109 protein-coding genes, 3 pseudogenes and 1 riboswitch (1 of these 113 only partly in view) are annotated in these 115,343 nt (G+C 47.2%); of the genes and pseudogenes, 23 read left to right on the top strand and 89 right to left on the bottom strand.

What is annotated here, in order from left to right; translation table 11 throughout:
- From B9A14_RS14985 to B9A14_RS15005, 5 genes are all read right to left on the bottom strand, one after another.
- Window positions 1-1,111: the 5' portion of a tripartite tricarboxylate transporter permease gene (locus tag B9A14_RS14985; protein WP_197686527.1), read on the bottom strand. 395 nt of this gene lie to the left of the window's left edge; only the first 1,111 of its 1,506 coding nucleotides appear in the window; it begins with the start codon at window positions 1,109-1,111; the stop codon falls past the left edge of the window.
- Between the two features lie 12 nt (window positions 1,112-1,123).
- Window positions 1,124-1,618 carry a tripartite tricarboxylate transporter TctB family protein gene (locus tag B9A14_RS14990; RefSeq protein WP_084666638.1) on the bottom strand — a complete coding sequence of 165 codons (495 nt, stop codon included), beginning with the start codon at window positions 1,616-1,618 and terminating at the stop codon, window positions 1,124-1,126.
- 49 nt (window positions 1,619-1,667) lie between these two features.
- Window positions 1,668-2,702, bottom strand: a complete 1,035-nt coding sequence (locus B9A14_RS14995; RefSeq protein WP_084666639.1) for a sugar kinase — start codon at window positions 2,700-2,702, stop codon at window positions 1,668-1,670.
- Between the two features lie 829 nt (window positions 2,703-3,531).
- Complete coding sequence (locus B9A14_RS15000) at window positions 3,532-4,437, bottom strand: dihydrodipicolinate synthase family protein (protein WP_084666640.1); 906 nt, start codon at window positions 4,435-4,437, stop codon at window positions 3,532-3,534.
- A gap of 382 nt (window positions 4,438-4,819) precedes the next feature.
- A complete protein-coding gene (locus B9A14_RS15005; RefSeq protein ID WP_084666641.1) occupies window positions 4,820-5,566 on the bottom strand; it encodes a GntR family transcriptional regulator in 747 nt (248 codons plus the stop codon).
- A gap of 207 nt (window positions 5,567-5,773) precedes the next feature.
- On the opposite strand from B9A14_RS15005, the pseudogene B9A14_RS15010 reads away from it, so the two are divergent.
- Window positions 5,774-6,147 (top strand): annotated as a pseudogene (locus B9A14_RS15010) (transposase); the annotation flags it as partial.
- A gap of 216 nt (window positions 6,148-6,363) precedes the next feature.
- Here B9A14_RS15010 and B9A14_RS15015 read toward each other — a convergent pair.
- The 10 genes from B9A14_RS15015 to gatC all read right to left on the bottom strand — a co-directional run bounded on the left by B9A14_RS15015 (window position 6,364) and on the right by gatC (window position 15,650).
- Window positions 6,364-7,479, bottom strand: coding sequence for a radical SAM protein (locus B9A14_RS15015; protein ID WP_084666643.1), 1,116 nt, complete (start codon window positions 7,477-7,479; stop codon window positions 6,364-6,366).
- A gap of 214 nt (window positions 7,480-7,693) precedes the next feature.
- Window positions 7,694-8,494 carry a selenium-dependent molybdenum cofactor biosynthesis protein YqeB gene (yqeB, locus tag B9A14_RS15020; RefSeq protein ID WP_084666644.1) on the bottom strand — a complete coding sequence of 267 codons (801 nt, stop codon included), beginning with the start codon at window positions 8,492-8,494 and terminating at the stop codon, window positions 7,694-7,696.
- 148 nt (window positions 8,495-8,642) lie between these two features.
- On the bottom strand, window positions 8,643-10,004 hold the full coding sequence (mocA, locus tag B9A14_RS15025; protein WP_084666645.1) for a molybdenum cofactor cytidylyltransferase: 1,362 nt from the start codon (window positions 10,002-10,004) through the stop codon (window positions 8,643-8,645).
- Window positions 10,005-10,013: 9 nt separating this feature from the next.
- The gene (locus B9A14_RS15030) at window positions 10,014-10,550 is read right to left on the bottom strand and encodes a cupin domain-containing protein (RefSeq protein WP_084666646.1); all 537 of its coding nucleotides are present in this window, start codon (window positions 10,548-10,550) and stop codon (window positions 10,014-10,016) included.
- Window positions 10,551-10,552: 2 nt separating this feature from the next.
- Entirely contained in the window at window positions 10,553-10,873 is a 321-nt protein-coding gene (locus B9A14_RS15035; RefSeq protein WP_231967818.1) for an XdhC family protein, read from the bottom strand.
- 65 nt (window positions 10,874-10,938) lie between these two features.
- Window positions 10,939-11,712 (bottom strand): XdhC family protein, encoded by a 774-nt coding sequence (locus B9A14_RS15040; protein ID WP_084666647.1) that lies wholly within the window; start codon window positions 11,710-11,712, stop codon window positions 10,939-10,941.
- A 3-nt stretch (window positions 11,713-11,715) separates the two neighbouring features.
- On the bottom strand, window positions 11,716-12,360 hold the full coding sequence (locus tag B9A14_RS15045; protein ID WP_084666648.1) for an HAD-IA family hydrolase: 645 nt from the start codon (window positions 12,358-12,360) through the stop codon (window positions 11,716-11,718).
- A 67-nt stretch (window positions 12,361-12,427) separates the two neighbouring features.
- Window positions 12,428-13,858 (bottom strand): Asp-tRNA(Asn)/Glu-tRNA(Gln) amidotransferase subunit GatB, encoded by a 1,431-nt coding sequence (gatB, locus tag B9A14_RS15050; RefSeq protein ID WP_084666649.1) that lies wholly within the window; start codon window positions 13,856-13,858, stop codon window positions 12,428-12,430.
- A gap of 14 nt (window positions 13,859-13,872) precedes the next feature.
- On the bottom strand, window positions 13,873-15,327 hold the full coding sequence (gene gatA, locus B9A14_RS15055) for an Asp-tRNA(Asn)/Glu-tRNA(Gln) amidotransferase subunit GatA (RefSeq protein WP_084666650.1): 1,455 nt from the start codon (window positions 15,325-15,327) through the stop codon (window positions 13,873-13,875).
- A 38-nt stretch (window positions 15,328-15,365) separates the two neighbouring features.
- On the bottom strand, window positions 15,366-15,650 hold the full coding sequence (gene gatC, locus B9A14_RS15060; protein WP_084666651.1) for an Asp-tRNA(Asn)/Glu-tRNA(Gln) amidotransferase subunit GatC: 285 nt from the start codon (window positions 15,648-15,650) through the stop codon (window positions 15,366-15,368).
- A gap of 313 nt (window positions 15,651-15,963) precedes the next feature.
- On the opposite strand from gatC, the gene B9A14_RS15065 reads away from it, so the two are divergent.
- A complete protein-coding gene (locus tag B9A14_RS15065; RefSeq protein WP_084666652.1) occupies window positions 15,964-16,452 on the top strand; it encodes a hypothetical protein in 489 nt (162 codons plus the stop codon).
- A gap of 141 nt (window positions 16,453-16,593) precedes the next feature.
- Window positions 16,594-16,953 carry a hypothetical protein gene (locus tag B9A14_RS15070; RefSeq protein WP_157109983.1) on the top strand — a complete coding sequence of 120 codons (360 nt, stop codon included), beginning with the start codon at window positions 16,594-16,596 and terminating at the stop codon, window positions 16,951-16,953.
- A 139-nt stretch (window positions 16,954-17,092) separates the two neighbouring features.
- Here B9A14_RS15070 and B9A14_RS15075 read toward each other — a convergent pair whose 3' ends face one another.
- The 5 genes from B9A14_RS15075 to B9A14_RS15095 form a co-directional block, all read right to left on the bottom strand.
- The gene (locus B9A14_RS15075; protein WP_084666654.1) at window positions 17,093-17,860 is read right to left on the bottom strand and encodes a CPBP family glutamic-type intramembrane protease; all 768 of its coding nucleotides are present in this window, start codon (window positions 17,858-17,860) and stop codon (window positions 17,093-17,095) included.
- Between the two features lie 104 nt (window positions 17,861-17,964).
- On the bottom strand, window positions 17,965-18,783 hold the full coding sequence (locus B9A14_RS15080; RefSeq protein WP_084666655.1) for an ABC transporter permease subunit: 819 nt from the start codon (window positions 18,781-18,783) through the stop codon (window positions 17,965-17,967).
- Window positions 18,780-19,769 carry an ABC transporter ATP-binding protein gene (locus tag B9A14_RS15085; RefSeq protein WP_084666656.1) on the bottom strand — a complete coding sequence of 330 codons (990 nt, stop codon included), beginning with the start codon at window positions 19,767-19,769 and terminating at the stop codon, window positions 18,780-18,782. Before B9A14_RS15085 ends, B9A14_RS15080 begins: the two co-directional genes overlap by 4 nt.
- Window positions 19,770-19,937: 168 nt before the next feature.
- Window positions 19,938-20,147 carry a hypothetical protein gene (locus tag B9A14_RS15090; RefSeq protein ID WP_084666657.1) on the bottom strand — a complete coding sequence of 70 codons (210 nt, stop codon included), beginning with the start codon at window positions 20,145-20,147 and terminating at the stop codon, window positions 19,938-19,940.
- Window positions 20,148-20,359: 212 nt separating this feature from the next.
- A complete protein-coding gene (locus tag B9A14_RS15095) occupies window positions 20,360-22,324 on the bottom strand; it encodes a stalk domain-containing protein (protein ID WP_084666658.1) in 1,965 nt (654 codons plus the stop codon).
- A gap of 331 nt (window positions 22,325-22,655) precedes the next feature.
- Here B9A14_RS15095 and B9A14_RS15100 point away from each other — a divergent pair, with 331 nt between their 5' ends.
- Both B9A14_RS15100 and B9A14_RS15105 read left to right on the top strand, forming a co-directional pair.
- Complete coding sequence (locus B9A14_RS15100; RefSeq protein WP_084666659.1) at window positions 22,656-23,258, top strand: hypothetical protein; 603 nt, start codon at window positions 22,656-22,658, stop codon at window positions 23,256-23,258.
- Window positions 23,258-23,611: a transcriptional regulator gene (locus B9A14_RS15105; RefSeq protein WP_197686528.1), complete on the top strand. Its 354-nt coding sequence runs from the start codon at window positions 23,258-23,260 to the stop codon at window positions 23,609-23,611. Before B9A14_RS15100 ends, B9A14_RS15105 begins: the two co-directional genes overlap by 1 nt.
- 297 nt (window positions 23,612-23,908) lie before the next feature.
- Here B9A14_RS15105 and nagB (B9A14_RS15110) read toward each other — a convergent pair whose 3' ends face one another.
- The 15 genes from nagB (B9A14_RS15110) to B9A14_RS15180 form a co-directional block, all read right to left on the bottom strand.
- Complete coding sequence (gene nagB / locus B9A14_RS15110) at window positions 23,909-24,646, bottom strand: glucosamine-6-phosphate deaminase (protein WP_084666660.1); 738 nt, start codon at window positions 24,644-24,646, stop codon at window positions 23,909-23,911.
- A 210-nt stretch (window positions 24,647-24,856) separates the two neighbouring features.
- Window positions 24,857-25,678, bottom strand: coding sequence for a carbohydrate ABC transporter permease (locus B9A14_RS15115; protein WP_084666661.1), 822 nt, complete (start codon window positions 25,676-25,678; stop codon window positions 24,857-24,859).
- Complete coding sequence (locus B9A14_RS15120; RefSeq protein ID WP_084666662.1) at window positions 25,675-26,544, bottom strand: carbohydrate ABC transporter permease; 870 nt, start codon at window positions 26,542-26,544, stop codon at window positions 25,675-25,677. Before B9A14_RS15120 ends, B9A14_RS15115 begins: the two co-directional genes overlap by 4 nt.
- Window positions 26,545-26,551: 7 nt before the next feature.
- Window positions 26,552-27,907 (bottom strand): ABC transporter substrate-binding protein, encoded by a 1,356-nt coding sequence (locus B9A14_RS15125; RefSeq protein WP_084666663.1) that lies wholly within the window; start codon window positions 27,905-27,907, stop codon window positions 26,552-26,554.
- The gene (locus tag B9A14_RS15130; RefSeq protein WP_157109984.1) at window positions 27,891-28,823 is read right to left on the bottom strand and encodes an ROK family protein; all 933 of its coding nucleotides are present in this window, start codon (window positions 28,821-28,823) and stop codon (window positions 27,891-27,893) included. Before B9A14_RS15130 ends, B9A14_RS15125 begins: the two co-directional genes overlap by 17 nt.
- A 1-nt stretch (window position 28,824) precedes the next feature.
- On the bottom strand, window positions 28,825-29,676 hold the full coding sequence (locus B9A14_RS15135) for a MurR/RpiR family transcriptional regulator (protein WP_084666665.1): 852 nt from the start codon (window positions 29,674-29,676) through the stop codon (window positions 28,825-28,827).
- Entirely contained in the window at window positions 29,649-30,374 is a 726-nt protein-coding gene (locus tag B9A14_RS15140; protein WP_084666666.1) for an N-acetylmannosamine-6-phosphate 2-epimerase, read from the bottom strand. The genes B9A14_RS15135 and B9A14_RS15140 overlap by 28 nt, the downstream gene beginning before the upstream one ends.
- Before the next feature lie 305 nt (window positions 30,375-30,679).
- A complete protein-coding gene (locus B9A14_RS15145) occupies window positions 30,680-32,395 on the bottom strand; it encodes an FAD-dependent oxidoreductase (protein WP_084666667.1) in 1,716 nt (571 codons plus the stop codon).
- Between the two features lie 127 nt (window positions 32,396-32,522).
- Window positions 32,523-33,134 (bottom strand): HD-GYP domain-containing protein, encoded by a 612-nt coding sequence (locus tag B9A14_RS15150; RefSeq protein ID WP_084667195.1) that lies wholly within the window; start codon window positions 33,132-33,134, stop codon window positions 32,523-32,525.
- Window positions 33,135-33,290: 156 nt separating this feature from the next.
- Window positions 33,291-33,761: a Fur family transcriptional regulator gene (locus B9A14_RS15155; RefSeq protein WP_084666668.1), complete on the bottom strand. Its 471-nt coding sequence runs from the start codon at window positions 33,759-33,761 to the stop codon at window positions 33,291-33,293.
- Window positions 33,762-33,774: 13 nt separating this feature from the next.
- A complete protein-coding gene (locus B9A14_RS15160) occupies window positions 33,775-34,635 on the bottom strand; it encodes an ATP-binding protein (RefSeq protein ID WP_084666669.1) in 861 nt (286 codons plus the stop codon).
- Window positions 34,628-35,479, bottom strand: a complete 852-nt coding sequence (locus B9A14_RS15165) for an ATP-binding protein (RefSeq protein WP_084666670.1) — start codon at window positions 35,477-35,479, stop codon at window positions 34,628-34,630. The genes B9A14_RS15160 and B9A14_RS15165 overlap by 8 nt, the downstream gene beginning before the upstream one ends.
- A 33-nt stretch (window positions 35,480-35,512) precedes the next feature.
- Window positions 35,513-35,680 carry a 4Fe-4S binding protein gene (locus B9A14_RS15170; protein WP_084667196.1) on the bottom strand — a complete coding sequence of 56 codons (168 nt, stop codon included), beginning with the start codon at window positions 35,678-35,680 and terminating at the stop codon, window positions 35,513-35,515.
- Window positions 35,681-35,709: 29 nt separating this feature from the next.
- Window positions 35,710-36,057: a NifB/NifX family molybdenum-iron cluster-binding protein gene (locus B9A14_RS15175; protein ID WP_084666671.1), complete on the bottom strand. Its 348-nt coding sequence runs from the start codon at window positions 36,055-36,057 to the stop codon at window positions 35,710-35,712.
- 2 nt (window positions 36,058-36,059) lie between these two features.
- On the bottom strand, window positions 36,060-36,437 hold the full coding sequence (locus tag B9A14_RS15180; protein WP_084666672.1) for a NifB/NifX family molybdenum-iron cluster-binding protein: 378 nt from the start codon (window positions 36,435-36,437) through the stop codon (window positions 36,060-36,062).
- Window positions 36,438-36,775: 338 nt separating this feature from the next.
- Here B9A14_RS15180 and yedE point away from each other — a divergent pair, with 338 nt between their 5' ends.
- Genes yedE through B9A14_RS15200 form a run of 4 tightly spaced genes read left to right on the top strand, consistent with a single transcriptional unit; the run spans window position 36,776 to window position 39,513 of the window.
- Window positions 36,776-37,837, top strand: coding sequence for a YedE family putative selenium transporter (gene yedE / locus B9A14_RS15185; RefSeq protein WP_084666673.1), 1,062 nt, complete (start codon window positions 36,776-36,778; stop codon window positions 37,835-37,837).
- Between the two features lie 26 nt (window positions 37,838-37,863).
- Entirely contained in the window at window positions 37,864-38,415 is a 552-nt protein-coding gene (locus tag B9A14_RS15190) for a putative Se/S carrier protein (RefSeq protein ID WP_084666674.1), read from the top strand.
- Window positions 38,412-39,308 (top strand): NAD(P)H-hydrate dehydratase, encoded by an 897-nt coding sequence (locus B9A14_RS15195; RefSeq protein ID WP_231967823.1) that lies wholly within the window; start codon window positions 38,412-38,414, stop codon window positions 39,306-39,308. The genes B9A14_RS15190 and B9A14_RS15195 overlap by 4 nt, the downstream gene beginning before the upstream one ends.
- Window positions 39,295-39,513, top strand: a complete 219-nt coding sequence (locus tag B9A14_RS15200; protein WP_084666675.1) for a sulfurtransferase TusA family protein — start codon at window positions 39,295-39,297, stop codon at window positions 39,511-39,513. The genes B9A14_RS15195 and B9A14_RS15200 overlap by 14 nt, the downstream gene beginning before the upstream one ends.
- 68 nt (window positions 39,514-39,581) lie before the next feature.
- On the opposite strand, the gene B9A14_RS15205 is transcribed toward B9A14_RS15200, so the two are convergent.
- From B9A14_RS15205 to B9A14_RS15270, 14 genes are all read right to left on the bottom strand, one after another.
- Window positions 39,582-41,261: an ABC transporter ATP-binding protein gene (locus tag B9A14_RS15205; RefSeq protein WP_084666676.1), complete on the bottom strand. Its 1,680-nt coding sequence runs from the start codon at window positions 41,259-41,261 to the stop codon at window positions 39,582-39,584.
- A gap of 7 nt (window positions 41,262-41,268) precedes the next feature.
- Window positions 41,269-42,102 carry an ABC transporter permease gene (locus B9A14_RS15210; RefSeq protein WP_084666677.1) on the bottom strand — a complete coding sequence of 278 codons (834 nt, stop codon included), beginning with the start codon at window positions 42,100-42,102 and terminating at the stop codon, window positions 41,269-41,271.
- Window positions 42,092-43,063 carry an ABC transporter permease gene (locus B9A14_RS15215; protein WP_084666678.1) on the bottom strand — a complete coding sequence of 324 codons (972 nt, stop codon included), beginning with the start codon at window positions 43,061-43,063 and terminating at the stop codon, window positions 42,092-42,094. Before B9A14_RS15215 ends, B9A14_RS15210 begins: the two co-directional genes overlap by 11 nt.
- Window positions 43,064-43,111: 48 nt before the next feature.
- Window positions 43,112-44,689, bottom strand: coding sequence for an ABC transporter substrate-binding protein (locus B9A14_RS15220; protein ID WP_231967825.1), 1,578 nt, complete (start codon window positions 44,687-44,689; stop codon window positions 43,112-43,114).
- A gap of 47 nt (window positions 44,690-44,736) precedes the next feature.
- Window positions 44,737-45,387, bottom strand: coding sequence for an FmdE family protein (locus tag B9A14_RS15225; protein ID WP_231967826.1), 651 nt, complete (start codon window positions 45,385-45,387; stop codon window positions 44,737-44,739).
- A 181-nt stretch (window positions 45,388-45,568) separates the two neighbouring features.
- Complete coding sequence (locus B9A14_RS15230; RefSeq protein WP_084666679.1) at window positions 45,569-45,838, bottom strand: DUF5320 domain-containing protein; 270 nt, start codon at window positions 45,836-45,838, stop codon at window positions 45,569-45,571.
- A 26-nt stretch (window positions 45,839-45,864) separates the two neighbouring features.
- Entirely contained in the window at window positions 45,865-46,590 is a 726-nt protein-coding gene (locus B9A14_RS15235) for a Rossmann-like domain-containing protein (RefSeq protein ID WP_084666680.1), read from the bottom strand.
- Window positions 46,591-46,673: 83 nt separating this feature from the next.
- A complete protein-coding gene (locus B9A14_RS15240; protein WP_084666681.1) occupies window positions 46,674-47,507 on the bottom strand; it encodes an Mrp/NBP35 family ATP-binding protein in 834 nt (277 codons plus the stop codon).
- Between the two features lie 17 nt (window positions 47,508-47,524).
- On the bottom strand, window positions 47,525-47,926 hold the full coding sequence (locus B9A14_RS15245; protein ID WP_084666682.1) for an iron-sulfur cluster assembly scaffold protein: 402 nt from the start codon (window positions 47,924-47,926) through the stop codon (window positions 47,525-47,527).
- A gap of 34 nt (window positions 47,927-47,960) precedes the next feature.
- Window positions 47,961-48,197: an FmdB family zinc ribbon protein gene (locus B9A14_RS18340; RefSeq protein ID WP_084666683.1), complete on the bottom strand. Its 237-nt coding sequence runs from the start codon at window positions 48,195-48,197 to the stop codon at window positions 47,961-47,963.
- An 85-nt stretch (window positions 48,198-48,282) separates the two neighbouring features.
- Window positions 48,283-49,284 (bottom strand): radical SAM protein, encoded by a 1,002-nt coding sequence (locus B9A14_RS15255; RefSeq protein ID WP_084666684.1) that lies wholly within the window; start codon window positions 49,282-49,284, stop codon window positions 48,283-48,285.
- Between the two features lie 49 nt (window positions 49,285-49,333).
- Window positions 49,334-50,713 carry a sensor histidine kinase gene (locus B9A14_RS15260; protein WP_084666685.1) on the bottom strand — a complete coding sequence of 460 codons (1,380 nt, stop codon included), beginning with the start codon at window positions 50,711-50,713 and terminating at the stop codon, window positions 49,334-49,336.
- A gap of 3 nt (window positions 50,714-50,716) precedes the next feature.
- On the bottom strand, window positions 50,717-51,406 hold the full coding sequence (locus B9A14_RS15265; protein ID WP_084666686.1) for a response regulator transcription factor: 690 nt from the start codon (window positions 51,404-51,406) through the stop codon (window positions 50,717-50,719).
- A 338-nt stretch (window positions 51,407-51,744) separates the two neighbouring features.
- Window positions 51,745-52,272, bottom strand: a complete 528-nt coding sequence (locus B9A14_RS15270) for a DUF2680 domain-containing protein (protein ID WP_084666687.1) — start codon at window positions 52,270-52,272, stop codon at window positions 51,745-51,747.
- A gap of 206 nt (window positions 52,273-52,478) precedes the next feature.
- On the opposite strand from B9A14_RS15270, the gene B9A14_RS15275 reads away from it, so the two are divergent.
- A complete protein-coding gene (locus B9A14_RS15275; protein WP_084666688.1) occupies window positions 52,479-53,768 on the top strand; it encodes an L-serine ammonia-lyase, iron-sulfur-dependent, subunit alpha in 1,290 nt (429 codons plus the stop codon).
- A 27-nt stretch (window positions 53,769-53,795) separates the two neighbouring features.
- On the opposite strand, the gene B9A14_RS15280 is transcribed toward B9A14_RS15275, so the two are convergent.
- The 10 genes and pseudogenes from B9A14_RS15280 to B9A14_RS18065 all read right to left on the bottom strand — a co-directional run bounded on the left by B9A14_RS15280 (window position 53,796) and on the right by B9A14_RS18065 (window position 61,962).
- Window positions 53,796-55,073, bottom strand: coding sequence for a copper amine oxidase N-terminal domain-containing protein (locus B9A14_RS15280; protein WP_084666689.1), 1,278 nt, complete (start codon window positions 55,071-55,073; stop codon window positions 53,796-53,798).
- 224 nt (window positions 55,074-55,297) lie between these two features.
- A complete protein-coding gene (locus B9A14_RS15285) occupies window positions 55,298-56,113 on the bottom strand; it encodes an inositol monophosphatase family protein (protein WP_084666690.1) in 816 nt (271 codons plus the stop codon).
- A 126-nt stretch (window positions 56,114-56,239) separates the two neighbouring features.
- Complete coding sequence (locus tag B9A14_RS17310; RefSeq protein ID WP_157109985.1) at window positions 56,240-56,416, bottom strand: hypothetical protein; 177 nt, start codon at window positions 56,414-56,416, stop codon at window positions 56,240-56,242.
- A 129-nt stretch (window positions 56,417-56,545) separates the two neighbouring features.
- Window positions 56,546-56,815: an HPr family phosphocarrier protein gene (locus tag B9A14_RS15290; RefSeq protein ID WP_084666691.1), complete on the bottom strand. Its 270-nt coding sequence runs from the start codon at window positions 56,813-56,815 to the stop codon at window positions 56,546-56,548.
- Window positions 56,809-57,555, bottom strand: a complete 747-nt coding sequence (gene nagB, locus B9A14_RS15295) for a glucosamine-6-phosphate deaminase (RefSeq protein WP_084666692.1) — start codon at window positions 57,553-57,555, stop codon at window positions 56,809-56,811. Before nagB (B9A14_RS15295) ends, B9A14_RS15290 begins: the two co-directional genes overlap by 7 nt.
- A 224-nt stretch (window positions 57,556-57,779) precedes the next feature.
- Complete coding sequence (locus B9A14_RS15300; protein WP_172839181.1) at window positions 57,780-58,718, bottom strand: DUF7916 family protein; 939 nt, start codon at window positions 58,716-58,718, stop codon at window positions 57,780-57,782.
- Complete coding sequence (locus B9A14_RS15305; RefSeq protein ID WP_084666693.1) at window positions 58,684-59,211, bottom strand: PTS sugar transporter subunit IIA; 528 nt, start codon at window positions 59,209-59,211, stop codon at window positions 58,684-58,686. The genes B9A14_RS15300 and B9A14_RS15305 overlap by 35 nt, the downstream gene beginning before the upstream one ends.
- Before the next feature lie 5 nt (window positions 59,212-59,216).
- A pseudogene (locus B9A14_RS15310) lies at window positions 59,217-60,673 on the bottom strand (PTS transporter subunit EIIC).
- 219 nt (window positions 60,674-60,892) lie between these two features.
- Complete coding sequence (locus tag B9A14_RS15315) at window positions 60,893-61,747, bottom strand: PRD domain-containing protein (protein ID WP_084666694.1); 855 nt, start codon at window positions 61,745-61,747, stop codon at window positions 60,893-60,895.
- Window positions 61,748-61,827: 80 nt separating this feature from the next.
- On the bottom strand, window positions 61,828-61,962 hold the full coding sequence (locus tag B9A14_RS18065; protein ID WP_269456746.1) for a hypothetical protein: 135 nt from the start codon (window positions 61,960-61,962) through the stop codon (window positions 61,828-61,830).
- Between the two features lie 269 nt (window positions 61,963-62,231).
- Between B9A14_RS18065 and B9A14_RS15320 the strand changes: the two genes are divergently transcribed.
- Complete coding sequence (locus tag B9A14_RS15320) at window positions 62,232-62,828, top strand: nucleotidyltransferase family protein (protein WP_084666695.1); 597 nt, start codon at window positions 62,232-62,234, stop codon at window positions 62,826-62,828.
- 240 nt (window positions 62,829-63,068) lie between these two features.
- Here B9A14_RS15320 and B9A14_RS15325 read toward each other — a convergent pair whose 3' ends face one another.
- The 13 genes from B9A14_RS15325 to B9A14_RS15385 form a co-directional block, all read right to left on the bottom strand.
- The gene (locus B9A14_RS15325; protein WP_084666696.1) at window positions 63,069-64,151 is read right to left on the bottom strand and encodes an ABC transporter ATP-binding protein; all 1,083 of its coding nucleotides are present in this window, start codon (window positions 64,149-64,151) and stop codon (window positions 63,069-63,071) included.
- A gap of 24 nt (window positions 64,152-64,175) precedes the next feature.
- Entirely contained in the window at window positions 64,176-64,931 is a 756-nt protein-coding gene (locus B9A14_RS15330; protein ID WP_084666697.1) for an ABC transporter permease, read from the bottom strand.
- A gap of 15 nt (window positions 64,932-64,946) precedes the next feature.
- The gene (locus tag B9A14_RS15335; protein WP_084666698.1) at window positions 64,947-65,966 is read right to left on the bottom strand and encodes an ABC transporter substrate-binding protein; all 1,020 of its coding nucleotides are present in this window, start codon (window positions 65,964-65,966) and stop codon (window positions 64,947-64,949) included.
- A gap of 66 nt (window positions 65,967-66,032) precedes the next feature.
- Window positions 66,033-66,170, bottom strand: a riboswitch (molybdenum cofactor riboswitch).
- Between the two features lie 104 nt (window positions 66,171-66,274).
- A complete protein-coding gene (locus tag B9A14_RS15340) occupies window positions 66,275-66,958 on the bottom strand; it encodes a response regulator (RefSeq protein WP_084666699.1) in 684 nt (227 codons plus the stop codon).
- Entirely contained in the window at window positions 66,948-69,650 is a 2,703-nt protein-coding gene (locus B9A14_RS15345) for a sensor histidine kinase (RefSeq protein WP_084666700.1), read from the bottom strand. Before B9A14_RS15345 ends, B9A14_RS15340 begins: the two co-directional genes overlap by 11 nt.
- Before the next feature lie 16 nt (window positions 69,651-69,666).
- A complete protein-coding gene (gene kdpC, locus B9A14_RS15350; RefSeq protein WP_084666701.1) occupies window positions 69,667-70,239 on the bottom strand; it encodes a potassium-transporting ATPase subunit KdpC in 573 nt (190 codons plus the stop codon).
- 40 nt (window positions 70,240-70,279) lie between these two features.
- On the bottom strand, window positions 70,280-72,289 hold the full coding sequence (kdpB, locus tag B9A14_RS15355; RefSeq protein ID WP_157110091.1) for a potassium-transporting ATPase subunit KdpB: 2,010 nt from the start codon (window positions 72,287-72,289) through the stop codon (window positions 70,280-70,282).
- 84 nt (window positions 72,290-72,373) lie between these two features.
- The gene (gene kdpA, locus B9A14_RS15360) at window positions 72,374-74,056 is read right to left on the bottom strand and encodes a potassium-transporting ATPase subunit KdpA (protein ID WP_084667201.1); all 1,683 of its coding nucleotides are present in this window, start codon (window positions 74,054-74,056) and stop codon (window positions 72,374-72,376) included.
- A gap of 41 nt (window positions 74,057-74,097) precedes the next feature.
- Complete coding sequence (kdpF, locus tag B9A14_RS18345; RefSeq protein WP_084666703.1) at window positions 74,098-74,184, bottom strand: K(+)-transporting ATPase subunit F; 87 nt, start codon at window positions 74,182-74,184, stop codon at window positions 74,098-74,100.
- A gap of 117 nt (window positions 74,185-74,301) precedes the next feature.
- Window positions 74,302-75,561, bottom strand: a complete 1,260-nt coding sequence (locus B9A14_RS15370; protein ID WP_084666704.1) for an NAD(P)/FAD-dependent oxidoreductase — start codon at window positions 75,559-75,561, stop codon at window positions 74,302-74,304.
- A 32-nt stretch (window positions 75,562-75,593) separates the two neighbouring features.
- On the bottom strand, window positions 75,594-78,818 hold the full coding sequence (locus tag B9A14_RS15375) for an FAD-dependent oxidoreductase (protein ID WP_084666705.1): 3,225 nt from the start codon (window positions 78,816-78,818) through the stop codon (window positions 75,594-75,596).
- Window positions 78,819-78,821: 3 nt separating this feature from the next.
- Window positions 78,822-80,057 carry a (Fe-S)-binding protein gene (locus B9A14_RS15380; RefSeq protein WP_231967828.1) on the bottom strand — a complete coding sequence of 412 codons (1,236 nt, stop codon included), beginning with the start codon at window positions 80,055-80,057 and terminating at the stop codon, window positions 78,822-78,824.
- A 5-nt stretch (window positions 80,058-80,062) separates the two neighbouring features.
- The gene (locus B9A14_RS15385) at window positions 80,063-80,383 is read right to left on the bottom strand and encodes a MerR family transcriptional regulator (RefSeq protein ID WP_157109986.1); all 321 of its coding nucleotides are present in this window, start codon (window positions 80,381-80,383) and stop codon (window positions 80,063-80,065) included.
- 254 nt (window positions 80,384-80,637) lie between these two features.
- Here B9A14_RS15385 and B9A14_RS15390 point away from each other — a divergent pair, with 254 nt between their 5' ends.
- Complete coding sequence (locus tag B9A14_RS15390) at window positions 80,638-81,021, top strand: MerR family transcriptional regulator (RefSeq protein WP_084666708.1); 384 nt, start codon at window positions 80,638-80,640, stop codon at window positions 81,019-81,021.
- A 162-nt stretch (window positions 81,022-81,183) separates the two neighbouring features.
- Here B9A14_RS15390 and B9A14_RS15395 read toward each other — a convergent pair whose 3' ends face one another.
- Complete coding sequence (locus B9A14_RS15395; RefSeq protein WP_231967830.1) at window positions 81,184-81,579, bottom strand: DUF5320 domain-containing protein; 396 nt, start codon at window positions 81,577-81,579, stop codon at window positions 81,184-81,186.
- A gap of 394 nt (window positions 81,580-81,973) precedes the next feature.
- Window positions 81,974-83,143 carry a PRK06851 family protein gene (locus B9A14_RS15400; RefSeq protein ID WP_084666710.1) on the bottom strand — a complete coding sequence of 390 codons (1,170 nt, stop codon included), beginning with the start codon at window positions 83,141-83,143 and terminating at the stop codon, window positions 81,974-81,976.
- A gap of 263 nt (window positions 83,144-83,406) precedes the next feature.
- On the opposite strand from B9A14_RS15400, the gene B9A14_RS15405 reads away from it, so the two are divergent.
- From B9A14_RS15405 to ccsB, 8 genes are all read left to right on the top strand, one after another.
- Window positions 83,407-84,021: an ANTAR domain-containing response regulator gene (locus tag B9A14_RS15405; RefSeq protein WP_084666711.1), complete on the top strand. Its 615-nt coding sequence runs from the start codon at window positions 83,407-83,409 to the stop codon at window positions 84,019-84,021.
- Window positions 84,022-84,124: 103 nt separating this feature from the next.
- Window positions 84,125-85,459 carry a type I glutamate--ammonia ligase gene (glnA, locus tag B9A14_RS15410; protein ID WP_084666712.1) on the top strand — a complete coding sequence of 445 codons (1,335 nt, stop codon included), beginning with the start codon at window positions 84,125-84,127 and terminating at the stop codon, window positions 85,457-85,459.
- 115 nt (window positions 85,460-85,574) lie between these two features.
- Window positions 85,575-86,681, top strand: a complete 1,107-nt coding sequence (locus tag B9A14_RS15415; RefSeq protein WP_084666713.1) for a class II glutamine amidotransferase — start codon at window positions 85,575-85,577, stop codon at window positions 86,679-86,681.
- Window positions 86,663-88,171, top strand: coding sequence for a glutamate synthase-related protein (locus tag B9A14_RS15420; RefSeq protein WP_084666714.1), 1,509 nt, complete (start codon window positions 86,663-86,665; stop codon window positions 88,169-88,171). The genes B9A14_RS15415 and B9A14_RS15420 overlap by 19 nt, the downstream gene beginning before the upstream one ends.
- Window positions 88,172-88,227: 56 nt before the next feature.
- A complete protein-coding gene (locus B9A14_RS15425) occupies window positions 88,228-88,683 on the top strand; it encodes a 4Fe-4S dicluster domain-containing protein (RefSeq protein WP_084666715.1) in 456 nt (151 codons plus the stop codon).
- Window positions 88,680-89,915: an NAD(P)/FAD-dependent oxidoreductase gene (locus tag B9A14_RS15430; protein ID WP_084666716.1), complete on the top strand. Its 1,236-nt coding sequence runs from the start codon at window positions 88,680-88,682 to the stop codon at window positions 89,913-89,915. Before B9A14_RS15425 ends, B9A14_RS15430 begins: the two co-directional genes overlap by 4 nt.
- A 43-nt stretch (window positions 89,916-89,958) precedes the next feature.
- Window positions 89,959-90,699: a GltB/FmdC/FwdC-like GXGXG domain-containing protein gene (locus tag B9A14_RS15435; protein WP_084666717.1), complete on the top strand. Its 741-nt coding sequence runs from the start codon at window positions 89,959-89,961 to the stop codon at window positions 90,697-90,699.
- A gap of 163 nt (window positions 90,700-90,862) precedes the next feature.
- On the top strand, window positions 90,863-91,660 hold the full coding sequence (ccsB, locus tag B9A14_RS15440; protein WP_084666718.1) for a c-type cytochrome biogenesis protein CcsB: 798 nt from the start codon (window positions 90,863-90,865) through the stop codon (window positions 91,658-91,660).
- 71 nt (window positions 91,661-91,731) lie between these two features.
- Here the strand turns inward: ccsB and B9A14_RS15445 are convergent, their stop codons facing one another.
- Window positions 91,732-93,444, bottom strand: coding sequence for a methyl-accepting chemotaxis protein (locus B9A14_RS15445; RefSeq protein WP_084666719.1), 1,713 nt, complete (start codon window positions 93,442-93,444; stop codon window positions 91,732-91,734).
- A gap of 363 nt (window positions 93,445-93,807) precedes the next feature.
- Between B9A14_RS15445 and B9A14_RS15450 the strand changes: the two genes are divergently transcribed.
- A complete protein-coding gene (locus B9A14_RS15450; protein ID WP_084667202.1) occupies window positions 93,808-94,173 on the top strand; it encodes an Hsp20/alpha crystallin family protein in 366 nt (121 codons plus the stop codon).
- Between the two features lie 49 nt (window positions 94,174-94,222).
- Here B9A14_RS15450 and B9A14_RS15455 read toward each other — a convergent pair whose 3' ends face one another.
- Entirely contained in the window at window positions 94,223-97,246 is a 3,024-nt protein-coding gene (locus tag B9A14_RS15455; protein ID WP_084666720.1) for an FAD-binding and (Fe-S)-binding domain-containing protein, read from the bottom strand.
- Between the two features lie 184 nt (window positions 97,247-97,430).
- Window positions 97,431-100,481 (bottom strand): putative selenate reductase subunit YgfK, encoded by a 3,051-nt coding sequence (ygfK, locus tag B9A14_RS15460; RefSeq protein ID WP_084666721.1) that lies wholly within the window; start codon window positions 100,479-100,481, stop codon window positions 97,431-97,433.
- A gap of 286 nt (window positions 100,482-100,767) precedes the next feature.
- Between ygfK and B9A14_RS15465 the strand changes: the two are divergent.
- Both B9A14_RS15465 and B9A14_RS15470 read left to right on the top strand, forming a co-directional pair.
- A pseudogene (locus B9A14_RS15465) lies at window positions 100,768-100,962 on the top strand (AbrB/MazE/SpoVT family DNA-binding domain-containing protein); the annotation flags it as partial.
- 33 nt (window positions 100,963-100,995) lie between these two features.
- Window positions 100,996-101,328 (top strand): PIN domain-containing protein, encoded by a 333-nt coding sequence (locus B9A14_RS15470; RefSeq protein WP_084666722.1) that lies wholly within the window; start codon window positions 100,996-100,998, stop codon window positions 101,326-101,328.
- A gap of 119 nt (window positions 101,329-101,447) precedes the next feature.
- On the opposite strand, the gene B9A14_RS15475 is transcribed toward B9A14_RS15470, so the two are convergent.
- From B9A14_RS15475 to B9A14_RS15530, 12 genes are all read right to left on the bottom strand, one after another.
- The gene (locus B9A14_RS15475) at window positions 101,448-101,780 is read right to left on the bottom strand and encodes a Zn-ribbon domain-containing OB-fold protein (protein ID WP_084666723.1); all 333 of its coding nucleotides are present in this window, start codon (window positions 101,778-101,780) and stop codon (window positions 101,448-101,450) included.
- Between the two features lie 2 nt (window positions 101,781-101,782).
- The gene (locus tag B9A14_RS15480) at window positions 101,783-102,976 is read right to left on the bottom strand and encodes a thiolase C-terminal domain-containing protein (RefSeq protein WP_084666724.1); all 1,194 of its coding nucleotides are present in this window, start codon (window positions 102,974-102,976) and stop codon (window positions 101,783-101,785) included.
- 14 nt (window positions 102,977-102,990) lie between these two features.
- Complete coding sequence (locus tag B9A14_RS15485; RefSeq protein ID WP_084666725.1) at window positions 102,991-103,665, bottom strand: hypothetical protein; 675 nt, start codon at window positions 103,663-103,665, stop codon at window positions 102,991-102,993.
- Window positions 103,666-103,901: 236 nt separating this feature from the next.
- Entirely contained in the window at window positions 103,902-105,206 is a 1,305-nt protein-coding gene (uraA, locus tag B9A14_RS15490; RefSeq protein WP_084666726.1) for a uracil permease, read from the bottom strand.
- 178 nt (window positions 105,207-105,384) lie between these two features.
- The gene (locus B9A14_RS15495) at window positions 105,385-107,739 is read right to left on the bottom strand and encodes a xanthine dehydrogenase family protein molybdopterin-binding subunit (RefSeq protein ID WP_084666727.1); all 2,355 of its coding nucleotides are present in this window, start codon (window positions 107,737-107,739) and stop codon (window positions 105,385-105,387) included.
- Complete coding sequence (locus tag B9A14_RS15500) at window positions 107,736-108,209, bottom strand: (2Fe-2S)-binding protein (protein ID WP_084666728.1); 474 nt, start codon at window positions 108,207-108,209, stop codon at window positions 107,736-107,738. Before B9A14_RS15500 ends, B9A14_RS15495 begins: the two co-directional genes overlap by 4 nt.
- Before the next feature lie 3 nt (window positions 108,210-108,212).
- Window positions 108,213-109,055, bottom strand: coding sequence for an FAD binding domain-containing protein (locus B9A14_RS15505; protein WP_172839185.1), 843 nt, complete (start codon window positions 109,053-109,055; stop codon window positions 108,213-108,215).
- 339 nt (window positions 109,056-109,394) lie between these two features.
- Window positions 109,395-110,324: an ABC transporter permease gene (locus B9A14_RS15510; RefSeq protein WP_084666730.1), complete on the bottom strand. Its 930-nt coding sequence runs from the start codon at window positions 110,322-110,324 to the stop codon at window positions 109,395-109,397.
- A 19-nt stretch (window positions 110,325-110,343) separates the two neighbouring features.
- Window positions 110,344-111,438, bottom strand: a complete 1,095-nt coding sequence (locus B9A14_RS15515; RefSeq protein ID WP_084666731.1) for an ABC transporter permease — start codon at window positions 111,436-111,438, stop codon at window positions 110,344-110,346.
- 17 nt (window positions 111,439-111,455) lie between these two features.
- Window positions 111,456-112,997, bottom strand: a complete 1,542-nt coding sequence (locus tag B9A14_RS15520) for an ABC transporter ATP-binding protein (protein ID WP_172839186.1) — start codon at window positions 112,995-112,997, stop codon at window positions 111,456-111,458.
- A gap of 47 nt (window positions 112,998-113,044) precedes the next feature.
- Window positions 113,045-114,250 (bottom strand): BMP family protein, encoded by a 1,206-nt coding sequence (locus B9A14_RS15525; RefSeq protein ID WP_084666733.1) that lies wholly within the window; start codon window positions 114,248-114,250, stop codon window positions 113,045-113,047.
- A gap of 330 nt (window positions 114,251-114,580) precedes the next feature.
- Window positions 114,581-115,228, bottom strand: a complete 648-nt coding sequence (locus B9A14_RS15530) for a Uma2 family endonuclease (RefSeq protein ID WP_197686530.1) — start codon at window positions 115,226-115,228, stop codon at window positions 114,581-114,583.
- Window positions 115,229-115,343: the final 115 nt, after the last annotated feature.

A 115,343-nucleotide genomic window follows, 5' to 3' on the forward strand; every position in this document is an offset into this window, starting at 1 on the left:
GCAGTGCTATATTCCCAATATACATGCTGGCAATCACTGTCCAAAATAGGTCTGGGTGCTGGCGAATTAGTAACGGCCCTACTGTAACACCATGCACCAGTAACCCACTTAAGAGGATGGCTGTTGCTGAGTTAAAGGGTAGACCTAGCGATAACAGCGGTACCATGGCACCAGCGCTAGCGGAATTATTTGCTGATTCTGGCCCCGCTACACCCTCAATGGCGCCCTTTCCAAATTCCTCCGGATGTTTTGATAACTTTTTTTCTAGCTGGTATGACACGAGGGATGATATAAAATTTACCGGCCCAGGTAGAAATCCAATCAGGAAACCTATAATTCCCCCCCTAAACATAGGCATGACGGAACGTCGTAGTTCTTCCTTCGTGGGATATAGCTCTCGTAGCCTCGGAGTTTTAACATAACCCTGCTGTACATTACTACCTACTACTCTTAGCACTTCGCTAATCCCGAAAAGGCCCATGGCAACTAGACTAAAGTCGATGCCCAACTCTAAATCAGTAAGCCCAAACGTTAGCCTTTTAACACCTTCACGCGGGTCAAGCCCAATGGTGCTTAGCATTATCCCCACTAAAACCATAAGTAGTGTCTTGAGCATAGATTTGCCGGTCAGATTGCTTAGTAATATAAGGCCGAGAACGGCAAGAGCAAAATATTCGACAGGTCCAAAACGAACCGCGAACCTAGCCAGCGGCGGAGCAAAAAACTGCAAGCCTATTACACCTATAGTTCCCGCCACGAAGGAGCCAATTGCCGCAACCGCCATCGCTGCCCCAGCACGTCCCTTTTTAGCCATTTCGTAGCCGTCTATACACGTAATTACCGATGCAGTCTCTCCCGGTATCCTTGCTAAGATTGCTGTAGTTGAACCACCATACATTGCGCCATAATAAATGCCAGCTAACATTATGATCCCGGCACTTGGATCCATTCCAAAGCTCAAAGGTAGTAGCATTGCCATTGCAGCAGTCGGACCCAATCCTGGTAAAACACCAGTAATGGTTCCCAAGACCGCTCCTAAAAGGCATGCCATCAAATTGTAGGGCGTGACAGCTCGCTGTAAACCCAGAATAAAATCAGCTCCGAAGCCCACCTTTTTTACCTCCTATAAAGCAAGTATTCCTTTCGGGAGGGGAACCTTTAACCAAACGGCAAATACTACATATGCTACAACAGAACATACCACGGATAAAATAACCGGCCTCCACCAGCCTTCCACCCGCATGACCCGCAACAAATACAACATCAGGCAGAAAGTGCTTATTAAATAACCAAGGGTTTCTAGCACAATAATGTATATTATTACACCAATAGCAAATAAAATTATTTTTGCTTTATCCTCTTCTGTTAATGTTTCATCACTTTTCTCCGCTTTCGCTGGTGTTTCCTCTTTCGCTCTATTTACCTTTCCTCGATTCATTACGATATAGCTGTTAATTAAGATGATAGTTGCGATCGCGGCTGAAGCTATTCCCACTACAAGCGGCAAAAATCCTGGTCCAGGTGCAGCAAGAGTTCCCACCCTCAAGGATAGCGACTTCCATGTGTAAATTAAGGAGAAAATTAGTATAGATGCCGCAAAATATCGTTCCCACCTCAATCTTCACAATTCCTCCTTTCCATTTTTACCCTGCAACGCTTTCAGCCTGCTATCTCCTTACTTCGTACGTTAGTGCCCCTGGAAAACCAACCCCAGACTCGACTACTTCTGAGTCAATTAGTTGTGTAAGCTCAACAACTTTATCCGACTCAATTAGCCGTGTAAGTTGCTCCATCCTTACAAGAGGATAGTTTACATCCGAAAGGCTTAGTTTCAGAGCAGCCATAGCCGAACCCCAGGCAAGGCCCATTTCGGTGCTACCTTTCAAGAAACCGTACAAGAAGCCTGCACAGAAGGCATCCCCTGCGCCGAACCTATTAACCACTACACCAGGATACTTCTTTTTTACTTTGTACACGTGGTTCCCATCGTATGCCACGGCACCCTCGGGGCCTAGTTTAAGGACAGCAACTTGGCATCCAAAGCGTTCACAAATTTCTCTTGCTACTTCCCCTGGCTCTCCTACAAGCGCGAATAATTTTTGGGCTTCCTCCTGATTTAAGAACAACACATCTACCTTATGGCTAATTTCACCGATTAAGCGGGTAGCTGCTGAGGCTTCCCATAAACTCGAACGAAAATTAACATCGAATGAAGTACTAAGACCATAAGATCGCGCGAATTTGAACGCCTCTACAGTAGTTTTGAAGCACTCATCACTGATAGCCGGTGTTATACCTGTGATGTGTAGATGCCTAGCCATTTTCACAAATTCCCAGTCAACATCTCGGTGAGAGAGTTCACTTCCTGCACTTCCTTTTCGGTCATAGATCGCAATACTAGGGCGAGGATCAATCCCAAGTTCTATAAACATAATTCCAATTTTTTCTGTTGATCCCCATACAACCCTACTCGTATCTACTCCCAATCCCCTAATGGTATTGAGAATATTCTCACCAACAGGGGTTCGGGGTAGCTTTCCAATCCAAGCGGTTTTGAGGCCTAACCTGGTAAGCCCAATAGCTACATTGAGTTCAGCCCCACCTACTAGTACCTCGAGGCGTCTTGCATTTTCAAGGGTCCCGTACCCTTCTGGCCTCAATACTAATAATGCTTCTCCTATAGTGATTACGTCGATAGACATAGTTGAGTAATTTCGCCCCTTGTAGTTAACGTGCTAACTGTTTATGACTTTATATGTGATGAGTTTTAATTTTATTAAGCTGATGCTCACAGGTGGTAATTGTATCCATTTGGTTACCAATTAGTTTATTACCTTTAAATACCATTTTGGGTGCCTTGTAATTTGTCTAGTCTTCGTATTTTTATGTTTCCCAGATTTAACCACAATATAGCTGCTCGTACCAGAGAAAATTCTATACCGAAATCAAACCTGGCCCTTGCCTCTAACTATGTATCTACAGCTAGACTGGACTTTTCGGGTTCCAGAAAGAATCCAGTTAAGTGATAGATACCAAAAATACAGAGTATGACCTCGAACGTACATACCTCCTTCTTACTTAGGCGTAAGCCTTCCGCCTTCCTTAACCAGTAAATCTTCGCTCGCATAATTTCCGAACACCACCCTCTCAAGAAGAGACAGCTACACACTAGTACAACCGTTCTTCCCCCCGGGAGTACTTTTTGGATGTTGTTTGTTCTCGGCTAACCTTTCTCGGTGTCCAAATCTGCCGTGGTCTTAAGTACAACGCGCCTACCACTGGTTCTGTGAAAACAGCGTGAATAACCCACTATCTAAACATTATCACTCTCGTGGTCTTCCGGTGATGCTTGTGGAAGAAAACCTTCCACCTGAGCCGCACACAATAGGATAGCAGGCCAGTCGGTACCTACTCAGGTTGAAAGACTTCACAACCATGTACCGACTGGCTCTGCCGTACTCCTTTCAGTAACAATCCATGCGGCGCTCTCTTATAATTCACAGACTATATAAAAGCTCCCGCCAGCTTATTTTAAAGCAATCCCAGTGTTTTTAGCCGCTGTTCAACGATATGGTAATTTTCACTACTGATTTCCCGCCACGGCTTACGACAAGTTCCTGGATCTACCCCACGCATGCGTAAAATTGAATAACACCCTGCAGGCCTAAAACCTTCTATGGCCTGAAGTTTCCGTACCTCAATTAAAGTGAGCTGAAGCTCTGCAGCACGTTTGTGATCGCCTTGAAGTATAGCATTATAAAGTTCCAACACAACTTCAGGTAGGACGTTCGCCGTGCCGGCGACACAGGTTTTCGCACCTAGAAGGAATGCTGGATAGAGAAGCCCTACTGTTCCAGTCATGAAATTAAAATCAGGATATTTACTCCCAACCTCACGAATATACTCAGCAAATAGCATGAAGTCTCCGCTGCTGTCTTTTAGTCCACGTACACCTACGTCGGCAAGCTTTAGAAGAAGACTCGGGGTTACGCAGTAACCCGTAGTCTTAGGATTATTGTAGAGATAAACAGGTATATTCACAGATTTAACAAGGTGCTCAAAATGCTCAATAATGTGTATCTCCTTATAAGCGAACCCAGAATAGTAGAACGGTACGACACTAGAGACCGCCGCAGCTCCGACGGATTCCGCATGCTTTGCAAGTTCAACTGTCATTGCCGTGGAGGGTGCCCCAACTTGAACTATCACTGGTACGCGCCCTGCCACTTCGTTAAGTATAATTTCTACAACACGTTTTCTCTCTTGCTCCGTCATGAGGGGAAAACTTCCATATGATCCGGTAATAAAGAAGCCGTGGACTCCTCTTTCCAGAAGGAAATTTACCACATTACGGATACCTTTCTCGTAGATTTCACCTGTTTCGGTAAACGACGTAATCAGAGGTGGTAGAATTCCCGTTATATTATCGCTAGACATTAGATTACCTCCTTTTAGATCAAGACTATTAACTTTGTAACTTACGAGATATCTCACATTTAGGCGGGCTTTTCTTGAGTATTTGCTGCTCTTCAGCTATAATTTATATATGAGAGGGGTAAGTCCATGCTATTTAAAGTATTTTACTGTTTCCTTATGCTTCTTTGCTCCCACACAAAGGAGCTAGCGTGAGGAGGGAACACTGCTCCATTTCAAAGCAATATAGTATATAGTATAGTGAACCTTTGTGTCTATGTTCGATATTTTACTCTTTCTCAAACCTGATGCTCCTCATTCATCACCCCCTTCCGCTTGTTATAGCAAAAACTAGGTAAGAACCTAATAATTTAAGTGGACTTACCCACTCCTTGATTTTCCTCCTTTACCTCAATTTTCGACCCACAAGCTCATAACTCTGAACTGTTAATTTAAACATATCTCCCCGATATAAGCTCCTACCGTAGCGGACAGGTTCGTTACCTTCACTGTAAAGAATACCCTCAACAAGTAAGAGCGGATCTCCCTCTTTAATACCCAAAATCGATGCTTCAGTACTCGTCGCTATTTTAGCTTGTACTGTTTCACGGGAATGTGCTAGCCTTATTCCGCACTTCTGTTCTAACGTTGCGAACAACGAGTTTACGCTTAAATCAACGTCTAGAACGGCTGCATACCTTGGAAAAGGCAAATAAGCCCATTGCAAAACGGCTGGTACTTCATCAACGATACGCAAGCGTTGAATTTCTATGACCTTTTCTCCTGGAGCTATATTTAAGTTGCTTGCCACTATATTCGAAGCCGTGACTACTCCAGCAGACACCACACGAGTGGTTACTCGAAAGCCTTGTTGTACCATCTTTTGCATAAAACCTATCATTGTAGTTAACTGGCTAGTTATTTTCGGAGTAGCCACAAAGCTTCCTTTACCTGCCCGCCGAAAGATCCACCCTTCAGCAACCAGTTCAGCAATAGCTTGCCTTGCAGTTTGACGACTAATATTAAACTCTTTCACCAGTTCCCATTCCGACGGTATTCGATCACCAGGCTTTAAAATTCCTTTTTGAATCTGTTCCCTAAGATAATTGGCTACTTGATAGTAGAGAGGCACCGCACAATTGCGATCAATCAAATTGACACCTTCCTTGTTGGTGCTATACCGTACTTGTCCGTACAGGATGTTACGTGTATATTATTCGACGTGTTTATTTGGATTCCTTCTTAACTCAAAAAGTTTTTTTTATAGCCAACAATCCTTCCAGCCATCAATGGGAATGTAAAATAAACTGTGTAAACCCCTCTGGATAAAATGTTAAACTTAAGCCAGGGGGTAGGACTAATGGTATGCATACTTTCCAAAGAACAACTTCCGGCCTTCATCAAGGAGAACTATTTGGTAACTGCCCACCGTGCTCAAGAAGCAGTTAAGGCCTTGTACGGCCAGCTTATCGAAGAGATGCTCGAAGCCGAACTTGAACATGAATTTGGCTACAGCCGGTACGACTACCGCAACAAAAGGATTGATAACGCAAAAAACGGACACACTAGGAAAACAGTCAAATCTGAACTTAGTCCTCTGGAGATCAAGGTCCCCCGTGACCGTAAGGGTGAATTTGAGCATATAGTACTCAAAAAGTACCAAAGGCATATCTCCACCATTGAAGCCCAAATACTATCCATATATATGCCAAGGGAATGAGCACCCGCGATATATCCTATTATGACCGTATGCTAATAAAATTATCGTTTTTCGCAGGAGAAAAGACAACAAAGGCGAGCCGCGGTGCTCGCCCTGGATAGTCAAGCTGCCTGTTTACCAAAACACCGGCCGCTGAAGGCCCTGGCCTTCATTTAGCCATGGGGTGGAAGTCAGTTTGGATCCTACGGGACCCCTGTTCTAACACATCAGAAGGATAAAGCCGAAGCTGGCTAGCGAAGCAGGTGGAGGTTGGCCAGGCGAACCCGAGTGAGGCCTGCCTCCCGGGCCGCGTAATAGCAATCCTCTGCCTCTTCCCGGGTCACCAAAGGCAGATCATCCAAAAGATGGGTAGGGGCAAAGGCCAGCAGAGTGTATGGAATGGAAGAGTTGAGGTTGGCTAAGAAGCGGGCTATACCAGCTACTTCTCGCCTACCTACGTAGCCCGGTACTAAGAGAGTGCTGGCTACCAACAGGGGAGGGTCAGGGCGCTGGTCAAAGTAGCGGGAAAGATACCGAAAATTAGCCAGGGTCTGCCGGTTGCTTACGCCTGTGAGGAAGCGGTGGAGGTCGTCATCCCAAGCCTTAAGATCAAACTTGATTACCCCGCCCGAAGCCAGGGCCAGTTCCACCATGGGTTCGAGGTAGCGAGGGTGTAGGTTGCCGTTGGTTTCCCAGCAGACGCGCATTATCCTATCCTCCGCCTTCTTGAGGGCCCGGCGGGCTACGGCCAAGGTGAAAGGCATCTGGGGTGAAGGGTCGCCGCCGAAAAAACAAATGCAAGCTGTCCTTTCGTCGAGGGAATTTACAAGATCGTCTAAGGTTAGGAGGGGTTCTCCCTTCCCAGCCATTTCACGGTAAGTGCTATTTTGGCAGTAAAGACAATCAAAAGAACACGCTCCTAAAAATACGGCTAAATTTTGGTAGCCTACTTCGGGTCCGGGTCGGTAGGCGTACTTAGGGTAGCCAGCGCCAGTACCCCCCGGGCAAACCCATCCAGCTACGCAATTGGTGGGAAGGGGATCGAAATAAAAACTTCCTAGACCGAACCGGGCAGTCCCGGCCCTAGAAATAAGTTTGCCGTCCCTGGAATAACGCAGGCGGCAGAAACCTTCTTGCCCTTCACCTAACTGGCATCGGTTACCACAAAGAAGACAGGTAATACCCCCGGGGGTACGCGGAGGTGAAAAAGGAGGGAAGATACGACTACGCCGGTGGGCAGCTTCCGCGACTTCTTCGCCCAGGTGGGGATTTTGTTTCAGACATTCACCACAAAGGTACCTCAAGACACGGGCTGCCGGTCGCCCTGAATTACAGTGTCGGCACTCTACCCATTTTTTTCTCCGCACGTAGTCAACAACTCCTTACCCTGCGGGAGGATAAAAGACCGTCCTCTTATCCCCAAAATCAAGTTTTCCCAGAATAACTTTAATCAAATAAGTATTCGTTAACGCTTCCCCCTTCTGGGCTTGGCTACTATTCTCAGCCCTGTATTAGCTGAGTTTCTATCTTGTCCCTCACCAGCAATTTGCGAGGTCCATTAAAAAACCTGGGCTAAAATAATTATGAGAAACGTATTAAATATAAAATAGCCTCCAATACTCCTCCGGCCACAGCCCGGGCTTTATCAGAAATGCTAAAGCAGTGCTTAAGACTTGCGCGGGGATCTACATCGCCCACCTTCATGCCTTTGGTTACCCATAGCCCGTCGTGCAATAATCCGCGCAAGACTCCTCCTATAGTAGATATTACGGGGCTATCACCTACCTTAGCTACAGCTTCACCTGGTTGAACTTGGTCACCGATACTTTTTATTCCCTGGAAGACCCCTTCGTCAGGAGCCCTTAAAACCCTTTCCACTGTATACCCTGCCACTTCTCCTGGAACGCCAGTATTAGGCCTGGCCTCACCTTCTAAGATCACCCGGCCTAAATCATGCCCTCTCTGAGTCTCAATTACGGCGTGGGCATCCCGCCCCGCCTGGAAACCTGGACCCAAAGCTATAACAACGGGCGCTTCATCTATCCGGGTACCCAGGTTAGTTTTAGCCATAATAGCATCCACCACTACCTGAGGCTTAAGCTCTCCCACAACCTTTGCCTGGGGATCTACTATCACCGCTATCTCGCCAGAAGTAGCTACCCATAAAGCTTCCCGGGCATCTTTTACTAACCTTCCTCGAACCCCTTCCACCACTGTAGTGCCGGAGTACACAGCCTCGGCAAAAGCCACCGTCCTGCGAATCACTGTAGGTTGGGGAATCTCGGTCATAACAATATTAAAACCCGCCCTCCAAAGCCGGTGGGCCACACCGCTGGCCAGGTCCCCTGCCCCTTTAATGACAACCAATTTTTCCCGGATCATTTCTTTTATGCCCCCAATTATTCTCCTTTATTTCGTTCATTTATTTCATTTTGCTGTACATTTCATCCCTCTGTCCTGAACATGGCCGACGCCGCCGGTGACACCACGTCAGTAGAGTGTATCTCCAGTGGCTTGGGTGCGGTTCCTTTCAGGTTTCCTTAAGCCAACGGAGATAATCTTCAGGGGTGTCTATATCTTCCACCACTCCAGCACAGTCTACCTGCACGGGGAGGACCTCCTCTGGATAGCGGTTTAAAAGGTCCCTAGCCCCTTTATCACCCTCCAAGGAGAATATTTCCCTCCACAAAGAGCGGTCCAGTAAGACCGGGTTACCCCTTCGTCCTTGGTAGTATGGTACAACAATCTTTTTGCCTGTCTTCAAGTAAGCCTCAGCCAAAAGTTGCAATACAGAATAGGTTACTCCAGGCTGATCACCTAAAAGAACTAAAGTAGCCTTAACCCGGGGCGAAAGACCCAAAAGGCCAGCTTTAAGGGAAGTGCTCATCCCTTCCCGCCAAGAGGGGTTAAAAATTAGGTGAACGGGATACCCTTTAAAAAGGGGAACTATCTTTTCGGCTCTATGTCCTAAAACTACGACCACTTCGCCCATCCCAGATTGTATGGCTGTACTAACCACTCGCTGGACCATGGTAAGCTCCCCGGTAGGTAGAAGTTGTTTAGTAGCTCCAAAACGCCGGGCTTCCCCCGCCGCTAAAACAATAATCCCTAGGTTAGTGGAGGAACATGCGGCCCCCACAAGGATCTGCCGCACGGGAGCCCCGGTTTTTAGCGCACCTAAAATCACCCGTTCTGGTCCATATCTAAAAAGCTCTTCGGCCAGCAAGCGCCCCGCTTCCTGTTCCTCCCTTCCTTCAGCCTGGTTTAGAAGGATAACCCAGCGGGAACTCTCTGGCACACCTTTCCTTCCCCCTAGCGGGTGCCCCAAAAGGGTAGCCGTCAGGGGAATGGTTACTTTATTCGGTAATTCCCCTTTGTTCCATAACCCTGGAATCAATTCAGCCCGATGCACCCAAGGCCTCTCTAAAGGTTTTCCTAAAACCTTTAGCCCCATTACAGTGATGACCAAGGTGCTTTCCCCAGGAATAACCGGTTCGTGGTCTGCTGGGACTTTTAACCCCGCACCTTTTGCCCCGTCGCCTTCTATAAGGAGATAATCTACAGGGAGGCGGGCCAGATAGGAAATCCCTTCTAGAGAAAGACCTAAAAGCTTTCCCTCTTCCCCTATGCGGCTGCCGCAGGTGACTAAATTGCTTTTTCTAAGCTTTTCCTTTACCTTCTCCAATAATTCTGGGATCGAAGGAGATATCACAGGCTCCGCTAATTCCTGGGCCTGAGACAGTAACATTTTGGTGGTAGTAGTGACGATGACCCGCTTATCTTGAGCCGCCAGCTCCCGGGCAAGACACATAAGGGCAGAGGTTTTCCCCCCTGCCCCTACCAGGGTGATAATCTCCTTCTCCTTAAGCTCTAGGGCTAGGTTAAATTGCATATCGCCAACCTAGAATAAAGGCGGTGTTATGGCCGATAAAAACACTAGCTCCTTGTCCCCAGGGTTCCATAACTTGTGGGGCACTGCTGCATAATAGTATATGCTGTCACCCTCCTCTAAGTGGTAAACCTCGCCCCCTATATCAATATCCATGCATCCTTCTAGCACCACAATACATTCTTCCCCAGGATGGGACAAGGGCTCATCAGAGCTAGCGGCCCCCGGTTCCAGCCGGGCCATCATAACTTCCATCTTGCGGTTAAGATCCGGGGAAGGAAGCTCATAGGTTAAGTGCGATTGAGGAAAGCGTAGTACTTTACGTTGATCCCGCCGTACAACTGGACTGTGCTCTTCATGATTAAGAAGGAAGTAAAATATGGGTACCTCCAGGGCTTCGGCTATTTTCCGCATGGAGGTAATAGAGGGGTCCGCTAAGTCCCTTTCCACCTGGCTTAAGAAACTCGAGGTAAGCCCTGTCTTCTCAGCTACTTCCTTAAGGCTCATACCCTTCTCACGGCGAATTTGGCGAATCTTTTTCCCTAGCATCGTCAACCTCCCATGGGCTCTAGAAAGACATCCATGATCCCCCCGCAGACCATACCTTCACCTTCCGCCACGTCTGCTGTAAGGTCTAGACGGAATAGCTCAGGCTTTTTCTTGCGGAGGACTTCTAATGCCCTTTGCCTGATCTCAGCCTCAGCACACCCACCACCCAGGGTACCCAATATACGCCCATCGGGCAGGATAACAGCGCTCGTCCCCACCTCCCGTGGCGTGGAACCCCGGGTACGGACAATAGTGGCTAGCACAAAGGCTTCGCCCTGCTCCAATAAGTGAATAATATCCTTTAGTAGCTCCTTATTCACCATGTTACTATCCCTTTTTTACATTATACAACATTTTTTGCCCTTTTCCTTCTATATTGATTATAATTTTACCCTGATTTAACTTCCTTCCCCTGGCGATAGACCTGGATTATTTCAGCTAAAATACTTACCGCAATCTCAGCCGGCGTTTCAGCCCCAATATCTAACCCGATAGGAGCATAGACCCGTGCTAGCCTTTCCCTAGGGACCCCTTCAGCAGCTAGTCCCTCCATAATCCCTTTTACCTTGCGTGAGCTACCGATCATGCCTATATACGCGGCAGGGGAGCTAATCACCCGGCGGAGGCAATCATAATCGTGGCGGTGCCCTCGGGTAACAATGACTACATAGGTGGAGGGATCAATGGAGATCCTATCTAAGGCTGAGGCAAAAGAATCACAGATAACCTCATCAGCCTGGGGAAAAAGCTGACGGTTAGCGAACTCCGGCCGGTCATCAACTACGGTGACCCGGTACCCCACCTCTTTAGCCAGGGTAGCTACTTTCTGGCCCACATGACCTCCACCTAAAATTAAAAGGTGGGGCTCTGGTAATACCGGCTCCAAGAAAACATCTACCCACCCTTCACCTAAGGGTACATGAACCCACTGGGGCTTACGCCGCTTAAGAACTTCCTCCACTTGAGAAGCGATTATCCCTTCTACCTCTTTATTACCCAGCTCTCCTACCCCGGGGCCGGAAAAGTAATAAAGCTTCCTAGCTCCGGGTTTTAAGACCTCCTTAAGCTCCGGGCTAACCTGGAGGATCCTTGCGGCTACCGCGGCACGGTTTTCCTCTAAGGCTTGCTGTAAGGCCCGGTAAAAGGCCAGCAAAATAGCCACCCCCTAAGAAGTTCCTAAGGCTAAAGCCACCACTTCCGCCATAGACTCCGCCCAAAAATCCGGCTGCGCGTCAATAAAGCGCTGGCGAGGAACATGGCTCCAGCCCGCGGCCACTGCTACTACCCCGGCGGCCCGGGCTGCAGCTATATCATGAGGGCTATCCCCTACCATAAGAGCCTTTTCTGGAGGGATCCTTAATGCTTCTAAGCACTTAAGCACCGGCTCAGGCCTCGGTTTATGGGTGTTTACATCTTCCATGGTTATAATGGCCTGAAAAAAATCCTCTAGCCCAAACAACCGTAACCCGTACAAAGTAGTATCCCGGACCCGGGAGGTTACAATACCCATGCGGACCCCCGCCTGGTGTAGCTCCTTAAGGCCTTCCCTAACCCCTGGGCACAAGCGCACCAGCTCGTTGTAATGTTCCTCGCTATACCGCCTATATATTTCCACCATTTCTTCTACCTTCTCCGGTACAAAGGCTTCCAGGCCCTCCCGTAAGGGAACACCAAAATAAGGGTAGACTTCCTCTGGTGCCACCACGCGCCCAAGATAGGGATATAGGGTGTATTGAAAGGATTTAATAACTAATTCAGAGGTATCCAGCAGGGTACCATCCAGGTCAAAAAGCACACCCTCCCGAGCCATTGCGCTTACCCTCCTTATCTCCCACTAGAACCGCTTAAACCTCTCTTGCCTAATAAGCAAATCCCGCTTAGATCCTCTCCTTTAAGAGCTGGTTTACCAGGCTCGGATTAGCTTTACCCCGGGTCTCCTTCATAACTTGCCCTACGAGGAACCCCAAAGCCTTTTCCTTTCCCTTCCGGTAATCCTCTACCACTTTAGGATGGGTAGCCAAAACCTTCTCCACAATGGCTGTAAGCTGGTCCACATCGGTTATTTGCGTCAACCCTTTGGCCTCCACGATCTCCCGGGCTCCCCGTCCCGTAGCGAACATTTCTTCCAAAACTTCTTTAGCGATGCGGATGCTGATAGTGCCTTCCTGTTGGAGTTTAAGGAGTTCGGCCAGGCTCTCAGGTGAGACCGGTGCTTCCTGGGGCTCTAACCCCTTAGCATTTAGTAAACGTAAGAAATCCCCCATTAGCCAGTTGCTAACCTGCTTGGCATCCGGGAAAAGGGCCACCGTCCTTTCGAAGTAATCGGCCAAAGCCTTGGACCCCGTTATCACCCTAGCATCATATTCTGGCAAACCGTATTCCCGTATCAACCGCTCTCGCCGGGCGTCGGGCAGCTCAGGCAAGGTAGACCTTACCCGCTCTATCCATTCTTGTCCGATGGCCAAGGGAACCAAATCGGGTTCGGGAAAGTACCGGTAATCGTGGGCCTCTTCCTTGCTGCGCAGGCTGTAGGTGACCTGGCGCTGTTCATCCCAGGCCCTCGTCTCCTGAATTACCCTCTCCCCCCGCTCCAAGATAGAGATCTGGCGCTCTATTTCATAACTTAAGGCCCGGTGTAAGGCCCGGAAAGAATTCATATTTTTAACCTCTGTTTTAGTACCGAAGGCAGTGGAACCTTTAGGCCTTACAGACACGTTGGCGTCGCAGCGTAAGGATCCTTCCTGCATCTTACAATCGGATACCTCAAGGTATTCTAAAATGGCCTTAAGCTTTTCCATATAGGCCCGGGCTTCATCGGGGCTCCTCAAGTCAGGGGCGGACACGATCTCCAGTAAAGGAACGCCGGCCCTGTTATAGTCTACCAGGGAATAATCGGCCCCCGGCTCCTCGGCATGGATAAGCTTGCCTGCATCCTCTTCCATATGCACGCGGATGATACCCACCCGTTTTTTTACCCCGTCCACTTCTATCTCTAGATATCCGTCCCGGGCCAAAGGGAGATCGTATTGGGATATCTGGTAATTTTTGGGTAAATCGGGGTAATAATAATTCTTACGATCAAACTTACATACAGGGGCTATGGTACAGTTGAGGGCCAAAGCCGTCTTTATCCCAAACTCCACCATCTGTCGGTTGATAACTGGCAGGACCCCGGGTAATCCTAGACATACAGGGCAAACTTGGGTGTTGGGAGGAGCCCCAAAGGCTGTGCTACAACTGCAGAAGGCTTTGGAAGCTGTTTTAAGCTCCACATGAACTTCAAGGCCGATGACCGCTTCGTATTCCATTTAAGCCACCACTCCTATACTTCAGGCCACCGGCGAAAGTTTCCGGTAGCCTGCTCAAAAGTATAAGCCACCCGGAAAAGGATCTCCTCGTCAAAGGGCTTAGCTATAATCTGCAAGCCTACCGGCAACCCTTGAGCGAAACCGCAAGGGATGGAGATGGCTGGCAGGCCCGCCATATTGACCGGGATGGTACATAAATCAGACATATACATGGCTAAAGGATCCCCCACCCTCTCCCCCAACCGGAAGGCCACCGTAGGAGAGGTAGGCGTAACTAAAACATCATACTTTTCAAAGGCCTGGTCAAAGTCGCGGCGGATGAGACTCCTAACTTTGAGGGCTTTGAGATAATAAGCATCGTAGTAGCCAGCGCTCAAAGCATATGTACCTAGCATGATGCGCCGCTTAACTTCAGGACCGAATCCTTCCCGCCGGGTCTTCATATACATGTCCACCACATCCTTCCCCGGGAGCCGGAACCCATAAGCCACACCGTCATAGCGAGCCAGGTTGCTCGAGGCCTCGGCCGGGGCTACCAAGTAGTAAGCTGGAAGAGCGTACTCTGTATGGGGCAGGGAGGTTTCCTCGCAAAAAGCCCCCAGATCGCTTAAGCGGTCTATGGCCTGCCGTACTACGCTCACCACTTCACGGTCCATCCCCGGCCCAAAGTATTCCCTGGGTACACCTATCTTTAACCCTCTAACATCTTGTCGCAGAGCAGCAAGGTAGTCCGGAACAGGTAGGTCTGCCGATGTAGAATCCAGGGGATCATGGCCAGCTATAGCTTGCAACACCAAAGCACAATCCGTGACATCCCGGGTTAAGGGGCCTATCTGATCTAAGGAGGAAGCGAAGGCTACCAGCCCGTACCGCGAAACCCTTCCATAGGTGGGTTTAAGGCCTACTACGCCGCAGAAGGAAGCCGGTTGACGGATGGATCCCCCTGTGTCAGAGCCCAAGGCGAAGAAGGCCTCCCCCGCCGCTACAGCTGCTGCCGAGCCTCCGCTGGAACCTCCGGGTACCCGGTCTAAATCCCACGGGTTGCGGGTGGGGAAGAAACGGGAGTTCTCAGTAGAAGATCCCATGGCAAATTCATCCATATTACATTTTCCTACTAAGATAGCTCCCGCTTCCCTTAATTTTCTTACTACAAAGGCATCATAGGGCGGGACCCAGTTCTCGAGCATCTTAGAGGAGCAGGTAGTGCGGATACCTTCTGTACACAGGTTGTCTTTCAGGGCCATGGGTATGCCTGCTAAAACGCTTAAACTTTCTCCCCGGGCTCGCGCCTCGTCTACGGCTTTAGCCTGCTCCAGAGCTTTCTCCGGGGTCAAGGTAACAAAGGCCTTCACCTTATCTTCTACCTGCTCTATCCTCTTAAGGATTTCTCTTGTAAGTTCCACAGCGCTTATCTCTTTGTTTTTAAGAAGCCGCGCAGCTTCATGGGCGCTTAAATAAAAAAGTTCCAAGGGATGAGATACCTCCCTTCATCTACAGCTATACGTGCTTAGACCACTCGAGGTACTTCGAACTGGCCTTCACGGGTAGCCGGTGCTCCTTCTAAGGCCTTCTCCCGGGGCAAGCTGGGTTTCACTACATCCTCCCGGAACACATTGCGCAAGGGTAAAACGTGGGCTGTAGGTTCTACTCCCTCCGTATCCAGGGCATTTAATTTCTCCATGTATTCCAGGATGGCATTTAGCTGCTTAGTATAAGCTTCTTTTTCCTCTTCAGAAAGGTAAAGCCGGGCTAAGAGGGCCACATGTTCCACTTCTTCCCTGCTTAAAGGCATACTTACACCACCTTAAGGAAGGTCTACCGGGAACATTATAACAGAGAAAAAACCTGAGGGCAAACGCTCGTGCGTTGCCCCGGACCCTCTCCACTTTCTCTCTGCTTCCACTCCGCTTTTCAAACATATGTGCTATAAAGTAAGGTTAAATTAATTCTATGACAAACTCACAAAAAACCGAGCACATGTTTATGAAAGCCTATGGTAACTACCATAGGAGCAGGAAAAAACGAAAAAAGATAGAACCTCCAATGGTAGAAAGGAAAAACCACCCCGACGAGCTTTTTGAAAAAACCGGAGGGTTATATGGCCGATGGGAAATAAAGCGACCTCCAGGGTTAACAGGTTTATAAGTTGTGAGGGCGTAGTTTACATGTTGCTATGCGGAATAGCCCTTCTAGTGTTGAGTTCATGCGGCCAGAGAAGTTTAGCTGAGGAAATTCAACTCGACTTGGATAAAGTTACTGAAGTGCGTATTCAAACTGCTCAACAATTGAGCCAGGCCTCAGCTCCACAAGGTTCTTTAAAATGGCATCGAATCTCTGGGGGAAAAGAGTTAACTTCATTTATCCAATTATTGGGGAAAGCTAAAAAGATCGAGCAAGCCCATACCCCATTTCCTCTAGGGGATGGTGTAATAACGCTCGTTTCGAAAACTCATGGTTTATATGGACTTAAATACTTTATTAAAGACCGCAAGTTGTTAGATATTCATAAAGGTATATGGTATTCATTTCCAGAAGGGTTAGATGAGGTTCTGAATCATTTAGAGGTAATCCCTATTATAAGTAAGTGGAATTGACTACCCTGATAATGAACAAATACAAAATTCTGGATGCTACTGTAATATGAGGAGGGATGAAATATAAAACGTGTTGTAAAGCTGGTGGCATTGATAGGGGTTATATGGGGAGGGTTATCCTTAACATTTGTTTTCTTTGTAATGAGAACCACACCACCCCAACTGGCAGCGGCTTTAGCCAGGCTCGGACCCTTTAGCGCTATAGCAGATTCATTCACTGCCGATAAAATCGCTTGTTTTCTCCCTGTGTTGCTTCCCTACGCTATTGGACTGGACTTAGCAATCTGGACCGTCGGTTTACTCCTTTGGCTAGGTAGCAATGGTTACTGGCCGGGAGCTGCTTTAGGCAGTTTCTTAAGCCTATGTCCAAGCCTGGCATGGATTGTTGTGGTGACGTTTACCTTACTTGGAGGGCTCGTAATCGTTGGAATAGCCTTTTTATTTTACTATATTACTGAGATACTATTGAAAAGTAGTAATACCAGTACACCTACGAAGTAAGATGAATAAACACTATAACGATCTAACTTTAATCTGGTATCAGAAAGAAGGCTTTGGAACCGTTTACAATAACCCGTATACCTCCTCTTTTTTAGGCCACGCTCCATAAGGTTCGTAAGCAGGAACTGGCAGGCGGCCGCTATCTTATTGCCGGCCACAACACGTGCCAGATAATATCAGACCAGAAATGAACGCCCACCGCGGCCACCAGGCCGCAACGGATATACTGCCAGCCCGCCAGGAGTCCTGCTATGCCGTTAAGAAGAAATACCTCGGCCAGAACAAGGTGCGGGATGGCGGCCGGACTTGGGAGTTTTAAAAGGAAGGCCACTGCCGGCAGATGGGCGGCCGCAAAGGCGAGGGCCGCAAATATATTCCCCAGCCATAACGCCACCCCGGTGGTCTCCCGGCGCTGCAAGAATAGGTTAAGTAAAAAGTTAAGTAAAAATGCCAATAATCCCAGTACGAACAGCCGGAACACGATCTCCTCGCCGATCCCTGCGGTGGCCGAAGCAAGGAGCGACAATGGGAAGGAAGGGTGAGGGAGCCCATCCCACCCCAGGCTTAGGGCGAACAGCCGGTCGAGCACTACCAATACGTTTCCTGCCACCAAACCGGTGACAAGCGGCGCGACTATCCATAACCTTAAGCCGGCATCCGGGCGGTAAATCCCCGGTAGACCCAGCCGCCGGGCGAACCAGAAGCCTACCATCCCCAATAGACCATAAACTGCTAGAATTAGACCTGCGCTGACCAGGGCTAGCTGCCATTGCGGTATCGCGGGCCAGGTTGCCTGGGGAGCAATTTCTTTCGGCGGTATCCGTAAATAAGTGATTAACACTAGCAAGGCATTGGTTACGAGCAACCCCCCAAAGGTTTTCATTTGCGAGCGAAGATCGGCTCTCATACTACGCTCCCTCCTCAATTAGGCAGCGGCACGGTTAAGGAATAGCAATCCGGGCCCACAGGACTGCATTTGCTTCCGGCTACTCTGGTATTTGATGATCCTTTTTATATCCTGCTAATCAAGTGGTTGCGAGAAAAGGTGCGCACCGCTAAAATCATCAGCACTCCATCAACTACCCATAAGCCCAAGCCGATGAGCAATGCCACGCCGGTACTTAAGTATAGAACTCCTGTTACCTGGCTGGCCACCAAGGCCAGGATAAGGATCACCAAGGATCCTGTTAGTTGGTAGGCCTCCATAAAAGTGCGGACGCGGGAGGAAATGAGTACCGTCACTACAGTTCCTAGGGTTGCAACGGCTGGTGTCACCCAAAACATCAAAGGCCACCAGGGCGCGGTAGGAAACCAGATACGCCCCATCACCTGCCAGCTTGCAGCGTTAACCACCACCGTATAGATGAGGAAATTCAACCAGGTTAGGGCCAGCGCAGGAGCTATGGAGGCCAGCACTTTGCCTAAGAAAAGTTCCCCGTCGCTTAAGGGCGTGTAGAGCAAAGCTTCTAGGGTTTGGCGCTCCCTCTCGCCCACAAAGGAATCTGCTCCTACCATACTGGCAAACATCAAGGGTATAATGAGGAACAGCGGTGCCAGGAAGAATCCCGTTATCAATACCACCCAGAGCTGTTGTCCGTTTAACCCGGCAAACTTTTCGGCCATAAAAGGGGGTAGTCCTCGCTTAGAAAGTAATACGTCCAGCGGGGGGCTGGATGCCGAAGGAAACAGCGCAGGCAACAGGACTACCGCCAAAGGCAGGAGAACCGTAAAGATAAGCGGCACGAAGACGGCCGGCATCCAAGCCGCGCGGTTCTGCTTGGCTTCTTTGAGGTCTTTAAGGGCAATAGTGTACAGTATCTGCCAGTTCATCCCTTCACCACCTTCTCTTTATTTTCCCGACCGCTACCGTCAAGCCCAGCCTGGGCGATGTACCGCTGCTGTAGTTCAAGGTAAATCTCCTCCAGGGAACGTTCGCGGGGATTGACCCTCAAAATCTGACCGCCCCGGCGGGCCACCTCGGCCACTATGTAAGGTATCCTTTCGCGTCTATTTACTTGTACAGCTAGGTGGGTATGGTTGAGCACTACTTCCTTGACACCGGGAATAGCCCGCAAAGAGCTGATTAAGTTCTCCGGCGGCAAAGCCCAAAGTTCCAGGTCTACCCAGGAGGCAGGCCACAGCTTGCGCTCTAGCTCCACCGGGGTACCTAGGGCAAGCAGGTGCCCGCGGTTAAGCACTGCTACCCGGTCGCACAGGTGCTGAGCTTCGGCCAGGTTATGGGTGCATAAGAATACCGTATGGCCGCTCTGCTTAAGGTCCTTAATCAGTTCGTTCACCTGATGGGAAACCTCAGGATCCAGACCGGCGGTGGGTTCATCCAGGAAGAGGAGCGGAGGGTCGTGAATAAGGGTCCGGGCCAGGGCCAGCCGCTGCTTCATCCCCTTGCTGAAAGCACCTACCTTATCGTCGGCCCGCTCGGATAATCCAAAGGTGGCCAGCAATTTTTCTACGCGGCGGGGCAAAACCGTTGGGGGAACCTGGTACAGAGCTCCAAAGAAAAGCAAGTTTTCGCGGGCCGTCAGACGTTCATATACCGCTGGTGCTTCTGTAAGCACGCCGGTAAGCTTGCGAACCTTGGTTCCCTGCGTCACAGGGTCTAGGCCTATGACTAGGGCCCGGCCCCCTGAAGGAGTGAGCACGCCGTTCAGCAGGCGTACCAGGGTGGTTTTGCCAGCACCATTAGGGCCCAATACTCCGAAGATCTCCCCAACCTTAATACTGAAGGTAACACTGTTTACGGCCACCACTTGACCGAACCTTTTGGTTAGGTTTTCAACCCGGATAACCTCTTGCAAGCCTCGCCCACCGCCATTCTTTTAAGAATCAAAGGCTGTTTTAGTTATCCTCCCTACCAGGGGCATAATTATTTTGATAGCCATCGAATTAAATTATAACTTTTTGCTCCTGATGGATCAAGCCTCCACCAAAAGCTGAAACAGTTGTTGGCTCAAGGAACTGACTACTCAACATCCAATAAACCTTCGGCTTCGGCTACCAGTGTCGATGTGCCGCACTTTCAGACCGATACTAGGAAATTTACTAAACACCCGTCCACCCACCCAACCCAGGGTGACGCGGTGGTCAAACCATTCAACATAAGCATACAGGCTGCCGATTACTATAACTGCTAAAGCCACGAGAAAAGCTATCGCCCGCATAATAAGTTTGCTCATAATTTTACCTCAAAGCAAGGCTACTCAACATCCCTTTTAAAATGTAAGAGTTCGCTTTTAAGGTGCTGTCTTTGTTGAGAGTTAGCCAAAGGTCATAAACAAATTTATCTTTGAAAATTAAGGCATGCTGTTCCAGCAAGGGAGCAGGAAATTTTAGGCTCCAGCCTGGTGGGATCTGAAACGAGAAAGGAAAAGAAGGCGGTTCTATGTTCTCAAGGAGATTCTACCTCCGTCACCTTAAGAACCGGCCCCCGCATATAGAAGTTAACCCCGTCCAGCAAAATCCCACGGACAGTCACCTGTTGGCTAGCTTTGGCTTCTAGAAAAGCTTTTATAGTCTCATTTCCTTCTTGGGGAATAAGGACCAACCGCCCTTCTCTCGTTTCCAGCTCAAAGTGACGCCCTTCGACCTCGCTTATCTTAAGGGTGCCCGTAAATTGGGCTAGTTTAGTTGCAGAATAAATGCTCACCCAAGGCGGAAGGTAATTTCCGTAGTAACCGAGGGTACCCACCAGCCCTTTTACCAGCTCTACCTCGGACCCCGCAGGAAGCAGCTTGCTCCAAAGGGAACTCCGGTTGTAGTTAGTTAGGCGCAAGTAAAACAAGTACCGCCCGTTGGAAGAAACCATAGGCACAGAAGCAGAGCTGTTTGCTGATCCATCGGTTAAAGCTCGCACGCCAATACCCTCACTCCAGCAATAGATCTTCTGCCCAGGCACAAGCCCCCCTTCGAGTATATCCTTTCCCCAGGGATATGCTTCTGGTCCCCGGCAGAATAGCAGGGTAGGGATAGGCATAGAAGTCCACACCGGATTAGTATCCACCTGTCCTTCCTGCCCTAGGTTTATAATTTTCCCCCCAGCACTCATGTCTACAATGTGCAGTTTCTTGTTCACCGTGGCTTCCCTTCCCGTACCTGCGATGTAAGCCAGCAGGTTACCATCCGGCGACCACACCAGCCAATCCTGATACGGCAACCCCGTACCTAAAACCAAAGGTTTAGCAGGCTGCTTTAGATCCAGCACTTCAATCGGTACGCCGTCACTAGATAAGGAAGCCGAGTTGAATCTTAAATAGTAAGCCAAGTAACGCCCATTAGGAGACCACTTAAGCCCAGTAGCCACCCAGAGGAAGATGGGTTCCTTTGCTCGCTCTACCGGGCTACCTAAAGTGAGCAAGTTAGTCCGTTCCCCGCTTAGAAACACGCGTTCAATGTGCAATGGGTGCTGTTCATCTCGCGGGAAAGACACAGCCAGGCTTCGGCCATCAGGAGCCCAAGCATAATCTATTACCCTGCTTTTATCGGGCAATAGTATCTCAACAGTCACTTTGTCCCCAGCTAAAGTAGCAATTTTTAAATTGTAATCGGGGTTGTCTCCGGGTTCCTGGGTGCTAAAAGCGATCTTATTGGCGACCGGCGACCAGCTTGGTCTCCCCCATACCGGTTTAGAATCCACCTTAAAAGCCTGGGTACCATCCCCCCTAGTCACCCATAGGTACCAAGGTGCGCCTTCAAAAGCTTGGTGGAGATACATTAGCCACTGGCCATCAAAGGACCAACCCAAGATCTGGACTATACCTTCGTGGGTTATCCGCATGGGCTTTGCTCCAGCCTCTAGGCCCTCTACAAGCCACAAATGCCCGTTGCTAGTAAATGCTACTTTAGCAGGAAAATCTCCGTAGTAGACCCTTTGGGGAACTGTAAGTTCTTCCGGGATCTTTAATAAGACCAGATTATTCTTACCCTCCCATTGCACTTCCATGCCCAGGGCTTCCGCTACAGCCCTTAAAGGTACTAGGACCCTGCCGCGCATATTCTGTACAGGAAGGCCCAGTTCTATAGCCTTGCCATTTAAATAGGCCTTTGGACTACCGACAACTAGTTTAAGTCTAGTATTGCCGCCTTTGGTAACAATTACAGAATCCGTTCCTTCTTCCCACTGCACTTTATACCCTAGAGCTTCAAAGGTGCTGCGCACGGGTACTAAAAGGCGGTCGGATATAAAAATAGGGGTAATATCTAGCCTTTGCTCTTCCCCGTTAGCCCAAATAACATTAAGCCCAACCTTTGTAACGCCACCTTCGCATGAAACAGCACCGTACCCGGCTACTCCTATCCCACCTAATGCTCCCATAAACGTTACTGCCAAAAACATCGTTAAAGCAACTAGCCTCATAAAGAAACCTACTCCTTTTCCTAAAATATAATTTTCCTAAAAATATAACACTGCCGGAGGAAGTTTTGTGGCACTCATGGTGCAAGTTCCAATTAGTACAATTTGCTATATCTTCCATAAATCCTTCTTGTTACCTGAATAATATTCGCCTCCAACCTCCTTTTAACAAGACCCAGTTGACCGATTCATACAATTTACCCCAAATTTTCCGGCGCTTTTCTGTGAAATCATCAATTCTAAAGACTGGCTCTTAGCATTATCCGCTTGACAAAATACTTTCTTCCATAATATACTTTGTATTGCAAAGTTACCCAAAGGAGGAATACACTTGATGAAGCCTGAAAATGTCCACCAAAGCCTAGCACTAATTCAGGAAACCCTGGTCAGGATGCGCCGGGAGTTTTTTTCTCCCGACGGTCCTGTCTATAGGTGCTGGGGGTTCACATGGGGCATCGCTTTCGCCCTCACCCACCTGCTGGTCTCCCATAGAGACTGGGTCGGGCCGTGGATGGGGGTGGCTATTAGCTCAACCTGGATGGTTGCCATTCTGGTTGCGATGGCCTACACTTATCGCCACTACGCTGGTCTACGGGACGTTTCGTCGCCGGCGGGACGTCGTATCTGGTTGGTCTGGATGATCGCCTTTCTCCTGTTGCTCCTAACCGTTGGCCTAACAGGTTCCTCCAACTGGCTGGTGGGTATCTGGGCCGTCTACACCGTCAGCATTCTCTATCTTATGATGGGGGCGCTGTACTTTGATAACCTGCAGATGGGTACTGGTCTGTGGCTCGGGCTGGCTAACCTGTTTGCGGCGTGGCTGGGGGAGGGTGTCTACGACCTGGCCATGGCACTGCTAGGGGGAGGCGGTCTGATCGTGGCAGGATTGCTCCACGATCGGATTCGCGCTGGCAGGGACGACCAGGAGCCACGATGATGGAAATGGTTGGGGGCCCCTTTTCTTTACCACATCTCGACGAAAACATCCACCCGCCAGCGCGACTGCAAATCATGACCGTGCTTTGTGGGTTGCCGGAACGTGATCGCATCGCCTTTACCAAGCTTCAGGAGCTTTTGGGCTTCTCGGCGGGAAATTTAAGCACTTGCCTGGCACGGCTGGAGCAAGTCGGCTACGTTAGGATGGAGAAAGCCTTTCGCGGGAAACGGCCTGTCACGTGGATCGCAGCAACGCGGCGGGGGCGCCAGGCCTTCGAGGAGTACATTCAGGCTCTTCGCCGCTACCTTAACGAGGTAGATGCGATAAGGCTCCAGGGCGGAGGATCTGGTTAAGGATTGCCATGGTGATTCCTTTGCGCCACGAAGTTTGCCTGTCAAGGAAGGCCGCCCCGGATTGATTGGTTATCATCCCCCTAGGAGAGGCAAGATAATATAGCATTCAGAAATAGAATTATCCCCTTTACGCTACCATAGCAAATAAAAGCATAACATACCACCTATTCCTTGACCTAACACGTTTGGAACTCAACTTTTTTCCCTAGATCTCAGGCTTGCTTAATATTTCCTTTAATGTATTTGTTCCTGGAAGCAAGGTTTTTACCCTCCTTAAGCTTCTTCTAGGATTTAAATTCAAGTAAGGCTTCCCAAAAACTTAGCCGCCTCTTTATCTACAATTACCACTAGCCCTGGATGGAGCTGGAGTATAGAGGCAGGTACACTTTTATCTACCGGACCTTTTAAAGCCCTAGCTATTATGTTAGCTTTGCTCTCCCCATAGGCTAAAAGAAGTATCCGGTTAGCCCTCATTATGGTCTTTATGCCCATGGTAAGGGCAAACCCCGGTATACCTTCCCCTCCTTCTTCTTCGTTGTCTTTTATGGTCTCCGGGGTAAGCTGGGCCAGATGGGTTAGGCTCCCCCATTCGGTACCCGGTTCGTTAAAACCTATGTGGCCGTTACTACCTATCCCTAAAACTTGCAGGTCTATACCCCCTGCTTCCCTTATGGCTTCTTCGTATCTTCGGCATTCTTCCTCTATGTCTTGGGCTCCCCCATCAGGAAGATGTATGTTTCCCCGGGGTATGTTTAGGTGTTTAAAAAGGTTTTCCCACATGTAGTAGTGAAAGCTCCGCTTGTCTTCGGGAGAAATACCATAGTATTCGTCTAGGTTGAAGGTTTTTACCCGGGAAAAATCAAGCCCTTCTTCTTGGTGTAGCCTTATTAGTTCGCGGTATAGCCCTAAGGGGGTTTTGCCTGTGGCTAGTCCTAGTACGGTGGTAGGTTTTTCCTTTATCTGTTCTGCTACTCTTAAGGCTGCCTTCCTACTTAGGTCTTGGTAGTCTTCTGCTATTATTAGCTCAGGATGCACTCTTTATCTTCCCTCCTTAGGCTTCTTTTCAGGTATGGTATATTATCTCCCCTTTTATCATGGTGAGTTTTACTTCCCAGTTGGGGTTCAAGATTATTTCCCTTTACTTCCGCTTCTCCTCCGCCATGTATGTGTAGGTATTAATTTGGTGGGGTGTGTATACCCGGCTCGCTGTTATTAGTATCTTTTTCTTCTTCCCACTTGCCCCTTTTATCCTTTTACTGCTCCCATTGAAAGTCCTTTTACAAGATAACGTTGCACGAACAAGGCAAAAACAAGCGGAGGGATCACAGAAAGGGAGACAGCAGCTGCAATATCTCCCCATCGAATACCGTAAGCTTGTATAAATAGCGTTGACCCCACTGTTACGGTTGTTGCTTTTACATCGCTTAAAATACGGACAAATAAAAATTCATTCCAAGTAAATATGAACGCTAGAATAGCCGCCGCTGCTGCTCCAGGTGCAATGAGAGGAAATACAATGCGCGTTAGAATTCCGTAAGTGGAACATCCATCAATCATGGCTGCTTCCTCTACTTCCCTGGGAAATTCTTGAATAGAACCTACAAGAAGCATTAAAGTGAGCGGAGTATTCATAATAATTCCTACCCAAATCAATCCTACTCGGGTATCTAATAAATTTAAAAACTGGAACATCATATAGTAGGGAATAGCAAAAACTATAGGAGGCAATAACCGCAAACTTACTACAAAAGGAAAAAATCGCTTTCTACCAACACCCATTCTGACTATAGCATAAGCAGCTGGAAGACTCAGCAGTACAGCTCCAATACTTGCCCCAAATGCTATAATAAAGCTATTTGCAAAAAACAGCCCAAACGGATAACCTGAACCATAAAACACATTTTGGTAGTGCTCAAGTGTTGGTGAAAATATCCATTTAGGAGGAAAAGAAGAAATATCAGCGTCGCTTTTTAAAGAGGTTAAAAAAGCTATTGCCAAAGGAGAGCTAAAGGTTACCACGGTAATTAGTAGAACAATCCCAAAAGCAATATTTCTCAACGTCCTCACGAGTACTCCTCCCTTTTAAAGACATATCTCATTGCTAATGATAGTGGAAGTGCTAATATAAAAGTTAGCAAAATGCTTGCTGCTGCTGCTTCTCCCAGATTCCCCTCTAAAAATGCCTTTTTGTATATAAAAAGGCTTACACTTGTTGTAAGATCTCCTGGCCCACCATTAGTTAAGACATAGATCATATCATATACCTTAAAAGCATCTATGCCTCGCAAAAAAGCTGCTATAGCAAGAGTGGGAACAAGAAGGGGAAAAATGATTTTTGTAAAAACATGATAAGAATTAGCCCCATCAATCTTGGCAGCTTCATAAAGCTCTTCAGGAATTGAGGTAAGTCCAGCATAGGCGATAATAAATACAAAAGGAATCCATTGAAGAGCATCAATCATGATCAAGGTTAGATTTACCCATTTTGGATCAAATGGATTCCCGGGCAGCCCTAGCTGTTTCATGTAATATGGTATAATCCCTACAAACTCATTTAATCCTAACCGAAAAATCAAAGCAAATAGGGAAGGAGCTACCATCATGGGAAGTAATATTACACTAATAACTACTCGTTTCCCCCTAAAACTTCTATTGATAAGGATAGCTAGCGCTACTCCAATTACCAATTCCACAGCAGTAGCAAACAGTGAAAACCTTGTGCTATAAATAAGTGAATGTCTAAAACTAGCATCGCCCAAAATGTGGAGATAATTAGTTATGCCAATAAACGGTTTATGACTGCCGGAAAGCTTAAACCCAAAAAAGCTCATGTAATAAGAATAAGCGGTGGGGAAGACTATAAGTGTCAACACCGCCACCGCTAAAGGCCCAATAAATACGTAAGCTTCTTTTTTCGATTTTATTTTATACATCTGGTTTTTACTTCCCCACTTTCTGACTAACTTCTTCCTGAACTTTTTTGAGGGCGCTATCTATATCAATTTGGCCAACCCAAGCTGCCGAAAGATATTTTGCCATAATTTCTAACACAGGAAATACATTCCCACTAGTATCTTCGACAAACCCATATTTCTCGCTATGCTCAGCGATATAAGGAAATTCGGGGCGTTTATCCTTCATTCCTTCTAGAATATCTTTTACAGGAGGAATTCCCCCGTTTTCAGCATAAACCTTCATGGCATCTTTTGTGGCAAGATATTTTAACCATTTCAATGCTGCTTCTTGTTTGGGGGAGGACTTGTTAAGACCCACTCCTAAAACATGAATATGTGTAGCATGTTTGGGACCTGGAATAGGGGCAATCCCTACTTTATCATAAACCTTTTCGCTCTTAGATTTATCAGTGAGTTCATGATATGCTGCGCTCCACTGTAAGATAAGCGCTACTTTTTCAGTTTGAAAAGCTTGGTTTGTTTCAGGATATTCAAAGGTCGTCGAAGTCGGAGGAGTTAACTTCTTTTTAAAGATATCCACATACACTTGAAGTGCTTTCCTTGCTTCTTCTGTGTCGAAATTCGGCTTGCCATCCTTAGTGTACCAGCTTCCTCCAAACGAATAAAGCACATCGTTCCAAATCATTACGTTATATATTAGATTTTTTAACTGTAATGCTGTTCCGTATTCTGTTGGGGATACTGGGTTGTATTGTTTAGTAAAGAAAGCGGAGGTCGCAATAAAATCATCCCAATCCCATTCCTTAGGATCTTTAGGAGAGAGTTCTTTTCCTACAATTTGTTTACTAATTTCTCTATACTTGGCCTGCCAATTTGCATCGCTTAAAAGTTTCTCAATCAAATCTTTGCGGTAATACAAAAAGTGGTTACTTATGTCCATTGGAATCCCGTAAACATTTCCTTCATTTTTAAGTGCGTTAATGCTTGTATCAATGAACATATTTAATCCTTCTATTTTATCTTGAAGTGGAACTAGATGCCCTTTATGTTCACCAATTTTGTACGTCGCTGTAAAGTAAATGTCTACATCTTGACTGTTAGCCGCCATCATAGCTGCTTCTTTTTCCCAAAACCCTTCTCGAGGAGCAGGAAGCATTTTTACCTCAACCCCATCTTTGGCTCCTTGCCCCTCATTATATTTGGCGATCACCTTTGACATAGCTTCACTTTCTGGTCCTGGCCAATAGAGCATATTAACAATTTCCCTTTTTCCTGAAGCCGAAGTATCTGAAGCCTTTTTTCCACCCGCAGCACACCCACCTACTAAAGCTGCTAGAGTACCCACTATAAGAATAGCCAATATTTTACTCCATTTCTTCATTATAGAGTTCTCCCTCCTTCAAAAATAAGCTTGCAGCTCCCAAAATCATAGCATCTCCTCCTAGTTGAGAAATTGATAGCCTAAACGTAGGCTGCCTTGTAGGATTAAGTTGATACTTTACCATATCCATAAGCTTTTTAAGATATGGTAAAAGCTCTTTTGCAATACCACCCCCCAGAATAATCTTTTGAGGATCGAATATAGAAACTAAGGAAGCAAGAGCATTGGCAAGATCTTCTAAAAAGTCCTTTATTATCTCTGCCTCTAGCTCTTTTCCTAATAAACTATTTTTAAGGATTTCCGAAGCCTTCATTTTAATGCCTGTTTTTTCTTCATATCTTTTTGTTAAAGCTGTTGCGGAAACATAGGCTTCTAGACATCCTTTCCTTCCGCAAGGACAACTTCTACCGTTAGGATGAATGATTAAGTGTCCTATTTCGCCTGCGGCTCCAGTAGAACCTCTAAAGAGTTTCCTGTTTATTACAATAGCTCCTCCTACTCCTGTACCTAAAGCCAAGCATAGAAAATGTTGAACACCCTTAGCTTCGCCAAAATAGAGTTCTCCTAAGGCCATTGCATGTACATCATTTACCACTTTAACAGGAAGATAGGTTTCGCTTTCAACTATTTTTTTCAAAGGAATACCGGTCCATCCTGGAAATGTATTCGTGGCACCAAGGATACTACCATCAAAACCCACTTGACCGGCTGTTCCAATACCTATCCCTAGGACACTTTGCTCTAAAAGTTCTTTAATAATAGATAACACGCGCCTGACAACATGTAAACCACCTTTATCTGCTTCAGTCGATATTTCAATTACCCTTTGTAAAGACCCGTCTCTACTTACAAGAGCACCTCGAATTTTGCTTCCCCCTACATCGATCCCTATTACCCTCATTTCTTCTCCCTTCACTTTAAAATAACTTTTCTAAGACTGCTTTAGCCGTTTTATTTAGACTTTGAACAGCTTTATCCTTTAATCTTATTGCTACACTTGTATACAAAATATCTAATATATGAAGCTGTGCAATTTTTGAGGTTAAGGCACCGCTTCTGAGCGGAGTCTCTTTTACAGAGGTTAAAAGTACAATATCTGCTACTGAAGTTATAGGCGACCTCGCATAATTTGTTATACATATGACCTTTGCCCCAGCTTTTTTCGCCAATCGACAAGTTTCTACAGTATCTTTTGTACTTCCAGAAAATGATATACCTACAGCAACATCTTTTTCCCCTAAATTTACTGCAGATATAGCCTGAATATGTGCATCTAGCATAGCATCAACATTTAATCCCAACCGTAAAAACTTATATTTGGCATCTAAGGCTGTATATCCCGAAGCACCCACTCCATAGAACTCAATTTTATTTGCATTAACTATTGCATCAACTGCTCTTTCAAGTTCTTTCAGAGAAAGCAGCTTAACGGTATTTGATAATGCGGTAATATTTTCTGTTGTAATCTTTTGTACTAATATATCGATAGAATCTTCAAAGGAAATATTTTCATGAATATTCATTTCGGGCCTAACTATATCTTTTGCAATATTAAGCTTAAAATCTTGAAAACCTGTTAGCCCTATGTGCCTACAAAATCTTATTACTGTGGTCTCTCCACATCCACACTTTTCTGCCAGCTCCGTTACCGAAAGGTATATAACGTTATCAAAATTTTCCAGTACATAATCTGCTACTTTTTTTTCCGCCTTCGTTAAGGAGTTATAAATACTTCTGATCTTTAAGAGGATACTACTTTGTTCTTGCAACCTTTGCTCCTCCATTCAGTTATATAGTTTACAAAACGTCTGGTTATTTCTTGGGGTCTTGTAATTGCTGTACCAACAACAACTGCATAGGCCCCTTTTTCAAAAGCTTTTATAGCTTGTTCTGGTGTCCATATTCTTCCTTCCGCGATCAAGGGCACTTTCACATCTTTAGAAAGCCTTTCAATTAATTCAAAATCGGGTTCATCTATTTGAGGGCTATAATCTGTATACCCTGAGAGCGTGGTGGATATTAGATTGAAGCCCAAATAATAAGCTTCGATCCCTTCTTCATAGGTCGATATATCTGCCATAATTAAGGTTTTAGGATACTTTTGTCTTATCATTGTAAAAAATTCCGCTGTTGTAATGTTCCCCGGTTTACATGCCTTTGTCGCATCTACTGCAACAATGTCAGCACCAGCTTTGATTACCTTATCAACTTCTTCAATTGTTGGAGTTATATAGGGTTTATATCCCTCATAATGTTTTTTTATAAGTCCAATTATCGGAAGTTTTACTTCCTTTCTAATTGCTAATATATCTTCATACCCGTTTGCCCTTATTGCTACTGCCCCACCTAATTCAGCTGCTTTTGCTATCCTAGCCATTATAAAAGAACTGTGAAGGGGATCATCTACTGGTGCCTGACAAGAAACAATTAGTCCCTTTTCTAGACGTCGTAATATATCCATAGCCATCTCCTCTAATATATAGATTCGCTCTCTGATAAAAAAATCCTCCTTTTTGTGATGAAAAAGTGGATTTATTTTTTTATTCTATTATCTACTGGCTCCTTGCGAGGAAGAGGTGGCTAAAGCGGAATTCGGTTTACCTAGAGCGGGTCCTCTCTGATGGGTCTAATGGGTAAGCCCGTAAAGGAGGCCCTGCCTTATGGAGGCTCAAATAAATAGGTTGGGGACTTTCCCCCGAAAGCCCAAGCCCATGCCGGGCGCACACAAAAAAGCGCGGTTATTACCGCGCCACCTTCCTTTATAATCTTCCTTTATTTCCCTTTGACTACCTCAAAAGGCCAGGCCGCAAGGCCTCCTTCCATAAAGAATACCCGGGTAAAACCTAAACTCTTTAAAATTAGCTCCGCTTCATATCCCCGCAGGCTTATCTTACAGAAGGCTATAATATCTCTGTCCCTGGGGAGGCTTGCCGCCTCCTGCCGGAGCTTGCCTAAAGGAATATGCCGCACCTGGGGGTAGGGTAGGCGTATTTCTTCTACTTCCGCTGGCGTCCGCACATCCAAAAGGAGCAAATCCTCTCCTCGCTCAAGACGTTCTTTAACCTCCAAGGGGTTTAAGCTTTGAGCCAGCCCATCTAGCTTATTACGCAGGGCATTAGCTGCATGAGTCAAAGGATCGAGGGCTGTAGAGTAAGGAGGAGCATAAGCTAGATCTAGATTAGCCACCTGGTCTATTGTAGCTCCTAAAGTAATAGCAGTTGCCGCCACGTCCACCCTTTTAGCCACTTCTCCTGGTCCCACAATTTGAACACCTAGAAGCTTACGGGTAGCTTTATCCGCTACCATTTTTATAATAATAGGTTTGCTGCCCGGGTAGTAATGGGCCCGGTCCGGGTTAGGGCAGATAATAGTTTCTACTTTATAACCGCTAGCCCTAGCCTCCTTTTCCGAAAAGCCTGTACGGCCTACGTTATAATCGAAGGCTTTGAAAATAGCTGTACCCAGTACCCCTGGAAACTTTTCGCGGCCTCCAGTAACATTAGCCCCTAGAACTCGACCATGCCGGTTGGCTGTAGAGCCTAAGGGTAAATAAATTGGTTTACCATTCAAAACATGAATATTTTCTACACAATCACCGCCTGCCAGGATATCAGGATCGTCTGTTTCTAAGTATTCGTTAACTATTATTCCTCCTGAGGTTCCAAGGCGCAAGCCAGCCACCTGGGCCAAGGCAGTATTAGGCCGCACCCCTGTAGCTACTATCACCATATCGGTGGGAACCATATCTTCTTCTGTAATTACTGCTTTAACTTTCCCCTCTTCGTCCCCTTCTAAACGTAATACCTTACAGCTTAAACGTAAATCCACCCCTTGGGTCCGCAAATGTTTAGCTAAGAGGGCTGCCATATCTGCATCTAACTGGGCACTCACCAGCTGAGGAAGGGCTTCCATAAGAGTTATTTTAAACTCCCGTCCATAGGTTTGGGCGGCGGTCTTAAGGGCATCAGCCACCTCTAACCCGATAAGTCCACCGCCAATGATAACTACCTTTTCTACCCGACCGCTAGCTAAAGCGTCTCTAATAGCTGCCGCTTCTTCTAGGTTTCCCAAGGTATAAACTCTGCCTAAATCCAGGCCCGGGATAGGGGGCCTAACAGGGGTACTTCCCGTAGCCAAAATCAACTTGTCATAAGGTAAAGTTTTGACTTCCCCTGTCTCTAAATTCATCACTCGCACTTCTTTAGCTTGACGATCTATAGAAAGAGCTCGGGTACGAGTAAGAACGTTTATCCCTTTAATCCCCTTAAAATAGGCTGCATCCCTTACTACACCTGCTGGTGTACACATCAACTCCTCCATTTCTTTTACTACCCCAGCTATGTAATAAGGCATGCCACAACCAGCATAGGAAAGAAAACTTCCCTGCTCTACTAAAGTAATTTCAGCCTCTGGATCTAACCTACGGGCTCGAGCAGCTGCCTTGGGTCCCGTCGCTACTCCTCCGATAATAACGATTTTGCGAGCCATAAATCGTCCCCCTCAAACTCGCTCCTATTAGAACATATTTTTTTGTGACCAGTATAGCACCTATTAGAGCATAGGTCAATAATAGTTTAAGAGAAAATTTTTCTTAGTATAAGCTTAAGTAATTCTATTAAGCCCCCTTACGGGATGACCACCTTTTTTCCCACACCGGCCATAAAGCTTCCGCTGCCTCTACCACTACAGCATCAAATTGCAAAGCTTTATTTGCTTCCACTTCTTCCCAACACTGGCGCCAGCTAAGGGCGGGACGATAAGGCCGGTCAGAAGTCATAGCATCGATAGCATCACATAAACCGATGATTCGCGCCCCTAAAGGAATGGCTTCTCCTTTTAACCCTTTAGGGTATCCCTTACCATCCCAGCGTTCGTGGTGATAAAGGACTAGAAGGGCGATGTCCTCTAACCGCCGCGAACGGCTTAAAATATTATAGCCTATTTCAGGATGCCGTCTAATGGCCGCCCATTCATGGGGCAAGAGCTTACCAGGTTTTTGTAAAATTTGGTCCGGGACACCGATTTTACCAATATCATGCAAATGGGCGGCAATATGTACTTTTTCTAACTCTTTGCCCCTGAGCCCCAAACGGCGACCCAGGTCATAAGCCATATCTGCTACCCGGCTGGAATGCTCTTTAGAATAAGGATCCCTCGCCTCTAAAGCAGCCGTCAAACACTCAATAATATCATGATAAATGTCGGAGCATAGACCCCATGTAAACATAGACTTGCCCCCTTGGGCTACTATCCGCGTTACCTTTCCTCTAGTACCCGGCTTTAAGGTACTCAAGGTTAACAGATCACCCTCCAATTCTACTTCCTCGATATTGAAACTCATTCTCATTTCTCAGTTATAAAATAATGCTAATAATATCCTTTGTCAAGGGTTATTACCCTTTGTTCGACAGGAAGGACAATAGCCAAAAAATAAGAGAGAGGCCTTAGCGATTTCAAAGCCCTTATCTTTACACTTATCCACCAAAGTATCGATTCCTATCTCTAATTCCTTGGTCTCCCCGCATTCAAGGCAAATAAAATGAACATGAGAATCTTTATCAATATCATATCTAGTAATACCTTCTGTGGAAGGTATTTTTTGCGCAATACCTAGCTGGGCAAATAAATCTAATGTGCGGTAAACAGTAGCTAACCCTAAGGTAGAACAATAATTCTTCGCTACCTGATATATTTTTTCTACCGTTGGATGTTCTGGTGATAGCTCTAAGAAAGCTTTAAGTACCGCCTTGCGCTGACGAGTGAGCCGGCGATCGCTCTCTTGTAAACGTTGTAAATTATCCTGGACTGCATAAAATTTCTCTCGGTCTTTCGAGACTTTTTCGACATTTTCCATGGATACCCCCCCTTTAGCTTCCTAGCCTCACTTGCAATTTCTCCCAAAGGGAGGTAACAGCACGAGCTGCTTTAGAGTACTTATTGGTTAAAAAGGATTGGCCGCGGGATAGCGCTTGGTTAACCTCCTCATCAAAGGGTATCTTTCCTGCTATTTCTAGCCCCTGTTGGGCACAATATTCCTCTATTTCTTCACTTTTCTCTAAAGCTAGGTCAAATTTGTTTATAGCTATTACAATCGGTACTCGAAAATGGCTGGCAAGAGTTATTACCCTTTCCAAATCATGTTTACCTGCCACAGTGGGCTCCGTAACCACTAAGGCTAAGGAGACACCCGTCAAGGAAGAAATTACAGGGCACCCTATCCCAGGTGGTCCATCAATAATTATTAAACTTAAGCCTTTTTCCCGGGCCAGGTTACGGGCTGCCTGGCGGATAACTGTAACGAGTTTTCCCGAATTTTCCTCTCCCACTCCTAGGCGGGCATGGACCAAGGGGCCAAAATTAGTCCGGGAGATATACCAATATCCCACCATCAACTGCCTAAATTTGATAGCCCCTACCGGGCATAAACGGAAGCAAACACCACATCCTTCGCAAAATATAGGATCTACTCGAAAATCCTTTATGGCTTCAAAACGGCAGGCTTCTTCACATAAACCGCATCTGGTACACCGCTCTATATCAATACTCGCTTTATAGCCCCCCCAGAATTCATTGCTGCTTTCTTCTTCGGGATGGAGAAGAAGGTGTAAGTCGGGGGCATCTACATCGCAATCTACCAACACTTTATTCTTAGCTAACATGGCCAAAGCAGCTACTAATGAGGTTTTACCCGTTCCACCTTTACCACTAATAACCAGTAGTTCAAACACCTTTCTTCACCATCCCGTCTATTCTCTGCCATAAATCCCTAAAAACAGGAGCCCATTCAGGAAATCCTAAAATAAAGGGGACTCCTTTCGCATAACAAGCGGCATAACGCTGATCAAAGGGTATTTTTAAAACCACCGGGACATCCTCCTGATAACAATACCTTTCGACCTCACCATCTGTAAAAGTAGAGCGGTTAATAATAACCCCACAAGGAATCCTCAATTCTCGGCTTACCTCTATAGCCAATTTCAAATCATAAAGCCCAAAGGGCGTGGGTTCTGTAACTAAAAGGCAAAAATCGCTTCCACTTATGGCAGTCACAACAGGGCAAGAAGTGCCAGGTGGAGCATCTATTATCACGGCCTTATTAGGTCTAGCACGTTTCTTTACCGCTTTTATAACCGGCGGGGCCAGCGGTTTACCAATATCCAACCGACCTTCTACCATTTCTATCCTCCCTGCCCAGCCGCTGGCTACTATACCTATCCGGAAAGGGATTTCCTTTATAGCTCCCCTAGGGCAAAACCTGCTGCAGGCCCCACATCCATGACAGAGCTCAGGGAACACCAAAACCCTTTGGCTGGCTATGGCTATGGCGTTGAAGGCGCATATCTTAGCACAAGTACCACAATAGTTGCACTTATTTTCATCTACTTCTGGTACCAAGAGGGTTACTTCCTCTTTCTGGGTATAAGTAGGGTTTAAAAATAAGTGGCCGTTAGGTTCTTCCACATCACAATCGAGAAATTGAACCGGTATTTTCTCCTCTAAGGCCAAAGCTAAACTAACAGCTACCGTAGTCTTGCCTGTCCCGCCTTTACCGCTGGCCACCGCCACTTTCATAGGATTAAATTCACCACACTTTTTGCTTATTACTTAATCTAGGCTCAAAGCCCCATTAGGGCACTCATCTACACAAGTACCGCACTCCACACAATCTTCGTTTACCTTAGCCACCCCTTCTACAGTTATAGCTGCTACAGGGCACACTTCTGCACATGTCCCACATCCACTACACTTTTCCTCTATTACCAGTACTGGCATAAATAAAACCTCCCCTTTCCTTAAAGTAATTAGCATCCGTGATGGTGATCGTGCTGGCACGGACCGCCTTGGCTCTTTAAATTGCCCCTCAAGTACTCCCGTACTGCTTCGTCCACTAGGCCTCCTACACCGGTAATGGTCTCAATCCCTTGTTGCGCAAATAGCTCCATGGCCCTTGCTCCCATGCCCCCAGCGATTACACATTCTACACCTAGACTAGCCAAATATCCTGGCAAAAACCCTGGCTGGTGTCCGGGATTGGGGATTACTGTCTTGCTTAAGATCTCCCCGCTTTTCACTTCAAATAAAGTATAATGGGAGCAATGCCCGAAATGTTCGGCTACCATATTACCCTCTGTAGCTACTGCTATCTTCAAAACTATCTCCCTCCCCTTCCAAAACCAAAATGAGGACCTACAGTTGCCCCGGAAACAGGTGTCGCCTTCCCTTGTCTTAGCTCTTCCAAAGCAGCCTTAACTGTAGAAGCTGTAGTTTGATAAATCTTTATTCCCGCGCTCTGTAATACACGCATGGCATTGGGGCCTACCTGCCCGGTCAGCACAATTTCTACCCCTTTGTTTATCAGCATCTGAGCCGCGCTTATACCGGCCCCGCCTCCAGCCGCCGCGCTATCATTGGAAATAGCCTCGATTATTGTCCCGCCGGGTCCTGCTATAACAAAATAAGAGCAGCGTCCAAAACGCGGGTCTACACTAGCTTCCAGGCTCGGCCCTTGAGCCGTAACAGCTATTTTCACCTTCTACCCCCCTATCAGATTTATGACCATTTGTTCATTTGTATTATATTCCTATTATGACCATATGTCAATAATTTCGCCTCCCCTAGTTACTATCCTAGTTTTCCTTCCCTCCTCTCCCTCGCAAGTGCCATTATAATATTCGTTTTAGTTATAACTTGCACAATAAAAAGATACCCCCCGAGAGTTTTAGGGATTTATGCTTGAATTATAAAAACTGGTCCGAAAAATACTCTGTAGGGTATCCATAAGGCTAATGGTGTCATAACCATATGGAATAATGATCATGAAGGATCTTTAACGGATGTTCAAAACAATAACTAATAGGAGGTGCTAACATGCGTGGTATCAATTCGCGCCAATATCTAATGATCGTAGCCGGGTTTGTCCTAGGGGCTGTAGCTGCCCTGATGACAGTAGCAGGCAACCCAGCTAATATGGGTATCTGCCTAGCCTGTTTTTACCGGGACATAACCGGCGCCTTAGGTTTACACAGGACAGCAACTGTCCAATACCTAAGGCCGGAAATTATGGGTATAGTTCTAGGCGGCTTCATTTCTGCCCTCGCTTTTGGGGAATTCCGAGCCAGGGGAGGTTCTGCGCCTCTTGTTCGCTTCTTTTTAGGTGCTTTCTTTATGATAGGTGCTATGGTGTTCCTCGGATGCCCAGTAAGGGCTGTATTAAGGGTGGCAGGAGGAGATTTAAATGGGCTGACCGGTATAGCCGGAGTGGTGACTGGTGCTTTAATAGGAATTTATTTTTTAAAAAGGGGTTTTAACCTGGGCCGTTCGACCCCAACCTATACAGCAGCTGGCTGGATAATGCCTCTATTTATGGTGGGCCTCCTGCTGCTGGCCATCTTTAGACCCCAATTCATATTCACCAGCAAAGAAGGTCCAGGCGCTGCTCATGCACCTTTGATCCTTTCTCTAATAGTAGGATTACTATTCGGCTTCCTCGCCCAAAGGACCAGGATGTGCTTTGTGGGGGGCTGGCGCGATCTGTTCTTGGTAAAGGATACTTATCTTTTCAGCGGTATAGCTGCCTTTTTTATAGGTGCTCTTATCCTTAATCTCATGTTAGGTAAAGTCCATGTAGGTTTTGTTAATCAGCCTATTTCCCATAGCAATCACTTGTGGAACTTTCTAGGGATGATCCTGGCCGGCCTTACTGCCACTTTACTGGGAGGATGTCCCCTACGCCAAACGGTCCTGGCTGCCGAAGGGGATACCGATGCTGGTATAACCGTCTGGGGGATAATAGCAGGAGCCGCCTTTGCCCATAACTTCGGGCTGGCCTCTAGTCCTAAAGGTCCCAGTCCCCTGGGCCCTCTAGCTGTGGTTATAGGTTTAGCCTTTGCCCTGGCTGTAGGGTTCTTGATGCGGGAAAGGATCGATTAGCTCTAAAAACAGGAGGATGGACTCTATTGATTTTAAAATGGCCTGGCCTGGCTACCCGCGCGGTCCAAGAAAAGAAAAATACCCGGGGAATAATAATCTTCCCTACAGTGGAAGAGGCTTTAAAGGGGGAAAAGGTGGTTAAAAAAGCCGGATATGAAGGTAAGCTGGTGGCGCCACCCCCTGCTTTGCGGAAGGGTTGCGATTTGGCTGTAGAGATAGAGCTGGTAGAGCAAACAGCAATTGCTCGCGCTTTACAAGGACAGGTCTATTATATAGGTATCTATCCCTTAGAAGGTTCTGCCGAACTATTGCAGATAGTAAAGATCGTCTATTTTCCAGAACACGTAATGGTAAAAGCCGGTAATATGAAAATTGTTTTTTCTAAGGACACCGGTATAATCGTCAATATATCAGGGGGTGGCTGCCCAGATGTTCCTTACCTGTATACCAAACTAGTAGGCTCCCATCTAGAGACAATCCCCCGGCCGCAAGATTTAGGTTTCACCCTCTGCGCTTTAATGCTGGATAGAGCCTGGGAAGAAGCTTTGGCTATCTGGAAGGGAGGAAGGCTCACTTGATCCTCATTGTGGGAACTGTTCCCACAGAAGATCTTGACCTTGTCCAGGGTAAAGTGGTAAAGGTAGGAGATTCGCTTAAGGTCCAGGATTATGCTTTCCCTTGTGGGCAGGGTACAGGAGCCATGATCAGCGCATGCCTTGCGGTAACAAGTGCTTTGGGCGTAGAACCTCCCCATGCGCTTCTGGCCGGAGATATTGGCAGGGGCCAAGGCACCAGGCGCCTTTATCAATATTTAATAGAGCACGTGAGGGAACTGAAGCCTAGGATTCTTGCCCTACATTATTGCCTGCCCATAGTTAGATTGATACAAAAGCTTTGTGAAGCACTTGAGTATTGCCAACCCCGGCCTTTGTTAGTTGCCGATGCTGGGGCCATGTACGCAGCTAAGGCGGGTGGAATGGCTCCTCAATTTGATATTTTTACTCCCGACCCCAGTGAAATGGCCTTTCTCGCTGATCCAGAAGCTGCTCATCCCGCTTATGTCAGCCGTCATCTTTTTGACACCGAGACCCAACAAGTTCCTGAACTGATAAAAAAGGCTTATACCAATGGTGGAGCCGCTAAAATCCTCTTAGTTAAAGGGGCTATAGATTATATTGCCACTGAAGGAAGGGTTATGGCTAGGATAGAGGAGCCTTGTGTGCCGGAACTAGAGTGCATAGGTGGAACAGGGGACACCATAACCGGCATGATAGTTGCTTTAACAGGCGCCGGGTGGGATCCCCTGAAAGCAGCTATTATAAGTGCCCAGATCAACCGGCTGGCTGGCAAAATGGCAGGCGCCACACCAGCCACTCCGGTAGCTCGACTCATCGAGTATATTCCCGTGGTTTTAAAAGCCCATAACCCCAATTACCTGGAAAGGAGGTTCCTCCAATATGATAGAAATTGATGTGCGTGGCTTATCTTGCCCTATACCGGTGGTAAGAACTAAAAAGGCTATGGAACAGCATCCTGGTCAACCTCTCTTGATCCTTACTGATAGTGAAACATCCAAAGAAAACGTTAGCCGCTTGGCCCAGAGCCAGGGGTACTCAATAAAAGTAGAAAAAACCTCAAATATGTACCGTCTACTATTGGAACCGCGCGTAGAATAAACCTTCTAAAAAATACCTCCCAAACAAAGTCGGGTGTAGGAGGTTCTTATTTCCTTTACCCGGCTTTTTTATATCATATCTTGAACGGAAATTCCCTCTGTCAGATCGGCCGCCAGGCTTAGAAGCGTACGGGTGTAAGGATGTTTGGGGTTAGATATAACTTCGCTGGCCGGCCCCTCTTCTACCAAAGAACCGTCCTTCATGACCGCCAGGCGGTCGCTCACTTTTCTAGCCAAAGCGATATCATGGGTAATAAAGAGTATGGCCAATCCCCTTTTCTCCTGCAGGTTAAGGAGAAGCTTTAGAATCTTAGCTTGTATACTGGCGTCTAGGGCAGAGGTGGGTTCATCGGCAATTAAAAGCTTGGGATTTAATACCAGGGCCCGGGCAATGGCCACCCTCTGGGCTTCTCCACCGCTGAGCTCGTGGGGATATTTGTGCAAGAAAAAGTCCTGAGTTGGTAGCTCTACTTCTTCCAGAACCTGCTTTACTCGTTCCACCTTCTCCTCTTCCCTGCCCCAGCCCTGCACGTCCAGGGGCTCTTTCACCAACTGTAAGACATTCATCCGGTGACTTAGGGATTCCTGGGGATTTTGAAAGATCATCTGCACTCGTTGATAGAATTCCTTGTCCCTGTGTAAAACTTTTTGACCCTCCAGCCAAATTTCGCCCTTATCCGGTGGCAGCAAGCCCATGATGGTCAAGGCCAAGGTGGTCTTACCAGATCCACTTTCCCCCACCAGGGCTAAGGTTTCTCCTTCGTACAGGGTCAATTCCACTTCCTGCACGGCCCGCACCCCGTTAAAGGATTTGCTAAGGTTTTTTATTTCTAGTAAAGGTATTATCCCTCCCCGGTGACAGGCCAAGAAGTAGTCCCCAAGGCCTTTCAATTCCGGCACTTCTTGGGAACAGATTTCCATCCGCTGGGTACAGCGGGGATGAAAAGGGCATCCGCCCACAGGCTTATAAGGAGGCCCGGGGATCCCTTGTAAATCCTTGACTGTGGTCATGTTGGGATAAGAGCGCAAGAATCCCCGGGTATAGGGATGGCGCGGGAAGGTAAAAAGACTCCTAGTGGCGCCTAGCTCTACTACCCGACCACCATATAAGACGGCCACTCGGGTGGCCAGTTTAGCAGCTGTAGACAGGTCGTGGGTGATTAACAAAACGATTTTATCCCTAATTACCCTTTTAAGGAGACTTATAATTTCCGCTCTAGTTATAACATCTAGAGAAGCAGTAGGTTCATCTAGGATGAGTACCTCGGGATCATTGGCCAAGGCCAGGGCTAAAAGAACCCTCTGTTTTTCCCCGCCGCTCAACTGGTGAGGAAAGGTGTGCAACCGGTCCTGTCTTAGGCCAACCGCTTTAAGGATCTCCACCGCCTTCCCTTGGGCAACCTCTTTGTCTTTAAGCCCATGAATCAGTATAGCCTCCATGACCTGGTCCACCACCGGATAAAGGGGGTGCAGGGCGTCCTCCACGTTTTGAAAAACCATAGCTATCTCTTTTCCCCGGATCCGGCAACGTTCTTCCTCCGGCAGGGCGAGGATATCCCTGCCCTTAAACAAGATCTGCCCAGTGCACCTGCCAGGCGAAAGCCCCATAATGGAGAGGCCCAAAGTAGTCTTGCCTGCCCCGGACTCCCCTACAACAGCCAGAACTTCCCCTTTTTCTAACCGTAGGTTAATACCCTTTAACACCGTTAGGTGGCCAAAGGACACTTGCAAATCTTTAATGACCAGCATCTTCCATTTATCCTCGCAAGCGAGGATTTAAAACCCCCTCCAGGGCATAACCAATAAAAGTTAAAGCAGTAACAGTCACAGAAAGAGCCAGGCCAGGGGGCAAAAGCCACCACTTCCATACTCCCAAATAAGTAAAATTTAGGGCCTGCTGCATCATTTTGCCCCAACTTAGCAGGGTAGGATCAGAGACGCCTAAAAAGGATAGACCCGCTTCCATAAAGATGGCCCGCCGGGCATTCTGTATCATGACGGCCAGCAAAACCGGGCCCAGATCCGGAATTATATGGCGTGCCATAATATAAAACGAGCCTGCGCCAAAGGTACGGGCCGCTGCTACGGACTTTTTCTCTTTTAAGGATAAGGCTTCTGCCCTTATTATCCTGGCTCCGCCAGGCCAGAGGAAAGCCGCCAGCAAGAGGATTAAAGTTAAAAGATGGGGTTTTAGGTAAGCTCCCACAAGTATCGCTACCAGGACCGGGGGAATAACCAGAAAGGCGTCTACTACCCGCATACACAAGGCATCGTAAAGGCCACCCGCCAGGGCAGCTGAACTACCTACCAGTACGCTTATTATTCCTGCCAGCAGCGCAGCCCCGCACCCTACCAGTAGGGAAGTCCGCGCTCCATAAAGCAGACACGACCAGACATCCTGGCCCACGTCATTAGTACCCAGCCAGTGTTGGGCTGAAGGACGGCTAAAAGCAGCCCCAACCCTAGCCTCCGGCGAATAAGGGGCCAAAAAAGGTGCCAAGGCAGCCAAAAAGGCTAAAAATAGGAAGAGCCATAAGCCCGTCCTTCCCAACCTGTTTTCTTTTATCTCCTGCCAATAATTAACGTGCATAAGCTATCCTCGGATCAAGCTTCCGATAAAGCAAATCTATCATTAAATTAATGGCCAACACAGTCACCGTAATTACCAGTAGAACTCCCTGGATAACCGGATAATCCCGCACCAGGAGGGCATTGTAAAGAAGAGTGCCCAAGCCAGGATAAGAAAAAACAACTTCCACAAAAAGGGTGCCGCTAATTAAGTGGGATAAATGCAGCCCGGCAGCGGTAACTACCGGTAAAAGGGAATGGCGGCCGGCGTGATAATACCGCACCCGGCCATCCTTACAACCCTTGGCCCGAGCCGTAAGGATAAAGGCCGCGCCTAAAGTAATGATCATGCTATTACGGGTTAAAAGGAAGGTGCCCACCAGGCGCACTAAAACCAGCGTTGCCAAGGGTAACGCCAGGTGGTGCAAAATATCCAGCACCAGGTAAAAGCCAGTTAAACCAGCGTAGGGCGTTAAACCCCCGCCCAAAGGGAAAAGGCCCCAGATCACGCCAAACAAAAGCAGGAACAAGACCCCAATAAAAAAGTCGGGAAACCCGTTTAAAAGCATCAAAGTGGTTAGTAAAAGCCTATCTAGCGGCTGCCCGCGCCTCCAGCCTGCTTCCACACCTAATATAAACCCGGCTATGGTGGCCAAAATTAAAGCCAGACCTGCTATCAACAAAGTCCAGGGAAGAGAGCGCAATACCACTGAGGCTACCGGTGCATGGTAGTAATATGAGTAACCCAGGTCACCCCGAAAAAGAGCCCTCAAGTAGGCAATAAACTGTTCGCTTAAGGGCCGGTCCAGAGCAAAGCGCTGGATTAGCTCGGCCTTTAACTCCGGCGTCATAGCTAACAGCGCGTCATCACCGTATATAGCCTCTAAAGGGTCGCCTGGCATAAGACGGGGCAGGAGGAAATTTAGAGCCAGTATAAGAAAAAAGGCCGTAACATAGTTGGCTATCTTCCCTGTTATACTCATATATTCCCCTGTACCAACCTGGATTTCCCTTCCTTCATAACGGGATGGTTATTTCACAAAGGCCATTTTATTCAAGGGGTTGGGTACACCTGAACCTACACCTCCCGGGGTAAAGTAAAGTTCTATGCGGCCATCATGGGCCCAGTAACTGGTGGGATAATACAGGGGCAAGGCCGGCATCTCTCGGGCATAGATCTCCTGGATCTGGTTCACCAACTGGCGTCGCTTTTCTAAATCCATCTCCAAGTTCTGTTTGGCCAGCAAACTATTCAATTCTTCGCTTTTATCATAGCGTGCGCTGTTAAATCCCTGGCCGGAAATTACTCGGTTCAATATTTCCGGATCGCCTCCCAGGCCGCCATGGCCGCTTAAAGCCAGGTCAAACTTCCACTCCTTCACCCTATTATCAAGCGTCTTGGCTTCCAAGCTGCGCAAGTTTACTTTTATACCTACTTTTTCCAATTGTTCCTTTACAAGCTCAGCTACCCTTTCCTCAGAAGACCTACTCCCTGTGCCCCGGAACAAAAGCTCCAGTTCCAAGATTTGTCCGTCCCTGGCTAGGTAATTTCTCTGACGAGTGTATCCCAGGCTGGCCAACAACTCTTCCGCCTTGGACGGGTTATAGTTATACTGTTCCACACGGGCATTATACCAGGGATTATCTGGTGGAATAAGGCCTGGACTGCCTGCCAATCCAAAGCCCCGCAGAGCTACTTTGACCAGGGCCTCCCGGTCAATAGCCAGGGCCAGGGCCTGGCGGAATTCCCTCTTGCTCAAGGGACCTTTCCGATGGTTGATCAAAAGTTTGGCTACCCAATCGTGGGTTCCCCTCAAAATCTTAAACCCTTCTTTTTTAAGATCTTCTGTTAGCTCCGGAGGTGGGGAGGCAGCGTTGACCTGCTTCTGCCTTATAGCGGCCGCCGCCATCTCCTCACTTATTTTTACAAACTTCAACTTGCTCACCCGCGGCTTGCCCTGGTAATAGTTATCATAGGCCTCGTATAAGTAGGTGCCCTGTTCCCTATTGTAATCTACCAGCTTAAAAGGCCCCGTGCCTATAACAGCCTCTTTCTGCTGAAACTTTTCCGGTTCCTCCACATTTTGCCAAATATGAGCAGGCAGAATGGGCAAGGTACCAGCTATATTGCTTAGAAAGGGCGCATACGGTTTGCTCAAACCCAATTTCACTGTATACTCGTCCAGTGCTTCCGCCTTCTTAATCACAGAAGTGTCTACCCACTGGTAAGGGTGCTTACGCATATAATCTACCGTAAAGACTACATCCTTAGATGTGAATTTGTGCCCATCGTGCCAGGTAACATTTTGGTTTAAATGAAAGATATAGGCATTATCTTGTGGGTCGTATTGCCATTCCCTAGCCAGGGCCGGAACGAAACCCTGGGCATCTTTCCAGATTAGGGTGTCAAAAATAAAGCTCATGCGCACATAACCCGGGCCCCGAGGATAATGGCCGTAAGGGCTAGGGAAACCCCAATCTCCAGTAGTATCCGCTATGGTGTAGACACCTTGATTTTCTACCTTCTGCCCAGCACAGCCTGCTAGCAGCAAAAAAATTGGTAAAAGGCTTAAAACTACCATCCCCAGCCGCCAGGCTTTTCTTCCCACGTCATCTTACCCCCTCCTGTTTTCCTCGACCCTAGTATTCTCCTAGCCTACCACCCCCGGCTGTACTCGTCAGCACATGGAATACAGACGGGTTTTCCTCCTTTCACGCGCGCTCGCACCTCGGCTACTGGCTCACCGCACACAGAACAAATTACGGAATCAAAAAGGCGCGCCTTGGGAGGAGGTTCTACCTCTAGCCTTTGCACAGTGCATATTTCTTCCTCTGGTGCTTCTAAAATATAGCGCATCCGCTGCTCTTGGTATTGCTGGAAAAGAGCCTTCTCCTCTTCGCTAGCTTCCCTCCCAAACACCTTTTTCCTTAACTCTCGGTAAGTCTCCTCCTGTTGCCAGGCCGTCGCCTTTATGGCTATGCGGACTGCCCGGTGGCTGTCCCGGCAGATGAAGGTAAAAACATGCTTACCATAATCCCGGTAAAGCAGGTTGCCCTTCCCCAGGGTACAACCCGTTAATACCTGAATAGCATCCACTCCACAGGCGTCGGTCTCCACCACGGCTACTAGTTCCTCATCTTGCGCCCGTTCTGTCTTCAGCTCCCGCAACGCAATTTGGGCTGCCCGGTAGCCTACGGCCAACCCCGGGCAAGCATGGCCATGAAATTCAACAGCTCTTTCCCAATCGCTCAATGGACGGCACATACCCCAAACACGCTCCTTTTTAAAGACTAAATAAAAAACCATGGAAGCCGCCTCCGCCCTGCTTAAGCTAGAGAACCTCCATGGTTCTGGCTAAAGCTTGAAAAGTTGGACTTTAGAGCCCCCTGGCTCCTTGCCAGGTAGTCTATAAATTAATTCGCCACAACTGTAAAAATCCCTTCACAAAATTAGCCGGGCATAACCCGGCCTTAAGTTTTAAAAAAGCTCAATTCTTTTTCTCTTCCCCATCCTCCCCCTCTTTCTCCAGAGCATCGATCTGAGCTTTAATGGCCTTAAGCTGGTTCTCCAAAAGTCTGGCTTGCTGCTTTAACCATTCTACTTGCGGTTCCATCTCCTGAAAAGCAGGAACTCCGCCGGTCAAAGGTATGGGCCCCCACCAGGCCCGCATCCAGCCGGGTAGCCCCGTAGCGTAGTACATGTATCGCCAGCCCCGGCCAAAGCCGCCTAGACACCAAGGAAAACCGCCCCAAAACATAATATCATCCTCCTCCTTTTCTCTTTTTAATAACCACAAAAACAGTAACGCTCAAAACCAGCAAGATAAGCAATGCCAGCAATAGTAACTCCATAAAAGATGATAGGTTTTTGCCCCAATAAAAGGGTTATAGTATCATTTACTGCTGTAGTCCCTGTAGCCACTATTATATCGCACCAATCTAAGATCTCGGGTGTATGAGAAACGTCTTCCACTATAACCTTACCTTTCTTCTGCCCAATATTATCCGGGTCTAAATCAACCACTCTTAAAGGAAAACATTCAGATAGGTTTATAACCATAGCAGGTTGCAACCCGATGAAAGCAATGCGGGGATGGCTAAAGCGTTCTCTTATATAAGTTACTAACTGCCTAGCACATTGCCCGGGTTCCTTATCCCGGCAATGCACAGTCTTATCCACTAGTTTTAAATACCGCATAACGGCATTGAGGGTAGCTACAAACACCGCTCTCTCGAAGTTATTCTTTAAAGGCAAAGCAAGTACATCTTCTATAGTACCTCGAAAGTTCCCCGGCATGTCAGTAAAAGCTTGACCCCGGTTACCTAAAAATAGAGCTTCCATCATCACTTCTTTACCCTTTAAAAGAGGAAAATCATCCCTTTCTGGTCGCCCAATGGCTTCCTCAGGCGTTAAAGGTCTAGCATTTATTACTTGTATCTCTTCCCTCTGTAAGCCATTAGCAGCAACTAACTCGCTAAATTTGCCCCGAATATCTTCTAAAAATCCCATTTTCGCTCCTTCCCCTTAGGCCATTTTAAAAACACGTCCCACATCACCTAAAGTAAACTTATCCCCTAAAGCCTGATAAAGGCTTATAAAGATATTCGGCTAATAAAACCTTGTACACGTTCCAACAACATACCTTGGTAACTCTCTATCTTACCGTGATCGCACAAGGTAGTTAACTCCGGGTCCAGGGGCAAAACACCTAAAAGAGGTATACCGGCTTTGGCCGCCGCCTCTTCAGCTCGACTGGGGCCGAAAATATAAATTTCCTTGCCGCAATCTGGGCAAAGGATATAGCTCATATTTTCTACCAAGCCTAGTATTTTAACCTTCATTAAGCTTGCCATTTTAATAGCCTTACGCACTATCATATTAGCCAGTTCCTGGGGTGAAGTAACAATCACTATTCCAGCAAGGGGAAAAGATTGCATTACTGTTAGAGGTGCATCTCCAGTACCTGGGGGCAAATCAACTAAAAGATAATCAAGCTCGCCCCAAAGTACATCGGTCCAGAACTGCTTTACTGCACTGGCGATGAGCGGCCCACGCCAGATGACAGGATCATCTTCCTGGGGTAACAAGAGATTTAGAGAAATAATTTTTATTCCCAGCGGGCTTTCCGCCGGAAAAATTCCTAGATCGCTCCCCTGAAGAGGCCGATGAATATTAAACATTTTAGGGATACTGGGACCTGTAATATCTGCATCCAGGATACCCACCTGGTAACTTTCCCGGGCCAGGGCTACTGCCAGTAACGCGGTCACTGAAGATTTGCCGACCCCGCCTTTGCCGCTCATAATACCGATTACATGTTTTATATGGTTTATGTCCTTGGAGGGGAGCTTTTCTGCTTTTTTTGTTTCGCAAGTAGTAGAAGTACATGTTTCAGGGTGGCAAGTCTCGCAGGCCTCTTTAGTCAACGTTTCCTCACCACTTTCTAATCTTTTTTGGTGTTTTGTAGCGCCTTTTGTTTTGGCCTTTTAGCCAGGTAATCCTCGATAGCTTTATGGAGGGCTTCGGCGCCTAAATTAGAGCAATGTATTTTGGGATCAGGTAAGCCGCCCAGGGCCTTGATAATATCCAGGTCGGTTATTCTTAAAGCTTCCTCTACCGTCTTTCCCTTAGCTAGTTCGGTCAATATACTGCTGGTAGCTATAGCTGCCGGGCAGCCTGAGATTTCAAACTTTACGTCTATCAATTTCCCTTCCTGGACCCTTATATAGATTTTCAAATAATCACCACAATTGGGATCTCCTATTATCCCTATACCGTCGGCATCCGGTATACAGCCGACATTACGGGGATTAAGAAAATGTTCCAGCACGCTGGTATTGTACATAAGGTCACCTCTTTAAGTTTCCCTTCGATGCCCACTAGCTGCGGCAACAACTACCGGGTACACAATCATCTGGTCGCGAATCTCTACCGCAACATAGTCCTTTAGAATCTGGGTTTGTCCGTATGTTACCCTTGATTATATCCGGTGGCGAAAATATCCTTACAAGTTTACTGCTCCCACAAACAGGGCAACTTTGAGCCTCTTCTCGCTTGTAAAACACGCTCAGTGCTCCACAATCGTTACACTTATACTCAAATTCGGGCATCCCCATCGCCTCCTAGAGGCTTTTAAACAATCAGTGGCTTTTATGGTCATTTGTTCATTTGTATTTTATCCTGACTTTGAACATATGTCAATTAAAAATAATAACCCACAACATAAAGCTTGGAACACCCTTGGCAAACAGGATTTAACTTCTTAAGAAAAGAAGTGCGAAAATCCCGATAAGGGGGACTTTCCCAAATAGAATCCAGGGAAGCCTCCTTAACGTTACCGAACGTAAGTTTAAGTACCGGCAATGCCCCGCCTTTGGTATATCTTAAGGGAACGCCAGAAACCGGCAGGTTAGAAAAAACACAGGGAGACACTGAGCCATCGCTTCCTACAAATAAAGAGCGCAATATGTTTTCTGAACAAAGGCCGGGAGGTCGGTTACGATCTATCAAATAGTAGTAAATTTCTAACCCTTTCTTTCGGCCCTCTCTCACTACGGCATCTAGAAGGCCCTTTACCTTAGCCCATTCCCGAGGAGCCTCTACAGATATAGCTTCTTCCTTTAGTTCCGGGGAAGGAACAAAGTCTAGGGTACTTATAACTACTTGCTTTATTCCTCGACCTTGTAACCACATGGGGAGTTTTGGCAAATTTTCCAATCCGGAACGTAGGAGCATATAGGCCACGTGGATGTCAGGTTTTTGGCTACGGTAGCGCCTTTTAGCAGCGGCTACTTCGTTAATAGCCTCTAGAACCTGGTAAAAAGTGGTGCCCTGCCTCCATTTATCATGTTCTTCTTCTATACCTGCCAAAGAAAAGGCCAAGATATCCATACCTGAAGCTACTATCTCACTCGCTGTCCTCGCCTCCACTAGCGTTCCATTAGTGGTAGTGCCCACCAGGCATCCTGCTTTCTTAGCGCGGTCAACAAAGGTGAAAAAATGAGGATGGAGCAAAGGCTCACCCCATCCCTGGAGAAATATTAGGCTAGCTTGGGGAAAATAAGGTACCAGCCTTTGGAAGGTATCCGGGTCAAGATGCCTACTTTTCCAGGAATTGCGGTAAACCGTATGGGGACAATAGCTACACATGGCGTTACAGTAGGAAGTGACCTCTACCTGGATCCAGTCAAATTTTAGTACCATGTTTTAATCCCCCAACTTAGAATGGCAAAAAGAAGTTCATTGACCTATCTTAGAATTGATAAGTTAATGGTATAATAAAGTGAAAAGTGCTCCCCTGACCAGGTTTGCTCTCCGCCCATATACGACCGCCATGAGCTACTACAATTTCTCTAGCAATGGCCAAACCTAAACCCATCCCTCCTCCAGCCTCCAGCTTAGAGGCCCTGGAACGGTAAAAACGTTCAAAGATGTAGGGCAGGTCTTGGGGAGCTATGCCCGGCCCAGTATCTGTAATAGAAACATGAAGGTGGTCCTTCCCTTTTTCTACCTGGAGTCTGATAAGCCCTCCTGGCGGGGTATGACGTAAGGCATTAGATAATAAGTTCAGAAAAACCTGGGTTATACGGTCAGGATCTATCCTTATTAAAGGCAAGGGGCGATCTACTTCGACTTGAAAATTTATATCCTGGCTAGCAGCTTCAGCTGCAAAGGTAGTGGTCACCCGTTCTAATAATTCTTCCAGGGAAACCTCCTGGAAGTGGAGAGCAAGTTTTCCTATCTCCGCTAAGCTTAGCTCCTCTAAATCTTTCACGAGCCTAGAGAGCCTTAAGACTTCATCATGTAAAGAAGCCATGAGTTCCGGTGTGGGCTTAGATACCCCTTCCTGCATAGCTTCCAGGTTGCCCCTTAACACAGCTAGGGGAGTGCGCAATTCGTGGGCGATATCCGCCATCAAATTTTTTCGCGAATTCTCATAGCCTTCCAGACTATCAGCCATGGAATTAAAGGCTTGAGCTAGCTCCCCTATTTCATCTTGACTAGATATAGTAACCCGATGATTCCACTGGCGGGTGGCAATTTTACGCGCAGCGGAGACCAACTCCCCTAAAGGTGCAGTTAGCCGGCGAGCAAGGAATAATCCTAAGGCTATAGCCAGCAGAAAGGCCATTAAGCCGCTTAAAGCAGTACCTAGTAAAACGCTATCCTTAAATTCTTGTTCTAGGGAACGGATTCCTGTTTCGGACCTGGTAGTTACTAAAAGGTAGCCTATAATATCCTGGTTATAACTTAAGGGGAAAGCTTTTTTTAGTTCAGTCGGGCTTAACCTTTGACCGAGAAAGGTTCCTTCAGAATCTCCGATTATTTTCCCCTCCTTATCTGTCAATATAATTCTTTCCAGACCCCCCCGGCCTGGAAAGCCAGGCCCGCCCCGTCCCCACCCTGGCCTGGGGTAACTGAACAGGGACTGTACCCCTTCAAAGCTCCCATTATTACGACGATAATAGGAAAGAAGGATAGATCGCCATTCTAAAATTCTAAGTTCTTTTTGCCGGTTTAAATAAGTGTCAAAGGAGCGACCGGCAATAATATTGGAGGTAACAGCCACCAGGGCTATGGCTACCAAAGCTACTGCCACCATAGCAGCAGTGATTTTAAAAGATAGCTTCATATCCTATCTGGGCCTGAACTTGTAGCCCACTCCATAAACAGTAAGTATATATTGGGGATTAGCAGGATCTTTCTCTATCTTCTTTCGCAAATTGCTTATATGGGTATCCACTGAGCGCTCGTAACCTAAAAAAGCCTCACCTAAGGCTAAATCTAATAACTGCATACGAGTGAAGACCCGACCTGGATGGCGCGCCATAACCGAAAGAAGAGCAAATTCAGTAGGGGTTAGTTCTATTTCGCGATCCTCCACCCTTACTTCCCGCGTAGTAAAATCTATGTAAAGATCTCCAAGGGTTAATTCCTCATGCCGGGATGTGTCTTTAGCCTTACTTCGCCTTAACACCACTTTTATGCGAGCCACTAGCTCTCTCAGGCTAAAAGGCTTGGTTATGTAATCATCCGCACCTAGCTCTAGGCCCAAAAGTTTATCTACTTCTTCACTCTTAGCTGTTAACATAATTATAGGGATATCAGATTTTTGTCTTACCTGTTTGCAAACTTCTAAACCGCTTAACCCTGGCAGCATCCAGTCGAGAACTACTAGATCAAAATTGTGTCGTTCTAGAAGCTGTAAGGCCTCAGGACCTGTGGTTGCCGTTTTGACTTGGAACCCTTCACCAGCTAGGTAGTTGGCCACCATTTCCTTGATTTTTTCTTCGTCCTCTACTACCAAGATTAACGGTGCACCCATCTTTTTTACTTATAACCTCCCTAGTATCGTCTGCCTTTTATCTCAGACCATAGATATTCCTCGCTATGAACATTCTGGTATATTATGGCATGCTTGCCGTTTCCGTGCCTTCCTGAGGTAGACCAGTAAGTGAAGTTTGGCTACATATAAATACTTATAAATACTTACTGATTGCTATTTTAACTCTAGGTGTACGTAACTCCAAGGCTCCTTTTTTAGGACATATTTCAAGGCAGTTCAGGCAGCTAATGCACTATTCCTCCTAAAAAGCAGAAACTTTCTTGACAGCAGGTCTAAATTAAATACAGGCGGGAGCCATCAAACCCCCGCCTCTCCCATTACCTGCTATTCCCACCATTTCCCAGGCCAAAACCATGGCCTATTCTACCCTGACCTAAGCCATTCTCTTTAATCCTGGCCTGGCCGTTACCAGAGCCATTATCAAAGCCCTTCCCGGCCCAGGGTGGTGGCCCCACAGAGGTACGGTTGATACTATACTCCACGCGCTGTTTCATATTTTTTAGGCAGAGATCAGCTTGCTCTTGAGTAATGCGGCCTTCCTTTACCATCTGATCCAGAATCCTTTTACGCTCCTCCAAAATTTTCTGTACCAGCTGCTCTTTATCCACTCCTTGAGCTTCGGCAATTTCCACCAGGGACCGGCCGGAATGACGTTGTTCTAAAACTTTAGTTGGGTTAAGCCCCAGGATCCCTGCAATAGTACTGACTAAATTCCCCTGCACTCGACCAATCCGCAATCCCCAACCTAACCTGGTGGCACTGGTAATGTCCCCGGCAAAGGCTGGGGTCAAGAAGAGACCCACCAGTAGTACAGAAAGAATAACCATCCATTTTGTACGTCTCACGTGTATAACCCCCTTCACTAATTTTTAAGTCTGGCATAGGAATATCTCCTTGCCTTGGTTTCCAGTATAAAGGACAGTTACCAAAAAGTACTCAAGAAATTATCAAGAAATTGTTAAGGGCTAGAGATAGTTATGGACATTATATCAATTAGCATGCTATAATTAAGTAGAAGTTAATTTTTGTAGAAAAGGATGAACTATAGATAATGCCGGGAGATGTGTTGCTCCGAGAATTACAAAGAGAAATAAGATTAGCCGTCGGCTGCACCGAACCGGCCGCCATCGCTCTGGCCGCTGCCCACGCCACTGCTGCCCTAGGCGACCTGCCCCAAGAAGTCGAGGTAATTTTGGATCCCCAAACCTATCGCAATGCCCTCGCTGTAGGTTTACCTTATACTTCTCTCAAAGGCCCAGCTATGAGCGCTGCTTTAGGGGTTTTCTTACCTCCGCAAAAAGAACTCCTTATTTTTGCTGATCTAGATCCCCATAAAGCTAGAAAAGCTGAAGAGCTATGCTGTAATGGTCGTGTGCATACTATCTATGACCCTTCTTTCCCGGACTTATACATTGAAGTAAGGGTTAAAAATGATATACATAGGGCTAGAGCCTGTATTAAATATACCCATACCAATTTAGTCCTTATAGAAGGTCCGCGGTTTAATCAAAATAAATTTATATTTACTTCTAATCAATCTTTGAAGTTCAATCTGTGGGAAAATATTAGTTTCCAAGATATTTTTCCCCTTTTAGACCAATTGGCCCCTGAGGATCTAGGTTTCCTTTACCAGGCAGCCCGAACTAACCTGGCCATGGCCAAATGTGGTTTACAAAAAGGTAGCGGTATGGCTTTAGGCCGTAAACTTCTACATATGAGCCGGCAAGCTTTAGCCACCTGCCGCTACCCTGATTTTAACTGGTTAGGAGTGTGTCTAACTGCCCAAGCCCTCGCCTGTGCCGCCGTAGACGCTCGCATGTCAGGAGAACCTTTGCCTGTAGCCACTTTAGGAGGTAGTGGAAACCAGGGCATCACCAGTCTATTGCCCGTATGGTTACTGGCTAAAAAACTTAGGGTAAAACAGGAGACCATGGTTAAATCTCTCGCCCTTTCCGCTACCGTAACCCTTTTGGTAAAAAATAAATTGGGTAGCCTGTCCCGTATATGTTCTAGCGCTTTCGCTGGAAGCTGGGGAATTGCAGCAGCTACCCTTTGGCTATTAGGAAGCGATTTCCCTTGTATAGCTCGTACTTTATGTAACCTAGCCAGCAGTTTAAGCGGTATAATCTGTGATGGAGCCAAACCATCGTGCAGTCTAAAAGTAATGGTAGGAGTAGAGATAGGTTTAAAAACCGCCCTCCTCACCCTTCAGGGCTTAGCCGTTTCTCCTTCTGGCCTAGTAGCAGAAACTGTAGACCGAACCCTAGACAATGTCGCGAGCCTAGCCCGGGTGGGAATGGCAGGCGTGGACCAAATATTGTTGGCTTCCGCAACGCATTAACAGCATAGCGCAAAGGATCTAGGTCCTTTATTCCAAGGGATAAACCACGGCTACTTTATTCTGAAGAAGACGAGGCATCTCTCCTAATCCCCACCCAGGCGTAGTAGTCTCAGTATAATAGTAACGCTGGCCTTGGTATTCAAAGTAAAATAAGCTTTCTCGCGCCGGAAGTTCACGGGTATCAAAGGCAATACCTACTGCTTCATGGCCAATGTTGTTTCCAAATTCCTCTGGAGGAAATTCTAAAAGAGCCACCTGATACCCAAGCGCTTTAAGGAAGCTAGCTAAAAGGATAGACTTGCTTTTGCAGTCGCCCCCTTCTAGGATAGTAGTAGCTGGCAGGCGCGGTAGGGGAGTATAAATGTAGGGTAAAGATTGGACAAAGCTTAAAATGAATTCCGCTTCATAAAAGCGATTATATCCTTCTTTAGCTGCCTGGCGATGTAGTTCAAGAGCCAGGTTATTAGTATAAGTGTAGTTCATATGCTCTTTTACCCAGGGCCGGAAATCGCCAGCAGGTGCTTGTAATACTGAAAGTAAAAACTCCTTAGTAGAAGAGGGCAAGCTGTCTAAAAGGGTAGCCCGTTCATAGGATCCCAGAGTGTTCCATTCTTCTAAGATTTTTTCTAAATTCTGGTTGTATTCTCTTAAAGAAGCAGGTACTATTATCTGCCACTGGTATTGGGCCCCATGATAATTCCATAAATAGCTCTTCTTGATAGCTTGGGTTCCCGTATAGGAAGTGAGGAGTTGGGATTTATTAGTTTCTCCTAGTGTAATATCCTGGCTAGCCGTGATTATTACTTTTTGCCCTTCTTCCTCCCAACTTACTTTATACCCTAAAGCTTCTGCCACATAGCGGGCGGGTAAGTAAACTCGCCCCTCTATTAAAAGGGGCGCTACATCCATGGGAAAAGTAACGGAAGTAACTACCTGGGCTTCTCCCGACTGGACCCTTTTAATTACACTTAGATACTTGTTATGTACTCCCAGCCTTATCTCAAAATAAGCAGAATCTTCTATAGTTGTCTTCAAAGTAACCGTACCTGTAGCGCCATCCCAGGAGATGTTTTGGGGAGCTACATTTAAAGCATAGGCTAGGTAGCGTAAGGGTACAAAAGAGCGGCCGGAGGATAAAAAGGGTACAGCATCCATGCTAAAAGCTTGATCATTAACCCAATAAGTAGGCTGGCCTATAACAAAGGTAACGCGCAGACCACTAGCATAGGCAGGCGCAATGAGGCATCCAAAGCTAAACAGAAAAATAAAAAGCCCTATTATTATCCAGTACGCTTTCCGTCCCAAAGAATTCTTAACCCCCTTTTTGGGCTAAGTTCTTTCCTTAACTAAAATAATTTTCGAAAAGGGGGTTGCTTTTCCTTCTCTCCTCCCGCTGGACCATCTCCACTTCTTCTCCGCTTTCACTCCGTTTTTCGAACATATGCATCATAAAGTAAGGTTAAATTAATTCTGTGGCCAACACAAAAAACCGGATAGCAAGTACTCCTACCCGGCTTTTTCTTTTTTATCTACCGCCTGGAGAGCAGGCGGACGAGCTCGCTATGGATTCTCCCGTTGGTTGCCAGTATGGAAGGGCTAGACAAAGAAAAAGGCTCCCCCTGGCAAGTAGTAACACATCCCCCAGCTTCTTCTACCAAAAGCTTACCTGCTGCTACGTCCCAGGGAGAAAGTCTCCATTCCCAGTATCCTGTAAGCCGACCACATGCTACATAGGCTAGCTCTAGGGCAGCCGAACCCAAAGCCCTTAAATCGCGCACCCGGGGAGCCACATCTTGGATGTTGAGTAAAGTTTCTTCCTCGGGAGATAAGTTATAAGGAAAGCCGGTACACACTAAGCTCTCCTGTAAAGTATTCTGCTCGGAAACCCTTATGGGTTTATCGTTAAGCCAGCAGCCAAAGTTTCTATGGGCGTAAAATATCTCGTGGCGATTGGGGTCGTAGACCACCCCGAGGACTATATCTCCTCCCCGCTGTAGGGCAACAGAAATACTAAAAAAGGGTAAGCCCTGGACAAAGTTAGTAGTTCCATCCAAAGGGTCGATGATCCATAGATCGGGTCGTTGGCCCTCTTTCCCACCCCTACCAGGCTCTTCTATTCCTCCTTCTTCGCCTAAAATCCTGTCCTCTGGGAAATTCTCCCGTAAGAGTTTTTTGATCAAGGCTTCTGATTGCCGATCTACCTCAGTCACAAGATCTGTGACCGAACTCTTAGTAGAGAAGTGTTCCACCCTTCCCAAGGCCTCCCGGACGTATCTCCCAGCTTGAAAGGCTGCTTGCTTGGCTATTTCTAGCTTACTCTTTAAGTCCTCGCCCCTATCCTGCATATCCACTTCTCCCTTCTCCGGGCCAATTTAATACTTCCATCTTTCGACGCCAAATCTTCCACTGACGCCCATCGTTTTCCGCCAGGGCTCTACCATATGAGCAATTTTACCCGTATCAGGTCGCGCTTATTGTTTCCGCCTCGACCAGTCGGGCCGCGAAAGGTCGAGGGGTTCGAAATCGGAGGAATTTTGCCGTCCTTGCCGCATCCTGTTGAAGTACTGTGCTATCAACATAAGGCCCTTCCGGCGACCGTGTTTCCACCAAGCGCTCCCTTTGTGTATTATCTTTTCGACGCGCGGCATGGATTCCCCTCCCGAAGCTTCCATTTCGGGTTATTTCGGGTTTATAATGTTGGGGCAAATCCGACTATGTTTCCCCGCAGATGCTTAAAACGAAAGCCTCCCTTATAACAGGGGGCTTTCAGCTGCAGTCTATTCTCCTTCCCCGAAATTACTTGCTACTAATTTTTCCAAGGCCTCTACAGCTTCCCTTTCATCTTCTCCTTCTGCCCAAATAATAATAGGAGTACCTTTAGTGATACCTAACCCCATTACTCCTAATATACTTTTGGCATCCGCCTCTCTTTCTCCATGCTTTATAACCACCTTGCTTTTGAAAGTTTGGGCCGTCTTTACAAAAAGGGCGGCTGGCCGGGCATGGAGGCCTGCCTCGTTAGTTACTATAACTTGCCTTTCTACCAAACTTGCCCTTCCCCCTTCAAAAACTTGGCCGCCTCTTTATCTACAATTACCACTAGCCCTGGATGGAGCTGGAGTATAGAGGCAGGTACACTTTTATCTACCGGACCTTTTAAAGCCCTAGCTATTATGCTAGCTTTGCTCTCCCCATAGGCTAAAAGAAGTATCCGGTTAGCCCTCATTATGGTCTTTATGCCCATGGTAAGGGCAAACCCCGGTATACCTTCCCCTCCTTCTTCTTCGTTGTCTTTTATGGTCTCCGGGGTAAGCTTGGCCAGATGGGTTAGGCTCCCCCATTCGGTACCCGGTTCGTTAAAACCTATGTGGCCGTTACTACCTATCCCTAAAACTTGCAGGTCTATACCCCCTGCTTCCCTTATGGCTTCTTCGTATCTTCGGCATTCTTCCTCTATGTCTTGGGCTCCCCCATCAGGAAGATGTATGTTTCCCCGGGGTATGTTTAGGTGTTTAAAAAGGTTTTCCCACATGTAGTAGTGAAAGCTCCGCTTGTCTTCGGGAGAAATACCATAGTATTCGTCTAGGTTGAAGGTTTTTACCCGGGAAAAATCAAGCCCTTCTTCTTGGTGTAGCCTTATTAGTTCGCGGTATAGCCCTAAGGGGGTTTTGCCTGTGGCTAGTCCTAGTACGGTGGTAGGTTTTTTCTTTATTTGTTCTGCTACTCTTAAGGCTGCCTTCCTACTTAGGTCTTGGTAGTCTTCTGCTATTATTAGCTCAGGATGCACTCTTTATCTTCCCTCCTTAGGCTTCTTTTCAGGTATGGTATATTATCTCCCCTTTTATCATGGTGAGTTTTACTTCCCAGTTGGGGTTCAAGATTATTTCCCTTTACTTCCGCTTCTCCTCCGCCATGTATGTGTAGGTATTAATTTGGTGGGGTGTGTATACCCGGCTCGCTGTTATTAGAAATTTCCTTTTAGACATACTCTCACCTAAAAAATTCTAAAAGTTACCTTAAAGGCGATAGTGCCATACGCCGATATGTATGTCGCCTGCCCTTTATAGCTATAGAGTAAGTCATGATATTCTCTGGAAAGGCTATACCAGAAAACCCAGCATCTCCTATATGGTGAATGTCAGCGCCGACCATCTTACTGTTAAGCGCCAGACTACGAAGGGTGTCATGGTCAGCCCCTTCCTGGGAGGTTCCAATAGTAGTTATGGCTAAGCATTTATTACTATGAATAAACTGTATCCATTTGTGGGCTATCTCAATAGTTACTCCTGGTATGGTCCCGGGAGCCGGGATCAGTACTCCATCAGCACCTGCTTCAATTAAGGCTTTAATAACCTCAATATTTACTAGAGTCTCCCCGCTTTCTTCCCTTACCCCAGCGCCATGCATCCGGCCAGCCATTATTATTAACCTATCTTTTAGCTTGTTTTTAATGTTTCTTACAGCTTTTACCACATCTTCGTTTGTTACCCCAGTAGAGGGATTCCCGGTTATAACGATAAAATCAGCCCCTTGGGAAAGAGCTAGTTCAGCATTAGCCGGAGTAGCCATTCTTCCCTGGGAAATATATGGTGGATTGCTGGGTTCTAAATTAATGCCCACTGGCCGCCCAATTAATTCTTTAATATCCTTTATTATCCGGCCATAACCTGGAGAAACTCTAGTAAAACCTAAAGACATCTCAGAAGAAATTTCGGACGGCATCCCAAAAATACAAGGGGATACTACATCATAACCGTTAAGCAGCACCATGTCCGCCCCAAAAGCACCTGCAAGCTCTGCATTTGTAACCCCATCTACCAACGGAGGACATTGGCATACCACTTCAGCCATTATAGTTCTGCCCTCCGAAAGGAAAATTGCATCTTTTAACTCGGAAGACTTCATACCCTTAAAGTCACTGGCCTTGGCTTCTAAAATCCGCATACCCATCTCTGCTTTCACCCTTTAAGCTCACCATAAATAAAGTGTCTTCTCCTGCTTTGACTACTAAATCTCTGGCTCGCCTATCCATAATTACACCAGGAAAGGGGTTTAAAATAATTACAGGGGAAAGGGCTGATTCAGCTTCTTGGCGGATAATTTCTAAGTTAAACTTAATGAGCAACTGACCCTTTTTAACTTCCTCCCCTACTTGTACAATCTTGTTAAAGGCTTTTTCTAATTTTGCTGTCCCGATACCAATATGAATTAAAAGGTTACCCCCGGTTTTAAGATTTAAGACTATAGCATGACCAGTAGGAAAAATAGTTTCCACCCGGCCATCAGCCGGTGCTAAAACCACTTCTTCGAGCGGATCAATTGCCAGGCCCTCCCCTAACATTTTCTGCGCAAATACTTGATCTGGGACTTTCTCTAGCGGTAGTATTCTTCCGGTAAGGGGAGATAATAGTTCAACAATTTTAGCTCCCTGATTGCTGCTCATACCTTTTATTCCTTCATCTCGCTTAATATTTTCTTCATTTCGCTTTCAATCAGATCTGCTACAGTTCCTAACACCACCTGGACTGAACCCTCTTTTTTTATTACTCCTACCGCGCCCAAAGCTCGAAGCTTTTTGTCATCTACTAAACCTGGATTGTTTACTATTACCCGAAGCCGGGTGATACAAGAATCTAACGATTTAATGTTGGTCTTCCCCCCCAAAGCCTCTATCATTTTTCTCGCTTTGTCTGACAACTTTGTTCCCTCCCAGGTCAAAAAGTTTTAGAGGGGAGAGGAGAAATCCCTCCTTCCCCCCTGCTTTATATTTTAAAAATTTATGTTTGCTGCGTTTCCTCTATCTCCTCTTCCCTGCCAGGAGTAGGTAAATTTAAAAGGCGAATAGCGGTTCGGAAAATAACATAGTATATTACGCCAAAAACCAAGCCAAGGGGAATTAACCACAGGGGTTTAGTAGCTAGACCATAGTTAAGTATATAATCGATAAACCCTGCAGAAAAACCAAAACCATGCTTAATGCCCAAAGCAGTAGTTATGGCCATAGAAACTCCTGCTAATAAAGCATGAATAATATAAAGAATTGGTGTGAGGAACATAAAAGTAAATTCAATAGGTTCTGTGATACCAGTAAGGAAAGAAGTGAGGGCGGCGCTAAAAAGAATACCTCCTACCACTTTCTTTTGGCTAGGTTTAGCTTCATGATACATGGCTAATGCCACACCAACTAAACCAAACATCATAATCGGGTACCAACCAGCCATAAAATTGCCAGCAGTAGGATCTCCAGCGAAAAAACGACTTAGATCGCCATGCACTACTGTACCATCTGGTTTAGTAAAACTGCCAAAAACAAACCAAACTAAGCTATTTATAATATGGTGGAGACCAAAAGCAATAAGGATCCGGTTAAGAAAGCCAAAGACAAAAACTCCAATTACACCAGCACTAACTATCCATGTCCCTACTTCGTTAATAACTTTCTGGACTGGAGGCCAGAGGTATCCAAAAGCGACTCCTAATACAAGGGCCCAAAAAGCGGTAATGATAGGAACAAAACGCCGACCGCCAAAAAAGCCAAGATAATCAGGAAGTTTAATATTATGGTATTTATTGTAAAGTACGGCAGCCAAGGCACCAGTTAAAATACCGGCTAATACCCCCATGTTAATATCTTTATTCATTACAGCTAATACTTTTGTAAATACAATATAACCAACCATCGCCGAAAGGCCCGCAACCCCTGCCTGTTCCGCTAGGCCTATCCCTACCCCAATAGCAAACAGTAAAGGTAAGTTGGCAAAAATAGCTCCTCCCGCCTCAGCCATTACCTTTATATTTAAAAGATCAGGTTGACCTAACCGCAAAAGCAAAGCTGCAGCAGGAAGAACTGCAATAGGAGTCATTAAAGCTTTGCCTATCTTTTGTAAAGAACCAAAAAAATTCATTTTTCATCTGTACCCCCTTCCTCTTAGTTTAATTAGCTTTAAAATGTTAATTTCTCCACAAAGCTTACTTAATCATTTCCACCCCCCACATAAGGTTAAATTTACAAGCCCAAAAACAAAAATGAGCTAGAAGCCACCTTACGGCTTTCTAGCTCATGCCTGCCACTTTAGCAGTAACACGCTAGTTTTAGAAAATCCATCTATCTATATACTTTTATTTTAAAGTTTTTTATCCAACTTAGAATAAACCTTTAACCTTTGAAGGTGTAAAGCTAGATAACCTATTTCGTCCTCACTGATCTGGCAACACAATTCTTCTTCCATAATTCTTGCTAATTTAATTGCTAGCTGATAAGAATCATAAAACTCCGTTTTAATTTTGTCAAGCAGAGGATTTCGGGGATTTTTCCCACTAGTAATGCATTCTAAGGCCAATTTTAAATGGGTAACGAGGCGAATATAAGCTATTTCTCCCTCTTGAAAAGCAATCCCTAACTCTTTTTCTATATTGTTTATTATCTTTTGGATAAGAGTGGTATGTTTTAATATAGTTTTGGGGGGTTGGTTACGGCGTGCAGCGTATAAATGCAAAGCCAAAAAGCCCTGTTCTTCCTCTGGTAAGATAACGCCTATCCGCTCTCGGATTAAGCGCAGCGCCTCTCCTGCAATGGCATATTCTTCAGGATATAAAATCTGGATTTCATTTAAAAATAGATTGGGTATTTCAATACCTTTTTTGACGCGCTCGATAGCAAATCCTATATGATCAGGAAGTGCAAGATGGATATGCTCATTTAATGGGCTCCCTAATTTGTGAGAGGCTATACTAATAATCTCTTCTGCCACCTGGATAATATCTTCGTCTATAATTTTAAGAAGCTGAAAATATTGTTGGTGTTTTGCCTCATCAAGAAAGAAAAACACCTTTTCTACTTTATGGGTATCAAGGAGGGTTCCTCTTGCCCCTGGAGAAAACCCCAACCCCTTCCCCATGGCAATAACTTCCCGACCAGTCTTTATATCTTTGGCTAAAACCACGTTATTGTTTAATGGCCTGATCAATTGAAGTTCCATATCCCTATGGGGCCCCTTACTTATAATTATCCATCTCTATCTCCAAAAAATTAGACCTATAGAGAGCACTCTACAAGAAACTATAACATGATTTTACCCACCCCTGCAATATTAACCCTATTGAAGTTCTGGTCTAAACGGCTGTTTACTCGCTCTACCGCTGTACGCTTCTTGTAAAGCTTCTGCCAGCGGTAGCTGAAACGTGCTAGAGGCATGAACACCCTCCGCTCTTCTTTAAGGGGTATTCGAATACTGCTCTTAACCGGACATTTTTCTATACCTTTATTACATTTGAGCCCATAATGCCTGGCCGGACAGCGGTATTTTAATGTATTTAGTAACAGCTAACTTTGTCCTTATAGTCGTATACTTATGTTCTATTTAGCACCCTAACCAATTTGGAAAATCTCCGTATAGAAGTTATAATCATCTCAGAGGGTAAGGCCCCCGTCTCAACTCCTTTTGAAAATAGGAGCAGCGGAAAATGAGCTATTCGGTTGCGCACAGGGCAGCAGTGCTCCTAGCAGCAGGTGAATCCAGGCGTATGGGACGTCCCAAGGCCCTTCTACCCTGGGGACATTCCACTCTATTGGAATATAATCTCCAGGAGCTGGTGGCAGCTGCGAACCAGGTCGTGGTGGTGCTAGGAGCGCATGCAGACCGCCTCAGATCCCTAGTAAGGCCACCGGTTCAGGCGGTGTTCAATCCGGATTGGCCGAGCGGGCGGGTCTCGTCGGTGCTCGCAGGCCTCAGAGCCCTTGGGGCCCCGAGTTCTATTCTTATCGCGGGGGTAGATTCACCCTTGGCCCCTGGCCTCGCAATTCGCTTGTTCGAGGCCCACGCTGCTAGCGGCTGTCCCATTACTGTTCCCACCCATGGTGGCCGTTTCGGTCATCCCCCCGTCTTTGACGGTTCCTTACTTCCAGAGCTCCTAGGGATTACAGAGGAGGGGGAGGGGCTACGGGAAGTCTTGCGCCGTTATCCTGTGTATACCCTTGAAGTCCCTTATCCCTCAGTGCTTTGGAACTTTAATCGACCTGAAGATTACGAGGCAGCATACCGTTTAGTTCATGGGTTATGACCACTGAAACCTTAAAACCGGTGCCTTTTATTTACGCCGCGGTTCCTATGCCAGCAAGCAAAGTATGCCTGGCGCTTGGGGGTTGCCTGCACCTGGTCAATTAAGACTGTGGAAGCCGGATAATCTTTGAGGTAACGGGAATGGCTCTGAAACTAAAAGGGAAATCGAGAGAGAGCGCTGTTCGGTAAACATTGATATTCCACCTATGATAGCCGAACTGCGCCGTCGAATAGTTGAGCGCTAAAAACTCCTCCAAAGGTCATTTTCTCTTGAGGGAGTTAGGGTTTTTAGCTTTCTAAAATTGAAATTTATCCACACTGGACTTCCCACCTCTAGTCTTTGTTCTTCCGCTGTGAGGCAAGGTATTTCTACCGTGAGCAAGTGCCCCTCTACCTCTACTTGGCATTGGATGGTGTACCGGCCAGGGGAAGTTTTAATTATCCTCCCTTTATATTTATTAATTCCAGGAGCAGGAGGGGGATAAATAGATAAACTAATATCATAGGGCATAATAGCTATCTCTCTTAAGCTATCCCCTCCCTCCCAGGGGACTAGCAAAACTAACTTACCGCAATGGGCCCTGGCTAGTCCAGGGCCTATCGCTTCATATCTATCCACTTTCAAAAGATTGGGAGGGGGGATAAAACCCTGAATTTTAGCTGCTGGGCGCAGGAAAATTTCTTCTGGAGTCCCTACTTGACCTAACTCGCCCTCCACTATGACTGCTATCCGGTCTGCCAGCTCCCGCGCCTCCGAGAAGTTATGGGTAACATATAGGGTAGTTAAAGATAGACGGCGCTGAAGCTCTTTTATCTCTAAACGTAAAAGCTTAGCTAAGCTGTAATCAAGGTTGCTCAAGGGCTCGTCCAAAAGTAAAATACGGGGCTCTACGGCCAGGACCCGAGCTAAAGCTACCCTTTGCTTTTCTCCCCCGCTTAAATTCCTAGGATAACGGCTTCTAAGATGGCCAATATTTAAAAGTTCCATCACCCGGGATATTCTTCCTGGTATTTCTGCCAGGGAAAATCCCTTGGCTTTAAGCCCAAAGGCTATATTGTGGTACACATCCATGTGGGGAAATAAGTATAGTTCCTGGAATACATAGCCGATCTGGCGTTTTTCGGGGGGCAAGAGATCTACTTTCTCCTCTCCAAAGTACACTTCTCCCTCATATTCCACTAGGCCAGCAATAACATTTAGTAAAGTAGTTTTGCCAGCACCAGTAGGTCCTAAAAGAACCAATAGTTCCCCCTCTTTAATCTCTAAATCAATTTCTTTAAGGCAAAACTTGGTAGATATCTTCTTTAGGGTAATGGCTGGCATATTGTACTCCCAACCCTTTTACCTCTATTTCCAGGCCCCAGTTAATTTATGCTCTAACCAGAGGAATATCCTTTCTCCCCCAAAGCTCATAAGGGAAAGGATAAACAGGCAGACAAAAATTATATCTACCCGTATAAGGCTTTCTGCATTTATAAGCAAAGCCCCTATACCGGTGGGGATAGCTATCATCTCTGCTGCCACTACTGTGCGCCAGGCCATGCCAGCTTCTAACCGCAAGCCAGTAAAGATGTAAGGCAGGGCTAGGGGAATTATCACGTGGTGCAATATAAGCCAAGGGGAAGCACCTAATACCCGCGCCGTTTGGATATATTTAGGGTTTACAGATCTTATGCCAGCGATGGTATTATAAAGCAAAGGGAAAAAGGAGCATATAAATATTAAGGTAACAGGCAAAGCTTCGCTTAGGCCTAGCCAGAGCATAAGCAAAGGGAGCCACCCTAAGGCAGGTATAGGGTATAAAATGCTAAATAAGGGTGCTAGGCTCTTGTAGGCTAGATTAGAGCATCCCAGGATTATGCCCATTACCACTCCTGTTAAGCTCCCTAAAACAAAACCTCCCACTACGCGGAGCAAAGAAAGGGTTAGATGTTTTAACAAAATGCCCTCCCCTGCCAAGTATACAAATTCAGCTATGACTTTACTAAAAGGAGGGAAAAGGGGAGAAGCAATCAAGCGTGCTCCTACCTCCCAGCCGCTTAGGAAAAGAAAGGTAGGTATCCAATAAGCCCAAGTTAGCCTCCCATCTTTTTTAGAGAACATCTTAGTCTTTCTCCCTCAATCGCTATATAACACTTCTTCCGCTCTAACCTGTTTTTTAAGGTAGCCATAATAATACATAAGGTCTATTATTTTTTGTATCTCCTGGGCATCTAAATGGGGGTTGTAGTCGAGGTTGGACATGGATTCCTTGATTACCGCTGGTGTGACACTTATATCAGCCTCAGGACTCGACATCTCTTCCTTAACGGTATTTTGGTATTGATTTAAGCTATGGGCTACTATGTTAGCCGTTTCTTCCCGGTGGCTATTTATAAACTCAGTGGCCTTTTTATTAAGGGAAATAAGTTTTTTCACTGCTCCAGGGTGCTCCTTTAAAAATTTATCTGTAACTATTAAAACGCTCCCTTGCATATTAGGCCATATATCCTGGCTTTTAGCCAAGATTTTCATACCGGAAAGCTGGGCAGCCAGGGTAGTAAAATGCTCCGGAGCGAAAATAGCATCTACTTTGCCTGAACGCAAAGCTAAAAGTTGTTTGGCAGGATTCATGCGTACCGTGTGGGCCAAGATCTTCCCCCGGTCTAACTCTTTTTGTTTAATTAACAAGTTAAACAAAAGGTCAGTAGTGGCTCCTGGTTGCATGGTGGCTATTTTTACTTCTTCTTTCTCTAAATCTCTAAATTCCTTTATTTTACTGGTATTAACTACCAGACCATAACCATTTTTATGGGTACCAGCCACTATTTTCAAAGGTACTCCCCCATTGGCATAAGCCGCCAAGGCCGGTACCAGGCAGATATAAGCCATATCTATCCCACCTTTGGTGAGAGCCGCTGCCAGGGCTACCCCAGTGGCATAGACGTTAAAGCTAGTAACCTCGAGATTATTTTCTTTAAACCATCCTTTTTCCTGGGCCACATAAAAGGAAGCGGCATGGTCTGTATATTCCACCGCTACACTTAAAGGAACCCCCGCTTCTCTTTCCTTTACGTTTTTGGGGCCACATCCCTCTAGAGGTATCAATCCCGCTATTAGGATAGCTAAGATCAATATAAAAGCTATCTTCTGCCTCATGCCCTTTAAAAACCTCCCATCGCTTAATTGAAAAGCAAATTAAAAACCCCACCGGAGGAGGTGGGGTTTCACCCCTTTAATCCTCCTTTTCGAAACGGAAGGCATAGCGGTTTCCCTGCTATACCCCGCGGGCTTAAAAAGCCCGGGCCAACCTGCCATAGGAGGCTTCCCTTAGGCCAGGAAGGCTCGGAGGTAAACTAAATTTAACATATGTTCGATTCGCTTTTTTATATTCGACAGCTACACATAAACTCCTTCTTGAACACGATTTAAATTTATTTAAGCCAAGAGGAGAATGATCCAGGGATTTAAAGCAAGCGGTAACCCACCCCCGGCTCGGTTATAAGGTGACGTGGCCGAGAGGGATCAGCTTCTATCTTGCGTCGAAGCTGGCCAATATAAACCCTCAAGTAATGGATTTCATTCTCATACGGGGGACCCCAAACCGCCCGCAAAAGTTGCCTGTGGGTAAGGACTTTACCTGCATTTAAGGCTAAATTTTTTAAAAGCTCGTATTCAGTAGGGGTAAGCTTAACCTCTTCTTCGCCTACTGTAACCCTTCGCCTGGCTAAGTCTATTTTTAAATCTTCAAAGTATAATACAGGTTCCTCTGTAGTCCCTGCCCTATGCCGCAAGGCTGCGCGTATACGAGCAAGCAACTCACCCATACTAAAAGGCTTGGTAACATAATCATCAGCTCCGGCATCTAACGCCTGTATCTTATCAGCCTCGTGTTCCCTCACGGAAAGAATTATAACAGGTGTAGATGACCATTCCCGCAGCCGCTTTATAACCTCTAGGCCATCCATATCAGGCAACCCTAAATCCAGAATAATTACATCAGGCTTATAAAGAGCGACCTGCTCCAGCCCTTCCTCGCCGGTAGCAGCCTCTTCTACCTGGTATCCATGTCCAGACAGGGCTACTTTTAAAAGCCGACGGATTTGAAGCTCATCGTCAATTACTAGTACCCGCGCCCCTTTAGTCTCCATCTTTTTCACCTACCCTGGCAGGGGGTATTTCACCTGGTCCAGTACCAGGTAAAGGTAAGGTAAAGGTAATGGTAAGTCCTTCCAGGTGATTGCTAGCCCAGATCCGGCCACCATGGGCTTCCACAATTCCTTTGCAAATAGCCAGACCTAACCCCGTCCCGCCCACGGCAGGAGAAGTTGGTATCCGATAAAATTTATCAAAAATGCGTTCTAGATCTTCGGAAGAAAGCCGGGGCCCTTTGTTGCTGACCGCAATTTCCATCCAACCATCCTTACAGCTGACAGTTAACAGTATCTCGCTACCTGGCGGAGAGTATTTTAAAGCATTATCCAGTAAATTTACCAGCACTTGTTCTATCAGTATGAAGTCAGCTTTTATCAAGGGTAAATGGGGATCCACCTTTATAGTTAAAGGCCGCGATTTTAAAGCCTCTCCTAGCCGGCTGGTAGCTACTCCTATAACATCTTCTATATCTACCCATTCCTGCCTAAGCTTAAGCAAGCCGCTTTCTAGCCGCGCCATATCTAAAAGGTTACTAACGAACCTGTTCATACGGCTAGCTTCCTGTTTTATCGTTTGCAGTAGCTCTCGACGGGTGGCGGCATCAAAAACTTTATCTCCCTCTAAGAGGCTAGTGACCGCGCCGATAATCGAGGCCAAGGGTGTACGTAAATCATGGGAAAGGGAATTAAAAAGGGCGGAGCGCAAGCGCTCTGACTCAGCTAAAAAGCGGGCTTCCTGGGCTTCCCTTTGAAGCTTAAGCCGGGTTATAGCCAAAGCCGCCAGCCCTGCAAAAGCTTCCGCTAAGCGCAATTGCTCCGGCTGAAGGCCTTTTAAAGAGCCTTTTAAAGAAATTCCCAGCACACCTTGTACCCCTTCACCTGCCTGTAAAGGAAGATAAAGGCCCCCTGCCCCGCTCAAAGTATCTGTGCCCTGGCCGGCTTTATGGCCGTTCTTAAATACCCAAGTAGCCACTGCCCGCTCGTTTTCATCCCAAAAATTTTTTTCATAATCCCTTGAGCTAGCGCTAATTTGCAATTTCCCCTCTTTGTCTGGTAATAATAGGGCTACAGGCCGCTCTAAAGTTTCAGCTACTTTTTGGGTAATTTTTTCTAAAACTGGCTTAAGTTCCGCCACCGCCGCTATATCACGGCTTAAAGAGTAAAGGGCAGCTAGTCTGTCCCCCCGCTCTCGGCAACTTTTTACCTCCGCCTTTAGCCGGTTAGATAAAGTGCCAGTAAATAAGGCTACTAACACAAAAATGATAAAGCTTATAATATAACGGAGATCAGAAACGGAGAAACTACCCCTAGGTGGAATAAAAAGGAAATCAAAAAGAAGAAAACTGCTTATAGCTGCTACTACGGCAGGACCCGCTCCCCATCTCACAGCGCTAAACAATACAGGTAACAAGAAAAGCATAGCTATATTTACTAAACCCAGGGAAAATTGCCACCAAACACAGAAACCAGCCACGATAAGGGAAGCACCTAAAGCCCCTATATAGGAGGTCCAAGAAAAGGGACGCGCAATTAAAGGAAAATAAAGCTTTTCTGGAGGCTGGTATTTTCCAGGGATAACATGCACGCTAATCCCTTGGCTATGGCGTATAACTTTATCCACTACCGATCCATGGATGAGCTCCCAGAATCTTGAATGTAAGGGTTTCCCGATGACGATATGCGTAACATTCCGCTTTCTAGCCAGTTCTAAAATCTCTTCCGCTACGTCTTCCCCGGAAAGGGTTATAGTTTCAGCTCCTAACTCTTCCGCTAAGCGAAGATTCTTGGCCAACCGTTCCTTTTCTTCTTCCTGGGCGGGAAAGCGACCTGGAGTATCAACGTATACAGCTAGCCACTCCGCCTCTAACCCTTCAGCCATCCTCCGGGCCACCCTGATTAAACGAGCTGAAAAAGGGCTAGGGCTAACACAGACCATAACCCGTTCTCCTGCCGGCCAAGGCCCGGGGATGCCATGGGCCCGCATATAGGTTTCTAACTGGCGGTCTACCCTTCTGGCTGCATAGCGCAGGGCTAGCTCCCGTAAAGCATTTATGTTTCCCGGCCGGAAAAATCGCCTTAAGGCTTCTTCAGCCATCTCCGGTACATAGACTTTACCCTCTTTAAACCTTAAAATAAGCTCTTCTGGGGGCACATCTATTAGCTGAATTTCGGCTGTTTCTAATATCCGATCGGGTACGGTCTCCCGTACCCTGATACCTGTGATCTGGGCCACGATATCATTTAGGCTTTCTAAATGCTGGATGTTTAGAGTAGTATAAACATCTATCCCTGCGTTAAGTAATTCCTCTACATCCTGATAACGCTTGGCGTGGCGTGACCCAGGTACATTAGTGTGGGCCAATTCATCTACTAAGGCTAGGGCAGGTCGGCGGGAAAGAAGGGCATCCAGATCCATCTCTAAAAACTCTTTACCCCGATAAATCAGGCGCCGAGGTGGTATGATAGGCAAACCCTCTAAAAGGGCTTCTGTCTCCGCCCGACCGTGGGTTTCTACCCAACCCACTACTACATCCACACCCTCTTTTAACCTCTCCTGAGCTGCTTCCAGCATAGCATAGGTTTTCCCTACCCCTGCGGCAGCCCCCAAAAAAACGGTAAGCTTCCCTCGCTCTTCTTGTTCAACGCTCTCTAAAAGAGCCTCTGGGTCCGGCCGGTGCTCCTTCTCCATATAACCTAACCACCTTCTACCTTAAAGCATCCAAAGCTAGATTAAGTTTTAAAACATTCACCCGGGGTTCGCCTAAAAAACCAAACTGACGACCCTCAATATGTTGTTCCACAAGCTGTCTGATCTTTTCTTCTGGTATTCCCCGCATCCGGGCTATCCGGGGTACTTGAAGGTAGGCAGCCTCTGGGCTTATATGGGGATCCAGGCCGCTAGCTGAAGCTGTTATCAAGTCAGCAGGCACCGTTTCATTTACTGATAATCCATTCTCCTCCCGGGTTCTTACTAGCCGTTCGGCAATAGCTTCTAACAGCTTTTTATTAGTAGGACCTAAATTAGAACCTCCCGAAGCAGTAGCATCATATCCTTCCCCTGCAACCGAAGGCCGGCCATGAAAATAACGGGGGTCTGTAAATTTTTGGCCTATAAGCTCCGAACCCACCACCCGCCCATCCTGGTAAATTAGAGATCCTTTAGCTTGGCGGGGAAAAAGGAGATAAGCCAGACCTGTGGTGGCTAGGGGATATATAAAACCTAAAAACAGTGTCATGGTAAGAAGCATTATGATCGAAGTTAAAACTATCCTCTTCATAAAATAATATCCCTTCCCTAAAGCTTAAGCTTAGTATTCTTTACACCAGGCCTAAAACGACTAAGAACAAGTCGATAAGTTTTATACCTATAAACGGGGCTATTAAACCGCCTAAGCCGTATATTAAAAGATTTTGCCTAAGGATAGCGTTGGCTCCTAACGGCCGGTAGGCAACCCCCCGGAGGGCTAAAGGGATCAGGGCTATTATAATCAAGGCGTTAAAGATGACCGCGGAAAGAATAGCGCTAGCAGGAGTAGCCAGTCCCATTATGTTTAAAGCTTTAAGCTCGGGATAAGTAGTGGCAAACAGGGCCGGGATAATAGCAAAATACTTGGCTACATCATTAGCTACGCTAAAGGTAGTCAAAGCGCCCCGTGTCATCAAGAGCTGTTTGCCTATTTCCACGATCTCTAAGAGTTTAGTGGGATTGCTGTCCAAATCCACCATATTGCCCGCCTCTTTGGCTGCCTGGGTCCCGGTATTCATGGCCACTCCTACGTCAGCCTGAGCCAAAGCTGGGGCATCATTAGTCCCATCACCGGTCATAGCCACCATATGTCCCTTGGCCTGGTACTCGCGGATGAGTTTTAGCTTGGCCTCCGGGGTAGCTTCAGCCAGGAAATCGTCCACCCCTGCTTCCGCGGCTATGGCCGCTGCTGTCAAAGGGTTATCCCCCGTAATCATTACTGTTTTAATACCCATGCGGCGTAGCTGGGCGAAGCGCTCTTTGATGCCTCCCTTGACTACATCCTTAAGGTAAATAACCCCTAATACCTTTGCCCCTTCAGCCACTACCAAGGGGGTCCCTCCTTCCCGGGCCACCTTTTCTACTGTAGCCTTGACCTCTTCGGGTAAGGCACCTCCCTGTTTTTGAACATAAGCCTCAATGGCATCCACTGCTCCTTTGCGTATTTCCCTTCCCTCTATATTTACACCGCTCATGCGAGTATGGGCGCTAAAGGGGACGAAAGTGGCTCTTAAACTACTCAAATCCCTTTCCCTAAGGTTAAATTTATTTTTAGCCAGCACGACAATACTCCTACCTTCTGGCGTCTCATCAGCCAAAGAAGCTAGCTGGGCTGCATCTGCGAGCACTTCTTCGGATACTCCAGGAGCTGGAATAAAGGAAGTGGCCATACGATTGCCCAGGGTAATAGTTCCCGTCTTATCTAAAAGTAACACATCCACATCGCCAGCTGCTTCTACAGCCCGACCAGACATGGCCAATACATTGCGTTTAAGTAGTCTATCCATACCCGCGATCCCTATGGCGCTTAAAAGTCCCCCGATAGTGGTGGGGATAAGGCATACCAACAAAGCGATTAAAACGGGTATGGATGCCCAGGTACCTGAGTAAAGGGCAAAGGCTTCCAGAGTAGCTACCGCCAGTAGAAAAATGATAGTCAAAGCTACCAGCAATATGGTCAAAGCGATCTCATTAGGCGTCTTTTGCCTCTTAGCCCCTTCCACTAGACTTATCATCCGGTCTAAAAAAGTTTCTCCTGGATTGGCCGTTATGCGTACCTTGATCCAGTCTGAGAGAACTCGCGTTCCTCCCGTTACAGAGCTACGGTCTCCTCCCGATTCCCTAATAACTGGAGCCGACTCTCCCGTAACCGCGCTCTCATCTACAGAGGCGATCCCCTCAATTACCTCCCCGTCACCCGGGATAATATCTCCAGCTTCTACCAGAACAATATCGCCCTTGCGCAGCTCTGAAGCAGGTATCTTTTTTATCTGGCCATCGACCAGTTTCTTGGCCACTGTCTCCTTCCTTGTGCGACGTAAGGCGGCAGCTTGGGCCTTACCCCGGCCTTCAGCCAAAGCCTCTGCAAAATTAGCAAAAAGAACAGTCAGCCAAAGCCATAAGGTGAGTTGTAAATTGAGATTTATGGCTTCTTTCATCCCCGCTAGCAGATCACGGAAAGTAAAAAAAGTAGTAAGCAAAGCCCCGATTTCTACTACAAACATTACTGGGTTGCGCCACTGAAAGCGGGGATTAAGCTTAAGAAAAGCATCTTTAGCAGCCGGTAATAAAGAAGCGCGCATTAAACTTGCCCTAGATTTAGCCAGGCGATTAGATAAGTCGTCTTCCCGCAGCATATAAGCCTAAATTCCCTCCTTCTGGCCACTTTAAAAAGTTTTACCCCTTAACATTAAAAGATGCTCTACTATAGGACCCAGGGCCAGGGCAGGGAAAAAGGTTAAAGCCCCCACAATAAGCACTACTATAGCGAGTAGAAAAACAAAAAGGGGAGTGGTAGTTTGGAAAGTACCTGGCCCCGGCGGTATAGTCTTTTTAGCCGCCAGGCTCCCAGCTATAGCCAAAGCAGGCAGGATAACCCCAAAACGTCCTATAAGCATAGTAATACCTAAGGTTATATTGTAAAAAAGGGTATTAGCATTTAGCCCCGCAAAGGCGCTGCCGTTATTCCCAGCGCTTGAGGAAAAGGCATATAGGATTTCGCTTAAGCCATGGGGCCCTGAATTTAAAAGGGAAGAAGTCCCTGCTTGAGTTATTGCCGCTACAGCACTACCTAAGAGTATGGCGGCCGCAGGGATGAGCACAGCTAGGGTGGCCATTTTCATTTCCCAAGCTTCAATTTTTTTACCCAAGTATTCTGGTGTGCGGCCCACCATAAGTCCCACAATAAACACCGTAAGGAGGACAAAAATTAGCATCCCATAAAGCCCTGCCCCTGCTCCTCCAAAAATAACTTCTCCCACCATCATCTGAAGTAGAAGAATAAACCCTCCTAAGGGGGTAAAACTATCGTGCATAGAATTAACAGCCCCACAAGCCACAGCAGTGGTTATAGTCGCAAATAGAGAAGATTGGGCTAAACCGAATCTTACTTCTTTACCTTCCAGGGCCGTAGGAGAACTTACCCCTAAAGCTTTAATGAGGGGGTTACCATAATATTCGCTGGCGTAAACTATACTTAAGCCCAAAACAAAGAGCAAAAACATAGCGGCCAGAATAGCTATTCCCTGGCGGCGATCCCCTACTAACCGGCCAAAGGTTATAGGCAAGGCAGCGGGAATGACCTGCATGGCTAACATTTCTAGCAGATTAGTAAAAGGCGTGGGATTTTCATAGGGGTGGGCTGAATTGGCGCCAAAAAATCCCCCTCCATTGGTACCCAAAAGTTTAATGGCCTCCTGGGAAGCCACTGGCCCCATAGCCAGGGTCTGTTCTCTCCCTTCTAGGGTGGTAACTTTTAAATAGGGGCTTAAGTTTTGGATAACACCTTGGGAAACCAGGACTAAAGCTAGGAGCAGGGAAAGGGGTAATAACACCCAAAGGGTAGCCCGGGTAAGATCTACCCAGAAGTTGCCTAAAAAGCTAGTCTCCCGCCGGATAAAGCCCCGGGTTAAAGCTAAAGCTACTGCGATACCCGTAGCAGCCGATAAAAAATTTTGCACAGTCAAGGCAACCATCTGGGTGAAGTAGCTCATGGTCCTTTCGCCAGCATAGGCCTGCCAGTTAGTATTGGTCATGAAACTTGCTGCCGTATTGAAAGCCAAATCTTGCGGTACAGCGCCAAAATGCTGGGGGTTAAAGGGCAGTATCCCTTGAAAACGCTGAATCAGGTAAACAACAAGCATCCCTAAGAAGTTAAAAATTAAAAGTGATAGCGCGTACTCGCGCCACCCCATTTCCTTTTTAGCATCAACCCGGGCTAGGTGGTAAAAAATTTCCTCCAGTGGCTTCAAGACTGGATCTAGAAGCGTCCTCTCTCCCTTAAAAACCCGGGCCATGTAATGACCTAGGGGGACAGCCAAAAGTACAAGTACCAGTAGATAAAAGCCCATCTGAAGTAAGTCAAAACGCAAGCCTAATACACCCCACTTCTTTATAGTTCTTCTGCCTTCATTAAGGTGTAGAGTAGATAAATAAGAAGGCCTATAGAAACTACGGCCCCCAGGAGAATATCTAACATATATCGTCCCCCTATAAGTTGTTTTTCTGAAACTGATATGAATTATACCCTTAGGTCGCCTAAATCTAAGATCAAAAATAGAACGGGAAGGGTAAAAAAAGCATAAAAAAATCCTCCCTACCCGGGAGGAACACAGCATAGCGTTTCTTCAACTGGAGGTAAATTCAATATAGCTCTGCCTTCTTCCATAAGGGTAACCCAGGAGTTCATGGCCTCTCGTACCGATATAATATTACTTCCTTTTATCTGCACCCCTAAGATAGCCCCTGTATCCCTGGCATAAATCATCCTTACTACTGGACTTCCTGGATAAGTATTAAGCTTTATATCAACTCTTCCGGCTTCTATACCCAAGGAGGCCGCCTTAAGCCAAGTTAACCCTGCACTTCCTAAGGCAAGCCCCCCTATAGCAAGCAACAGCTTATCTATCCTTATTTTTCTTGTCTTCTTAGGGCCATATAAGTTAGCCGCTGCTACTCGTGCCTCGTGGCCCGCCATACTTGCCCTTCTTATGTATGAACTGTCAGTGTCAAAAAAGAAAGGCTTGGAGGCACAATCCCCTACAGCAAAGACATCTTCTTTACTAGTGCGCAAGTATTCGTCTACTTTTATGCCTCCTTCTCCGATCTCTATACCCGCTCGGAAGGCCAGGTCTATGTTGGGTACTAATCCAATAGCTAAAACTACTACTTCCGCCTTAAGGAGTTCTCCTGTGGAGATCCGGACTGATTGGACCTGCTCTTTCCCGTAAAACTCTTCGATAGTAGCACAGTTAATTACTTTTATACCTTGGGACATCAACCTTTCTTCAATTAAAGAACAGAGATCTTCATCGAACATAGAGGAGAGACAATGGGGCTCTCGCTCTACCACAGTTACCCGCAAGCCTCGTAAACTGCAAGCTTCGGCCAGTTGTAAACCAGAAATCCCCCCGCCAAGGATAACAATATCTTGTGCCTGGTCCAAAGCGTTTATAAGTTCTCTTAAGTAGGCAAGGTGTTTTTTTAGGGTATATATACCTCTTAGGTGATGGCCTTTTACAGGCCAAGGGGCGGGGTGACTACCTGTAGCTAGGATTAATTTATCGTAATATAGCTGGGTAGAATCTATAAAAGACACCCATTTACCCTGCGGTTCTATCTCTTTTATCTCCTCTATTAATATTTCAATACCATTGTCCAGGAGAGAAAAGTCGTGCATTAAATTTTTCTTTAATTCACCCCTACCACAGGCATAGGCCAATCCCCAGGGTAAAAGGGGTATTCTCTCCTTACGCACAAGGGTAACTTTCCGGGAAGGAAAGTAGCCTCTGGCAGCCATAGCTGCCGTATAGCCTGCTAGGCCACCACCTATAATAAGAATATCTGTCCTTTTCATTCCAGCCGCCCTCCAAAAGGTGTCTTTTAAACTTACTTGGCTCTTAAAAAGCCCGCTATTCCCCGGCTTTCTTGATGAGGCGGCGGCAGCCGCCAAACCTTTATAACCTCCCCTTCCTCCCCTAGCCAGCGTAATATATCCCTTACCCTCTTTAAGGCCTTCTCCTGGCAAGTAGCCGGATCAGGCTTTAAGGACCGGCTACCCCATACCCTGGGCGGCCGGAAATGGCATTGATCTTCCGTACAGCCTGTAAGTATCACCTCCTTGGCGCCCATTTCCAAAGCTTTAAGCAATTCCCAGGTACCAATCCGGCTTAAGCAAGGTACTTGTAAAACACTAACGTTTTCTTTTAAACCTAAACTCCCTAGGTTTTCCCAATAAGCATAGGCACAATAGCTACAGGTATATACCACTGTAGTAGGAGTACCATCTGTACAAGTCTTTAAAGCACGTAATTCAGCTTCTATTTCCTCCTTGCTGTATCCCACCAGGGTAATAGCCCCCGCTGGGCAATGGGCCACACAGTTACCACAACCCTGACAAAGTAAGGGATTGATGCTAGAACGATTTCCAATAATGGAGGGTGCACCATGAGGGCAGACACGAACACAAGTTAAGCAAGCAGCGCAGGCTCCCTCTACCCGGGCTACCCGCCGCCAAGGCAGGTTCTTTTCTCCCTTAAGTACCAAAGCAGCTTTTAAGGCTGCCGCCTGGGCAGAGACTATGGTTTCTTCCAAACTTTTAGGCCCCTCTGCCAGCCCGCAGGTTAAGACACCAGGCACCGGTGTTTCTACCGTTTTAAGCTTGGGATGCAAAGTGGTGAAGAAACCGTATTCATCTAAGGGTAATTTAAATATCTGGGCCAGTTCCATATTATCTTGGGGAGGTTCAACACCCGTAGCTAAAACAACTAAGTCAGCAAGCAAAAACACTTCTTCTCCTAAAATGGGTTCATATACCTTAACCTTTAACCGATCCCCTCCTGCTGGCTCTACCTCTGGAGGAGCTTCAGGAGTATAGCGCACAAATAATATTCCTTGGGAACGGGCAGCTTCGTACCATTGTTCTTTAAAGCCATAGGCCATAATATCGCGGTTTAAAATATATATCTTAAGGCCTGGATTAATTTTCTTTAGCTCTAAAGCATTTTTTAAGGTCTCGCTGCAGCAAGTGCGGCTGCAGTAAGGGTGATCCTTATCCCGGGAATGGACACATTGAATGAAAACCACCGAATTAAGCCTTGCCAACTCTTCACGTTTAAATTTCAGCCGCTCTTCCAGTTTAAGTCCTGTAACCACCCGCGGATGCTGTCCGTAAAGGTACTGGTTAGGCTCTTTTTCTTTAGCACCAGTAGCAATTATTAAAGCGCCATGTTCGATTATTTCCCTTTTCCTCTCTTCATCTATTTCCACCGTACTTTTAAAACAACCCACCTGGCCTTCGCTTTTTATAACCCTAGCCCCTAGATAAAGGTGAACCTGAGGATGGGTGCTAACTTGTTCTTCCAAAGTAGAAAGCCAAGATTCAACCTGGCCACCTTCCAGCACCTGATACAAGCACCGGGCGTTCCCCCCCAAGCGCTTCTCTTTCTCTACCAAGTGTACTTCATATCCTAGCCTAGCTAAGGTAAGAGCAGAAACCATGCCCGCTACTCCACCACCCACCACTAAGGCGGCAGAATTTAAAATGGCCCCTTCTCCCATCACCTTAAGCGGTGGAGAGGATTGTACCCGGTTTACAGCTATCCGGATAAGTTCTTTAGCTTTATTTGTAGCCCTTGGGGAATCGCTATATAAGCGAGTAGCATGGGCAAGGAGATTTACTACTCTCCCTCTATTAAGTGGTAAGCCAATTTCTTTAAGGCATCTCACCATTACAGGTTCTAACGCCCGGGCGCTACAAGCAGCTATTACCACGTGACCCAAGGCCTGGTCTTTGATCAGCCTTTCTATTTCCCTGGTATCCTTTAGGGGACAAGAAATAACCCATTTAACTGCTGTTACCCCCGTTAAGGTTAAAGCGTATTTTTCTAGCTCTTTAAGGTTTAAGTTGCCTTTAAGCAGTGGACAATCGCATATAATCACCCCTATGCCAAAGCTTGAACCTGAATTTGAAGGGGAGGATTGGCTAAGGGAACTAGAGGAACTAAAATCTAAGGTATGTCCCAACTCTCGTAGCCTTAAAAGACAAGCAGCAGCGGCAGCCGAACCTTGAGTTACAGCATCAATTACATCGCAAGGACCAGTGAAAGCTCCGGCTACAAAGACACCTGGCTGCCCATTTGAGACGGGGGAAAAGGGAGAAATAGCAGCGAATCCATAACTGTTTAGGTTTATTTGTAACTTTTTAGCTATTTTTTCCCCATGAACTGGTGCTTTGACCCCTGTGGATAATATCACTAAATCAAATTCTTCTACCCGAGCCGTCCCATCATCTAAGGCATAGCGGAGAAGCAAACGGGGATGACCAGGCGGTTGTATGAGGCTATGCACACGAGACCGTATCAGGCGAAGCCTTATACTTTCCCGGGCCTTCTCTAGGTACCTTTCATAAGTTTTCCCATAAGTACGGATATCCATATAAAACAGAGTGATTTCGGGTAGTGGCAAATCCTGAAGCCGGGCCGCCTCCGCAATAAGGAGAGCTTCTTTTAAGGCATAAAGGCAGCATATAGTTGAGCAATAAGGAACGCCATGGACTGGATCCCGTGACCCTGCACACTGGATAAAAGCTACCCGTTCTACCATCCCTCCATCGCTAGGCCGGCGTAAGGCTTTACCACTAGCAAGATGCTTCTCTAATTGAAGACCTGTCCAAACACCGGGATAATGACCATAACCATAACGCCTTTCGAGTATAGAAGGTATATATTCTTCATATCCTGGGCAAAGGATAAGGGCATCTACTTCCCGGTTTTCTTCCCTTTCTTTATGGTAAAGACGTAAAGTAAAGCGCCCTTCTTTGCCGGTTATATCTTTCACTTCTACCCCTGAAAGTACTTCTACTTTTCCGGGTTCTAGCAGATTAATAAAATAAGGCGAGCGAAGGCAGAAAAAACCCTGTTCAGGTGAGAGATGGCAAGCACTACAATCATTAGTAGGGAAGGTCTTTATGAGGTCTAAAAGCCTGCCCCCTGGCCTCTCTCCTCGTTCCACTAATACTACGTGGCATCCCATCCGGGCCAGATCCAAAGCCGCCTGAGCCCCTGCAATACCTGCACCTATCACTGCAACTGTGGGGCTGTGTCCAAAACCCATCTTTTACTCCCCCTTCTCCGTGGTGATCAGCGCTTCTGCCACCAGCTCTACTAAGTTTTTAGCCTTGGCCTCCAAATGATAAAACCGGCACAAATCGTTCAATTGGTCTACGCAATTATGACAGGGGGTGGCTATTATCTTGGCTCCTGTCTGGCGAATCTGTTCTATCTTGACCTGTCCCTTAGCTAAACGTACCCGGCCAAATTCACTTAAAGAGAGCATCCCCCCTCCACCACCACAGCAGTAATTATTCTCCCGGTTAGGTATCATTTCCCGGAAGTCTAGCACCGCGAGTTTTAGCACTCGCCGCGGTTCCTCGAACACTCCTTCCTTACGTCCCAGGTTACAAGGGTCATGATAAGTTACCGGCTCGGGATTACGCGCAGGATCTAGCTTAAGCCGCCCCTCTCTCAAATACTGATCCATGAGCTGTACAATACTTCTCACTTCGAAGGGGAGCTTATAACCTAACCATTGCTCTGGTCCCCACTTTATGGCCCGGAAGGCGTGGCCGCATTCAGTCATAACTAGTTCCTGGCAGCCTAACCTTTCCATCTCCCCTACAAGCCTTTCGATCAAAATCCCTCCCGCCCGGTCATCTCCCGTAAACAGGGCGTAGTTAGTAGCATCCCAGTACTGGCTAGAAAGTGTCCAACTCTCTTGAGCTACGTAAAATATCTTGGCGGCAGCCAAAATGCTTAAAGGGAAGAACTTGGCCTCCCGAGGGTTAATTACATATAAAACCCGCGCCCCTTTTTTATCTACCGGAATTCTAGCCTCCTCACCGAATTCGGCTTGCAATTCTTCTTGCATCCACTCCAAAGTATCTAGATAATCCTCCCTTGTAATCCCCATGTTATTACCGGACTCCAAAGCCAGATCTACCACCTTCTGCAAGTTTTCCGGTACCCGGTTTTCTTTAGCCAATTGACTTCTTAAGGCCCTGATGAGATCCCCCATATTTACCCCTACTGGGCAGTAAACTGTACACCGGCCGCACATGGTACACAGCCACACCATGTCCGAGGCCAACACTCTCTCGTAGGCACCCCATAAGAGCCACCGTACAATCCGTCGAGGATCTACCAAAGGACCTATATCCCCTGTCGGGCAGCCACCTGTACACGCGCCACACGCCAAGCAGGAATTTAAAGTTGCCTGACCCAGGGCTTTTTCGAGTTTAAGCTGCAAGCTCTCATACGGGGTGCTGGCTTCTAAAGCCTTGACTGCTATGGCCACTTTCTTTAAGCCCCCCTCCCTAAATCTCCCTGGCAATACCAACCGGTCTTCCTCTGCCAGCAGGGCCTTACCCCTTCTACCTTGTCCTGCGTAGCACATCCCGGCGGGCAAACTCCCTCCTGCCAGCAGGGATACCAGTTAAGATAACCTGGGAGTTCCACAAGTTTAAAATGCCGCTTATCAAGCAGGTTTTTAATAAACATCAGGCGCTGCAAATCGAGCTCAGAGTAGCAGCGCCTCCCTTCCTTCAAGCGGGGCCTAATCAAGCCCTTCCGCTCCCAATTTTTAAGGCGACCAGGAGAGATATTTAACAGCTGGATAACCATTCCAGGAGGATACAATTTAACCGCACCCCGCTGTCTTTCCCTTTTGCTGTATTTTTAGCTATAGGAAAGTTCTTTCTATCTATATCATATTTTTTGTGCTATGTAATGTCAATAAACTTGTAAAGAATATTATAAGTTTATTAGCCTAGACATTATAACTACTTTAGCTCTCTCTGCCTTGATTTAATTAAAAGTAATAGCGTAAAATAGCATTAACAGAAATATCGAAATCTATAAGAGGGGTACTTTTATATATGCCCGAGCAGCTCCTTTATACCATAAGCGTAGTAGCAGAATTACTAGGCCTCCAGCCGGGAACCTTGCGCGTGTGGGAAAGGCATAAGCTGATCCGACCGGCGAGGAAAAATGGCCGACGGTTATATTCCAATAATGATCTGAAGCGCTTGCGGTTTATACAAAAGCTAATAGAGAAAGGCTTTAACCTGACGGCCATCAAGCACTATTTAGCTCTTTACCCTTGCTGGTTCCATGAGGATTGTCCTGCCTGCGCCCATCAAACCGAACGTTTAGGGTGCGCTAAGCCCTGCTGGAAGGAAGAAGGTACCTATTGTCAGCTTTCCTTTGAAGATCCAGCGCTATGCCATAATTGCCCTTATAAAAAGGATCCACCCCACTAAAAATAAAAAAGCCGGGGTGGAGCCGGCTGGACCATCTCCACTTTATCTCCGCTTCAACTCCTCCTTATAAGCCCGCAAAAGCCAGGCAGAAACATTAAATTAAAAAGCCGGGGTGAACCCGGCTAAAAATCTTAAGAAAGCTTTAAAGCCTATTTTCCCCTTCTAAGAGCTCTCTTGGCCTTTATCCTTTTCCTCAAGTTCCTTTATCTGGGCTCTAATTTCTTCTAACTCTTTTTCCAAAAAATTAGCCTGCTGCTTAAGGATTTCTAGTTCTTGCGAGCTGGCCGGCGCTCCCAAAGGTAATGCGCCAGGAAAAAAAGGAGGAAACCACCCCCAGCCACGTAGCCAGCCGGGCAAACCGGTAGCCCAGTACATGTGGCGCCATCCGCGGCCAAATCCACCCCAAAATCGGGGGAAACCCCAGAAGGCCCGGTTTAAAAATCCTGGCACCGGGAAACCGGCGCAAAAGCCCGCTCTCCTTCCCGTAAGGGGGCCCAAGCCCCAAGGACCTGTCCTGTCGCCTCGCGGCATCTCTAAAATCCCTCCTTTAATGGTCATATGCTTGTTTTTCTGTTTTTAATATACCTCTTTTATGGTCATATGTCAATAATAAGTGTAAATAAAAAGCATATGCAGGTTAAGGGTAATACCCTTCCGGGCATAAGTGTAGCGCCAGCAGCCCCTACCATACCTAGGAGTTAAGCTGCCTGCTTGAAAACCAACGATTTTACTTTTCCTTGACTCCTAGCAATGGTTGGGGATATAATGAATAATGACAGAAAGATATTTAAGATGGGTAAGGGGGCCCCAACCATGTATTAGTTTTCCAAGCTAATACAGGTTGGGGTTTTGCTTTTAAGGCCCCGGTGAAGCCTGGTCCCCCCTCATAATAACCGTAACCCCCTAAAGCTTAAAAGGGACACTAGGCCTCCGGGGCCTTTCATTTGCGTTCTTATCTGAGCGGGGCTGAAACCTTTGGTACTGTGCTGTTACTCACCTGGCTATTAAATTCAGCAGCGTATCTTAAGATGCGGTGGAGTATCTCCTCCCGTTTGGCGTTGATGGCTTCGAAGTTCATGGCCGGAATATAAAAACTTTCCATATAATCATGGGTCAATTTAGCCTGGCGGATGTAGGCCACAGCCCGGTCCAAACAAGCTTGGTAACGGAACTTAGCACTTAAGATCTCCTGGGTGTACACAGCGAGTTTATTTTTGTCTATATACTCAGATAAATTGATGCTCATGGCAATAAGGTGATTAAAGGGCGTGGGATCAAAGGTATGGGGAGGCTCTACATTCATTACTGCTACCTTTATTTCGGGAATAATCACCAGGTCATAATTGTCAGGGTTAAAGGGGCAGTGATAAATTTCCGTAAATAGGCCCTTAGCTGTAGCAAAGCTAGCCACACGCTCAAGCATACGGCTTACTCCCGAACCTGGTTCACCGGATATAGTATAGATACGTTCTACATCGTGGAGTAAGGTCTCCACATTGCCTGTGACGATACCTTCGGGAGTAATAGCGGTGGCAAAAAGATGACGAGCTTTGGGGGCCCGATCATACCGGGCAGCCACTCCAGCAAAGACAGCATCCAAGAGCCTAGCCTGGGCACGGTTTATCAGGGCTTCATTGAGGCATTCCTCCACATAACTTTCCCATTCATCCCGAATCACCTTGGCCTCTTTTAGGGCACTGTAAGCCGTACGGAAAAGACGGTTTACCCGGGCATTGGCCTCTAAAATTTCCTGCTTATGTTCCCGCATTTTAGCTTCATCCCAAAAATCGCCCAAGTGGATAATTTCATCTACAGCTCCTGGATTTTTAGGATCTACTATATGCGGAGCAGTACCGTCAATGAGGGCCACTTTTATTCCCGGAATAACTACAGCATCCAGGGAGCCATTATCAGAAGAGCAGCAATGAAATTCAACATCGAAACCTTTCTCTAACATGCTTTCCCCTATCTTGCGCATGAAAGTGGACTTGCCTACCCCCGGCCCGCCCTTTACCACAAAGATACGAGTGGCGTCGGGTTCGATGATGTAGTCATAAAAAGAATAAAATCCATAGCAAGTATTACCTCCTGGAAAGACCTTCCTAAGCCTTCCTCGCGGCATGGCGTTCTCCTCCTTACTTCATTTTTTAATCCCACGATAATACTTCTCTCCAGGAGAATAATATGCTCCCCTCATCTCTTAAGTGCAGAACCCTTTTCTTTTTACATAGTGAAATTTTCTTGCATAATACAGTATTCAACACCTCGACCCTATTGTTTTTCTCGAGTATTACGCTATAATGGTGGGTACAGGGCAATGGGGTCCTGAAATTGGCCGCAAAGGGGTGGCTAGGTATCCGTCGTAGCTTGAGGTGAGGGCTTTTTATGCGCCAGCCCAAGATTTTTCTGGCTTCAACCGATCAGGCCTCCCTCCAGACCTTAAAGCAAATTTTACAAAGGGAAGGTTACGCGGTAGCGGGTGTGGCGCAGGACGGCAGCCAAGCCCTAAGGCTGATCCATACCCTGCAGCCAGATCTAGTGATCTTGGATAGCGAGTTGGCGGGTACCGGCGCCCTGGAGGTGGCTAGGTTTATTAATGAAGAACAAGTGGCTCCCATCATTATGTTGGCTTCCTCCTGGCACCGGAACATTATAAATAAGACCAGGGATTTTCCAGTATTCGCTTATCTTGTTAAGCCGGTCCAGGAAACCACTCTGCTACCTGCGGTGGAAGCCGCCTTAGCTAATTATGAAAAGCTGGTACGCCTAGAGAAAGAACTAAACAAGCTTAAAGAGACCTTGGCTGCCCGTAAGGTAATAGAAAGGGCCAAGGGTATCCTTATGGAGACTCTGGGGCTTACGGAAGCAGAAGCTTATCGGCGGATCCAGAAGCAGAGCATGGATAAGTGTGTACCTATGAAAGCCATAGCCGAAGCTATAATTGTGGCCCACGAATTGCAAACAGGCCAAAGAAAAAAAGAGGATATAAAAAAAAGCTAAACTAATCCATTGGGGCAACGGCGTCCCTGGACAGGCTTTAAGGCCTGTCGAAGGGACGTTTTTTGTTTAATCCATGTACCCGCATCTTAGGAGGTTAAAAGTCATGGATGAAAAGGAAAAGAAGATAAAGGTATTGAAGCAAGCTGAGGAATGGGGAGTAAAGTTCATCCGGCTCCAGTTCACCGATATTTTCGGTGTGCTCAAAAATGTAGCTATACCAATAGATCAGCTTCCCAAAGCCTTAAATAATGAGCTTATGTTTGACGGTTCCTCCATTGAGGGATTTGTCCGCATTGAAGAATCCGATATGTACCTTTATCCGGATCCGGATACCTTTGTGATTTTTCCCTGGAGACCGAGGGAAGGTACCGTGGCCCGGCTCATCTGCGATATCTATAATCCTGATGGTACCCCCTTTGAAGGTTGCCCGCGCAACACTTTAAAAAGGGTAGTAGCAGAAGCTAAAGATATGGGATTTGTAATGAACGTAGGGCCGGAGGCTGAGTTCTTCCTTTTCCACACTGACCAGGCCGGCCGACCCACCCTGGAGACCCATGACCAAGCTAGTTATTTTGACCTTACACCGGTCGATTTAGGTGAGGAAGCCCGGCGGGACATGGTGCTTACCCTAGAACAGATGGGATTTGAAATCGAAGCGTCCCATCACGAGGTGGCCCCCGGGCAACATGAGATAGATTTTAAATATGCTGATGCCCTTACCACTGCCGATCGCATCGCCACCTTTAAATTTGTGGTGAGAACTATAGCCCAGCGCCATGGTCTTCACGCTACCTTCATGCCTAAACCAATTTATGGTATTAACGGCTCAGGTATGCATTGCAATATTTCCCTTTTCCGCGACGGGCAAAATGCTTTCTATGATCCCCAAGGAGAACTTGGGTTAAGTGACGTAGCCTATCATTTCATAGCAGGTATTATGGCCCACGCCCGGGCTTTAACAGCTATCACTAACCCCACCGTTAACTCATACAAGCGCTTGGTTCCCGGGTATGAGGCACCTGTATATATAGCCTGGTCTCCCAGGAACCGTAGCCCCCTTATCCGTATACCGGCTAAGCGTGGGCCTTCTACCCGTATCGAGGTACGGCACCCGGATCCTTCCGCCAATCCTTATCTAGCCATTGCCGTGCTGCTTAAGGCCGGTTTGGACGGCATAAAGAAGAAACTTGAGCCTCCTCCGCCGGTCTATAAAAATATCTATGCTTTATCTCCTGAGGAGCTAGCCCGGGAGGGCATAGGGGTTCTACCTTCTAGCCTAGAAGAGGCTCTGGCGGAACTAGAAAAAGATGAGGTGATCAAGGAAGCCTTGGGTTCCCATATCTACGAGCGATTTATGCTAGCTAAAAGGCTAGAATGCGAGCAATACCGGACCACTGTACATCCGTGGGAAATAGAACACTACCTGACCAAGTTCTAAAGCCTCTGCTGGGCTTAAGCTAAAGTTCTGGGGCCCCCGTAAAATTAGCGTTATAGCGTTATAAAGAAGGGTTCCCTTTGGGGAAGCACTGCTTTTAGGGAAAGGAGAGATTACTATGTACCGCGAAGGGGGCTGCCGCATTCCTTCTGGATGCGGTTTAAGCGGCTTCATCAACCGCGACGGCCGACGAGAAACAGGCGAACGTATTATAGTATCTATCGCCTGCCTAAATGAGCGGTCCAATGGATTAGGTGGGGGGTTCGCTGCCTACGGGATTTACCCGGAATACAAGGATTACTATGCCCTGCACTTGCTTTTTGAAGATAAACACAGCCGCCAGATGGTAGAGGATCTAATTAAGGAGAATTTTTACATCGCAGCCGAAGATCGCATTCCCACCCGCCAGGTGCGCTCCATAGGTCCCGCTCCCATGCTCTGGCGCTACTTCGTAGTACCTCGCCTATCCAAAATAGGGGAGACGGAAAAGACCGAAGAAGATTTTATGACCCAACTGGTCATGCACATCAACGATACTATCCCTGGAGCTTATGTAGTCTCCAGCGGTAAAAATATGGGGGCCTTCAAGGGTGTGGGGTATCCAGAAGATATAGGGGAGTTTTTCCGGTTGGACGAATACAAGGCCTATATGTGGATCGCCCACGGCCGCTTCCCCACCAATACCCCGGGTTGGTGGGGCGGAGCCCATCCTTTCACCCTTCTTAATTGGTCAGTGGTACACAACGGTGAAATTTCCTCCTATGGGGCCAACCGGCGCTTCCTAGAGATGTTCGGGTACAAAATTACCCTGCAGACAGATACTGAAGTCATAGCCTACGCCATTGACCTTTTGGTTCGTCGCCATGGGCTCCCTCTCCCCCTGGTAGCCAAAGTACTGGCCCCTCCCTTCTGGGAGGAAATCGATAGCCTGGAACTTAAGGAGCGGGAGCTTTATACCAATCTTCGGGCCCTTTATGGGAGCCTAATGCTCAACGGTCCCTTTGCCATCATTGTAGGTTATCCCGGAGGGCTTATGGCCTTAAATGATAGGATTAAGCTCCGCCCTTTGGTGGCCGGGGAGCAAGGTTCCACCTTGTATGTGGCCAGCGAAGAGGCTGCCATCCGGGTGATATGCCCTAATGTAGAGCGCATATGGTACCCCTCCGGCGGCGAACCTGTTCTGGGCGAGCTTAAGGAGGAGTGTGCATGTCGGTTATCCGCATGAATCCACCTGAATTTCGCGTGATCCGGGATGAAGAAAAGTGTATAAAGTGCCTGGTCTGCGTACGCCAGTGCGGGTTTGAAGCCCAGCAATACGATCCGGAGGAAGACAGGGTCTACAGCCTAGACGAAAATTGTGTAGCCTGCCAGCGGTGTGTTTGCCTGTGCCCCACCCGGGCCTTACGTATAGAACAGAATCCGGTGCCTTATAAAGCCAACGCCCATTGGACACCGGAGCATATCCATAACATCAACAAGCAAGCAGACACAGGCGGGGTCCTTTTGACGGGGATGGGGAACGATAAGCCCTACCCGGCTTATTTTGACCGATTGCTCTTAAATGCCAGCCAGGTAACCAACCCTTCCATCGACCCTTTGCGGGAACCCATGGAGCTACGTACCTATCTCGGTAGCCGTCCTGACTACTTGGGCGGGGAAAAGGATCGCCATTTTGGTCCTACTCCCCTAGTTCCCATAGAGACACCTATTATGTTTACGGCCATCTCCTATGGAGCCATAAGCCATCAGGCTTTTGAAGCTTTAGCCAGGGCTGCCAAGGCTTACGGCACCCTCTTTAATACTGGGGAAGGCGGTTTACCAGAAGACTTGTATGAATACGCTGACCATGCCATAGTCCAAGTGGCTTCTGGTCGCTTCGGCGTTCACAGCGAGTATCTTAATGCCGCCCGGGTTATTGAAATCAAGATCGGGCAGGGTGCCAAGCCAGGGATAGGTGGGCATCTCCCAGGAGAAAAGATCACCGCCTCCATTGCTGCTACGCGCATGATCCCCGAAGGAACTGACGCCTTATCCCCGGCACCGCACCATGATATCTACTCCATCGAGGACCTGCGGCAGCTTATCTCTACCCTGAAGGAAGCCACTAGATATACCAAACCGGTATCGGTGAAGATCGCGGCCGTGCATAACGTGGCCGCCATCGCTAGCGGTATAGCCCGCGCCGGGGCGGATATAATCGCCATTGATGGCTTCCGGGGAGGTACCGGTGCTGCACCCCTCATGATACGGGATCACGTGGGAATACCAATTGAGTTGGCCATCGCTGCTGTGGACCAACGCCTCCGCGAGGAAGGCATCCGCAACCGGGTATCTCTAGTAGCAGCCGGGGGCTTCCGCTGCAGTGCGGATGTAGTTAAGGCCATTGCCTTGGGAGCAGATGCAGTGTACATTGGTACCGCTGCCCTGGTGGCCTTAGGCTGCCACCTCTGCCAGAAGTGTTATACAGGCAAATGCAGCTGGGGCATAGCCACTCAAGATCCTTATAAAACAAGGCGTCTCAATCCAGAGATAGGAGCCGAAAGGCTTTATAATCTCCTCCACGGGTGGTCCCACGAGATTAAAGAGATGCTGGGCGGCATGGGAATAAACTCCATCGAGAGCCTACGGGGGAACCGGCTACACCTACGAGGTGTGGGCCTTACCGAGACTGAACTTAAGCTCCTGGGAGTAAAACATGCTGGCGAGGGCATGTAAATTTCAAGGAAATATGGTGCAGGGGCTGAAATTCGAGGAAGAGGTGAATCAGGCGGATGAGAAAAGTGTATGCCCGCCGGGAATATTGTATTAACTGCCACCTATGTGAAGTATACTGTGTGGCGGCCCATTCTAAAAGCCGCGATGTCTGGAAAGCCTTTAAAAGAGAAGGCCTACGGGGTACCCACCGGGTGCGGGTAGAAGAAAGATGGCCGGAATCCTTACCTGTCCAGTGTCGTCACTGCGACGAACCCCAGTGCGTCCAGGGGTGCATTTCCGGGGCTATGGTCAAGGATCCGGAGACGGGGATTGTTTATTGCCAGGAAGATAAATGTGTAGGCTGCTGGACCTGTGTTGTCAGTTGTCCTTTTGGTGCTGTACGTCCAGGTTACCGGGACGGACGGCCTATAGCCTTAAAATGCGATTTATGCAGGGCCCTCCCAGAACCGGCCTGCGTGGCTCACTGCCCTAACCGCGCCCTGGTGTATGAAGGGAGGAAACTTAAAATATGAGATATGTCATCATCGGTAACTCGGTTGCCGCCATCAATGCCTGCCAGGGTATCCGGGAGCTAGATAAAGAAGGGCCTATAACTATTGTTTCCGCCGAAAAATACTATGCCTACGGACGTCCCTTGATCTCTTACTGGCTGGAGGGCAAGACCGGGGAAGACAAGATGCCCTATCTCCCACCGGATTTCTATACCCGCCATAATATTAACGTCCTTTTAGGCCGTAAAGCCCTACGTATAGACTGGGAAAGGCGAGAAGTGGAACTTGATGATGCCTCCCGTCTACCCTACGATCGTTTGCTTATCGCTACAGGAGGCAAAGCCATAGTTCCACCTTTAGAGGGACTACAGGAAGAAGATTATGTAACCTTTCTTACCTATGACGATGTGCGCCGGCTGGCGGAAGCAGCCCACCCTGGTAAGGAAGCAGTGATCCTGGGCGCCGGTCCCAGCGGTCTTAAAGCTATGGAAAGTTTGGTTTCCCGGGGCCTGGGAGTGACCATGGTAGAGCTGGCGCCCCGCATATGGTCACCTGTTCTGGATACTGAAGCGGCAACCCTGGTAACCAGCTTCCTCCGTGAGAAAGGTGTCCGGGTAATCCTAGAAGATACTATCCTAGGTGGAAGCCGTAAAGAAGGAGGAAAGCTTAAGCTTAATCTTAAGTCCGGTAAAGAGCTAGAAGCCGATCTCCTGGTGGTGGCTATAGGTGTAAGGCCCAATGTGGAGCTCCTGGAACAGGCACCAGGGGTTACCCTGAAACGAGGGGTAGTAGTAGATGAGTACCTAAACGTAGGCTTACCGGGGGTTTTCGCTGCCGGTGATGTAGTGGAAGGCAACCCGCCCCTTTTACCCCATGCTGCTGCGCAAGGTCGCCTTGCTGGCCGCAATATGGCTGGCGCCAAGGAAAAATATAAGGGAAGTTCGCCCTATAATGCCCTAGGGTTTTTAGGCCTACACATAATCAGCATGGGTATAACTAATTGCGAACCCGGCCAGGGATATGAAATACTGGTCCAAAAGGAAGAAAAGAAAAGGGTTTATCGTAAGCTAGTGCTGGGGAACTCCTATCTGGTAGGCGCTCTATTTATAAACCGGGTAGATGGTGCTGGCCTTTACCGGTGGCTCATAGAGGAAAAAATAGATGTCCTCCCCTTTAAGGATAAGCTATTCCAAGATGATTTTGGTTTCCTGGATTTGCCACCTGCATTGTGGGAACCTAGGCTTAAAGCTTAAAGAATGAAACCGAAAGTTTAAGGGGAAGGAGGCAAAAACCTAAGTGAAAAGGCTCAATGCCCAAGGCTTAAGTTATCGGGAGCTTAATGAGAAGATTAGAGCCCTCCTAGACAACGGGGAAAAAGAAGTGATCATCGAAAACGTCAATGGACAGAGATATATTGGAACAGGTATTAAGGCTCAAGCCCGGCTGGTGATCCACGGCGTTCCCGGTAACAACTTGGGTGCTCTTATGGACGGTCTTCATATAGAAGTATACGGTAACGCCCAAGACGGTGTGGGCAATACCATGAATGAGGGGACTATAGTGGTACATGGTCATGCCACGGACATCACCGGTTATTCCATGCGGGGCGGGAAGATCTTTATCCGGGGCCATGTCGGGTATCGTGTAGGCATCCATATGAAAGCGTTCCGGGAAAAAAATCCAGTGATCGTTGTAGGCGGTAAAGCTGGTGACTTTTTCGGAGAATATATGGCGGGGGGAACCTTGGTTCTTCTGGGACTAGGTATTAAACCAGGTGAGCAAATAGTCGGGAATTATATAGCTACCGGAATGCATGGAGGAGAAATCTTTATCCGGGGAAAATTAGATGACGATATTCTTATTGGCAAAGAAGCCAAGATTTTAGAGCCTGAGGAAAAGGATTATCGCCGTCTAGAGGTTCTTATAAAGGAGTTTGCGGAGTATTTCGACCTAGACGCCGACAAAATTTTGGCTGTTCCTTTTATTAAACTCATACCCTATAACAAACGCCCTTATGGCAACCTCTACGCTTATTAAATTCAGTTTTCACTGGTGAAGCCTAGCCAGGTCAAAAGTTAAGCAGCCGGGGCCTTGAGGCTAGAAATACATTAATCTAAGTCTAGCGCTAGACAATAAAAGTAAAGTAAGTTAAGATGGTTACCAGAAGTACTTAAACAAATAACCGTGGAGGCTCTATAAGGTGGCGGAAAGTCTTTTAACCGGTGCCTTTATAGGGTACGTAGTGGGTTCAATCTTTTTTCTGGCCGGGCTAGTAGGTAAAAGCCGTTTATGGGCGAAAATTGCCTTTATAGCTACACTCGTAGGATTTGTGCTATTAACCGGGGGCTTAGTAGCTAGGAGTCTCGCGGCAGGCCGTCTGCCTGTAGCCAATCTATACGAATTTTTGCTTCTTTTCACCTGGGGTATTGTAGGAGTATACATCTATACAGCAGTAAAATATAATCTCGCTGGAGCTGGAGCTGGAGCGGTAGTATTACCTTTGGTGGTAGGCATCCTCGGTTACAGCTCCCTCCTAGGTAGCGAGATCCGGCCCCTCCTGCCTGCCCTGCAGAGCTATTGGTTAAAGCTTCATGTCTTGACAGCTGTCTTGGCCTATGGTGCTTTTACCGTCGCCTTTGCCCTCTCCGTCCTTTATCTCTTAGGGATCTCCCTAAAGGAAGATAAAGGGCAGTCAGAGAAACTTCTTGATAAATTAATCTATCAGCTTACCGCCTTTGGTTTCGCTTTTCTTACTCTGGTTATATTAACTGGTGCTATCTGGGCAGAAGAAGTCTGGGGTACTTGGTGGAGTTGGGACCCCAAAGAAACTTGGTCCCTCATCACCTGGCTCATTTATGCTTCCTACTTGCACTTAAGGCGGAGCCCTTACTGGCAAGGTAAGCGTGGCGCCTGGCTTTCTTGCCTAGGCTTCACTGCTGTGCTCTTTACCCTCCTCGGTGTAACTCTTCTTTTACCAGGCCTGCATAGTTACCGCTAAAGGAGAACTAATATGTCGCCAACGCTCACCATGGGAGTTCGGTAACTCGCCACCTTTACCTCGGAGGCCCCTTATTCCAGTAGATGGAAGCGACTCACGAGATTAAGTAAAGAATCTGCAATGCTCTGCAATTTTTCTATCACACCTCCTAGCCCTGCTGCAGTTGCTGCTTGTTCCTGGGCTGCAGCAGCCACCTCCTGGGTAGAAGCTGCTGTACTTTGGGCACCAGTGGCAAGATGGGCAGCTTCTTTAGCTACCGTCTCTGCCGCTGTTCCAGCCTTTTCAGCCACCTCCTTCACCTTCCCTGCCAATCCTCCTACCTGCTCAGCATATACCATTATCTCCTGAAGCACTTTTATAACAGAATCTAGCTCTTCCCGCAAGCGCTGTACAGAGCGAACCTCCTCTCCCACTACCTGCTCCACAGCTTGCATCCTCTCCCGCATCTCTAGGCTCAAAGCCTCAATCTCAGCAGCAGCCTGCCCAGAAGTACTAGCTAGCTTACGAACCTCTTCAGCCACAACGGCAAATCCGCGCCCTTGTTCACCCGCCCGCGCTGCCTCTATAGCTGCATTAAGGGCTAAAAGATTAGTCTGCTCCGCAACTTCCACAATGACACGTAAAATTTCTTCAATGCGCTGGGCAGACTGAGCCATAAGTTGCACCATATTAACGGTGGTTTGGCTAACCTCTTCCACCGATTTTATCCCCGAGGATAAAACGCTCGCTCCCTCCTGGCCACGCTTAACCACCAATAGATTGTGGGTGCTAGCTTTCTCCATCTCGGTTGCTACTTCTAAAAGTTCACTTGCCGAAAGGTGCAATTCCCGCGAAGTATCCTTTAAGTTTTCTACTTGGGCACTTTGAGTATCAGCTCCTGAGGCTACCTGGCTAGCAGCCTGCGCAACTTCATCCGCCGTCCTAGCTACGGTCCCCGCAGCTTCCTGCAGAGAACTGACCGTATCTTTTATCCCTCTACCTACCTCCCGGATCTCCCTAACTAATGTACTAATACGGGAGACCAGCTGGTTAAAATCGTTGCTTAAACGGCCTACCTCATCTATGGCTGGTATCCCCAGGCTAAAACTTAAATCGGCCTGGTGGGCTGCAGAGGCTTTCGCCACAGCCTGGTAAAGCCGCTGTAAGTTCCTTCCTAGGCTAGCGTATAAAAAGGCACAGTAGATGAAGATCATCCCTGTGATCAAGAGGGATACCCAGGGTAAATGCCCGAAAAAGAAATGGCTAGCTACGTCCTTGTGCAAATAACCCACTACCGCCCCCCAAAGGCACATGGAAGAGCCACCGGCCACAAGGATTGTCCCCAGAGCTACCCGCAGCCATATGGGATATAATCTCTGGCCCCCGGCAACAAAATACCCTCGACTATATTCCCATTCCAAGAAGTAAGCTACCAGCATAAACATACACCCTGTTACCAGGGCTGCTGTCCCTGTCCCTGAAGCTAAAATAGTCCATAGCTGAGCATGTTCCAATCTTTGCCCAGCTAGCATCAATATTCCTTCTCCTACAAAAAAGATAAGCATGATTATTAAATACTGTAATAAAATCCTCGGGAGGAGTAGTACTTCGCGATTTAACTTCCGCTGGCTTAAAACAACCCATACGCTAGAACCAAAAACAGCCACCGCTATCCAAGCTAAAACCCGGGGCTGCAGGGCTAGGCTTAGAGCTTTCTCTAGTTCAAGATATCCCCCGGCCCAAACCAGCAAAAACCAAAAAATTAATGTACCAAAGATGTTAAAGAGCATCACTGCCCACACCATAATAGCCAGCCCTCCTGATTATCAGCACCTTATTAAGCCCCAAAACAAAAATGCTACTATATAAATGCTTACTAAATCGGAGTATACCAAAGGAATGCTTAAACAGTCAAATGTTTCCGGAAATCCGCGAAAACTGGTCTTTAATAGCTAAAAACAGTCCAGAGATACCATTTATTGACTATATTTGACCTTGACTTTCTTTGACTAATAACCTTAGAATGAAAACGAAAGCTAGAGATGAAATAAAAATAAGTTTAACCTCGGAGGTGATTTACAGTGTTCGGCTTCGGTTTAGTACCTTTTTATGGAAGGAGGAAGGGCTTAAGGCCAATATTCTCCGACCTGGAAAACTTTATTGAGCGTATGTTCAACGAAGATCTTTTCTTCATCCCTGTTTTCGGTCAGCCTTTCCGGGCTGATGTCAAGGAGACGGAAAAAGAGTATATTGTAGAAGCCGAGCTCCCTGGCCTGGAAAGGGATAACATCAATCTTACGTATGAAGATGGAGTATTGACTGTCTCTGTAAAACAGGAAACCATCATCGACGAGACCAGGGAAAACTTTATCCGCAAGGAGCGCCGGAGCGGAAGCCTAGAAAGGAAATTCTACTTGGAAAATGTAGAGGAAGACAAAATTACCGCTACCTACAAAAATGGCCTTCTTACAGTAAAGCTACCTAAAAAGGATACCGGCTTGCGCCGCGGCAAAAACATTCCTATTAGCGAATAAAAAGGACTTAAAGCCCTGGGCTTTAAAACCCGGGGCTTTAAGTTTGGGTTTAGGCCCCCTTCTTCTGCTTTATCTCCTCTGCCATAACTTTAAGCATCCGATCCTTCATAAGCATAAGGAGGGCCGGGAGCACAGCAGGGAGCACGTTGTCCATAACTATGGGCAGCATCTCGGGAAGGAGCTTACACATACTGGGCGGCATATTGGGCATTTTTCTTTCCATGATTTTCTGCACGTCGGGTAGCATCTTGGGCAGCATCAGGGGCATCATTTTAGGCATCATCTTGGGCATCATGCCGCCAGCAGCTTTAAGCATTACATCCTGCAAGGGGCCCGGCATTTTCTTCATGGCGTTCATACCAGCTTTAAAGGTAACAGGCAGGTGCCCGAACATACCCGGCATGAGTTCCGTCATCATCTCGACCATGCCGTCCAGGCTCATACTTTGAATGGCCGTGGCAAAAACAGCCCACATTTCATGGACAATAGGTGTGGGATCTTTTACTTCATAGCCTAAGGCTTCTGCTACTAGATTGCTAAAATCCCGGATCTGTACTGGTATATTATTGCTCCGCGCACCAACCCGGAGCTGGAACTCGCAGCACGGGCAGGTAGTGATGATAGTTTCGGCCCCGATCTCCTGGGCCTCTTTAAGCCGCTGGCCAGCGATGATGTCCGAAGTAGGCGGCTCACCGATCCTGGTCAACACGCTCCCACAGCAGCGCCCGTTTTCCCGGTTAGAGACCATCTCCTGGAATTCCACTCCTGGGAGGGAGCGTAGCACCTCCCTCGGCGGGTCGTAAATCCCACCGTGGCGGCCTATATGGCACGGGTCGTGCCATGTGATTTTAAGGTTCAAAGGCCGTTTGAACTGTAAACGACCTTCCCGGACCAGATCGGCGGTTACCTCGGTAATATGCTTAATTTTCACTTTCCATTCCAGGCCAAGCTTGGGAGCCCACTGGGCATAGTAATGGTGCAAGGCCACCCAGCATCCGGGACAGGAGACAATAAGGGTCTTAACGCCTCGCTTCTGCAATTCGCTAATATTATGCCTTACAGCCTGCTCGAACACCTCCCATTTTCCGGCCACCAAGAAGGGCACTCCGCAGCAGGCTTCATCCTTGCCCAGGTAGGTGAAGGGGACTTGACCGTCCCGCAAGATCCGTACAGCATTCTCAGCTATATCGGTTTCTACGTAGGATGCCGTGCAGCCCGCCCAGTAACCTATTTCTGCTCTGTCCAGGACCTCGACGTCACCCGGCACCCAGGCATCACGGTCTTGGCGGAAGTTGGCCCAGATGTTGTGCTGGAGCCTGAAGGACGCGCCCATCATTTCAAAGGCCGGGAAGGTAGCGTAACCCTTTTCTTTAATGAGCACACCCCTCAGATCATCCCATAATTCCTGGATGGGTATATTAACCTGGCATACCGGATCGCAGCGCTTGCAGGTAGTACATAAAAGAAAAGTGTTTACCAGATCCTGCGTAAGCTCAAGCTTTCCTTCGGCATACTTACGCAGAAGATACCACTTGCCCCGCGGCGAAGCGCTCTCCCACCCGCGTCCGCCGAAAAGGGTACACACGTTGCGGCAGTAACCGCACTGGGCACAGGCATAGGCTTCATATAGAATATGCTTGGGCAGGGCCCGGGATTCCTTAGGCTTTTTAGGAGCCAAGTTTTCGGCCAGACCCAGCGCTGACCGAGTGAAGCGAGCCATCTTCAGGGCCAAGCGCAAGGCGCTCTTGTCTGCACCTAAGATCTTGTCTGGATTAAATAAGTTCTGCGGATCGATTTGCTTCTTGTAAGCCTCCAACCGCTTTCTCTGGGTTTCTCCTAAAATTTCCCCTGCCTGATCTCCAAAGAAAAGTCCTAGGGAATAAACCCGCCCCCCATATTTCCGAGCAAGGTCCGCTACGAACAGAGACTTGCTGTACCCTATGGTATAAGCCAAGGTTCTCTCGTCCGCGTCTAAGAACCCCAAGATGGTAACTGTCCCGTCGGCAATTAAGGTGCCTTCCAAGGCGAGGCCCTGGATGTTTTTCTCAACCTCTTGTAAGAAACCCTCTAGGTTCCCCAGGGGTACGATAGCTTCGCTTGGGATCAGGGAGGGGCCTAGACGTTTAAGCCGCATAGGGTAAAATCTTTCTTCCCACTCATGCTGGGCTAAGTCCTCGCTGAGAAGCTTGCCATGGTAAGCCCGGGCCAGAGCTTGGGCTTTCGCTCTCACTTCCCTTTCCCGCTTCCTGGGGTACACTACCAGGACCAAGGGCTGTTGATGGGGGAACTTCTCCTCCTTTAGGGCCTGCTGTTTCTTGGTAATAAATTCAGGGCTGCTGAAGGAAACATGCCAGGCAGGGAGCCTTCCGTTAATAAGGGTTTGTAAAAAGGCCAGAAGTTCCGGCCTCCCTGGGAAAGAGAAGAGCAGAGGCACATCCTCATCAGCCTTCCGGCACTTTAAGGTAATGCTGGTAATGAGCCCTGTTATCCCCTCTAGACCGCATATAAGCTTGAGGTCCGAACCGGAAAACTTAGCTATCTCCCCGGAAGGCAAAATGGCTTCTACAGCTACTACGTTTGCACCAATAACCCCGTACTCGTAGCTACCGATGCCTACCCCACCTTCAGCCACCCATCCTCCTACTGTGGAGCCGGGTGCGCTGGTAGGATATAGGCGCAAAGCTAAGCCGACCCTACGCAAAACCTTTTCCAAGTCTTGCCAGACTACTCCGGCCTGTACTGTAACCTCCTCCTTTTCGGGGTCAACCTGTAATATCCGGTTAAACCGCGAAAACTCAAGTACCAAGCCCCCTCTCGTAGGAACAGCACCGCCGTATCCGCTGGTCCCTGCCCCCCGAGGCACTATGGGGAGGCCATTTTCCTGGGCCACTCGGACTATAAACTGGACTTCCTCCACGGTTTCTGGTTGCACCACGGCATCCGGCAAGGTCTTAAATAACCTGGTTACCATTTCCGGGAGCGAAGCTACATCATGGCTATAAAGTAGCCTTTCGGACTTAGTGAAAGTTATCCTCTGACCAAACTGGTTGGCAAGCAAGCTTTGCCAGTGCATATGGCCACCTCCAGGTTCTCCTTCACTTAATGATATATATACGTAGTTAATCCCAAAATTCCTCCTTTACTTTATTATATATTCGCAAAAAATTTTACTAGCGAAGAACAGGGCAAAAAATAGGGAAGTATATAAACTTCCCCGCTGAAATACTGGAAGTAGATCCCCATAAAGCTCCCTTTAGTTATATGAACAAGTATTTATATCCCTTAAAAGCCGCCCAGATAAGGTCCACAAGGCCTTTTTCAAGATCTGCATAAGCCTCACCAGCTGCATTAAATTTTACGGTGAACACATTACCCTCAATCCTCAGCTTAAAGACTGGTTCTTTGCCGTCTTCGATTAAAAGGAAACCGTTATTTTGACTGTTGGCAAAGTCTTCTTCATTCCAAAAGAGGGTTAACTTATCCTTATAAGGGGCACCATCATAGGGACAAAATGTTGCACAGTTTCCGCATTCATTACACATTCCATCTACGTGAAGGATCTGGTTTAAACTCTTAAGGTTTTCGCTTTCCACTCCTATAGCGATGTTGGCTCTATTGGGACATACCTCCACGCAAAGATTACAAACAAAACCGCACTCCAGGCACCTCTCGTGGTCTTTTTCCTGGAGGGAGTTTTTAAGGAACCCTTTTTTCTGGGTGATCTCTTTAAGCCTCCTTGTCTGGTCAAAGGAAGGCATTACCCTGCTTGATACAGGAGCCATACCCTCTTTCTCTAGAATAGCCCTTGCCACCTTGCTTCCATCAGCAATGGCCTGAACTATGGTGGCGGGGCCCCTGAGGGCATCTCCGCCTATAAATACATTTTCTAGATTTGTTTCATTGGTGGCAGGGTTGACGGCCACCTCCCCCCGCTCATTAACCTCAATACCGTTTTTCTTTAAGATCTCATAATCTACCCTTTGGCCGATGGCAGATATAATGGTGTCAACGGGGATATCTTCAAACTCACCCTCTTTAGGAATGGCCATAAGCCTTCCCGAAGCATCGGGTTCGCCCAGTTCCATCTTTTGACACCTTAACACGCCTTTAACCCAAGAATACGGGGACAAAAGCTCTTTAAGCACAGCTCCTTCCGCCAGGGCAGCTTTTAGTTCCTCTCTATTGGCCGGCATATATTCTTTAGTCCTTCTATAGATGATATAAACCTTTTCCACGCCTTTAACCCTCAAAGCTGCCCTAGCCGCATCCATGGCGGAATCCCCGCCACCTATGACAGCCACATTTTTACCCAGCTCTAAAGCTTCGCTGTTTTTATTAAACTGTTCCAGGAATTCGAGGGCGCCTATGACTTTTTCTCTACCAGTCTTAAGTTCCAAAGGATTAGATTTGGTGGCTCCCAGAGCCAAATATACGTACTTATAGCCGTTCTTCTTTAGCTTATCCACAGAAAAATCGGGATCTATGCCTAGCTCGAACTTGACGCCCGTTCTCTTAATTAGCTCTAGGTCGTTTTCAATAGCTTCCCTGGAAATGCGGAAATGCGGAATAACATACTGTACGGTACCGCCCGGTTTTTCCTTTTGATCAAAGATGGTGACATCCAGGCCGGCCTTGGCCAGGAAATAACCCGCAGCGAGCCCCGAAGGCCCCGCCCCAATAATAGCCACCTTGGCCGGGGACTTTGCTTCCACTTTTTTAAGTTTAGACAGGTAGGCCTGGTAACCTTCTTCAGCGGCCACCTTTTTTAGCTCGCGGATGCACACTGGCTCTTCATAATCAAGGCGGGTACATTTATAAGCACAAAACTGAGGACAAAGGGTTCCTGTTATAAAGGGGAGCGGGTTCTTTTGGGTTATGACTTCATAAGCCTCCAGGTATCTTTTTTCGCCTACAAGCCTTATATACTCCGGAACATCCTGTCCAATAGGACACCCTACGGTACAGGGCGCCACAAAACAATCGGTCAAGGGTAAGGTCTTGGTTATCTTTCTGCCTTTTACCCTTCTCTTCTCTTTATGGTAATTAAGATCTTTAAAGGCGCTAGCCGCCAGTTCTTCCAGTTTCTCCACATCTATAATCTCCTTCTGGCCATCCTCCAAATGATCTTCCAGCTCCTCGGCCATCTGCTTTAGCCTTAGGTAACCGCCAGGCTTTAAGAGAGTAGTGGCTACAGTAATAGGCCATATTCCCGTCTCGAAGATGCGGGCGATATTAAAAGCATCTACCCCGCCTGCGTAAGATACTTTAAGCCGACCGTTAAATTCTGCCGCAAGCTTGTAAGCCAAGTTAATAGTCAAGGGATATAAGGCCCGGCCTGACATATACATTTCCTCGCCGGGCAACTCACCCCTGGTTATTTTTACCGGCAAGGTATTAGATAGTTTTACTCCAAAGAGCCTTTGTTGCTCATTAGCAAAGTCTTGAACCCGTTTTAATAAACCTATACCCTCTCTATATTGGAGATCGTGGGCAAAGGACTCTTCTTTAAGCTGGATATAACTATAGCCCATTTGGTATAGGGCTTCTTTTACAAATTCATAACCTAAAAGGGTAGGGTTCAACTTTACAAAGGTATGGAGCTTCTTCTCGCCCAAAAGATACTTACAAATAGCTTCAATTTCCCCGGGTGGGCAGCCGTGCATAGTAGAAAGGGTGACGGAATTACATATATGAGGCGAAATCCCCTCAATAAATTCTTCATCTACGGCATGAAATCTCTTAATTTCTTCTTTTAAAACCCTCTTGCACTCTTGGAAAATAGGGGTATGGGAAGCATCCTTTAACCCCTCTATGAAGCTATCAACTTTACAAGATTTAATGCCTTCTAAGTTATAGCCCACGCTCATGTTAAATATAAAGGAGCGCAAGTTTACACCATATATTTCCTTTTCTAAAATGTGTAAAAGAAACCAGGCCTTGATATATTCTTCCAAGGCTTCTTCAACGGACAATTCAGTTGACCATTCCACATTGTAGCATTCATCCTCGGCGTTAATGCAAGGTTTGGCCAGCTTAAGTCTATCCAATACCTGGACAGTCTTAAGTTCAAAAAACCTACCCCCACAAAGGTAGGAAGTAACAATATTCTGGGCTAGCTGCGTGTGCGGACCGGCAGCCGGCCCAACTGGGTTTCCTAGATATTCTCCAAATAATTTAAGATAGCCTTCTCTTCTTTTGCGGAAGAATTTCTCCTGGGGTATGCCGAAAATAGTCCGGTATTTTTCATACTCCTCCATTACCCAGTTTAAAAGTTTCCTGAATGGGATAGGCCGCATCAGGTCACCCATCTGGTAAACCTCCTTGATATTAAGAAAGTAGAGAAAGTATCTCTAAAAGTTAAGCAAAAGATTTGCTCAGTAATACTTAAATTCTACCTATAAGGGTAAATTCCTGCTTAAAAATATTAAATTCAGGCTGCCCATGGACCTTCTCGAAACTATTAAAGCAGTCCTGGCTTAAACCCTTGACTTTACAGGTTTCTATTCTTACTATAGCAGTAAGATTTATCCCCAAGGAAGGTGGTGAAGAATGATTATTACAAGACTTTCCTCTAAAGGATAAGTAGTACTTCCTAAAAATATTAGGGAACAACTTGCTTTAAAGGAAGGAGCAGAACTTAAGGTGGAGGTAATTAAAGGTAAGATAGTCCTCGAACCCTTATTTTTCACATCGGAACCGGGATGGCATCGCTGGAAAGGTGTCCTTAAGGGAAGTAAAGTATTAGAAGAACACCTGGCAGAACACGCTATCGAGGTGGAGCAAGAATGATAAAGGTCAGGCGCTAGCTATATAAATAATCTAATGGCTAAAGCCGAGGAAAAAGCCCTAGAGATACTAATTTCAGCTATCAACATTGGTGAAATATACTACCGCCTTGTAAAGAGCGGTTACAATCACCTGGCGACTGCTTTTTTGTCAGATGTTAAGAAGCGGAAATTCCCTTGGAAAATCGTCCCTGCCAGTAACACTCGGGTTTGGCATGCAGCAAAGCTAAAAGCCCAATATAGAATGTCCTACGCGGATGCTTTTGCTGTTGGTTTAGCTATAGAGACCGGTGGTCAAATTGTCACCCGTGACCCAGAAATTATAGAAGCTAGTAAAGGAGCCAATTTTATTATAGACAAGATACTTTAGAGTAAAGGGCCTTGAAAGCTTAAAAGGGGCAAAAATGAGCTCTAGCAACCCCATTAAAAACAAGGGAAGCATATAGCTTCCCTTAAAAAATACTGCATGAATTATATAAACCTCAGGCGCTACTTAAAAATAAACCCGTAATAGTCTTTCCCTACCCCTTCTTTGACTATCCCCACTGTAGCCTTAACCTTCATACCGAGCGCGAGTTCCTCCTTATCCACCTGGCCTGCCACACGCACCCCATTGGGGAACTCTACAATACCAAAGGTTAGCCAGGGTTTCATAAAGCCTTCTGGCAGGTTATATACCCTAGTATAAGTAACTAAGGTACCCTCTCCCTCCAGAGGAACAGGCTCAAACTCTCTTCCCCCGCATTGGCGGCAAACTAACCGGGAAGGATGGTAAAGCTTCCCACAATTTGTGCACCTATAAGCATACATCCTTTGTTCCATACTTAACCATCCTCCCTCGTAAGAATCGTAGCTATTACGTTGTTACCGAAACCTCCGAAGTTGACAGCCAAGGCATTTCTGGCTCTCTCTACCTGGCGGCCCCCGGCTTCACCCCGTAACTGGCGTACAAGCTCCACTATTTGGGAAACCCCGGTGGCTCCCAGAGGATGCCCCTTGGCTTTGAGTCCCCCAGAAGTATTGATAGGAAGTTTCCCTCCTACCTTAGTTTCCCCGCGCCGCACGGCCAGATGGCCTTCTCCCTTGGGGAAGAAACCTACTTCTTCGGAGATGGCAATTTCGAGTATGGTAAAGGCATCATGCAGCTCGGCCACGTGGATGTCTTGCGGCCCCAAGCCAGCCATCTGGTAAGCCCGCTCGGCGGCGAGCCTTACGGCCAGCAAATCTGTAGGAACTTCCCGTTCGGCTACTACGTGGGTGTCGGTAGCCTGCCCGATTCCAGCGATCCTCACCGGTCTTTTAGAGAAGCGGTCAGCTACATCCATAGCGCATAACACCAGGGCGGCAGCGCCATCAGAAACTGGACATACGTCGTAAACCCGCAAGGGCTCGGCTACATAAGGATTGATGACGTGGGCATCCTCATCTTCAGTAATGGCCTGGAAGTTGGGCACAAGGTGAATATGGGCCACCGGATTGTGCATGGCGTGCTCGTGATTCTTTACAGCCACCATGGCCAGGTCTTTCTCGGTAACCCCGTATTTTTCCATATAAAGCCGGGTAAACATGCCCGCGAAGGCGGGGAGGGTAAGCCCATAGATATATTCGGCCTCCGGGTGAAGCATGGTGGCTACAAAATCCGTGGCCTCCCAGCCAGTGACCACCCGCATAAGCTCCCCGCCTACCACCAAAACCACATCGCACATCCCGCTGGCGATGGCCATATACCCCAGCTTCACCGCTGAGGCACCGGAAGCTGGTCCGTTCTCCACAGTTTCCGCCATAGCAGGTTGCAGGCTTAAAGTATCTACCAGGGCGGAGGCCACGCTGCTTTGGCGGTTAAGGATACCGGCCCCCATGCTGGCCACCAGCACTTGATCTACACCATGGCCTTTCCCGGGCTTAATCCCAGCATCATCCAGGGCTTCCAGGGCGGCAGCACCCAGCATCTCTATAAGGGAGCCGTCCCACCGGCCAAATTTAGTATGGCCCACACCTACAATACCAACTTGTCTCACGAAAGTTTACCCCCTTAGCGCCGGAAACCGGGGATCTGAGGATAGGTGGAAGGGAGGATCAGCTTCTTGGCTGTCTCCAGCATCTCTGGCGGCACGGGCCGGCGGCCAGTACACTTCATAGGCTTATGCTTCTCCCACAAAGCCTTGGTCAGTACATGGGTAGGCACACCACCAAGTTCGTGCCATATTTCCGGCCGGTACTCGAGCTCATATTCGATCATCCAGCGGCGGTAACCGATGGGGCTTTCGGCCACAATGTATACTTCTTCCTGGCCTAGATAATCGAAATGATATTCCATCTTAGCGGCGAAGAGCTGGGCTCCGATCCTTAGGCCTCTCTTGATGGCTAGAGTATGGTAGGACATCCCACGCTTTTCGTCTACCAGCCGACCATTAACAATACCTACTATCTCGCCGTCGATGGTCCCTACCAAGACGTACTCATCCTTAACACGGTACCGGTAATAGCCGAGGAGTTCAGCGTACAACCGTGCCGCAACGATATCATAAAAGTCTTTTTCCACAGTTATAAGCGGCCTGACAGCTTCCAGAAGGCGCGGGATATCTTCCCGACCCACCTGGTGGACTACCATTCTCTCGCCAGAGGCCAAGGTAATATATTTGGGTGGATAAGGTGGCATAGGCGTCTCCGGTGGCCTTAGGGATTGTTCTAGCTTATCAACGAGCATGGTCCATATTCCTCCCTTAAGCAATTTATAGTTCTACTTTAAATAATTAGCCCTGAAAAGCCTCAAACCTTTGTGGAATTTCTATAAAGTTGGTAGGTAGCGTTTTTAGGAACCGGACCAGCACGGAGAGAAAAACACAGGGCATTTTCGGCCGCAAACCTTTGCCAAAAGGCATTCCATTCGGCATAGTAGAAAGTAGCAGGAAACTCTAAGGCGGGGTGAATACCCCGCCTATCTCAGTGACTACTCGTTATCTTGGTGCCTTCTGAGTGGCTGTTTTTGACAGCAGGTATTTCTTCATTTAGCAGGCCGAGGCTGTTAAATAGATAAGCCACCAGGCTTATAACAATGCCCACAACCGCAGCCAAGGCCATACCTTTTAGCTCCACAGTGCCGATCATTATCTTGGCCCCGCTAACGCCGAAAGTAAAGACTACGGCCGAAAGCACTAGGTTAAAATTCCGGGAATAATCTACCGCTTGCTCCACTATCATCCGGAGACCGGCCGCCGCTATTACACCGAATAGCAAGATACATATACCACCCATAACTGGTACAGGTATGGCCTGAATGAGAGCCGCCAGCTTACCAACTAGAGAAAGGATTATGGCAATAATAGCCGCACCCCGGATTACCCAGACAGCATACACCCTGGTGATAGCCATTACCCCGATATTCTCTCCGTACGTGGTATTGGGAGGCGATCCAGTAAAGCCAGAAAGCATATTAGAAAGCCCATCACCTAATAGTGATAAATGCAAGCCAGGATCCTTAACTAAGTCTCGCCCTGTAATATTAGCTGTCACAATGAGATGCCCGATATGCTCAGCTAGGACTACCAGGGCAGCAGGGAAAACTATAGCTATAGCATTGAGGTTAAATACTGGGGCATGGAAAGTAGGTATCTTAAACCAGGGAGCATTAGCTATAATACTTACATCCACCATTCCCCAAGCGAAAGCCAAAACGTAACCTGCAATCACCGCGATAAGGACAGGGATGACCTGGAGAAAGCCCCGGAATACCAAAGAACCAAATACTCCTACCGCCAGGGTAAACATAGAAACTGTTATAGCTTTGGGATCTACCTTGTCGCCTACTAAGCCAGCCATCTGGGCGGCCACGGGTGCCAGCTCCAACCCTATTACCGCCACTACAGCACCCATAACGGGAGGTGGAAGTACTATATCTATCCACTTGGTCCCTGCCCACCGGATGATAAACGAAACGATAACAAAGAATAGGCCAAAGAATATATAACCGGACTGGGCAGCATTATAACCATATTTGGACATTATCAAAAAAGTTGGGGCAATAAAGGCGAAACTAGAACCTAGGTAAGCTGGTATCTTACCCTTGGTAACAAAACTATAAATCAGAGTCCCTATTCCGTTCATAAGGAGCGCAATAGCCGGATCGATCTTAAACAAGAAGGGTACTAGGACAGTAGCACCAAACATAGCTAGCAAGTGCTGGAGAGAAAGAGGGATGGTCTCTAAGACAGGTAATTTTTCCTCGATCTGGATAATCCGCCGCGCCATTCCTTAATTCCTCCTTACGTTTTATCTTTTCTCAATTATGGAGATAAACACACAGTTTATAAAAGGTTTTCACCACCCCCCCTTTTCTTGCCCCACTAATCACTACCGTAAGGTTTTAGATAATCAGGGAACACGGTGGGACTTAAAAGTTTCCAAGCCCACCGCGCTCCTCAATTGATTACTGTTTACACTTTTCTTGCCAGGCAAGGTAAACCTTCTCAGCAGTTAAAGGCCCCTCTAACATCTCTAGACCAATGGCATTGGCCAAGGCATTGGCTACGGCTGGTGCAACAGAGATCATGGGATGCTCAGCCACACCTCTTGCACCATAGGGGCCATCCAGTTGGGGGGTCTCCACAAAGTATACTTCCATCTTCCTAGGTAAATCCTTAACTGTAGGTATTTTATAATCCACCAGGTTCCTGGTCAGAAGCCTACCCTGTTCATCGTAGATTAGATGTTCGGAAAAGGCCGTCCCCAGTCCCTGAACAATACCGCCAATGACCTGCCCCCTTACCAGGGTTTCATTCAACACCTTTCCAACATCAAAGGCGGAGACTACCTTGAGTACCTCGATATCGCCAGTATTGGTGTCCACTTCAATTTCCACCGCATGGGCGCCATAGGTCCAGTCCAGCGCAGGTAGCCCCTGTCCCGTTTCCGGATCAAGGAAGGTCAACCCCTGGGCTATATATTTACCCCTACCGATAAGGGGGCCACCTACGGCGTTACCGTTCTCATAGGTATAACCAATGGCCAGTTGGCGATAACTCAATCTCTTGTCCGGGTGATGCCTTAAGAATATTTCTTCCTGGCCGAACTCTAGCTCGTCCTCACTACAACGCAGTATGGAAGCCGCCAGGCTCCGCATCTGCGCCAGGAGATCATCGCAGGCCCGGATAAGGGCATTCCCAGCCATAAAGGTCAGCCGGCTGGCCACTGTCTGCCAGTCATAGGGCGCTGTCTCCGTGTTGGTTTCCCAAACCATGCGGACTTTCTCCAAGGGAAGGTGTAACCGTTCCGCTACAATCTGGGCCAAAGTAGTATAGGTGCCCTGCCCATAGTCAATGCCTCCTACCAAGACGTGTACCGAACCGTCTTCATTCATCTTTACTATGGCAGAAGACGCTGTCCATGGTGGCATGGCCGGGGCTTTGTGTAATACAGCTACACCTATCCCACGGTACTTGCCTGTTTCCTTTTCCTTGAGCTTTTCTTCCTCCGACTTAACCAAGGGCCACCCAATTTTTTCCGCCACAATGGCCAAACACTTATCCACTCGGCCTGTATTTTCGTAAATTTTCTCTCCCGTAATGGTCACTGAACCTGGCTTGAGCAAATTTTTCATACGGAACTCAACGGGATCCATACCCAATTCCTTAGCAATTAAATCCCGTTGGCGCTCTATAGCCCATAAGAATTCAGCATGGCCAAAGCCTCGGTAGGCCGTACCGAAGACGTGGTTGGTATAAATGGTGTAAGAATCTATCTTCACGTTCTCCACTTCGTAAGGCCCTACACCTGAATATCCTGCCGCCCGCCCGATGTTCACCCCGTAATCAGCATAGGCACCAGCATCCCAAAGATATTCAATTTCCTCAGCTATAATCCGGCCATCTTTAGTAACGCCCGTTTTGATTCTAGCTACCAGACCCTGCCGGCACGGTAGGGTAGAACATTCTTCTTCCCTGGTGGCCGTAAGCTTAACAGGCCGGCCGCCGGCTGCTTTAGAAAGACAAGCTACCAACGCCTCTAAGTGAATCCCCGCCTTCCCACCGAAACCGCCACCTACATAAGGTACAATGACTTCAATCTGGCTCCGGGGGATACCTAAAGCCACACTCATTAAGTCCCGAACAGCGAAGGGTGACTGCGCACTGGTCCATACCTTTATACGGTCCCCTGCTGACCACTTAGCGATGGTCACATGGGTTTCCAAAGGCACATGGAAGACCTGGGGTTGGTAAAACTTGTTCTCAACTATTAAATCTGACTTGGCAAATCCTGCTTCGACATCACCCTTACGTACTTTAAAATGATTAGCTATATTAGTTCCCGGTTTAGGAAAATAAACACCTTTAATCCAAGAATAAGTCCCTAAGTCCTCATGAACTAAAGGAGCATCCTCTTTTATAGCTTCCTCTACATCTAATACAGCGGGTAAAGGCTCATATTCTACTTCAATAAGGTCTACCGCCTCTTGGGCCGTATCCAGGTCCACCGCAGCCACCGCCGCTACCGGTTCCCCAAAATAACGTACCTTGCCCACAGCCAGGACAGGACGATCGATCATATAAAGCCCTAGTTTGTAGGGAACATCCTGACCGGTAAGAACCGCCTTCACGCCTGGCAGAGCCCGGGCTCTGCTAGTATCTATGCGCTTAATGCGCGCATGGGCATAGGGGCTAGTCTTTAGTTTGGCATAGAGCATCCCTTGGATCTTAAGGTCATGCACATAAAGGGCTTCCCCAGTTACCTTTTCTACGCCATCAATCCTGGGGATCCCAGCTCCAATTAAGCTTTGGCAGGTCATTTTCTCGCCCCCCTTGCGGCAGCAGCTTTAATGGCCTCGATAATGGGTACATACCCAGTACACCGGCATAAATTTCCTTCAATAGCTTCCTTGATCTCTTCTTCTGTAGGATTAGGATTACGGTTGAGGAGCGCCCTCGCAGCCATGATCATACCCGGTGTACAAAAACCGCACTGTAAGGCGTTATGCTCAATAAAGGCCTTTTGCAACTCGGAAAGTTGACCATCCTTAGCTTCACTCTCAATGGTATATACCTCAGCCCCGTCCGCTTCTATAGCCAAGACTAGACAGGAGTTTACTGCTTTCCCGTTAAAAATTACTGTACAGGCTCCACACTCCCCGGCGCCGCATCCCTCTTTTGTCCCCGTCAAATTTAACTCTTCGCGGAGGAGCCATAAGAGAGTTTTATCAGGTTCCACCGCTGCGGTAACTTCTTCCCCATTAACTTTAAGCGTAATAAGTTTCTTCATAACTTAAACCCCCTCGCTGAGAATACCCAGCACCTGACGCAACAAATACCTGGCCATAGCCAGCCGATATTCCCTGGAAGCCCTCTGGTCACTAATGGGGTCCACCTGCGCCATAACCTGTTCAATGATGGCTTTGGCTTTTTCTTCCTGCTTCAAATCTTCCCGACGGTAAATATCTAGACCCCGGGCCAAGATTGGCGTGGGAGCCATGGCTCCAAGAGCTAAACGTAACACACCTTCCTGGCTCAAGAACCCAGCCACCCCTACTTGAGCCAGGTCATGCCCCTTGATACGGGATTTTTTAAGATAAACGCCTTTCCCTTTAACAGGAGGTATCTCCACCCTCACCACGAGCTCATCAGGTTTTAGGGCATTACGTTTAACACCGGTAAAAAATTGCTCTACCGGTATCTCCCGCCATCCTGCTTGAGATACAACGACCACCCGAGCTCCCAGGACTAGGCTTGCCGGAGCCATATCAGCGGCAGGAGAAGCGTTACAGAGATTACCCACTAAAGTGGCCCGGTTGCGAATTAACGTGTTGGCCAGGCTTTTACCCGCCTGTACCAATATAGGATAATGCTCTACTATAGACTTAGCCTCCAATAGTTGATTGATAGTTACCGCTCCGCCGATGATTAGCCCCCTTTCAGGGGTGTAGCTTAACTCTTGCATCTCCGGAATCTTCTTAATATCTATCAAATACTTGACCTGCAAAACCCTATCCCTTAAATTCACAATGATATCTGTACCGCCAGCAAATATCCTGGCCTCACTGGCATACTTAGATTTAAGCTCAACGGCCTCTCCCAGGCTAGTAGGTCCAAAATATTCTATCCCGGCCAACTTGTGCACCCCCTGTTTATCAAGGCCAGCTGCTTAAATTGTTATTTCTTCTTTTGCAGCAAGACAACCTTCATAATAGTCAACAAAAATGCTAATCGTGAAACTAGATATTTTCACCAACAGTAACAATTAATAAGGTAAAAACAAGAGCCCATATCTACTAAGATGGAGACTTTTTATAAGCCGTACTAAATTTTTTCGTCAAAGGTACGATTTTGGTGTTACTTAACAGATTCGCTATTTCCAGTTAAGCAAGGGCCGATAGAAGCTCCCTGTGTCGCAACCACGAGAAACGAAAGCCCGGATCAAAATTCAAAAAATAGGGAGGTCAGGCGTTTTCTAAGTGCGGGCTTCTCGGTCATAGGGTTTCATCAAGGATTGGGGCGCTTGGGCACCCCGGTAAGCTAGGATAGCGACAATAACTACAAACAAATACGGCACCATTAAAAGGAACTGCGAGGGAATTGTTTTGACCGAGAGTAAAAGGCTATACTGGAGGCCTTCAACATACCCAAAAAGTAAGCCGCCCAGTAGAGTTCTAAAGGGTAACCACCGACCAAAGATGACCAACATCAGAGCAATCCAGCCCCGTCCACCAACCATCATATCCGTATAAGTGCCTGTAAGCATCATGGGAAGGAGGGCACCACCCGCACCGATAAGCATGCTACCGGCGAGAAGAGATAGATAGCGCATAACGAATACATTTACACCCTGTCCTTCCGCTGCGCGGGGGTTTTCCCCACAAGCACGTAGCCTTAGTCCCATGGGGGTGTAAAAAAGGAATAAATGTACCAGTACAGTGATCAGGAATGCAGCATACACGGGGCGAGGCAAGTTAAATATCCACGAACCGGGAAAGGCTGCCCCTCCCTCTGTCCAGCCACCAGTGTAAGTGGCGATCTTGGGCGGGACAAAGCGCAGGCCCACTACCAGGCGGTAGAGCAAAGAAGATAATCCTAATAAGAAAACATATAAGGACAAGCCGGTAGTGAGCTGGGAAGCCCGCAAGGAAATAACTGCATAGCCCAATATAACTCCCACCACACCTGTTGCTACCATAGCCGCTAAAATACCTATTATATTAACACCTGTGTAGTAGGCAAGTAAGAAGCCCACTACCGCACCCAAGGCCATCATGCCTTCTATAGCTACGTTCAAAACGCCCGAGCGTTCAATGAGAAGTTCTCCCTGGGCCGCCAAGAGGCATGGTGTAGAAACGATTAAAGCTAAACTTAAAACATGCTTATCCAGCAAGATCTCCCACATCAAATTGTCCCCCCCTTCTTCATATGGTCAAACGTTCATGGCGTAAGCTGACGGCCTCCATAAGCAAAACAATCAAAACCGCTACCCCTTGCACCATAAAAACAGCACCAGCTGGCAATCCAATACTGCGCTGTAAGGAATCCGCCCCGGCCACCAGTACCCCGAAAATAAAGCTTACCGGAATCAAGGCTAGAGGTTGACCACGGGCCAAAACCGCGATAAGGATGGCCATAACCCCATAATTGGGAGTCAGCCCTAGCAAGACGCGCTCATGCACTCCTGCCACTTCAATGGCACCAGCTAGCCCGCCCAGGGCACCGCTTAAAGCTAGAGCCAAAAACTGAACTCTACGTACAGCAATCCCACCGAATAGGGACGCCCTCCAATTAGACCCCACGGCTCGTATTTCATAGCCCAGCACAGTGCGATACAATAGCCACCAGATGAGAATAGCTGTTAAGATGGCAATAATTACGCCTACGTGGGCTCCTCCTCGAGGTAAAAGCTTGGGTAATACAGCTCCTGGGGTAATAGGAACGCTCACCGCCTCCCCTGTCAGGGGATCGTTCCAGGGACCTGTAGTTAAAAATTCCACCAATAGAAGGGCCACAAAATTTAACATAACTGTAGTAAAAATTTCATTGACACCCCAAACCATACGCAGGATAGCAGCAACTAAAATATATAGAGCCCCTCCCACTAAGCCTGCTATAAGCACAATAGGAACCTGTAGCCACGGAATATTAACTCCACCGACCAGGAAAATTCCTACCCACCCGGCCAAAATCGCCCCTAAATAAATCTGCCCGTCTATACCAATATTAAACACCCCGCCACGCATGCCGATAGTAAAAGCTAATGAAGCCAGTAACAATGGTGTCATTCGGTTTAATGTCTGGGCAATCCCTCCAATACTAAATAACGAATCTTTAAGGGCTGCCTGATAAGCTACCAGGGGGTTGTATCCTAAGCCTATGATAAACAACGTCATAGTCAATAACATCACCAGTAAGGCCCCACCATAAGCTAGGATACCCCATATCAACTTTCTATACGCCTCACCCTTCCTAATCACCCTAACACAAGTTCCCTGAACATTTACTGAGCTTTTCATTTACACTACACCTCTATCTATATCCTAGTCTTACCTAACATGGCTTGACCTATTTCATACCGATTGTAATTAGGGCCGGAGAACTGAGCGACTAGAGAACCGCGGTATAATACTGAAATCCTGTGACAGTTACCCATCAATTCATCTAAATCCTCGGATAGAAGTAATACAGCTCCTCCTTCTTGTGCAATTTGGCGCAAATATTTGTGCACCTGATGAACAGTCCGAATATCCAGTCCCTTAGTAGGATTGGCAGCTATCACTACCGGGTGGGGCTGGCGCTTAGCGGCCGTTACCGCCCGCGCTACCAATACTTTCTGTATATTGCCCCCGGACAAGTAAGCTGTCTGCACATTTACATGGGGAGATTTAATCTCGTACTCTGCAATTGCTTTCCGTCCCAATTCTATAGCCTCCTGGGTACGGAAGCTAAGGCAAGGAAACAACTGCCGGTGTAAACCCAGTACAAGAGTCTCCCAGAGGCTCATATTGGGCAGAATACCATCTCGCAACCGGTCTTGAGGTATTAAACATAGGCCAGCCTTAATCCTCTGGGCTATCGTGCTGGAGGTTATGTCCTTACCGTTTAGCCGGATGGTCCCGGAAGCTACCGGTACAACACCCATCAACACTTCCACCAGTTCCTGCTGGCCACTTCCAGTAATACCAGCAATCCCGTGTATTTCTCCTGCTGCCAACTGGAGATCAATCCCTTGCAAGCCCAGGTGGTCTTTCCCACCCTTAGTAGCCAGCCCGGAAATTTCCAGTAAAATCTCCTCTGATACTGTGTCCAGGCAAGGGGGGTTCTCCTCTAGCATTTCCTTGGAAATATGGCTGTCGCCCATCAGTTGTTGCACTAAAATATCTTCCGTAGCTTCTTCTCGCGTCAGGGTGGCCACTACTCGACCTGCGCGCATTACTGTTAAGCGGTGGCCCAAATACATGGCATCCCGGAGTTTATGGGTAATAAGTATTATGGTTAGACCGCTTGCGGCCAGACTTTTTAGAATCTCAAACAACGTGTCTATTTCCTGGGGCGTTAAAAACGTGGTAGGCTCATCTAAAATCAATACCCGTGCCTTGCGATAGAGGGCCTTTAAAATCTCCACTTTTTGTTGTTGCCCGATGGGTAAACGGTCCACTCGAGCATTCCCATCTACCTCAATCCCCCATTTAGCAATAGCTTGCTGCACTACTTTCCGGTAATATCTGGGGTTTAAAAATAACAGGGAATCTTCACATCCCAAAATAGTGTTTTCCCAGACTGTCATGTTTTGTATTTGCTCAAAATGCTGATGGACCATAGCTATCCCTAGAGCCACGGCATCCCTAGGGGAGCGTAAAACCACAGGTTTCCCGTAGATACGTATTTCCCCCCGATCCGGGCGATAAAAGCCGGCTAACACAGACATTAGGGAGGTTTTACCAGCGCCGTTTTCCCCCAAAATAACATGGATTTCACCAGCAAAAGCTTCAAAGGAAGCATCGGCCAGCGCTTGGACCGTGCCAAAGCGCTTCCAAATCCTCGACAATTGGACCACCGGCTGAGCTGCGGTCACCTCCACCCCCCCCTTACCCAACAACATCCTGGTACATTACCATATCCTTAATCCTTAAGCTCCTTTACCTCGGGTATCTTTCTTTTGCCGCTAGCAACTTCATTAAAAACCTCATTCACCTTCTTGGCTATGTCTTCCGGAACGTTGCGTATGGGGGAAAGGGTCATGCCATTACCTGGTCGCATCTCCTCATAACCGCCCCGGTTCCCTCTTAAGATTTCGTTAACAATACGGATGTACGGTACGTTAAAGTCAAAAAGCAGGGAGGTGGTAAAATTGTTAGGTGCTAATTTGGTCTTATCCGTGTAAAAAGTAGTAAGCAGTACCTTTTTGTTTTGGGCAGCCTCGATTACTCCCTGGGCTCCTAGATTTAATATGATTATAATAAAATCCACTCCCGAGTTTATTTGAGCTTCCGCCGCCTGGCGAGCTTTAACGGGATCGTTATGATCCCCGGTAAAGGTATATAGCACTTGGGCTTGGGGGTTAAATTCGCTTACAGCCTGTTTGACTGCATTTACGCTGGCCGTAAAATCGGGTAACTTAAAACCGCTGATAACGCCGACCTTGTTAGTGCGGGTGGAGAGGGCACCTAAAACACCGTGTACATAGAATCCTTCGTAATATTTCCGCCCTATGTTCCAGACGTTTTTAGGCAGTTCAGGCATGGGGCCAGCCGTCTCCACAATGAAGGAAATATCAGGAAATTGCTTGGCCAGTTTATCCACTGTGGTAACAAACTGTCCCCCATGAAAAGCTATAATGGAATAGCCGTCATTAATGAATCCGCGAGCCACCCGCTCCGCCTCTGCCGGAGGCACCTTCTCTTGATACTTGGTCTCTAAACCCAGCTTTTCTTGTAACGTCTTGGTTACTTGGTACCCCAAAAAGTTATAATCAGCATCTTCCACTGCACCTGGTAATATCATAGCCATTTTAACTTTTTGTGCCTTATTTTGTTCAGGCGCACTGGTTTTTTGTTCGCGACCGCCGGTAGCACATGCCGTTAATAGTAAACCTATACCCAAACAAACTAGCAGGGCCAATTTAAACTTTAATCTTTTTAACATACATATCCCCCTTTCTTTGTACTGTCTCCCCTTAAACCTCTCTTCTTCTCTCAGATTAATCTCGATAGCTTCCTGGAACGTACCAGAGACATTCGGACGCACCACGTCCACAATCATGGTCTTGTCTAAATGAATATGGGGACCAATAAAGCCGGCGTGACTAATCTCCCTTGAGCCTCGCATTTCTAATGATAAGGTCCATATTTGCTCATCCTCCTGTTTTTGTTTAATTTTTATTTAATTCTCAATAATGTCCCATCGTTCCTTGTAAAATAGTTAACAAAACCCTACTAGGAAAGTTAGATACCTTTACTAAATTGCCTGAATAAATTCTTCACTCATCGAGTAGGAAGGTGCGGCTAGCGCCCGTCCTCTCTCACACCACCTAATATGCGGAATCCGCATCGGCGGTTTAACGCCCATGCCGGGCGCACAATAAAAGCCCCCATATCTCATATCTAGTTTTAAAAAATGGGGGCTTGGGCCATGAACCAGGCAGGCGCTTCCACCAACCTAGATTATACCCATATCCTTAAGGCAAGCTATTACCGGCGGGGGAGGGTCCTGAAATAACCATTCAACTTTGAGCCAAAACCCGGAGATTACTTCTGACCGGTAAATGCCGCTGGCGTCGGGTAGTATGGTTTGGTAACGACCATTATCTCCCAAACGATAAAACTCTGCCTGTTGCCGGTCGGGGTCAATAAGCCAATATTCTCTTACACCGGCAGCTTCGTACTCCACATACTTTTCTCCCCTGTCCCGGGCCAGACTTTCAGGGGAAGTAATTTCAATAATCAAATCAGGAGCACCATCCATATAGGTTTCTTTTAAAAGGTGCAATTTTTCGTTACTAACGTAAAGGAGGTCTGGCTCCCGCCCCCGGCGCAAGGTTTCCGGCAATCGGACCAAAAAAGGGGCATCTAAAACTCGCCCCGCTTTTTTATAATATAAGAACTCACGTATAACGCTGTATAAGAAACCCTTAATCTCCTGATGTCTTCTCGCTGCTGGGGTCAAGATAATGACCTCCCCGTCCACCCACTCTGCCCAGGTGTCCTCGTCGCACCAAACCAGGAATTCTTCGAAAGCCATCTTGCCCGGTGGCAAGGGTTTACCTGTATCGTAAGTTAAAGCTGCCTCCTTGATTACTGCGTCCACCCGCTTTATACCCCCTTTCAAAGCCGGGCTCTATTCCGGAGTCTTTGATAGAACATACACTCTCCTGGCCTTTAGTATACCATACATTGTTTTTTCTTTCAGCCTAACACCACTT

It is taken from the genome of Thermanaeromonas toyohensis ToBE, assembly GCF_900176005.1.
GTDB lineage: Bacteria > Bacillota > DSM-521 > Neomoorellales > Neomoorellaceae > Thermanaeromonas > Thermanaeromonas toyohensis.

Bases quoted from the DNA above. Each gene is read 5' to 3' on its own strand.
- B9A14_RS14995 (WP_084666639.1), bottom strand. From the start codon at position 2,702: ATGTCTATCGACGTAATCACTATAGGAGAAGCATTATTAGTATTGAGG.
- B9A14_RS15000 (WP_084666640.1), bottom strand. From the start codon at position 4,437: ATGTCTAGCGATAATATAACGGGAATTCTACCACCTCTGATTACGTCG.
- yqeB (WP_084666644.1), bottom strand. From the start codon at position 8,494: ATGATCCGGGAAAAATTGGTTGTCATTAAAGGGGCAGGGGACCTGGCC.
- mocA (WP_084666645.1), bottom strand. From the start codon at position 10,004: ATGCAATTTAACCTAGCCCTAGAGCTTAAGGAGAAGGAGATTATCACC.
- B9A14_RS15030 (WP_084666646.1), bottom strand. From the start codon at position 10,550: ATGCTAGGGAAAAAGATTCGCCAAATTCGCCGTGAGAAGGGTATGAGC.
- B9A14_RS15035 (WP_231967818.1), bottom strand. From the start codon at position 10,873: ATGGTGAATAAGGAGCTACTAAAGGATATTATTCACTTATTGGAGCAG.
- B9A14_RS15045 (WP_084666648.1), bottom strand. From the start codon at position 12,360: ATGGCTCGGGAGGGTGTGCTTTTTGACCTGGATGGTACCCTGCTGGAT.
- gatB (WP_084666649.1), bottom strand. From the start codon at position 13,858: ATGGAATACGAAGCGGTCATCGGCCTTGAAGTTCATGTGGAGCTTAAA.
- gatC (WP_084666651.1), bottom strand. From the start codon at position 15,650: ATGCCTTTAAGCAGGGAAGAAGTGGAACATGTGGCCCTCTTAGCCCGG.
- B9A14_RS15065 (WP_084666652.1), top strand. From the start codon at position 15,964: ATGGGAAATAAAGCGACCTCCAGGGTTAACAGGTTTATAAGTTGTGAG.
- B9A14_RS15070 (WP_157109983.1), top strand. From the start codon at position 16,594: ATGAGAACCACACCACCCCAACTGGCAGCGGCTTTAGCCAGGCTCGGA.
- B9A14_RS15075 (WP_084666654.1), bottom strand. From the start codon at position 17,860: ATGAGAGCCGATCTTCGCTCGCAAATGAAAACCTTTGGGGGGTTGCTC.
- B9A14_RS15080 (WP_084666655.1), bottom strand. From the start codon at position 18,783: ATGAACTGGCAGATACTGTACACTATTGCCCTTAAAGACCTCAAAGAA.
- B9A14_RS15090 (WP_084666657.1), bottom strand. From the start codon at position 20,147: ATGAGCAAACTTATTATGCGGGCGATAGCTTTTCTCGTGGCTTTAGCA.
- B9A14_RS15095 (WP_084666658.1), bottom strand. From the start codon at position 22,324: ATGAGGCTAGTTGCTTTAACGATGTTTTTGGCAGTAACGTTTATGGGA.
- B9A14_RS15100 (WP_084666659.1), top strand. From the start codon at position 22,656: ATGAAGCCTGAAAATGTCCACCAAAGCCTAGCACTAATTCAGGAAACC.
- B9A14_RS15105 (WP_197686528.1), top strand. From the start codon at position 23,258: ATGGAAATGGTTGGGGGCCCCTTTTCTTTACCACATCTCGACGAAAAC.
- B9A14_RS15120 (WP_084666662.1), bottom strand. From the start codon at position 26,544: ATGTATAAAATAAAATCGAAAAAAGAAGCTTACGTATTTATTGGGCCT.
- B9A14_RS15125 (WP_084666663.1), bottom strand. From the start codon at position 27,907: ATGAAGAAATGGAGTAAAATATTGGCTATTCTTATAGTGGGTACTCTA.
- B9A14_RS15140 (WP_084666666.1), bottom strand. From the start codon at position 30,374: ATGGCTATGGATATATTACGACGTCTAGAAAAGGGACTAATTGTTTCT.
- B9A14_RS15145 (WP_084666667.1), bottom strand. From the start codon at position 32,395: ATGGCTCGCAAAATCGTTATTATCGGAGGAGTAGCGACGGGACCCAAG.
- B9A14_RS15150 (WP_084667195.1), bottom strand. From the start codon at position 33,134: ATGTTTACATGGGGTCTATGCTCCGACATTTATCATGATATTATTGAG.
- B9A14_RS15155 (WP_084666668.1), bottom strand. From the start codon at position 33,761: ATGGAAAATGTCGAAAAAGTCTCGAAAGACCGAGAGAAATTTTATGCA.
- B9A14_RS15165 (WP_084666670.1), bottom strand. From the start codon at position 35,479: ATGAAAGTGGCGGTGGCCAGCGGTAAAGGCGGGACAGGCAAGACTACG.
- B9A14_RS15170 (WP_084667196.1), bottom strand. From the start codon at position 35,680: ATGCCAGTACTGGTAATAGAGGAAAAGTGTAGTGGATGTGGGACATGT.
- yedE (WP_084666673.1), top strand. From the start codon at position 36,776: ATGCGTGGTATCAATTCGCGCCAATATCTAATGATCGTAGCCGGGTTT.
- B9A14_RS15200 (WP_084666675.1), top strand. From the start codon at position 39,295: ATGATAGAAATTGATGTGCGTGGCTTATCTTGCCCTATACCGGTGGTA.
- B9A14_RS15205 (WP_084666676.1), bottom strand. From the start codon at position 41,261: ATGCTGGTCATTAAAGATTTGCAAGTGTCCTTTGGCCACCTAACGGTG.
- B9A14_RS15210 (WP_084666677.1), bottom strand. From the start codon at position 42,102: ATGCACGTTAATTATTGGCAGGAGATAAAAGAAAACAGGTTGGGAAGG.
- B9A14_RS15215 (WP_084666678.1), bottom strand. From the start codon at position 43,063: ATGAGTATAACAGGGAAGATAGCCAACTATGTTACGGCCTTTTTTCTT.
- B9A14_RS15225 (WP_231967826.1), bottom strand. From the start codon at position 45,387: ATGGTTTTTTATTTAGTCTTTAAAAAGGAGCGTGTTTGGGGTATGTGC.
- B9A14_RS15230 (WP_084666679.1), bottom strand. From the start codon at position 45,838: ATGTTTTGGGGCGGTTTTCCTTGGTGTCTAGGCGGCTTTGGCCGGGGC.
- B9A14_RS15235 (WP_084666680.1), bottom strand. From the start codon at position 46,590: ATGGGATTTTTAGAAGATATTCGGGGCAAATTTAGCGAGTTAGTTGCT.
- B9A14_RS15245 (WP_084666682.1), bottom strand. From the start codon at position 47,926: ATGTACAATACCAGCGTGCTGGAACATTTTCTTAATCCCCGTAATGTC.
- B9A14_RS18340 (WP_084666683.1), bottom strand. From the start codon at position 48,197: ATGGGGATGCCCGAATTTGAGTATAAGTGTAACGATTGTGGAGCACTG.
- B9A14_RS15255 (WP_084666684.1), bottom strand. From the start codon at position 49,284: ATGGTACTAAAATTTGACTGGATCCAGGTAGAGGTCACTTCCTACTGT.
- B9A14_RS15260 (WP_084666685.1), bottom strand. From the start codon at position 50,713: ATGAAGCTATCTTTTAAAATCACTGCTGCTATGGTGGCAGTAGCTTTG.
- B9A14_RS15265 (WP_084666686.1), bottom strand. From the start codon at position 51,406: ATGGGTGCACCGTTAATCTTGGTAGTAGAGGACGAAGAAAAAATCAAG.
- B9A14_RS15275 (WP_084666688.1), top strand. From the start codon at position 52,479: ATGCCGGGAGATGTGTTGCTCCGAGAATTACAAAGAGAAATAAGATTA.
- B9A14_RS15285 (WP_084666690.1), bottom strand. From the start codon at position 56,113: ATGCAGGATAGGGGCGAGGACTTAAAGAGTAAGCTAGAAATAGCCAAG.
- B9A14_RS17310 (WP_157109985.1), bottom strand. From the start codon at position 56,416: ATGCCGCGCGTCGAAAAGATAATACACAAAGGGAGCGCTTGGTGGAAA.
- B9A14_RS15300 (WP_172839181.1), bottom strand. From the start codon at position 58,718: ATGGGTATGCGGATTTTAGAAGCCAAGGCCAGTGACTTTAAGGGTATG.
- B9A14_RS15305 (WP_084666693.1), bottom strand. From the start codon at position 59,211: ATGAGCAGCAATCAGGGAGCTAAAATTGTTGAACTATTATCTCCCCTT.
- B9A14_RS15315 (WP_084666694.1), bottom strand. From the start codon at position 61,747: ATGGAACTTCAATTGATCAGGCCATTAAACAATAACGTGGTTTTAGCC.
- B9A14_RS18065 (WP_269456746.1), bottom strand. From the start codon at position 61,962: ATGCCTCTAGCACGTTTCAGCTACCGCTGGCAGAAGCTTTACAAGAAG.
- B9A14_RS15320 (WP_084666695.1), top strand. From the start codon at position 62,232: ATGAGCTATTCGGTTGCGCACAGGGCAGCAGTGCTCCTAGCAGCAGGT.
- B9A14_RS15325 (WP_084666696.1), bottom strand. From the start codon at position 64,151: ATGCCAGCCATTACCCTAAAGAAGATATCTACCAAGTTTTGCCTTAAA.
- B9A14_RS15330 (WP_084666697.1), bottom strand. From the start codon at position 64,931: ATGTTCTCTAAAAAAGATGGGAGGCTAACTTGGGCTTATTGGATACCT.
- B9A14_RS15335 (WP_084666698.1), bottom strand. From the start codon at position 65,966: ATGAGGCAGAAGATAGCTTTTATATTGATCTTAGCTATCCTAATAGCG.
- B9A14_RS15340 (WP_084666699.1), bottom strand. From the start codon at position 66,958: ATGGAGACTAAAGGGGCGCGGGTACTAGTAATTGACGATGAGCTTCAA.
- B9A14_RS15345 (WP_084666700.1), bottom strand. From the start codon at position 69,650: ATGGAGAAGGAGCACCGGCCGGACCCAGAGGCTCTTTTAGAGAGCGTT.
- kdpC (WP_084666701.1), bottom strand. From the start codon at position 70,239: ATGAAGAGGATAGTTTTAACTTCGATCATAATGCTTCTTACCATGACA.
- kdpB (WP_157110091.1), bottom strand. From the start codon at position 72,289: ATGCGCGCTTCTTTATTACCGGCTGCTAAAGATGCTTTTCTTAAGCTT.
- kdpA (WP_084667201.1), bottom strand. From the start codon at position 74,056: ATGGGCTTTTATCTACTGGTACTTGTACTTTTGGCTGTCCCCCTAGGT.
- kdpF (WP_084666703.1), bottom strand. From the start codon at position 74,184: ATGTTAGATATTCTCCTGGGGGCCGTAGTTTCTATAGGCCTTCTTATT.
- B9A14_RS15370 (WP_084666704.1), bottom strand. From the start codon at position 75,561: ATGAAAAGGACAGATATTCTTATTATAGGTGGTGGCCTAGCAGGCTAT.
- B9A14_RS15375 (WP_084666705.1), bottom strand. From the start codon at position 78,818: ATGGGTTTTGGACACAGCCCCACAGTTGCAGTGATAGGTGCAGGTATT.
- B9A14_RS15385 (WP_157109986.1), bottom strand. From the start codon at position 80,383: ATGGTTATCCAGCTGTTAAATATCTCTCCTGGTCGCCTTAAAAATTGG.
- B9A14_RS15390 (WP_084666708.1), top strand. From the start codon at position 80,638: ATGCCCGAGCAGCTCCTTTATACCATAAGCGTAGTAGCAGAATTACTA.
- B9A14_RS15395 (WP_231967830.1), bottom strand. From the start codon at position 81,579: ATGACCATTAAAGGAGGGATTTTAGAGATGCCGCGAGGCGACAGGACA.
- B9A14_RS15400 (WP_084666710.1), bottom strand. From the start codon at position 83,143: ATGCCGCGAGGAAGGCTTAGGAAGGTCTTTCCAGGAGGTAATACTTGC.
- B9A14_RS15405 (WP_084666711.1), top strand. From the start codon at position 83,407: ATGCGCCAGCCCAAGATTTTTCTGGCTTCAACCGATCAGGCCTCCCTC.
- glnA (WP_084666712.1), top strand. From the start codon at position 84,125: ATGGATGAAAAGGAAAAGAAGATAAAGGTATTGAAGCAAGCTGAGGAA.
- B9A14_RS15415 (WP_084666713.1), top strand. From the start codon at position 85,575: ATGTACCGCGAAGGGGGCTGCCGCATTCCTTCTGGATGCGGTTTAAGC.
- B9A14_RS15420 (WP_084666714.1), top strand. From the start codon at position 86,663: ATGTCGGTTATCCGCATGAATCCACCTGAATTTCGCGTGATCCGGGAT.
- B9A14_RS15425 (WP_084666715.1), top strand. From the start codon at position 88,228: ATGAGAAAAGTGTATGCCCGCCGGGAATATTGTATTAACTGCCACCTA.
- B9A14_RS15430 (WP_084666716.1), top strand. From the start codon at position 88,680: ATGAGATATGTCATCATCGGTAACTCGGTTGCCGCCATCAATGCCTGC.
- B9A14_RS15445 (WP_084666719.1), bottom strand. From the start codon at position 93,444: ATGGTGTGGGCAGTGATGCTCTTTAACATCTTTGGTACATTAATTTTT.
- B9A14_RS15450 (WP_084667202.1), top strand. From the start codon at position 93,808: ATGTTCAACGAAGATCTTTTCTTCATCCCTGTTTTCGGTCAGCCTTTC.
- B9A14_RS15455 (WP_084666720.1), bottom strand. From the start codon at position 97,246: ATGCACTGGCAAAGCTTGCTTGCCAACCAGTTTGGTCAGAGGATAACT.
- ygfK (WP_084666721.1), bottom strand. From the start codon at position 100,481: ATGGGTGACCTGATGCGGCCTATCCCATTCAGGAAACTTTTAAACTGG.
- B9A14_RS15470 (WP_084666722.1), top strand. From the start codon at position 100,996: ATGGCTAAAGCCGAGGAAAAAGCCCTAGAGATACTAATTTCAGCTATC.
- B9A14_RS15475 (WP_084666723.1), bottom strand. From the start codon at position 101,780: ATGGAACAAAGGATGTATGCTTATAGGTGCACAAATTGTGGGAAGCTT.
- B9A14_RS15485 (WP_084666725.1), bottom strand. From the start codon at position 103,665: ATGCTCGTTGATAAGCTAGAACAATCCCTAAGGCCACCGGAGACGCCT.
- uraA (WP_084666726.1), bottom strand. From the start codon at position 105,206: ATGGCGCGGCGGATTATCCAGATCGAGGAAAAATTACCTGTCTTAGAG.
- B9A14_RS15495 (WP_084666727.1), bottom strand. From the start codon at position 107,739: ATGACCTGCCAAAGCTTAATTGGAGCTGGGATCCCCAGGATTGATGGC.
- B9A14_RS15500 (WP_084666728.1), bottom strand. From the start codon at position 108,209: ATGAAGAAACTTATTACGCTTAAAGTTAATGGGGAAGAAGTTACCGCA.
- B9A14_RS15510 (WP_084666730.1), bottom strand. From the start codon at position 110,324: ATGTGGGAGATCTTGCTGGATAAGCATGTTTTAAGTTTAGCTTTAATC.
- B9A14_RS15515 (WP_084666731.1), bottom strand. From the start codon at position 111,438: ATGAAAAGCTCAGTAAATGTTCAGGGAACTTGTGTTAGGGTGATTAGG.
- B9A14_RS15525 (WP_084666733.1), bottom strand. From the start codon at position 114,250: ATGCGAGGCTCAAGGGAGATTAGTCACGCCGGCTTTATTGGTCCCCAT.